Below are 83,393 nucleotides of genomic sequence, written 5' to 3'. Positions count from 1 at the left end.
GGGGGATACCGCCAGCGCCAACAGTTAGTTGAACCGAAGTGATACCGGATAAATCCAGTAATGACTTGGCGATACCACCGCCACCACCTCCACCACCGCCAGCCGCACGACCACCCGCACCACCGCCACCTACGATCTCCACATAGCATTTTCTTCCGTTCTGCAACTCAGCAGGGACTGCCCAGTTGGTTACTCCCGGCGCAGAAAAAACAATCATGTTTTTATAGCCAAAAGCCGAATCCCCTAAACCAACCTTTTTTATAACTCCTGATAACCAGGCGACATTTCGCCGTTTCTCCTGTTTTCATAACAGGAGAAATACCCATGATTTACGGCTATGCCCGCGTATCAACAAACCACCAGGACACCGAACTTCAGCGCTCCGCTCTTGAGTCAGCGGGATGTGATCACATTTACGAGGAGCATGCCAGCGGGCGAAAATCGAACCGCCCGGTACTGAAGCGGCTGATCGCCACTATGCAGGCTGGTGATGAACTGGTGGTCTGGAAGCTGGACAGGATCGGTCGCAACGTGCTGCATGCGTTGTTAATGTTCCAGCAGCTACAGGAAAAGGGTATCAACTTCCGCAGTATTACAGATGGTGTGGACCTTAAAACGGCCAGCGGTCGCTATAATTTCCGCAATATCCTGTCAGCGGCGCAATATGAGTCTGATCTGAACAGCGAGCGTACGCTGGCGGGGTTAGCCGTTGCACGGGCAAAAGGACGGATAGGGGGACGTCGGCCTAAGTTCACGGCAGAACAATGGGAGAAGATGAGGAAAATGATTATGGCAGGCGAGACACGGCAAAGCGTATCGAAAGGGTACGGAGTGGGGATTTCAACGCTGTATAAAAAATTCCCTGCTAATCATTAATGATTACCGCCTCCCGTCGTATGCAAGAACGAGCGGCGGCTGGCTGGCGATCGTTCGATAGTGCGAGTATTGAATGGTTGCCAGCCGGCGCAGAGTCTACATGACGATTAACGAACAAACCAGTCGTCAGCGCTTTCCCATGTCTCCTGGAGTATTTCCTCAATCGCTTCTTTGTCCTCAGAGGTCCCATTACGGACAGATAGCCTATCCATCCCCGCTATGCGAACCATAGCTTCAATATCAGGGTATTTGCGTTGCAATCGTTTGTTCAGCTCAATCGCCAGCGCCGATACCGCACCAGTAGGTAATTTCTTCGTTTTGTCGATAGTTACTTCAACGTAGAGCATTATGCACCTCACATAATGAAATGGTGTTCTGTGTCTGCATCGGTATGTGATTCGATGCTATCAATGCGTTTTTGTAGCTCCTGAACCAGTAATTTCGCCATACTGAGGCGGATCATCACGTCCTGGTCGGGATAACTCTGAGCATTTTTGAGGCCGATTGATGCGAGAGTGTCGATGAAGGATGATCTTAAAATAATCAGATTCCCCATAGGGCTATGATCCATCTGAAATGATGTTAGTTCGCGCATGCCGGAAAATTCATCTTTGGAAGACATTGCTGCCACCTTTGACTAGATAATGTGTGATTATTATTTAACTGGTTATTTATACAGTGTCAAGTTGCGGGAACTCACAATGCGGTTCTGCTATGCTCAGGCAGCAGCAAAATGTACAATCATCGGCATGAATTTTTCTTTGTACATGTAGTTGTACATAATGGAATAAAAGAACATGACAATGACCCTCTACCTCGCAGAGGTAGCTAAGAGAAGAACCTTCGCAATTATTTCCCACCCGGATGCCGGTAAAACGACCATCACCGAAAAAGTATTACTGTTCGGACAGGCCATTCAGACAGCGGGTACGGTCAAAGGCCGCGGCTCCAGCCAGCATGCGAAGTCTGACTGGATGGAAATGGAAAAACAGCGTGGTATTTCTATCACCACGTCTGTAATGCAGTTTCCGTATCATGACTGCCTGGTTAACCTGCTCGATACCCCGGGGCACGAAGACTTCTCGGAAGATACCTATCGTACACTGACGGCGGTGGACTGCTGTCTGATGGTCATTGATGCGGCGAAAGGTGTTGAAGACCGGACCCGTAAGCTGATGGAAGTTACCCGTCTGCGCGATACGCCTATCCTGACCTTCATGAACAAACTTGACCGTGATATCCGCGATCCCATGGAACTGCTGGATGAAGTGGAAAACGAGCTGAAAATTGGCTGCGCGCCGATCACCTGGCCGATAGGCTGCGGCAAGCTGTTTAAAGGCGTTTATCATCTCTACAAAGATGAAACCTACCTGTACCAGACCGGTAAAGGCCATACCATTCAGGAAGTGCGCATCGTCAAAGGGCTGAACAACCCGGAGCTTGACAAGGCCGTCGGCGAGGATCTGGCGCAACAGCTGCGTGATGAGCTGGAGCTGGTACAGGGCGCGTCTAACGAATTCGACAAAGCGCTGTTCCTCGCCGGGGAAATCACGCCGGTCTTCTTTGGGACCGCGCTGGGTAACTTCGGCGTTGACCATATGCTTGATGGTCTGGTGGAGTGGGCGCCTGCGCCGATGCCGCGTAAAACCGACACCCGTGAAGTGGAAGCCAAAGAAGAGAAATTCACCGGCTTCGTCTTTAAAATTCAGGCCAACATGGACCCGAAACACCGTGACCGCGTGGCGTTTATGCGCGTGGTGTCCGGGAAATATGAAAAGGGCATGAAGCTGCGTCAGGTGCGTACGGGCAAAGATGTGGTGATTTCCGATGCGCTGACCTTTATGGCGGGCGACCGTTCCCACGTTGAAGAAGCGTATCCGGGCGACATCATTGGTCTGCACAACCACGGCACTATCCAGATTGGTGATACCTTCACCCAGGGTGAAACGATGAAGTTCACCGGTATCCCGAACTTCGCGCCGGAACTGTTCCGCCGTATTCGTCTGAAGGATCCGTTAAAGCAGAAACAGCTACTGAAAGGGTTAGTGCAGCTTTCTGAAGAGGGCGCGGTGCAGGTGTTCCGCCCGATTTCCAACAACGATCTAATCGTTGGCGCGGTCGGTGTGCTGCAGTTTGACGTAGTGGTTGCGCGTCTGAAGAGCGAGTACAACGTTGAGGCGATTTACGAATCTGTTAACGTGGCTACTGCGCGCTGGGTGGAATCCACGGACGTGAAGAAATTCGAAGAGTTCAAGCGCAAGAATGAAGTTCAGCTTGCGCTCGACGGCGGCGACAACCTGACTTACATCGCCCCGACGATGGTCAACCTGAACCTCACGCAGGAGCGCTATCCTGACGTGCAGTTCCGTAAAACGCGCGAACACTAATCCTTCCCGCCAGGCACGGCCTCCGCCGTGCCTGTTTATTTCCAGTTTTATTAGCCTCTTGCGGATTGTTCTTAAATCCCGTCGCATTACGCAATTGTGATCTATATTTAACATTGTGATGACAAATTCACTGGTTTAATCACCTGGCTAAATCATATTTAGTAGCTTGTTAAACCATAGGATTTTCTCATCGCAACATTAACAGCTGACCAGAGGCGCATTTTGCGGCTTAGCAACAGCCTGGCTGATTGCAAGAAACCACAGGACAGGAGCGATCATAATGATAAAACTGAAAAATTCGAAAACTCTGCTGGCAGTGATGCTGGGTACTGCCGTGATGAGCGGTTCCGCGCTGGCTGAATCAACCTCCAGCAAAGCAGAATCCGCTGCTGACAACGCAGGGCAAAAAATCGACAGTTCGATGAATAAGGTCGGAAATTTCATGGATGACAGCGCAATCACGGCGAAGGTGAAGGCCGCGTTGGTCGATCATGAATCGATTAAGAGTACCGATATCTCCGTTAAGACTGAGAAAAGCGTCGTCACGCTGAGCGGGTTCGTCGAGAGCCAGTCTCAGGCCGAACAGGCGGTAAGCGTCGCCAAAGGTGTTGAAGGCGTGGCTTCCGTCAGCGACAAACTGCACGTCCGCGACAGCAAATCACAATCGGTGAAAGGCTATGCGGGTGATGCGGCGACCACCAGTGAAATCAAGGCCAAACTGCTGGCTGATGATATCGTTCCGTCGCGCAAAGTGAAAGTTGAAACCACTGATGGCGTGGTGCAGCTGTCCGGGACCGTAGAGTCCCAGGCGCAAAGTGAACGTGCGGAAAGCATCGCCAAAGCGATCGATGGCGTGAAGAGCGTCAAGAACGATCTCAAAGTGCAGTAATTAGTTCTCAGAATATGCGCCCCGGACAAGTGTGTGGGGCGCATGTACCACAAGAAAGCGATCTACTGTGAGTCGCCTGAGCACTCATAGCCACGTATGACACTTACTATGGTAAAGGAGAATCGTATGTTTCGTTGGGGCATTATCTTCCTGGTTATCGCGTTAATTGCCGCCGCGCTGGGCTTTGGTGGCCTGGCCGGTACAGCGGCAGGTGCGGCGAAAATTGTCTTTATCGTCGGTATCATTCTGTTCCTGGTGAGCCTGTTTATGGGACGCCGGCGTCCATAGCACACGTTAATCTGTTGTAACAAAAGCCAGTCCTTGTGACTGGCTTTACTGGTTTAAGGCGAGAATAAACTGCGTTATGGTGAAGGAATAACAACACAAAACAGGAAGGCAGAGGTGGGGCAGCGAATTCCCGTAACGCTTGGCACGATCGCGCCATTAACCGTGAAGTCATTTCAGCCGGGGCCGCTGGCGCTGGTGTGTGAAGGCGGCGGTCAACGCGGTATATTTACGGCCGGGGTGCTGGATGAGTTTATGCGCGCGCAGTTTAATCCCTTTAACCTCTACATTGGCACCTCCGCCGGAGCGCAAAACCTTTCTGCCTATTTATGTAACCAGCCGGGGTACGCCCGCAAAGTTATTACCCGCTATACCACCTCCCGTGAATTCTTTAACCCGATGCGTTTCGTGCGCGGGGGCAATCTTATTGATCTCGACTGGCTAGTGGCTGAGACTGCCAGCAAAATGCCGTTGGCGATGGACTACGCCGCCGGGCAGTTCGAACTCGGCAAAGTGTTTTATATGTGCGCCTGTCGGGGTGATGATTACACGGCCAGTTATTTTTCCCCGACCAGTAAAACCTGGCTGGATCTGATCCGCGCCTCAAGCGCGATCCCCGGCTTTTACCGCAACGGCGTACTGCTGGATGGCGTCAATTATCTGGATGGCGGTATCAGCGACGCTGTCCCGGTGCAGGAAGCCGCGCGGCGTGGCGCGAAAACTATCGTTGTGATCCGCACCGTACCGTCGCAAATGTATTACACGCCGCAGTGGTTCAAGCGTATGGAGCGCTGGCTGGGCGACAGCAGCCTGCAACCGCTGGTGAATCTGGTGCAGCAGCATGAAACCTCCTATCTTGCTATGCAGAAATTTATAGAGAAGCCGCCGGGCAAACTGCGTATTTTCGAAATTTATCCGCCGAAACCGCTGAACAGTATGGCGCTGGGAAGCCGCCTTCCGGCGCTGCGCATGGACTACAAAACGGGCCGGTTATGCGGGCGCTATTTCCTGGCGACGGTAGGTAAACTGCTGGCAGAGCAGCCACCGCTGCGCCGTCACAAATCGCGCATTGTTGTCCCTGCACCGGTGGCGAATGAAGCGCTGACCGTTCCGCCGTTGCTGGATATTCCGCAGGCCAACGATGCGAACTTTGATAATGAGGATCTGGCGTGACTTACCGCTTTATCGACACCCACTGTCATTTCGATTTTCCGCCATTTACCGGTGACGAAGCGCGTAGTCTGCGGCGTGCTGCGGAATCGGGTGTCGGCAAAATCATCGTACCGGCAACGGAATCGTCCCGCTTTGCCGGGGTGCTGCGGCTGGCGGAACAGCACGAGCCGGTATACGCCGCGCTGGGGTTGCATCCGATTGTCATTGAACAGCACACGGACGCTTGCCTGGCGTCGCTGGAATCGCTGCTGGCTTCCCGGCCTGAAAAGCTGGTCGCCGTCGGTGAAATTGGTCTTGATCTTTACCGCGAGGATCCGCAATTTGCTAAACAGCAGACGCTGCTGGATGAACAGCTGAAACTGGCGAAGCGCTTTGATTTGCCGGTCATTCTTCACTCGCGCCGTACGCACGATAAGCTGGCGCTGCATCTTAAGCGCCACAATTTGCCGCGAACCGGCGTGGTGCATGGGTTTTCCGGGAGCCTGCAACAGGCGGAGCGGTTTATCGATCTCGGCTATAAAATTGGCGTAGGCGGCACGATTACTTACCCGCGGGCCAGTAAAACGCGGAATGTGATCGCCCGGCTGCCACTCAGCGCACTGCTGCTGGAAACCGATGCCCCCGACATGCCGCTGAATGGCTTTCAGGGGACGCCGAACCGCCCTGAACAGGCGGCCCGCGTATTTACCACCCTGTGCGAATTGCGCCCCGAACCGCCGCAAATCATTGCTAATACATTGATTAGTAACACGGAAGCGTTATTCGCTGGACTATGAGCGCTTTGTTAAGGTGATGTAGATCTCATTCTCAAGTATTGATCGCATATTGTTGCGTCAATTATGTGAGATAAGACAAGCAGGATTGTAACGGATCGTTATAATCGGCGGGTTCGCTGATAACACAATCCAATCTACAGGGACTCTGTATGCAAATCCTCATGGGACTCGTTGGCATGGTGGCGCTGCTTGCTATCGCTGTGCTCCTCTCCAGTAACCGAAAAGCCATTAATCTGCGTACCGTGCTGGGCGCATGGTTAATTCAGGTTGGCATCGGTGCGTTGATCCTTTATGTACCTGCCGGACGTCGTGTGCTGCTGGCCATGTCTGAAGGCGTGGCGAATGTCATCGCATACGGCAATGAAGGGATCAGCTTCCTGTTTGGCGGTCTGGTTTCTGACAAAATGTTCGAACTCTTTGGCGGCGGCGGTTTCATCTTTGCCTTGCGCGTGCTGCCGGTCATTGTGTTCTTTTCGTCACTTATCGCTGTGCTGTACTACCTCGGCATTATGCAACTGGTGATCCGCATCCTCGGCGGAGCATTGCGTGCGGTACTGAAAACATCGCGTACCGAATCGCTTTCCGCAACCGCAAATATCTTTGTCGGGCAGACAGAAGCGCCGCTGGTGGTACGTCCGTATATCGCGACCATGACCCGTTCTGAGTTGTTTGCGGTCATGTGTGGCGGGCTGGCGTCCGTCGCGGGCTCGGTGCTTGCTGGTTATGCGCAGATGGGTGTACCGCTGGAGTATCTGATTGCCGCGTCGTTTATGGCGGCGCCGGGTGGTCTGTTGTTTGCCAAAATTATGTTGCCGGAAACTGAAACCCCGAACGATGCGCCAGACCTCGACACGCAGGGCAACGATAGTGATCGTCCTTCTAACGTGCTGGATGCTGCCGCATCCGGGGCGGCGTCAGGTATGCAACTGGCGCTGAACGTGGGTGCTATGCTGCTGGCGTTTGTTGCGCTGATTGCCCTGCTGAACGGGATCCTCTCCGGCATTGGCGGCTGGTTTGACTATCCGCAACTCTCCATGCAACTGCTGCTTGGCTGGGTGTTTGCGCCGATTGCCTGGCTCATTGGCGTACCGTGGCATGAAGCCACTGTTGCCGGGTCATTCATCGGTCAGAAGCTGATCATCAACGAATTTGTGGCTTACATGAACTTTGGTGAATACCTGAAAGAGGATGCTGCCGTCGCGGCGGCGGGTCTGCAGGTGATTTCCGCTCACACTAAAGCCATCATCTCTTTTGCGCTGTGTGGTTTTGCTAACCTGTCGTCTATCGCCATTCTGATTGGCGGCCTGGGCAGCATGGCGCCAAACCGTCGCCATGATATTGCCCAACTGGGGCTGAAAGCCGTGGCGGCGGGAACGCTCTCCAACCTGATGAGCGCCACTATCGCCGGGGTGTTTCTCGCACTATAAGTACAGCGCCGGGTGGATAAGCCGCGTTATCCCCCTGGCCTGCAGCGCGTCGGCCAGCGTCTGAATGTCGTCTGGCCGGGCGCTACGCCAGTTTTTCGCCTCGCCAGATAACCCATGTGCATGAAACGCATTAAGGCGCACGGGCACGTCGCCCAGCGTAGCAATAAACGCGCTCAGCGGTTCAATCGCTGCCAGATAATCATTGTATTCCGGGATCACCAGCAGGCGCAGTTCGCTCAGCCGCTGATGCTGTGCGAGCCAGCGGATACTGGCTTTGATTCGCGCATTGTCACGCCCCGTTAGCCAGCGGTGGCGATCATCATTCCAGGCCTTAAGATCCACCATCACGCCATCGCATACCGGGTACAGTTTCTCCCACCCGGCAATGCTCAGCTCGCCGTTACTGTCGATAAGACAGGTCAGGTGGCTCAGGGCAGGTGTCTGCTTCACGCGCCGGAACAGGGCTTCCACAAACGGGAGTTGAGTGGTCGCCTCGCCGCCGCTGACGGTGATCCCCTCAATAAACGGTTCAGCGGCAACGATGTGGTTAATGATGGTCGTCATATCCAGGGTTTGCGCCATCGGCGTGCTTTGCTGTGGGCAACATTGCAGGCAGGTGTCGCACAGCTGACAACGTGATTCCTGCCAGATCACATGGCCCGCATGAAGGGTGAGCGCCTCGTGCGGGCAGTTCGCCACGCATTCTCCGCAGTCGTCGCAGCGGCCAATGGTCCACGGATTATGGCAGTTCCGGCAGCGCAAATTACAGCCCTGCAGGAACAACGCCAGGCGGCTCCCCGGTCCGTCAACGCAGGAAAAGGGGATGATGTTACTGACTAAAGCGCATCTGCTGCTCATGACTGATCACTCGCGGTTGACGTTCCAGGATCCGCGTATTGCGCGCCGCTTCTTCGCCAAGCCAGGTGGTATTGCTGCGGGAGCCTTCAGCGCGGTATTTCTCAAGGTCGGACAAACGCACCATATAGCCAGTGACGCGTACAAGATCATTACCGCTGACGTTCGCCGTAAACTCACGCATTCCGCATTTGAACGCCCCGAGACACAGTTGCACCACCGCCTGCGGATTGCGTTTGACGGTTTCGTCCAGTGTCAGGATGTCGCTGATCCCGGCCGGATACCAGGCGTGATGCGGCGCAACGGTGCGCAGGTGCGTTACCGGATCCGGCTCGTCGCCATAAGGCAGGCGAGCGCCGGGCGTGGTGCCGGTGTCAGAGCTGATGCCGGACTGCGCGTGCAGCAGGGCGCGTTGCCGCCAGCCATATTTAACCGGCGTATTTTCCACGAATGCCGCCAGTTGCTCACTGATGCGATAACCCAACGCGTTGGCGGTCTCGTCTTTACCGTAGCGTCCGGCAAGTCCCTCTTTTTCGCACAACACGTTGACCGCTTCTGCCAGCGAATAGATGCCAAACATTGGCACAAAACGACCCGGATCAATCAGCCCTTCGTGGACGAGGAAGCTATGCTCAAAGAAATGCGATTGCTGATAAAGGAATTCACAACGGGCATCGATCACCGCAATTTGCTGCTGGCAATACCAGGGTAAAACCCGGGTGAAGAAATCGTCGATGCTGTTGCTACGCAGAGCGACCTGCTGCAGGTTCAGGCGCACCAGCGTGCTGCCACCGCCCGCCAGCGGCAACGAGTTGTAACAGCTGACCACGCCATACTGGCCTTTTGTGAAAATTTTATCATTTTGTGGGCCGTTGGAAATATGCGGTTTACTGCACTCGCAGATATTTTTCGCCACCTGTAACAGCAGATCATCCGGCGTGACTTGTGGATCATAGATAAAGGTCAGATTCGGCGCGGTCTGCTTCAGTTCTGCGTCGGCGCGCAGAATGGCACGCGTCACCGGCGTGTCGGCAGGGCCGATGTTGACGTGTGTGAAGGCATCCGGCAGGGTTCTGTCGAGGTAGCGCCAGAAACGTTTTATTCGAATATCGATCGCGTCTTGTGTTAGAATTCTAACATATGGTTGCAGCAACGTATCAAGGTGACCGAGATAGACCGGCAATGCGGTAACGGAAGGAACGTGGTGATAGAGGATGGTCAGGAGTGACAGCGCGTCATCAAGATCTTTCGCGCCTTCCAGTTCCAGCCATTCTGAACCGTTTGCCAGAAAGCGTTCGTAATCAGGCAAAACATAGCGCGGTTTAAACGGCGCGTGGCCTTCGAACATATCGCAGATCACCCCGTCATCCAGTGCCGCGCGGGCCTTTGCCGGAAGGGTCGGGTAGGGCAGCGCGTTTTCCGCCTCCAGCGCTAAAAAATGGCGTTTTTGTTCGGGGGATAAACGTAAGCTGGTCACAATCTGCTGGCAACGTTGCTCAAAAGAGTCAGACATAGCGATTCCTCAGGCGCATGGGCGATGAGGGGCATTGTAGGTAAAAGGCCTGGCGGGACTTTTGATCCAGTTCCGCCCAAAGGGCAATAAATAGTGATCTGCATCGCATTATGAAAATGCAATGATGAATGTAAGTTTCACTAACTGTGATGAAGATCGATGTGTAATCGCGAGTCAGTGTTAGAATTATCACAGACCCGCATGGTGAAAATTGAAATCCGGAGATAAACATGACCGACTTAACGGCAAGCAGCCTGCGCGCGTTGAAACTGATGGACCTGACCACCCTGAATGAAGACGACACCGATGCGAAAGTGATCGCCCTGTGTCATCAGGCGAAAACGCCGGTGGGCAACACTGCGGCTGTCTGCATCTACCCGCGTTTTATTCCTGTTGCGCGTAAAACCTTAAACGCGCAGGGCACGCCGGATGTGCGTATCGCGACCGTCACTAACTTCCCGCACGGCAACGACGACATTGACATTGCACTGGCGGAGACCCGCGCAGCCATCGCTTACGGCGCTGATGAAGTGGATGTAGTTTTCCCGTATCGCGCGCTGATCGCAGGCAACGAACAGGTCGGTTTTGATCTGGTGAAAGCCTGTAAAGACGCCTGTGCGGCGGCAAACGTACTGCTGAAAGTGATCATCGAAACCGGCGAGCTGAAAGAAGAAGCGTTGATCCGCAAAGCGTCTGAAATTGCGATCAAAGCCGGGGCTGATTTTATCAAAACCTCTACCGGTAAAGTGCCGGTGAACGCCACCCCGGAAAGCGCGCGCATCATGATGGAAGTCATCCGCGATATGGGTGTACAGAAAACCGTAGGTTTTAAACCGGCGGGCGGCGTACGTACTGCGGAAGACGCACAGAAATTCCTGGCGATTGCCGACGAACTGTTCGGTGCCGACTGGGCGGATTCCCGCCACTACCGCTTTGGTGCGTCCAGCTTGCTGGCAAGCCTGCTGAAAGCGCTCGGTCATGGTGACGGCAAAAGCGCAAGCGCTTATTAAGCCTTAATGGCCGGGTGGCACATTGCTTACCCGGCCTGGAATAGCCTTCTACTCTTTTCCCCTGGGGGTTACCTTGTTTCTCGCACAAGAAATAATTCGTAAAAAGCGTGATGGTCACGCACTCAGCGATGAAGAAATTCGCTTTTTCATCAACGGCATTCGCGATAACACTATTTCTGAAGGGCAGATTGCCGCGCTGGCCATGACCATCTTTTTCCACGATATGACCATGCCGGAACGTGTCTCGTTGACCATGGCGATGCGGGATTCAGGAACCGTTCTGGACTGGAAGAGCCTGAACCTGAATGGTCCGATTGTGGATAAACACTCCACCGGCGGTGTGGGTGATGTCACTTCGCTGATGCTCGGCCCGATGGTTGCGGCCTGTGGCGGTTACGTCCCGATGATTTCCGGGCGTGGCCTGGGGCATACGGGCGGTACGCTCGATAAACTGGAAGCGATTCCGGGGTTTGACATCTTCCCGGACGACAACCGTTTCCGTGAGATCATTAAAGACGTTGGCGTGGCGATTATCGGCCAGACCAGTTCCCTCGCGCCAGCAGACAAACGTTTTTACGCCACCCGCGACATTACCGCGACGGTGGATTCCATTCCGTTGATCACCGGGTCGATCCTCGCCAAAAAACTGGCGGAAGGGCTGGATGCGCTGGTGATGGACGTGAAAGTCGGTAGCGGCGCGTTTATGCCTACCTATGAACTTTCAGAAGCGCTCGCTGAAGCGATTGTTGGCGTCGCCAACGGCGCGGGCGTGCGCACCACAGCGCTGCTGACTGACATGAACCAGGTGCTGGCTTCCAGCGCCGGTAACGCTGTCGAAGTGCGTGAAGCGGTGCAATTCCTGACGGGTGAATACCGTAACCCGCGTCTGTTCGACGTCACTATGGCGCTGTGTGTCGAGATGCTGATCTCCGGCAAGCTGGCGAAAGATGACGCTGACGCGCGCGCCAAACTGCAGGCGGTGCTCGACAACGGTAAAGCGGCAGAAACTTTTGGCCGTATGGTGGCGGCGCAGAAGGGCCCGACCGATTTCGTGGAAAATTATGGTAGCTACCTGCCGACGGCAACGCTGAGCAAAGCAGTCTACGCTGATACTGAAGGGTTTGTTAGCCAGATGGATACCCGCGCGCTGGGGATGGCTGTGGTGTCGATGGGCGGTGGCCGTCGTCAGGCGTCTGACACCATTGACTACAGTGTCGGCTTTACGGACATGGTGCGTCTGGGTGACCGTATTGACGGACAGCGTCCGCTGGCGGTGATCCACGCGACAGACGAAACCCGCTGGCAGGACGCGGCGAAAGCCGTCAAAGCGGCCATTAGCGTCGGTGAAACAGCACCAAAAGAGACACCAACAGTCTATCGCCGCATTACCGAATAACGATATACTGATCTGATCGCTTTTTTGCAGCGCATAGAGTACGGAGAAAGATTGATGAAACGTGCATTTATTATGGTGCTGGACTCCTTCGGCATCGGTGCTACGGAAGATGCCGACCGCTTTGGCGACGTGGGTTCAGACACCCTCGGCCATATCGCGCAAGCCTGCGCCAAAGGGGAGGCTGACAACGGTCGTAAAGGCCCACTGAATCTGCCTAACCTGACCCGTCTGGGTCTTGCGAAAGCCCATGAAGGCTCAACCGGGAGAATTGCTGCGGGCCTGGATGGTAATGCGGACGTCATTGGCGCATACGCCTGGGCGCACGAGCTCTCTTCCGGGAAAGATACCCCGTCAGGCCACTGGGAAATCGCCGGTGTACCGGTCCTGTTTGATTGGGGATATTTCTCCGATCAGGAAAACAGCTTCCCGCAGGAATTGCTGGATAAGCTCGTGAAACGCGCGAATCTGCCGGGTTACCTCGGCAACTGCCACTCTTCCGGGACGGTGATCCTCGACCAGCTCGGCGAAGAGCACATGAAAACCGGAAAACCGATTTTCTATACCTCCGCAGACTCGGTTTTCCAGATTGCCTGCCACGAAGAGACCTTTGGCCTCGACAGACTGTATGAATTGTGCGAAATCGCCCGCGAAGAGCTGACTGAAGGCGGCTACAACATTGGCCGGGTGATCGCACGTCCGTTTATCGGCGACAAACCGGGCAATTTCCAGCGTACCGGCAACCGCCACGATCTGGCAGTAGAACCGCCCGCGCCGACCGTGTTGCAGAAACTGGTCGATGAGAAAGACGGCCAGGTGGTTTCGGTGGGGAAAATCGCCGACATCTACGCCAACTGCGGCATCACCAAAAAAGTAAAAGCCACCGGACTGGACGCGTTGTTTGACGCCACGATCAAAGAGATGAAAGAGGCGGGTGACAAGACCATTGTCTTCACCAACTTCGTGGATTTCGACTCTTCCTGGGGCCACCGTCGCGACGTCGCAGGCTATGCGGCCGGGCTGGAACTGTTTGACCGCCGTCTGCCGGAGCTGATGGAGCTTGTCGGTGAAGATGACATTCTGATCCTGACGGCTGACCACGGCTGCGATCCGACCTGGAAAGGTACCGATCACACTCGTGAGCACATTCCGGTGCTGGTTTACGGACCAAAAGTGAAAGCGGGCTCCCTGGGGCACCGCGAAACATTTGCCGATATCGGTCAGACGCTGGCAACGTATTTTGGCACTTCGCCGATGGAATATGGCAAAGCCTTGTTTTAATGATTTTTGGGCGGGTTTCCCGCCCTTAGCAACGGGATTAATAAAAGGAACTCTCAATGGCTACCCCTCACATTAATGCAGAAATGGGTGATTTCGCAGACGTCGTGCTGATGCCAGGCGATCCGCTGCGTGCGAAGCATATTGCCGAAACTTTCCTCGAAAACTTCCGCGAAGTGAACAATGTTCGCGGCATGCTGGGCTACACCGGCACGTACAAAGGTCGCAAAATCTCTGTAATGGGCCACGGTATGGGTATTCCGTCATGCTCCATCTACACCAAAGAGCTGATCACCGATTTCGGCGTGAAGAAAATCATTCGCGTGGGTTCCTGCGGCGCGGTACGTCCGGACGTGAAACTGCGTGACGTGGTTATCGGCATGGGTGCCTGCACCGACTCCAAAGTGAACCGCCTGCGTTTCAAAGATCATGACTTTGCCGCTATCGCGGACTTTGGCATGGTGCGTAACGCGGTAGATGCAGCGAAAGCGCTGGGCGTTGATGCTCGCGTCGGCAACATCTTCTCTGCTGACCTGTTCTATACGCCGGATCCGTCCATGTTCGACGTCATGGAAAAATACGGCATTCTGGGTGTGGAAATGGAAGCGGCGGGTATTTACGGCGTTGCGGCGGAGTTCGGTGCGAAAGCGCTGACCATCTGCACCGTGTCCGACCATATCCGTACTCATGAACAGACCACGGCGGCAGAGCGTCAGACCACGTTCAACGACATGATTAAAATCGCGCTGGAATCCGTTCTGCTGGGCGATAAAGAGTAATTTCCGTGTGAGTGCCGGGTGGCGGCTTCGCCTTACCCGGCCTACAGATCAGCGCTGTTTACCGCACCGCCCTGCCAATCCACGCCGACAACTCCCGCAACTCTTTTTCCTGCTCCGGAAAATCGCCTGACAGCGCATCGCACTCCTGCTGCAGCATATCCGCCCGGTAAAGACAGCCCTGCAACCGTGCCGCCAGCGCTTCTAACGGTGCCGGGTTAAGGCTATCGGTAAACACCTGCGTGCGGGTGATATGGCCTTTTTCGACATCAAAATGCAGCTCGACGCCACCCCAGCTAAAACGTTCATCAAGCAAATGTGAGAACGCGGGCGCCTGGCCGAAATTCCACTCCCAACTGCTCTGGCGGGCAAAGGTTTCAGCGAAATTAGGCAGATCCGGGGTCTTGTCCGGGGAGATGATTTCCGCGTCCACGCGCTCACCGTAGTGGGCGAAAAAGGCCTCGGTCACTGCCTGGCAAATCTGCTCGTGGGTGATCCCCGGTAGCAGATCGATAAGATTCGCCACTCGACCGCGCACAGAGGTTATCCCTTTCGCCTGCAGTTTTTTCTTGTCAGGATTCAGATAGTTGGCAAGACGGCTAAGGTCGGCATTCAGCAACAGCGTGCCGTGGTGGAAGCCACGGTCTTTGGTTTCACGGTAAGCGGAGCCGGAGACTTTGCGATCGCCGTCCGGTGTTTTGACCACCAGATCGTTACGCCCGGAGGCTTCCGCTGTCACACCGAGCGCGTTAAGCGCCTCCAGCACGATAGCGGTGGAAATGGTTTTATCATATTCCGGTTTGCCCGCCATGAAGGTAAAGCAGGTATTCCCGAGATCATGGAAGACCGCGCCGCCGCCGCTGCTACGACGCGCCAGGCGCACGTCATCTTCTTCCATACGCCGCGTGTTGCACTCTTTCCACGGATTTTGCGCACGACCAATCACCACGGTATCGGCGTTGCGCCACAGGAACAGCACGCGCTGGGTGGCGGGCATCTGGCGGAAAATACACTCTTCCACCGCGAGGTTAAACCAGGGATCGTAAGAGTCTGAAATAAGCAGACGGAGCGTCGACATGGCAGATTTCCTTTCTGAAACGAGCCCTGATTCTATCATCCTTCTTTCTTCTCGCTCTCATCCTCTTCCGGCACCGACTTATTCGCGGTGAGCAGGAAAGGGGACTGTTGCCAGCGGGTGCGTTTGCCGCGTAGCAGGGTACGCGCCAGCACCACGCCAATCGCCAGCGACAACAGCAACATCAGACGCAGAATATTGGTGGTGTTATCCACCTGGCGGGCTTCCGTCGGCAGCGTGTGGGTATCCAGCGTCAGGCGCAGATAGCCGAGCGGGCCGTTTTTACCCTGTACCGGCTCGACAATTTGTTGGTTAAAATAGCCCCCCGCTTTTTTACCGTCCAGCGCCAGCCGGTCGCGCACGTTGACGCCTTCCCCGGCGCGGGCAACGAGATCGCCCTGTCCGTCATAGACACCGGCATCAAGAATGCGGCTTTCTGTGGTCAACTGCGTCAGTAAATGGGTGATCTGTTTTTCATCGGGATTATCCGTACGCATCAGCGGTGCCAGATTTTGCGTCACCTGACGCGCGAGCGTCCGCGCCAGCTCTTCCAGCTGCGGATTGCGCTGGCGCTGGTGGTTCTGACTGAACCAGGAGGCCCCCTGCATCAGGGCAACCAGCAGGGCGAGACATATCAGAACGATCACGGCGCGATGCAGCCGGAATTTCAGTTTTGCGCGAACCATATTCCACCTTTGAAAATTTGCAGCTTAATGTTGCCAGAAGCGCTAGTTACAAGGTAGCCTCATGCGTTATTTTCCTTACCTGTTTGTTGATGCGTGGAGCTGTAATGCCGAACAGTCTGACCTGGTGCGATCTCTCTGAAGACGTCTCTCTGTGGCCCGGATTGCCGCTTTCGTTAAGCGGCGATGAAGTCATGCCGCTTGATTATCATGCTGGCCGTAGCGGCTGGCTGTTGTATGGCCGCGGCCTGAATAAAGAACGTCTGACGACCTATCAGCGCAAGCTGGGGGCAGCGATGGTTATCGTCTCCGCCTGGTGCGTGGAAGATTATCAGGTTATTCGTCTGGCCGGTTCGCTGACGCCGCGTGCCACGCGTCTGGCGCATGATGCCGGGCTGGACGTCGCACCGCTGGGTAAAATTCCGCACCTTAAAAGTCCGGGGCTGCTGGTAATGGACATGGATTCGACGGCCATTCAGATCGAATGCATCGACGAAATCGCCAAACTGGCCGGTACGGGCGACATGGTCGCGGAAGTGACTGAGCGCGCCATGCGTGGCGAGCTGGATTTTACCGCCAGCCTGCGTAACCGTGTGGCAACGCTGAAAGGCGCCGACGCTGCTATTCTGCGCCAGGTTCGTGACGATTTGCCGTTGATGCCGGGGCTGACGCAACTGGTGTTTAAGTTGCATGCACTGGGCTGGCATGTGGCAATCGCCTCCGGCGGTTTCACCTTTTTCGCGGAATATCTACGCGATAAACTGCATCTCAGCAGCGTGGTCGCTAACGAACTGGAAATTATAGACGGTAAGCTCACCGGCCACGTGATTGGTGATATCGTTGATGCGAAATATAAAGCCAATACCCTGAAGCGTCTGGCGGCAAAATTTGAAATTCCGGAAGGGCAAACGGTCGCTGTGGGCGATGGCGCCAACGATCTGCCGATGATCAAAGCCGCCGGTCTTGGTATCGCTTATCACGCCAAACCAAAAGTCAATGAACAGACGGAAGTGTCTATCCGTCACGCTGACCTGATGGGGATCTTCTGCATTCTCTCAGGCAGCCTGAAGCATAAGTAAGAGGTCTCTGTGGCGAAAGCACCGAAACGCGCATTTGTCTGTAACGAGTGTGGTGCGGATTATCCGCGCTGGCAGGGGCAGTGTAGCGCCTGCCATGCCTGGAACACGATCACCGAAGTGCGTATTGCCGCTTCGCCCACGGTGGCGCGCAATGAGCGTCTGAGCGGCTATGCGGGCAGCGCTGGCCCGTCGAAAGTGCAGAAACTGTCAGATATCAGTCTTGAAGCGCTGCCGCGTTTCTCCACCGGATTTAAAGAGTTTGACCGCGTGCTTGGCGGCGGCGTCGTGCCGGGCAGTGCGATCCTGATTGGCGGTAACCCCGGCGCGGGGAAATCCACGCTGTTGCTGCAGACGCTGTGTCGTCTCGCGGAGCAGATGAAAACCCTGTATGTCACCGGCGAAGAGTCGCTGCAACAGGTGGCGATGCGCGCGCATCGTCTCGGTCTGCCAACGACCAACCTGAATATGCTGTCCGAAACCAGCATTGAACAAATCTGTTTGATTGCTGATGAAGAACAGCCACGCCTGATGGTCATCGACTCGATCCAGGTCATGCACATGGCCGATATCCAGTCATCACCTGGCAGCGTGGCGCAGGTACGTGAAACCGCGGCTTATCTGACGCGATTTGCCAAAACGCGCGGCGTGGCGATCGTGATGGTCGGGCATGTGACGAAAGACGGTTCGCTGGCCGGGCCGAAAGTGCTTGAGCACTGCATCGACTGCTCTGTATTGCTCGATGGCGACGCCGATTCCCGCTTCCGTACGCTGCGCAGCCATAAAAACCGCTTCGGTGCGGTGAACGAGCTGGGTGTCTTCGCCATGACCGAGCAAGGGTTGCGGGAAGTCAGTAACCCGTCGGCGATTTTCTTAAGCCGGGGCGATGAGATTACCTCCGGCAGTTCGGTGATGGTGGTATGGGAAGGAACGCGACCGCTGCTGGTTGAAATCCAGGCGCTGGTGGATCATTCCATGATGGCCAATCCGCGCCGCGTAGCAGTGGGGCTGGAACAGAACCGACTGGCAATTCTGCTGGCGGTGCTGCACCGGCATGGCGGCCTGCAAATGGCTGATCAGGACGTCTTCGTCAACGTGGTTGGTGGCGTGAAGGTCACCGAAACCAGCGCCGACCTGGCATTATTGCTGGCAATGGTTTCCAGCCTGCGTGACAGACCGCTGCCGCAGGATTTAGTCGTTTTTGGCGAGGTCGGCCTGGCGGGCGAAATTCGTCCGGTGCCGAGTGGCCAGGAGCGTATTTCCGAAGCGGCAAAACACGGTTTCCGACGGGCGATCGTACCTGCAGCCAACGTGCCGAAAAAAGTCCCGGAAGGGATGCAAGTCTTTGGTGTGAAAAAACTCTCTGATGCGTTAAGTGTCTTTGACGACTTATAATACAAAGCATAACTTCAATTCAGAGGGGCATTCATGTCGTCATTTGACTATCTGAAAACCGCCATCCGTCAGAAAGGCTGCACCCTGCAGCAGGTGGCGGATGCCAGCGGCATGACCAAAGGCTATTTAAGCCAGCTGCTGAATGCCAAAATCAAAAGCCCCAGCGCGCAAAAGCTGGAAGCGCTGCACCGTTTCCTGGAGCTTGAGTTTCCACGTCGTGAGAAAAACATCGGCGTGGTGTTTGGTAAGTTTTACCCGCTGCATACTGGTCATATCTACCTGATCCAGCGCGCCTGTAGTCAGGTCGATGAGTTGCACATCATCATGGGTTATGACGACACGCGTGATCGCGAGCTGTTCGAGGACAGCGCGATGTCGCAGCAGCCGACGGTGCCGGACCGCCTGCGCTGGCTCCTGCAAACCTTTAAGTATCAAAAGAACATCCGTATTCATGCCTTCAATGAAGAAGGGATGGAGCCTTATCCGCATGGGTGGGATGTCTGGAGTCGGGGCATTCACGCTTTCATGGAAGAGAAAGGGATTACGCCGAACTGGATCTACACTTCCGAAGAGTCTGACGCGCCGCAGTACCTGAAGCATCTTGGCGTGGAGACCGTACTTATTGATCCGAAGCGCACGTTTATGAACATCAGTGGCGCGCAGATCCGTGAGAACCCGTTCCGCTACTGGGAATACATCCCGACGGAAGTGAAACCGTTCTTCGTGCGCACGGTAGCGGTACTGGGGGGCGAATCGAGTGGTAAATCGACGCTGGTGAACAAACTTGCCAATATTTTCAATACCACCAGCGCCTGGGAATACGGTCGCGACTATGTCTTTTCACACCTCGGTGGCGATGAGATGGCGTTGCAGTATTCTGATTACGACAAGATTGCACTCGGACACGCGCAATACATTGATTTCGCCGTTAAATATGCGAATAAAGTCGCGTTTGTCGATACCGATTTTGTCACCACGCAGGCGTTCTGTAAAAAATACGAAGGGCGCGAACACCCCTTTGTGCAGGCGTTGATTGATGAATACCGTTTCCACCTGGTGATCCTGTTGGAAAACAACACGCCATGGATAGCGGACGGCCTGCGCAGTCTTGGTAGCTCGGTTGATCGCAAAGAGTTTCAGACGCTACTGGTAGAGATGCTCAGGGCCAACAACATTGAGTTTGTGCATGTGAAAGAGCCGGATTACGACGGACGATTCCTGCGCTGCGTGGAGCTGGTGAAAGAGATGATGGGCGAGCAGAGCTGAGACAGAAATGCCGGATAAGCGTAGCGCCATCCGGCATTTCGCGTTAATTACTTCGCAATACGTTTGTATTTGATACGCTTCGGCTCCAGCGCATCGGCGCCGAGGGTGCGTTTCTTGTACTCTTCGTATTCGGTAAAGTTACCTTCAAAGAATTCGACCTTACCCTCGTCCTGGTAATCCAGAATGTGGGTCGCGATACGGTCGAGGAACCAACGGTCGTGCGAAATCACCATCGCGCAGCCCGGGAACTCCAGCAGGGCGTTTTCCAGCGCGCGCAGGGTTTCGATATCCAGGTCGTTGGTCGGTTCATCGAGCAGCAGTACGTTACCGCCCACCTGCAGCAGTTTTGCCAGGTGCAGACGACCACGTTCACCACCGGACAGCTCGCCCACGCGTTTGCCCTGGTCTGTGCCTTTGAAGTTAAAGCGACCGACGTACGCGCGGCTCGGCATTTCAGTGTTGCCGATCTTCATGATGTCCAGACCGCCGGAGACCTCTTCCCACACGGTTTTGCTGTTATCCATGCTGTCACGGAACTGATCAACCGAGGCCAGCTTCACGGTTTCGCCGAGGGCAATGGTACCGCTATCCGGCTGTTCCTGACCTGACATCATGCGGAACAGGGTCGATTTACCCGCACCGTTTGGACCGATGATGCCGACAATCGCGCCCTTCGGTACCGAGAAGCTCAGATCGTCAATCAGTACGCGATCGCCGTAAGATTTACGCAGATGGCTGACTTCAACGACTTTATCGCCCAGACGGGTTCCCGGTGGAATAAACAGTTCGTTGGTTTCGTTGCGTTTCTGGTATTCGGTGTTGTTGAGTTCTTCAAAGCGAGCCAGACGCGCCTTGCCTTTCGACTGACGGCCTTTCGCACCCTGACGTACCCATTCCAGCTCTTTCTCAATGGATTTACGGCGAGCGGCTTCCGCAGACGCTTCCTGCGCCAGACGCTGGTCTTTCTGCTCCAGCCAGGACGAGTAGTTGCCTTCCCACGGAATGCCTTCGCCACGGTCGAGTTCGAGGATCCAACCGGCAACGTTATCCAGGAAGTAACGGTCGTGGGTGATCGCCACCACGGTGCCTTCGAAATCGTGCAGGAAGCGTTCCAGCCAGGCCACGGACTCGGCGTCCAGGTGGTTGGTCGGTTCGTCGAGCAGCAGCATGTCTGGTTTTTCCAGCAGCAGACGGCACAGTGCCACACGGCGGCGCTCACCCCCGGACAGGTTAGCGATTTTCGCATCCCACTCCGGCAGACGCAGCGCATCGGCAGCGCGCTCCAGTTGCACATTCAGATTATGGCCGTCATGCGCCTGGATAATTTCTTCGAACTTGCCTTGTTGTGCGGCGAGCTTATCGAAATCGGCGTCGGGTTCAGCGTATTTCGCATACACCTCGTCCAGCCCTTTCAGGGCATTCACCACTTCGGAAACCGCTTCTTCAACGGATTCACGCACGGTATGCTCGGGGTTCAGCTGAGGCTCCTGCGGCAGGTAGCCGATTTTAATGCCGGGCTGCGGACGAGCTTCGCCTTCGATATCGGTATCGATGCCCGCCATGATGCGCAGCAGGGTAGACTTACCGGCGCCGTTCAGGCCAAGGACACCGATTTTTGCGCCAGGGAAGAAGCTCAGCGAGATATTTTTCAAAATATGACGTTTCGGCGGAACCACTTTGCCGACACGATGCATGGTATAAACGAATTGAGCCACGTTGGACTTCGCCTCTTTTATTTTGATCGGAAGTTTTCAAAGGCGAAGTGTAGCCTTTTTCGTTGGCTAAGCCCAGCAAGGTAAAAAAGTGTCCGGAACATGGCGGATTCGGTAATGTCTTATTAGCATAAAAGAAGCCCTGAGCGGCACGATGCTGCATTTTTATATTGAGGAAGAGCTTGTGGAAAAAGCGAAAACCCTGGCCTGCCGTTTACTGGTTGCCAGCGTCTGCCTGCTGACAGTAGACAGCCTGGCGCATGCCGATTCACTGGATGAACAGCGTGGCCGCTATCTCCAGGTCAAACAGGCATGGGATAACCGGCAAATGGATGTGGTCGCCCAATTGATGCCCACGCTGAAAGACTATCCGCTGTATCCCTATCTCGAATACCGTCAGCTCACGGATGATCTGATGAATGAACCCGCGATTACCGTGACCAATTTTGTGCGTGCCAACCCGACGTTACCCCCGGCGCGTACGTTGCAAAACCGCTTTGTGAACGAACTCGCCCGCCGGGAAGACTGGCGTGGACTGCTGGCTTTCAGCCCGGAAAAACCGGGAACCACGGAAGCGCAATGTAATTACTACTATGCCAAATACAGTACCGGGCAGACGCAAGAGGCCTGGGACGGAGCGAAAGATCTATGGCTGACCGGCAAGAGCCAGCCGAACGCCTGTGACAAGCTGTTCAGCGCCTGGCGCGCGTCAGGAACCCAGGATCCACTCGCGTATCTGGAGCGTATTCGCCTGGCGATGAAAGCGGGCAACACCGGGCTGGTGAAAGCGCTGGCGGCGCAGATGCCGGGTGACTATCTCACGATCGCGGCGGCGGTGACTGATCTGGCGAACAATCCACAGAACGTACTGACTTTCGCCCGCACGACCGGTGCAACGGATTTCACCCGCCAGATGGCGGCAGTCGCCTTTGCCAGCGTCGCGCGGCAGGATGCGGAAAACGCGCGCCTGATGATCCCGTCACTGGTGCAAGCGCAACAGCTCAATGAAGAGCAGACGCAGGAACTGCGCGACATTGTGGCGTGGCGTCTGATGGGCAATGATGTCACCAGTGAGCAGGCGCGCTGGCGTGATGACGCCATCATGCGTACGCAGTCCACATCGCTGCTGGAGCGCCGCGTGCGCATGGCGATCGGCACGGGTGATCGCCGTGGTCTCAACACCTGGCTGTCACGGCTGCCGATGGACGCGAAAGAAAAAGACGAATGGCGCTACTGGCAGGCGGATCTGCTAATGGAGCGCGGACGCGACGCGGAAGCCAAAGAGATTTTGCGCTCGCTCATGCAGCAGCGCGGTTTCTACCCGATGGTCGCCGCACAGCGCCTCGGTGAAGATTATCCGCTTCGCGTGGAAAAGGCGGAGGGCACCATCGCGCCGTTGCTGGTCAACGGCCAGGAAATGGCGCGCGTGCGTGAACTGATGTACTGGGGGCTGGATAATACTGCCCGCAGCGAATGGGCTAACCTGGTCAGTAGCAGGACCAGGAACGAGCAGGCGCAACTGGCACGTTATGCCTTCGACCGGGACTGGTGGGATCTCAGCGTTCAGGCGACCATCGCCGGTAAGCTGTGGGATAACCTGCAGGAGCGCTTCCCGCTGGCATACAGAGACTTGTATGTTCGCTACACCAGCGATAAGGACATTTCGCAAAGCTACGCGATGGCCATTTCGCGTCAGGAGAGCGCCTGGAACCCGAAAGTGCGCTCGCCGGTCGGCGCGACGGGCCTGATGCAACTGATGCCTGCGACAGCAACCCATACGGTGAAAATGTTCAACATCCCTGGCTACAGCAGCCAGAGCCAGTTGCTTGATCCGGAAACTAACATCAAAATCGGTACCAGCTATCTGCAATATGTCTATCAACAGTTTGGGAATAATCGCATCTATGCGTCTGCGGCCTATAACGCAGGTCCTGGTCGCGTGCGGACGTGGCGCAGCAACAGCGCCGGGCGCCTTGATGCAGTGGCCTTTGTCGAGAGTATTCCGTTCTCGGAAACCCGCAGCTACGTCAAGAATGTGCTGGCTTATGACGCCTATTATCGCTATTTCATGGGTGACAAACCGGTGATTTTGAGTGATTCAGAATGGCGCCAGCGTTACTGATTCGAAGGGAGTATGTTATGCTTTGTACTCGTTGAAGAGTACAAATAGTGGGCAGCACTCTCGCTGCCCACCCTGACATGGTGGCCTGACATGAATCAGCAATCCCCTTATTCAGCGGCGGTGACCGAACAGCGTAATCAGGAATGGCTTCGTTTTGTGGAACTGCTGCGCCAGGCGTACAGCGCCGATCTGCACCTTCCGTTGCTCAGTCTGATGATGACGCCTGATGAACGCGAAGCGCTGGGCACCCGCGTGCGCATCATTGAGGAACTGTTGCGCGGCGAAATGAGCCAGCGCGAGCTGAAAAGCGAACTTGGCGCGGGTATTGCCACCATCACCCGCGGGTCGAACAGCCTGAAATCCGCACCTGCCGAGCTGCGCCAGTGGCTCGAGCAGACACTGCCGCACACTCAACGATAAACAGCGTTGTGGAACGGGCTGAGCGCCAGGACGACGGCCTGATGGTAAACGCTGCTGCGGGTCAGGGCGCCAGCGGTAAACACGCCAATGGCGCCTTCTTTGCGGCCTATTTCATCAATGCCGGTGTAGTGTGACATCACCGGCCCCAGCGCTTCACCGGCGAGCACTTTCTCCAGAATGACCTTTGGCAGCGGAAGCGTGGCGGAACGCGCTTCGCCGCGCTGCTCGTGGTTTTCAATGACCACCCAGCTGAAGGTGCTGCCTTCGTCAATTCCGGCTTCGATAGCCACCCAGAAGTCAGCTTCCGGGCGCGCAAGTCGGGCGTTGTCGACACGATTGCGTGCGCCAGCGCGCGTTTCATCACTTCCAAGCGGTTGTTCCGGTACGCCACTCTCGACGGAGATAGCTTCAATATGGCAGGATCCTTCGCCGAAAATCTCGGAAAAAGCGGCAAGAATCGCCTGAATTTTGGCAGGATTGGTGGTTGCTGAGACAACATGGTGCATAATCAGGATATCATTACAAAGAAATTGTCATCGCAGTATAACGGATAAAAAGCATGTTACAGGTATACCTTGTTCGCCACGGTGAAACGCAGTGGAACGCCGAGCGACGCATTCAGGGCCAGTCCGACAGTCCGCTGACCGAGAAAGGTGAGCAACAGGCCTGGCAGGTGGGTGAACGCGCCAGAACATTAGGCATCACTCATATCATCTCCAGCGATTTAGGGCGTACGCGCCGCACGGCTGAGATCATTGCCGAAGCCTGCGGATGTGATGTTACGCTCGACGCTCGCCTGCGTGAGCTGGATATGGGTGTGCTGGAAAAGCGCAGAATTGAATCGCTGACCGAAGAGGAAGAGGGCTGGCGCCGTCAGTTGGTCAACGGGACGCCAGATGGCCGCATTCCAGATGGTGAATCCATGCAGGAGCTCGGCGACCGCATGCAGGCGGCGCTGCTTTCCTGCCTTGAACTACCGGAAGGGAGCCGTCCGTTGCTGGTCAGTCACGGTATGGCGCTGGGCTGCCTGGTCAGTACCATCCTCGGGCTTCCGGCTTATGCCGAGCGGCGCTTGCGTTTACGTAACTGTTCGATTTCCCGCGTGGATTATCAGCAGAGCCCGTGGCTGGCGTCAGGGTGGGTGGTTGAGACCGCAGGGGATGTCTCGCATCTCGACGCCCCTGCGTTAGATGAGCTGCAGCGTTAAAGCCGATTAACGACGTACAGGGATCAGGTACTCGCAGCGCAGGTGAATCGGCGCTTCCTGTCCCTTTGCGTCGCCTTCAGGATAGAAACGTTCGATATCCAGACCCCGGCGACGCGTCAGGTTAAGCATCGGCATACAACTGCCATAGACCGTCAGGATAAACTCCTGCAGCCCGGTTCCCAGTCCTTCGTAGGTGAACATCACGTATTCACCGCCTTCCAGCACGACAGGATGCGTATTCTGTACGTAGCCGTTTGCCATCTCCGGCGTCAGCGCAGTGGTGTAGAATACCTCCTGCTCGTCGTCTTTTTCCTGACTTGGACGCGGTTCATGCAGACCGTATAACATGGGCGGAACAGACGGCGTATTGCTAAGGAATTCACGCCAGAACTGGATGCGCATCTGGTGGCGGAAGTCAGAGATCTCCTCCAGTTTGCAGGTATAGCTCTGGGTGATACCGACGAGATGAGTTTCCGGCAGCGTCAAAAATTCATATTTTGGCATCGCGAATTCGCCAAGCCGCAGCGGAGGGCGGATCCCGAACGCGCTCCAGTCCGGCGAGCGGCGGTACAATGCCGGCGTCAGGTTGAACTGCTTTTTAAAGGCGCGGGTAAAAGTTTGTTGTGAATCAAAACGATACTGTAAGGCGATGTCGAGGATTGGACGCGCTGTCAGGCGCAGGGCAACGGCAGATTTGGACAGGCGACGCGCACGGATATAGGCGCCAATGGCATGGCCGGTTACGTCCTTGAACATCCGCTGCAAATGCCACTTGGAATATCCCGCCTTGGCTGACACATTATCCAGTGACAAAGGCTGATCCAGGTGGCCCTCCAGCCAGGAAAGGAGATCGCGAATAATTCCTGCCTGATCCATATAAATTCCTCGTCCTTAATCGCAGATACCTGATAATAAGGTAGCGGATAATAGCATTGTTTGAAGTTTTAGCATTCAGTGTTTTTTTTGTTCTTAAGTGCGATTCTGAACATAATTCAGGCATAATTATCCTAACACTGTGATCTCTATATATTTTCTGCTGAAATGTTGAATAGTTGCGCAACTGAATTTTTAAAAATGGTAACAATATGAAATATAAGAGTTTGATCGTAGCAATAGTTCTTTGCGTTATGGGCCAGACCGCGCAGGCAGAACAGATCGGTTCCGTCGACACCGTCTTCAAGATGTTCGGCCCTGACCACAAAATTATTGTTGAAGCCTTTGACGACCCGGATGTTAAAAACGTCACCTGCTACCTGAGCCGCGCCAAAACCGGTGGCATCAAAGGGGGGTTAGGACTGGCGGAAGATACTTCCGATGCAGCCATTTCCTGCCAGCAGGTGGGGCCTATTGAAGTCAGCGAAAAGATTAAAAATGGCAAAGCGCAGGGGGATGTTGTTTTCCAGAAACGAACCTCCTTGGTGTTTAAAAAGCTGCAGGTAGTGCGTTTCTTTGATGCCAAACGTAACGCGTTGGTCTACCTGACTTACTCCGACAGGGTCGTCGATGGTTCACCAAAAAATGCCCTCAGCGCCGTGCCGATTATGCCGTGGTCCAGATAACGGGATAGTGTATGGAACAACCTTTGATCTGGCTGGTTGAGGATGAAATTGGCATCGCCGATACGCTGATTTATATGCTCCAGCAGGAAGGTTTTCGAGTAAAGGCGTTCGAGCGTGGTTTACCCGTACTGGATGCGGCACGGCAGGCGTTGCCGGCGCTGGCTATCCTTGATGTGGGCCTGCCGGATATCAGCGGGTTTGAACTGTGTCGGCAACTGCTGGCGCAGGCGCCTGGCCTGCCGGTGCTGTTTCTGACCGCACGCAGTGACGAGGTCGACAAGCTGCTGGGGCTGGAAATCGGTGCTGACGACTATGTCGCTAAGCCTTTCTCGCCGCGCGAAGTGTGCGCCAGAGTACGCACGATCCTGCGCCGTCTGCAAAAGTTCGCCGCACCGCCGCCGGTGGTGTATATCGGGCAGTTTGAACTGAATGAGGCGGCAGCGTATGTCGGTTGGTGTGGTCAGCCGCTACAACTGACGCGCTACGAATTTCTGCTGCTGAAAACACTGTTGCAGTCTCCCGGACGTGTATTCTCCCGCCAGCAATTGATGGACAGAGTCTGGGGCGACGATCAGGAGAGTTTTGATCGCACGGTCGATACCCACATCAAGACATTGCGCGCCAAGCTTCGGGCGATCAATCCTGATCTGTCGCCAATCAGCACTCATCGTGGTCTCGGCTATAGTCTGGGGATGCACTGATGCGGATCGGCATGCGGCTGTTGCTCGGTTATTTCCTGATTGTGGCGATTGCCGCCTGGTTTGTGTTGTTCATCTTCGTTGAGGAGATCAAACCGGGTGTGCGGCGGGCCACGGAAGGAACGCTCATCGACACCGCCACGCTTCTGGCCGCGCTGGCGCGGGAAGATCTGCAATCCGGCGATCCGGAGCATGGCAGGCTGGCGCAGGCGTTCAACGAGTTACAGAACCGTCCGTTCCGCGCGAATATTGGCGGCATCAATAAAGTTCGCAACGAGTATCATGTCTACATGACTGATGAAAACGGTATCGTGGTGTTTGATTCCGCAGGCAAGGCCATCGGAAAGGATTATTCCCGCTGGAACGACGTCTGGCTGACACTGCGGGGCAAATATGGTGCCCGCAGTACCGCACGTGATCCCAGTGATCCCGACAGTTCGGTGATGTATGTTGCGGCGCCGGTACTGGAAAATCGCCGTATCATTGGCGTGATTTCGGTGGGTAAACCGAACAGCGCAATGGCGCCGGTGATCAAGCGCAGCGAGCGCCGTATGCTGTGGGCAGGCGGCGCGTTGTTGGGTATCGCGCTGCTGGTCGGCGCTGGCATGGTGTGGTGGATTAACCGTTCGATCAGCAAACTCTCGCGCTATGCCGATTCGGTCACGCAGAATAACGCGCTGCCATTACCCGACGTCGGTAGCAGCGAGCTGCGCAAGCTGGCGCAGGCGCTGGAGAGCATGCGCTTGCGTCTGGAAGGAAAGAATTACATCGAACAGTATGTCTACGCGCTGACCCATGAACTGAAAAGCCCGCTGGCGGCTATTCGCGGTGCGGCGGAGATCCTCAAAGAACTGCCGCCACCAGAGGTTGTCACCCGGTTTAGCGAAAACATTCTGGTGCAGAATGCGCGTATGCAGTCGCTGGTGGAGAAACTGCTGGCTCAGGCGCGGCTGGAAAATCGTGCTGACATCGCGCAACTTACCGTCAACATTGAACCGCTGTTTGCTCGCCTTGCCCGGTCACGCAGCGTGGCGCTGGAAGCGAAGGGGATAACGTTCCAGTGCGATATCTCCGCAAGCGAAGTGACCGCTGATGAAGACCTGCTGGAGCAGGCGCTGGGGAATTTGCTGGATAACGCCATCGATTTCACTCCACAGGGAGGAACGATCACGCTGCGGGCTGAGACGCAGGGCGATGAGGCCTGGCTCAGTATTACCGACACCGGCAGCGGGATCCCGGATTATGCCCTTGAGCGCATTTTTGAACGCTTCTATTCGTTGCCGCGTGAAAATGGCCAGAAGAGCAGCGGGCTTGGGCTGGCGTTTGTTCAGGAAGTGGCGCGTCTGCATCAGGGCGACATCCGGTTAACTAACCAGCCTGAAGGCGGCGTCAGGGCGACATTGCGACTTCACCGTCCCTTCACATAACTTCAAATTCTCCCCACATAGCCCCGATATCCTGCCAGCATCAAAAAAAGGAGAAGGCTATGTTTAAATCCCCCCTGTTTTTCAAAATTGCCACTCTGATAGGGTGTGTTGGTCTGTTACTGGTGCCATTGATGATGGTCAGTGATCTGGTGGCGGAGCGTGCCAGCTATCGTTCCATGGTGGAAGACAGTTTGCGTCAAAGCACCAGTGGACCACAAAAGTTGATTGGCCCGATGATTGCCGTTCCGGTGAGCGAAATTTACACCACCGTTGAGGATGATAAAAATGTGCTGCGTAAGCGTACGTATTTCCGCTACTGGTTGCCGGAAACCCTGACCGTTGAGGGGCAACAAAACGTCGAATCACGGGAGATCGGCATCTATGAAGGGCAGATCTGGCATACCGCGTTGACAGTAAAGGCGCAGTTTGACCGCAGCAAACTGGATGCGCTGACGAAACCGGAAGAGAACGTGACGCTGGGTGAGCCGTTTCTGGTGATGTCGGTAGGCGATTCCCGCGGGATTGGCGTGGTTGAAGCGCCAGAGCTGAACGGAATACCCGTCACCGTTGAACCGGGCAGCGGAATACACAGTAATTTACCGGGGCTACATATTCCGCTTTCCACCGCGCAGACTGGTGCCAAAACCCTGTCGCTGTCGATGACGTTAAATCTGAACGGGACGGGGAGCTTTTCTGTCGTCCCGGTCGGGCGCAACAGCGAGCTGGCGCTCACCAGCAACTGGCCGCATCCGGGCTTCCTCGGCGATTTCCTGCCTGTTCAGCGTGAGATCACTGACAGAGGGTTCAACGCCCGCTGGCAGAGCAGCTGGTTTGCAACGGACCTGGGGAGTCAGTTTACGCGCGGTTACGGTGTCGACTGGGATGAGCTGCCTGCATTCAAAGTCTCGGTAGCCACTCCGGCGGATCAATATCAGTTGGCGGACAGGGCGATAAAATACGCAATTTTGTTGATTGCGCTGACATTTATGGCGTTCTTCGTCTTCGAAACCCTGACGGCGCTGCGTCTGCATCCGATGCAATATCTGCTGGTGGGGTTGTCGCTGGTGATGTTCTATCTCGTGCTATTGGCGCTGTCAGAACATTTTGGTTTTACCCGTGCGTGGATTGCCGCCAGCCTGACCGGGGCATTCATCAATGGTATTTATCTGCAGGCAGTGCTGAAAGGATGGCGTAACAGCCTGCTGTTCACTCTGGCGCTGCTGGCACTGGATGGTGTGATGTGGGTGCTGCTGCGCTCTGAGGACAGCGCGCTCTTGTTGGGGACTGGCGTTCTGCTGGCGGCGCTGAGTGCGGTGATGTTCCTGACGCGTCATTTCGACTGGTATTCGCTGTCGAAGCCTAAAGCGAAACCTGTCATCCCTGAAAGTGATGAGCTAAGAGTATGGAAATAAAAAAGGCGCCGTCAGGCGCCTTTCTTCTTTACTGGCAGGATTATTCCTGTAAGTCACCGCAGAAACGATAACCTTCGCCGTGAATGGTGGCGATAATTTCCGGGGTGTCCGGCGTAGATTCGAAATGTTTACGAATACGGCGGATAGTGACATCAACGGTACGGTCATGCGGCTTCAGCTCACGGCCGGTCATTTTCTTCAGCAATTCAGCACGTGACTGAATCTTGCCCGGGTTTTCACAGAAGTGCAGCATCGCGCGGAATTCGCTACGCGGCAGTTTGTACTGATCGCCGTTAGGGCTGATCAGCGAACGGCTGTTGATATCCAGCTCCCAGCCATTGAACTTATAGCTTTCAACACTGCGGCGCTCTTCACTCACAGTACCAAGGTTCATGGTACGGGAAAGCAGGTTACGGGCACGGATAGTCAGTTCGCGCGGGTTAAATGGCTTAGTGATGTAATCATCGGCGCCAATTTCAAGGCCGAGGATTTTATCGACTTCGTTGTCACGACCGGTAAGGAACATCAGCGCGACATTTGCCTGCTCGCGCAGTTCACGCGCCAGCAGAAGGCCATTTTTCCCTGGGAGATTGATATCCATGATCACCAGGTTGACGTCATTTTCAGATAGGATCTGATGCATTTCCGCGCCATCGGTCGCTTCGAAAACATCGTAGCCTTCTGCTTCGAAAATACTTTTTAACGTGTTGCGTGTTACCAACTCGTCTTCAACGATAAGAATGTGCGGGGTCTGCATGTTTGCTACCTAAATTGCCAACTAAATCGAAACAGGAAGTACCAAAGTCCCTGACCTGCCTGGTACATGTCGCAAATTAACATGAACGGCGTAACATGACTAAAGTACGTAATTGCGTTCTTGATGCACTTTCCATCAACGTCAACAACATCATTAGCTTGGTCGTGGGTAGTTTCCCTCTGGACCCGACAGTGTCAAAAACGGTTGTCATCCTAACCATTTTAACAGCAACATAACAGGCTAAGAGACACAGGACACCCAATAAAACTACGCTTCGTTGACATATATCAAGTTCAATTGTAGCACGTTAACACTCTAGTGAAATCCCTGCAGCAAAATGCTATCGGTTATCACAATTTTTCAACATTTTAATTAGTTGCACTGGCTAACTAATTAAGCGGACAACAGCAATCCATCGCGTTCGGACTTTCTGACAATGTCATTAGTAAACATAGGGATATAATGCTTCTGTTAACATTATATCCCGGATCATTATGAGATAATAGTTTAGCGTTTTTTATATGTTAAGAAACGCTATTTCAGTGATTTTTGTTGCAATTTTGTAAATTCGCGCTGCGCAATATGTTGAGCTGCATCACATTTTTTGCGCGGGGTAAAAAACGCAGAGAACGGAAAAATGCATTTATCCATCGTGCTGGTGGCTCCAGCAAGAGCAGAAAATATTGGCGCGGCCGCAAGGGCAATGAAAACCATGGGCTTCCATGATCTCCGCATCGTTGACAGTCAGGCGCATCTCGAACCCGCTGCACAGTGGGTCGCGCACGGTTCTGGTGATATCCTTGAAAATATAACCACTTATGCCACGCTTGCCGACGCGCTGCAGGGCGTCGATTTCACCATTGCCACAACAGCGCGCAGCCGGGCGCGTTTTCACTACTATGCGTCGCCGCAAGAGCTTGTCCCGCTTTTGCAGGAAAAATCACAGTGGATGCGCCATGCTGCGCTGGTATTCGGGCGCGAAGATTCCGGTCTGACCAATGACGAACTGGCGCTTGCCGATGTGCTCACCGGCGTGCCAATGGCGGCCGATTACCCGTCGTTAAATTTAGGGCAGGCGGTGATGGTGTATTGCTATCAGCTCTCTGTATTGACGCATCATTCATCAGCGCTAGTAACGTCTGGCGATGTAAATCAGCTCAAGGCATTACGGTCGCGTTGCATGGCATTGTTCGATCGTCTTGGCGTGGCGGACGACATCAAAATGACCGACTGGTTACAACAGCGTCTGGGGTTGCTGGAACAACGCGACACCGCCATGTTGCACCGTTTGCTCCATGATATTGAAAAAAAACTCACAGAGTAAAATGTTGCGGCACAGTATAAAACTGGTGGTATGGCCTGTTTGCAAGTCATAGTTTCGGGCAATGCGGTTAAATATCAGGTGAGGGTCAGCGGAAACTGAAGTGATTACGGAACGTGACAAATCTAAAAATTCATTGACTTGAGCAGGCAGATACTTTAACCAATATAGGTACTGCACAGACAGATAACGATACAGAGCACACAACAACATGATTCGCATCAGCACGATGACCACCATTATCACCACCACCATTACCACAGGTAACGGTGCGGGCTGACGCGTACAGGAAATAAAGAAAAAAGCCCGCACCTGAACAGTGCGGGCTTTTTTTTCGACCAAAGATCAAGGGGTATGACCATGCGAGTGTTGAAGTTCGGCGGTACATCAGTGGCGAATGCGGAGCGTTTCCTGCGGGTTGCCGATATTCTTGAGAGCAACGCCAGGCAGGGGCAGGTAGCGACCGTGCTCTCTGCCCCGGCCAAAATCACCAACCACCTGGTGGCAATGATTGAAAAAACCATTGGCGGCCAGGATGCTCTTACGAACATCAGCGACGCCGAACGCATTTTTGCCGAACTTCTTCAGGGTCTTGCCGATGCCCAGCCAGGCTTCCCGCTGGCGCAACTGAAACTCTTTGTCGAACAAGAATTCGCACAGATTAAACACGTTTTGCATGGTATCAGTCTGCTCGGGCAGTGCCCGGACAGCGTGAATGCGGCGATCATTTGCCGTGGCGAAAAACTCTCTATCGCCATCATGGCGGGGCTGCTGGAAGCGCGCGGTCATAATGTGACGGTGATTGATCCGGTGGAAAAACTGCTGGCGGTCGGGCATTACCTTGAATCGACCGTCGATATTGCGGAATCCACGCGCCGTATCGCCGCAAGCCAGATCCCCGCTGACCATATGGTGTTGATGGCGGGCTTCACGGCAGGTAATGAGAAGGGCGAACTGGTGGTGCTGGGGCGTAACGGTTCAGACTACTCTGCGGCAGTGCTGGCGGCTTGTCTGCGCGCCGACTGTTGTGAAATCTGGACCGACGTCGATGGCGTTTATACCTGTGACCCACGCCAGGTGCCGGATGCGCGCCTGCTGAAATCGATGTCTTACCAGGAAGCGATGGAGCTTTCCTATTTTGGCGCCAAGGTGCTGCATCCTCGCACCATCGCGCCTATCGCCCAGTTTCAGATTCCTTGCCTGATTAAAAATACCGGTAATCCTCAGGCGCCAGGAACGCTTATTGGCGCCAGCCGTGACGAAGACGGTCTTCCGGTGAAGGGGATTTCAAACCTCAATAACATGGCGATGTTCAACGTCTCTGGGCCAGGCATGAAGGGCATGGTCGGGATGGCGGCGCGTGTGTTTGCCACCATGTCGCGCGCGCGGATCTCTGTTGTGCTGATCACGCAGTCTTCCTCAGAATACAGCATCAGCTTTTGCGTTCCACAGGCTGATTGTGCCCGCGCGAAAAAGGCGATGGAAGATGAGTTCTACCTTGAGCTGAAAGAGGGCGTGCTGGAACCGCTGTCGATCATGGAACGTCTGGCGATCATCTCCGTGGTAGGGGACGGTATGCGTACCCTGCGTGGGATTTCTGCCAAATTCTTCGCCGCACTGGCCCGTGCCAATATCAATATCGTTGCGATTGCCCAGGGCTCATCGGAGCGTTCCATCTCCGTGGTGGTCAACAACGACGATGCCACAACGGGCGTTCGTGTGACTCATCAGATGCTATTCAATACCGATCAGGTGATTGAAGTGTTTGTGATTGGTGTTGGCGGTGTGGGCGGCGCGTTGCTGGAGCAGCTTAAACGTCAGCAAAGCTGGCTGAAGAGTAAGCATATCGATCTGCGCGTCTGCGGTGTGGCGAATTCAAAAGCGCTGCTGACCAGCGTGCATGGGCTGAATCTGGAAAACTGGAAGGGAGCGCTGGCGGAGGCGAAAGAACCGTTTAACCTCGGGCGACTGATTCGGCTGGTGAAAGAGTACCATCTGCTAAACCCGGTGATCGTTGACTGTACCTCCAGCCAGGCGGTCGCGGATCAATACGCGGATTTCCTGCGGGAAGGTTTCCACGTGGTGACGCCGAACAAGAAGGCCAACACCTCGTCGATGAATTATTATCATGAATTGCGCCAGGCGGCGGCAGGTTCGCGGCGTAAATTCCTTTACGACACCAACGTCGGCGCCGGGTTGCCGGTCATTGAAAACCTGCAAAACCTGTTGAATGCAGGTGATGAACTGCAGCGTTTCTCCGGCATTCTTTCAGGGTCGCTGTCGTTTATTTTTGGCAAGCTGGATGAGGGCATGAGCCTCTCCGCCGCTACAACACTGGCCCGTGAAATGGGATATACCGAGCCGGATCCGCGTGACGATCTTTCCGGCATGGATGTGGCGCGTAAGTTGCTGATCCTTGCCCGTGAAACCGGGCGCCAGCTTGAGCTCAGTGATATCGTGGTAGAGCCGGTCTTACCGGAAGGTTTTGACGTGGCTGGCGATGTCGACAGTTTTATGTCGCGTCTGCCGTCGCTGGATGCCGCCTTTGCGGCGCGGATTGCAAAAGCGCGTGATGCAGGAAAGGTCCTGCGTTATGTTGGCAACATTGAAGAAGATGGCGTCTGCCGGGTGAAAATCGCTGAAGTCGACGGCAATGATCCGCTGTATAAAGTCAAAAACGGCGAGAACGCTCTGGCCTTCTACAGCCACTATTATCAGCCGCTACCGCTGATCCTGCGCGGTTATGGCGCGGGCAACGATGTGACAGCGGCCGGTGTGTTTGCCGATCTGCTGCGCACCTTATCATGGAAGTTAGGAGTCTAAGATGGTGAAAGTCTATGCCCCGGCCTCCAGCGCTAATATGAGCGTGGGGTTTGATGTCCTCGGCGCGGCGGTGACGCCGGTCGATGGTACGCTGCTGGGCGATAATGTTTCCGTCGAAGCCGCAGACCATTTCAGTTTGATCAATGCGGGTCACTTTGCCAGCAAGTTGCCGAACAATCCGCAGGAAAACATTGTCTGGCAGTGCTGGGAGCGCTTCTGTCAGGAGATTGGCAAAACAGTGCCCGTGACCATGACGCTGGAAAAAAATATGCCGATCGGTTCTGGTCTTGGCTCCAGCGCCTGTTCGGTCGTCGCAGCACTGGTGGCGATGAACGAATATTGCGGTAAGCCGCTGAATGAACATCGCATGCTGGCGCTGATGGGGGAGCTTGAAGGACGCATCTCCGGCAGCATTCATTACGATAATGTTGCGCCATGCTATCTGGGCGGTATGCAGTTGATCCTTGAAGAGGGCGGCATTATCAGCCAGCAGGTGCCAGGCTTTGATGAGTGGTTGTGGGTGCTGGCCTATCCCGGTATTAAAGTGTCGACCGCTGAAGCGCGGGCCATTTTACCGGCACAGTATCGCCGCCAGGATTGTATCGCCCACGGGCGCCATCTGGCGGGCTTTATTCATGCCTGCTACTCACGTCAGCCGCGACTGGCGGCGGCGTTGATGAAGGATGTGATTGCCGAACCGTACCGCACCAAACTGTTGCCGGGCTTTGATGCAGCGCGACAGGGGGTCGCGGAAATTGGCGCGCTGGCCTGCGGCATTTCCGGTTCCGGACCGACGCTGTTTGCGCTCTGTGATAAACCGGAGACCGCGCAGCGGGTGGCTGACTGGCTCAGCAAACACTATCTGCAAAATCAGGAAGGCTTTGTTCATATTTGTCGGCTGGATACAGCAGGCGCACGCGTGGTGGAAAACTAATGAAACTCTACAACTTAAAAGATCATAACGAGCAGGTCAGTTTCGCACAGGCCGTGACGCAAGGGCTGGGCAGAAATCAGGGGTTGTTCTTTCCTCACGACCTGCCGGAATTCAGCCTGACGGAAATCGATGAGATGCTGAAGCAGAATTTCATCACCCGCAGCGCCAAAATTCTTGCCGCGTTTATCGGTGATGAAATTCCGCAGGAGCTGCTGGAAGAGCGCGTACGCACCGCGTTTGCGTTCCCGGCGCCGGTGAAAAAAGTGCAGGAGGACGTCGGTTGCCTTGAGCTGTTCCATGGCCCGACACTGGCGTTTAAAGACTTCGGCGGGCGCTTTATGGCACAGATGCTGGGTCACATAAGCGGCGATAAACCAGTCACCATTCTGACAGCGACCTCTGGCGATACGGGCGCCGCGGTCGCCCACGCCTTTTATGGCATGAAAAATGTGCGCGTGGTAATCCTCTACCCGCGCGGCAAAATCAGTCCGTTGCAGGAAAAACTGTTCTGCACGCTGGGTGGCAACATTGAAACGGTCGCCATCGATGGTGATTTCGATGCCTGCCAGGCGCTGGTGAAACAGGCATTTGATGATGACGAGCTGAAAAAAGCGCTGGGGTTGAACTCAGCAAACTCGATCAACATAAGCCGTCTGCTGGCGCAGATTTGTTACTACTTCGAAGCGGTGGCGCAGTTGCCGCAGGAAGCACGCAATCAGCTGGTGATCTCCGTGCCGAGCGGTAACTTTGGCGATCTGACTGCCGGACTGCTGGCGAAAGCGCTTGGGCTGCCGGTGAAGCGTTTTATCGCTGCGACTAACGTCAACGACACCGTACCACGCTATCTGAAAGAGGGTGAGTGGAAACCCAATGCGACGCAGGCCACGCTATCCAACGCAATGGACGTCAGCCAGCCGAATAACTGGCCGCGGGTAGAAGAGTTGTTCCGCCGTAAAATCTGGCGCCTGAAAGAGCTGGGTTACGCCACGGTGGACGATGAAACCACCAAAGCGACGATGCGTGAACTAAAGGCGCTGGGCTACGTGTCAGAACCGCATGCGGCGGTGGCCTGGCGCGCACTGCGTGATCAGCTAAACCCCGGCGAGTACGGGTTGTTCCTGGGCACGGCGCATCCGGCAAAATTCAAAGAGAGCGTTGAAGCGATTCTTGGTGAGCCGTTGCCGCTGCCGAAAGAACTGGCCGAGCGTGCGGATTTGCCATTGCTGTCGCATAACCTGCCTGCCGATTTCGCGGCGCTGCGTCAGTTGCTGATGAGCAAAGCGTAATCACTGTCCCCGGCAGTCAGCTCGCTGCCGGGGCATTTCTTACTGCTGTTCGTGGCGTTTGAACACCAGTTCGCCGTTTGCGGACCCGTCCCCGTCAAAGAAATATCCTTCACTGTTAAACCCGGTTAACTGCTCTGGCTTCGTCAGACGGTTTTCGATGATGTAACGGCTCATCAGGCCACGCGCTTTCTTGGCGTAGAAGCTGATTACTTTGAATTTACCGTTCTTCTCATCAAGGAAAACGGGCTTGATGATGTCACCCTTCAGCAGTTTCGGCTTCACGGATTTAAAATACTCATCAGAGGCGAGGTTAATGACGATGTCGTCGCCTTGCGCTTTCAGCGCCTCGTTGAGTTTGCTGGTGATGGTATCGCCCCAGAACTGATAGAGATCTTTCCCCTTCGCATTTTCCAGGCGAATACCCATTTCCAGACGGTAGGGCTGCATTAGATCCAGTGGGCGCAGCACGCCGTACAGGCCGGAAAGCATCCGTAAATGCTGCTGGGCGAAATCAAAATCTGCATCGCTGAATTCATCTGCCTGCAGGCCGGTATACACATCGCCTTTAAATGCGAGAATCGCCTGGCGGGCGTTCTGCAGCGTAAAATCCGGGTGCCAGTCATGGAAACGGGTGGCGTTGAGATCGGCGAGCTTGTCGCTGATGCCCATCAGCTTCGCAATCTGCGGCGCAGAAAGCTTCCGCGCTTCACGGATCAACTGCTGAGCGTGATCCAGCAATTCTGGCTGGGTATAGCGATCGGTCGCCAGCGGGCTTTGGTAATCCAGCGTTTTAGCGGGAGAAATAAGAATCAGCATATCCAGTCCTTGCAGGCATTTTTCTGAGACTTTAACAAAAAACGCCTGCGAAGGGATCAATGACAGCTATTGGTGTGGCGTATCGTCCCAACTTTCTGGCGCCAGTTGTTGTTTGATATCGGGGTAGCGCGCGGGATCGAACACCGGCCGGACGCCCAGTTTACGCTGGCGCAGATAGTCGCTGGCGATGATCCTCACCACCGGCGACAGCAGCAGGATTGCCGTCAGGTTGGTGATCGCCATCAGTGCCATAATCACGTCAGCGAGTTGCCAGACAACTGGCAAGCTGAGCAGCGTCCCGGCCATCACCATCAGCAGCGTGACTGCCCGCAACAGCCAGATATTTCGCGGCGTGTGCAGTTGCAAAAAGAAGAGATTATTTTCGGCATACAGATAGTTAGCAACGATGGACGTGAAGGCGAACAGCAGTACCACGCAGGCGACAAAGCTGGCGCCCCCGCTACCGATCAAATCTTCCATGGCGTGCTGCACGAGGGTGATCCCGGCAATACCGTTCAGTGAGGTTTCATGGCCTGCCAGCAGAACGACCATCGCGCTCGCCGTGCAAATCACCATGGTATCGACGAAGACGCCAATCATTTGCACGATCCCTTGTGCCGCAGGATGGGGCGGGAAAGAGGCTGCGGCAGCCGCCGCATTCGGGGTAGAACCCAACCCGGCTTCGTTAGAGAACATGCCACGCTGGATCCCGCTGGTCAGCGCCTGGCTGAGGGTATAACCGACTGCGCCCGCCGCCGCCTCCTGCCAGCCAAAAGCACTGCGAATAATGCGCACCAGGATGACAGGCAGTTGCTCGACATACCAGAGGCTTATCAGCACGCTGGCAATCACCCAGATCAGCGCCATAAACGGCACCACCCATTGCAGCAGTCGCGCGACGCCACGCAGACCACGCATGATACACAGCAACGTTAATGCGACCAGTCCGAGGCCTGTAATAAAGGCCGGAAGATGAAACGCATAACTCAGTGCCAGCGCGACCGAATTGGCCTGCACAGTATTGAAAATCAGCCCATAGGCCAGCAGCAGAAACAGGGAGAAGAGAACACCCATCCAGCGCATACCGAGACCGCGCGCCATATACCACGCAGGCCCGCCACGGAATTGCCCCTGGCTATCGCGCTCTTTGTAGAGTTGCGCCAGTGAACACTCCGCAAAGCTGGTGGCCATCCCGATAATGGCAGATACCCACATCCAGAAGACCGCGCCGGGCCCGCCGGCGGTGATGGCGAGCGCAACACCCGCCAGGTTTCCGCTGCCCACGCGCGCGGCCAGGCTGGTACAGAGGGCCTGAAACGAGGTCAGACCACCCTCCTGTGAGCTGAAACTGCCTTTCAGACTTTTCCCGAATTGTCGGACATAGCGGAACTGAATATAGCCAGTCCGCCATGTGAACCACATGCCCGCGCCGAGCAACAGGTAAATCATTACCGAGCCCCAGAGCATGTCGTTGATAAAAGAAAGAAAATCAGGCATTAGACGTCCTCTTGTACATGCCGACTTACCAATGTAAGCGCTACTATTTTTGGGATAATCCTTTATCTCTCATAAGATTAATTGTCCTAGTTTATCATACTCTGCTGTCTTTCACGGTCCAGGTTGCGCTGACCCCACGTCGTGTTATCATCAAGAAAGACCGATTACATCCCCCTAACACGCTGTTTAAAGAGATACACAATATGACGGATAAATTGACCTCCCTGCGTCAGTACACCACCGTAGTTGCTGACACCGGAGATATTGCCGCAATGAAGCTTTACCAGCCTCAGGATGCGACAACCAACCCTTCTCTGATCCTGAATGCGGCGCAGATCCCGGAATACCGTAAGCTTATCGACGACGCCGTTAACTGGGCGAAAAGCCAGAGCAGCGACCGCGCTCAGCAGGTCGTAGATGCCACCGACAAACTGGCAGTGAATATTGGTCTGGAAATCCTTAAGCTGATCCCGGGCCGTATTTCCACCGAAGTTGACGCGCGTCTCTCTTACGACACTGACGCCTCTATCGCCAAAGCGAAGCGTTTGATCAAACTGTACAACGACGCGGGTATCGGCAACGATCGCATTCTGATCAAGCTGGCCTCCACCTGGCAGGGCATTCGCGCTGCTGAGCAACTGGAAAAAGAAGGCATCAACTGTAACCTGACGCTGCTGTTCTCCTTCGCGCAGGCTCGTGCTTGTGCGGAAGCGGGCGTTTTCCTGATCTCTCCTTTCGTTGGCCGTATCCTTGACTGGTATAAAGCTAACACTGACAAGAAAGAGTACGCCCCGGCAGAAGATCCGGGTGTCGTTTCCGTGACGGAAATCTATGAGTACTACAAACAGCACGGTTATGAAACCGTGGTGATGGGTGCAAGCTTCCGTAACGTTGGCGAAATCCTCGAACTGGCAGGCTGCGATCGCCTGACTATCGCTCCGGCGCTGCTGAAAGAGCTGGCGGAAAGCGAAGGCGCGGTTGAGCCGAAACTGACCTTTAAAGGGGAAGTGAAAGCGCGTCCGGCACGCATCACGGAATCTGAATTCCTGTGGCAGCACAACCAGGACCCAATGGCGGTCGACAAACTGGCGGATGGCATCCGTAAGTTTGCCGTTGACCAGGGTAAACTGGAAAAAATGATCGGCGATCTGCTGTAATCATTCCTGGCGTGGCCGGTTCCCGGTCACGCTACCTCTTCGCAAATCTGTCTGTCTCCCTCCTCAGCGTGTATCATTCCGCATAACGGCTTTATTGTTAACGGAACGAATATGAATACCTTACGCATTGGCTTAGTTTCCATCTCTGACCGCGCCTCCAGCGGCGTATACCAGGACAAAGGCATTCCGGCACTCGAAACGTGGCTGGAAAGCGCACTGACGACGCCGTTTGAGGTGCAAACGCGGCTTATTCCGGATGAGCAGGCCATCATTGAGCAGACACTGTGCGAGCTGGTGGATGAAATGAGCTGCCATCTGGTGCTCACCACTGGCGGTACCGGTCCGGCACGTCGCGATGTGACACCTGATGCGACGCTGGCGGTCGCTGATCGGGAAATGCCGGGTTTCGGCGAGCAGATGCGCCAGATCAGCCTGCATTTTGTGCCGACAGCGATCCTTTCCCGTCAGGTCGGGGTGATTCGCAAGCAGGCGCTGATCCTCAATCTTCCCGGACAACCGAAGTCGATACAGGAGACGCTCGAAGGGGTGAAAGCGGCAGACGGCAAGGTGCTGGTGGCGGGCATTTTTGCCAGCGTCCCGTATTGCATCCAACTGCTGGACGGGCCTTACGTAGAGACCGACCCGCAGGTAGTAGCAGCTTTTCGCCCGAAAAGTGCGCGTCGCGAAACAATCTCCTGAATACTGATTGTTTGTGACATAACCTGTGAATGTCATAGCGCATTAACAGCGTTACGGTATATTAACATTTTCTTTACACCACCGATAACTCTGGCTGAACAAATGGTCCGCTATGACACTGCATACACGTCCTCTGAATCGACAGGATTATAAAACCCTGACGCTGGCCGCGCTCGGCGGCGCGCTTGAGTTTTATGACTTCATCATTTTCGTCTTCTTCGCTGCGGTTCTCGGCGAACTATTCTTCCCGGCAGATATTCCGGAGTGGCTGCGTCAGGTGCAAACCTTCGGTATTTTTGCCGCCGGTTATCTGGCTCGTCCGCTGGGGGGCATCATCATGGCGCATTTCGGCGACCTTGTCGGGCGCAAGAAGATGTTCACGCTCAGTATTCTGTTGATGGCGATCCCGACGCTGGCGATTGGCCTGCTGCCAACCTATGCCACGGCAGGGCTTGTCGCACCGTTATTATTGCTGCTGATGCGTATTCTGCAGGGGGCGGCCATTGGCGGCGAAGTCCCTGGCGCATGGGTGTTTGTGGCTGAGCATGTGCCGACACGTCGTATCGGTATTGCCTGCGGCACGCTGACCGCCGGGTTGACTGTGGGGATCCTGCTTGGTTCGGTAGTGGCGACGCTGATTAATACCTCGATGACCCAGCAGTCTATTCACGACGGTGGCTGGCGTATTCCTTTCCTGCTTGGCGGCGCGTTTGGTCTGGTGGCGATGTATCTGCGTCGGTGGTTGCAGGAAACTCCCATTTTTATCGAGCTACAGGAACGTAAAGCGCTGGCGGAAGAGATGCCAGCGAAAACGGTAGTGACGAAACACCGACAGGCGGTGGTGATCTCCATGCTGCTCACCTGGCTGCTGTCCGCCGGTATTGTGGTGGTGATTTTAATGTCGCCGGTCTGGCTGCAAAAACAGTACGGTTTTGCCCCGGCATTAACACTGCAGGCCAATAGTGTCGCTACTATTATGCTTTGTTTCGGTTGTCTGATAGCGGGCCTTGCGGCGGATCGCTTTGGCTCGGCGCTAACACTCATTATTGGCTCATTGTTCCTGGCTGGCGCGAGCTGGGCGTTTTATCACGGCGTCGGTACACATCCTGAACTACTGAAGCCGCTGTATGGTCTGGTGGGGTTGTGCGTTGGCGTGGTGGGATCGGTGCCGTATGTGATGGTGCGGTCGTTCCCGGCGGAAGTCCGTTTCACTGGCATCTCGTTTTCCTACAATGTGTCGTATGCGATTTTTGGCGGTCTGACGCCGATTGCAGTCACCATGTTGATGGTAGTATCGCCGCTGGCGCCTGCCTGGTATGTGCTGGCGTTGTCGCTTATGGGGTTGGGGATTGGATTCTGGCTGCGACGGGATAACTACCTTCTGCGTGGCCCGGCAAGCGAGGCACCGCCGGGCACAAACAGCTAATTAGTGTTTCTCACCAATCGGCAGTACGGTACGACCGTACTGCGCATTCAGCACTTCACCCATCGCCAGATAAATCGCGCTCGCTCCACAGACGATACCCACCCAACCGGCAACGTGAACAATGCTCTCGTTATCCGCCAGATGACCTGCCGCCAGCAACGCAAACAGCACCGTCAGGCTCAGGAAAACGAACTGCAACATGCGCGCGCCGGTCAGTGTTCCAAAGAACATGAACAGTGTGAATACGCCCCACAGCCCCAGGTAAACACCGAGGAAATGTGAGTTTGCCGCATCGGTCAGCCCCATTTTTGGCATCAGCAGGATAGCGACCAGCGTCAGCCAGAACGAACCGTACGAGGTGAACGCCGTTAAGCCAAAGGTATTGCCTTTTTTATACTCCAGCAGCCCCGCGAAGATTTGCGCGATTCCGCCGTAAAAAATGCCCATTGCCAGGATAATGCCATCAAGCGGGAAAAGCCCGATGTTATGTAGGTTAAGCAGAACCGTGGTCATGCCGAAACCCATCAAACCCAGCGGAGCCGGATTAGCCAACGTTGTGTTGCCCATAATTCCTCAAAAATCATCATAAAATGGTGAAATATCGATACCCCCGCACTACTCCTGGATTGCGGGGCGCGGCATCATAATCAGGCCCACAAAGCGTGTCCATGATCTCAGCGTGGGTAATTTAAAATATTTTTGCCTGACCCCTTGATGCCCGGCGATGCGACCCCATCTAGTAGTCAACCGCAGTGGTGAACCTGAAAAAAAACGATTCAGGGAGCTTGAAACCGCACGTTTCGCCCTTATTACAGGTTCACAACCACATGTTGACGAATTTTTAGTGGAGACGTTTAGATGGGTAAAATTATTGGTATCGACCTGGGTACAACCAACTCTTGTGTAGCGATTATGGACGGCACGACAGCACGTGTGCTTGAGAACGCCGAAGGCGATCGCACCACGCCTTCTATCATTGCTTATACCAACGATGGTGAAACTCTGGTTGGTCAGCCGGCTAAACGTCAGGCAGTGACGAACCCGCAAAATACGCTGTTCGCGATCAAACGCCTGATTGGCCGTCGCTTCCAGGACGAAGAAGTTCAGCGTGACGTTTCTATCATGCCGTACAAAATCATCGGCGCTGACAACGGCGACGCATGGCTTGATGTGAAAGGTCAGAAAATGGCACCGCCGCAGATCTCTGCTGAAGTGCTGAAAAAAATGAAGAAAACGGCGGAAGATTACTTGGGTGAACCGGTAACTGAAGCGGTTATCACCGTACCGGCCTACTTTAACGATGCTCAGCGTCAGGCAACCAAAGATGCTGGCCGTATCGCAGGTCTGGAAGTCAAACGTATCATCAACGAACCGACCGCCGCTGCACTGGCCTACGGTCTGGATAAAGAAGTTGGCAACCGCACTATCGCGGTTTACGACCTCGGTGGTGGTACCTTCGATATCTCTATTATCGAAATCGACGAAGTTGATGGCGAAAAAACCTTCGAAGTTCTGGCAACCAATGGTGATACCCACCTGGGTGGTGAAGACTTCGATACCCGTCTGATCAACTATCTGGTCGACGAATTCAAGAAAGATCAGGGCATTGACCTGCGTAATGATCCGCTGGCGATGCAGCGTCTGAAAGAAGCAGCAGAGAAAGCGAAAATCGAGCTCTCTTCCGCTCAACAGACCGACGTTAACCTGCCGTACATCACTGCAGATGCGACAGGTCCGAAACACATGAACATCAAAGTGACTCGCGCGAAACTGGAAAGCCTGGTAGAAGACCTGGTTAACCGTTCCATCGAGCCGCTGAAAGTGGCGCTGCAGGATGCTGGCCTGTCAGTTTCTGACGTACAGGACGTGATCCTTGTCGGTGGTCAGACGCGTATGCCGATGGTCCAGAAGAAAGTCGCTGAGTTCTTCGGTAAAGAGCCGCGTAAAGACGTTAACCCGGACGAAGCCGTCGCTATCGGCGCTGCGGTTCAGGGTGGCGTACTGACCGGTGATGTGAAAGACGTACTGCTGTTGGACGTTACCCCGCTGTCGCTGGGTATCGAAACCATGGGCGGTGTGATGACCTCGCTCATCAACAAAAACACCACCATCCCGACCAAGCACAGCCAGGTGTTCTCTACTGCGGAAGACAACCAGTCTGCGGTAACCATCCATGTGCTGCAGGGTGAGCGTAAACGCGCTAGCGATAACAAGTCTCTGGGTCAGTTCAACCTGGATGGCATTAACCCGGCACCGCGCGGCATGCCGCAGATCGAAGTGACTTTCGACATCGATGCTGATGGTATTCTGCACGTTTCCGCGAAGGACAAAAACAGCGGTAAAGAGCAGAAGATCACGATTAAAGCCTCTTCTGGTCTGAACGAAGAAGAAATCGAAAAAATGGTTCGCGAAGCGGAAGCTAACGCTGAATCTGACCGTAAATTCGAAGAGCTGGTTCAGACCCGTAACCAGGGTGACCATCTGCTGCACAGCACCCGTAAGCAGGTTGAAGAAGCGGGTGACAAACTGCCGGCAGACGATAAAACAGCGATCGAGTCTGCACTGACCGCGCTGGAAACGGCACTGAAAGGCGAAGATAAAGCAGATATCGAAGCGAAAATGCAGGCACTGGCGCAGGCTTCCCAGAAACTGCTGGAAATTGCTCAACAGCAACACGCGCAGCAGCAGGCGGGCGGCGCTGAAGCTTCTGAGAACAATGCGAAAGACGACGATGTTGTCGACGCAGAGTTCGAAGAAGTGAAAGACAAAAAATAATCGCCCTTTGAACGGGTAAAGACTGGCACGGGCGAAGAGGTTTCCTCTCCGCCCGTGCTCGCATGTTAAGGGCAATGAAAAGAGATGGCTAAAAGAGACTACTACGAGGTTTTAGGCGTTTCCAAAACCGCGGAAGAGCGTGAAATCAAAAAGGCGTACAAGCGCCTTGCCATGAAATTTCACCCGGACCGTAATCAGGGTGATAAAGACGCTGAAACCAAATTTAAAGAGATCAAGGAAGCTTACGAGATCCTGACCGACGACCAGAAACGTGCCGCGTACGATCAGTACGGTCATGCTGCGTTTGAGCAGGGCGGTATGGGCGGTGGCGGATTCGGCGGCGGCTTCGGCGGTGGTGCTGATTTCAGTGACATCTTCGGCGATGTATTCGGCGATATTTTTGGCGGTGGTCGTGGCCGTCAGCGCGCGGCGCGCGGCGCGGATTTGCGCTACAACATGGAACTGACGCTGGAAGAAGCGGTACGTGGCGTCACTAAAGAGATCCGTATCCCGACGCTGGAAGAGTGTGACGTCTGCCATGGCAACGGCGCGAAACCCGGCACCCAGCCACAGACTTGTCCGACCTGCCATGGTTCCGGCCAGGTACAAATGCGCCAGGGCTTTTTTGCGGTACAGCAGACCTGTCCGCACTGTCAGGGGCGCGGTACGCTAATTAAAGAACCGTGCAGCAAGTGCCACGGACATGGCCGCGTTGAGAAATCCAAAACGCTGTCGGTGAAAATCCCTGCAGGCGTGGATACTGGCGATCGTATCCGCCTGGCAGGTGAAGGCGAAGCGGGTGAACATGGCGCGCCAGCAGGCGATCTGTATGTTCAGGTCCAGGTAAAACAGCACCCGATCTTCGAGCGTGAAGGCAACAATCTGTACTGCGAAGTGCCGATTAACTTTGCGATGGCCGCACTTGGCGGTGAAATCGAAGTGCCGACGCTGGATGGTCGTGTGAAGCTGAAAGTGCCGCATGAAACGCAAACGGGCAAACTGTTCCGCATGCGCGGTAAAGGGGTGAAATCTGTTCGTGGCGGTGCGCAGGGTGATCTGCTGTGTCGTGTCGTGGTGGAAACCCCGGTCGGCCTGAATGAAAAGCAAAAACAACTGCTGAAAGATCTGCAGGAAAGCTTTGGCGGCCCGACGGGTGAGAAAAACAGTCCGCGCTCCAAAAGCTTCTTCGATGGCGTAAAAAAATTCTTCGATGATTTGACACGCTAAGCACAACGCTAACTGAATAAAACCCGAAAGGCACCAACCTTTCGGGTTTTTTATTCATTAACTTGTTGAGATTGCCTGAAATAAGCCCATCGTCGCCAGCAAGGAAAGCAGGCAAAGTAATGTCGAAATCAGTATCGTCTCTGGTTTTATTTTCTTTTCTTTGAGCAGACATTGCGGTGCTGTCACCGTCGCGACGCTGGTCTCCCGGTTTACCCGGATACCCATGCGCGGCACCGTAATAATAAAATCATTGATACCTACATCACGAAGGTCTTTACGCAACAGATAGAGCAACTGGGTCAGATTGGCATCGGTAATAAACTGACCGCGAGTTCCCCATAGTTCAGTGGTGATGGTTCCTTTATCAATCACTTTTTCGGCGCGTTTTTCAATCAAGAAGCTCAGGCAGCGTGCACGCATTGGCGTCATTTTTATCTTTTTGGCATTTTCCTGATTTTCAATTTCCAAACTTTCTTCGCTAAAAATACAATTTTCGTTGAGTATATAGCGGCTCATAACAATACCTTAATCAATAAGTGATGTGATAAATAATGACACAGTCAATGATTTATTCTGACTATTTCATGAGTAACATTGTCTTTTTTTGGAATAATGGAATATATAATATATGAAAATTAATTTATCTTATTGATATTTATGTTTTTTATGGCGTGTTTTTATTGGGTTTAGAATACTTTATATCTTATTGCCACTACCATTTAGGGGTATCACATCGAATGATATAAATTGATTTCATCAGCGGGTCAGCCTGTGTTTTATTGTTATTACTCTTGATTACCCTGTTTTCTGAAATCGTGGGAGTGTATGTCCACAGCACATCGCTGTTCACATTCGACGAAAATTCACGAGGTAATTAAAATGGCAAAATTAATTAAGGGCGATAGCCTGACTGAAAAAAGTAATACTGTAGATGGCTTTAAACCCGCTACTGAAACTGAAAAATACAGCTATACTTCCGCTCGCGTTGCGACGCCTGTGTATAACCGCTACAAGAAAGCTAATAAGCCGAAAGTATTCGGTTACTATACCGACTGGTCTCAGTATGACGGTCGTCTTCAGGGCCAGGATACGCCGGAAAGCCGTGGTCGCGGTTATGATCTGGCGAATGTCGCACCTACTGCTTACGATAAAATCATTTTTGGGTTCCTGGGCATCGTTGGCGATCAGGGCGAAAAACAGTCCACTATTAATAATGCCGCTTCTCTGACAGGTAAGGTCACGAACGAGCCGACTTTCCTCGACCCGTGGGGTGATTTCCAGTCCTATGTTAACTGCAACCTGGAAACCAGCGGCTGGGATGTCGATCCGAAAACGGTTACCGAATCTACCACTCATGGTCTGCTGGGCGGTCTGCGTGATCTCAAAGCGAAGGCCAAAGCGATGGGGCACGAACTGGCGCTCTCTATGAGTATCGGTGGCTGGACCATGAGTAACGGTTTCCACGAAATGGCGAAAACTGACGCTTCCCGTAAAGTGTTTGCTGCGGGCGTTGTCAAACTGTTCAAGCAGTTCCCGATGTTCAGCGAAGTGGATATCGACTGGGAATATCCGAATAACGCCGGTAACGGTAACCCGCACGGTCCGGAAGATGGCGCGAACTATGCACTGCTTATCAAAGAGCTGAAAACACAGCTTGATGCAGCAGGCCGTAGCGATGTGAAAGTGTCTATCGCCAGCTCCGCCGTGGTTGATGTTCTGGGCTATTCCAACGTGAAAGCGTTGCTGGATGCCGGTCTGTATGGCATCAACGTCATGACCTATGACTTCTTCGGTACGCCGTGGGCGGCAGAACTGACTCACCACACCAACCTGACGCCGCTGCGCGAAGGCAGCTGGAGTGTTGAAGCAGTGGTTGATTACCTGATCGCCGAAGGTTTCCCGTCAGACCGTATCAACATCGGTTATGCCGGTTATACCCGTAACGCCCGCAATGCAGAAATTGAATCCTTCTCCCCGCTGAAAGGAACTTACAACCCGGGTCAGGGCACTACGACAGGTACTTTCGAATCCGGCTGCACCGAATGGTATGACACCATCTATAACTACCTGGATTTGGAAAACCAGAAAGGCCGCAACGGTTTCAACGTTTATACCGATGAAGTCGCAAATGCTGACTTTCTGTTCAACCCGAACAGTGGCGTCTTTATGTCTCTCGATACTCCACGTTCAGTGAAACTGAAAGGTGAATATGCGGCTCGCCATAATCTGGGGGGACTGTTTACCTGGACTATCGACCAGGACAACGGTGTACTGCTGAATGCCGCACGTGAAGGTCTGGGTTATGAAATGGAAAATGAAGTCGTGGATATGGCGCCGTTCTACTTCAAAGGCATTAATGCTACGGGAGAAGAGGACGCTTCTACTGACGAACCCGTTGTACCGGATGAGGATCCGATTGATGTTGAGCCGGTAGATGACGAACCTGTAGATGTTGAACCGGAAGAAGACGATACCCCGGTATCTGGTGGCGGGACCTGGGATGCCGGGACCATCTACTACGGTTTTGACGCTGGCAGAGAAGGAGAAATCGTGACTTACAACGGTCACTCTTACCAGGCTCAATGGTGGTCTCAGGGTATGCAACCTGACCTGAATTGCGGTGAAGGTCAACCGTGGAAGGATTTGGGTGCTATTTAATCCATCTGAATGCTTTCTCAACTCAACCTCTGGCAATGATTTGCCAGAGGTTTTTTCGTTTTTTACGAATTATAAACCAGAAATAAGTTGCTTTTTTCGAGTTAAATGGCCCGCTATTATTCCCATTACTCTGTTTTATCGAAGTGAATCGGGATTTGAAATGAAATATCTACACCGTTTTTTTAGCAATGATGCGTCCGGTGGCATCGTGCTCATTATTGCTGCCGCGCTCGCGATGTTGCTGGCAAATACCGGCGCGACCAGCGACATTTATCACTCGTTTCTGGAAACCCCCGTGCAATTGCGGGTAGGCGCGCTGGAAATCAATAAAAACATGCTGTTGTGGATTAACGACGCCCTGATGGCGGTGTTTTTCCTGCTGATTGGTCTTGAGGTTAAGCGTGAACTGTTACAGGGATCGCTTGCCAGCCGCCGTCAGGCGGTGTTTCCGGTGATTGCCGCGCTGGGTGGCATGCTGATGCCTGCGCTGGTCTATCTGGCGTTTAACGCGCAGGATCCGGTGGCTCGCGAAGGCTGGGCGATCCCGGCCGCGACTGATATTGCGTTTGCGCTGGGCGTGCTGGCGTTACTCGGCAGTCGGGTTCCGTCAGCGCTGAAAATCTTCCTGATGGCGCTGGCGATTATCGACGATCTCGGCGCGATTGTGATTATCGCCCTGTTTTATACCAATGATTTGTCGCTGTTATCGCTGGGTGTTGCCGCGGCGGCTATTGTGGTGCTGGTGGCGCTGAACCTGAGCGGCGTGCGTCGGACGGGTATTTATATTCTGGTGGGCGCGATTCTCTGGACGGCGGTGCTGAAATCCGGCGTTCACGCGACGCTCGCCGGGGTGATTGTCGGTTTCCTGATCCCTTTACAGGAAAAAGCAGGCAAATCACCGGCAAAACAACTTGAGCATGTTCTGCATCCGTGGGTCGCGTTTTTGATTCTTCCGCTGTTTGCTTTTGCCAATGCAGGGGTTTCCCTCGACGGCGTCACTCCCGAGGGGCTGACGTCGCTGTTGCCTTTAGGCATTATTGCCGGTCTGTTTATTGGGAAACCGCTGGGCATTGGTTTATTCTGCTGGCTGGCGCTGAAGCTGAAATGGGCGAACTTACCGGAAGGTACCACCTGCAGGCAGATCCTGGCGGTGGGCGTGCTGTGCGGAATCGGCTTCACAATGTCGATTTTCATCGCCAGCCTGGCGTTTGGCAGTGTGGATCCGGCACTGATTAACTTGGCGAAACTGGGTATTTTGATTGGCTCCATCGCCTCGGCCCTTGTCGGTTATTGTCTGCTACGCTTCCAGATGCGCGGCGACGCCAGCACCGTCTGAATAAAAAAACTGCGGGACTCTTTTTACGACATTTATCAGGGAGCGAAAGCATGTCTCATATCAATTACAACCATCTTTACTATTTCTGGCATGTCTACAAAGAAGGATCTGTCGTAGGCGCGGCAGAAGTCCTTTACCTGACGCCGCAAACCATCACCGGGCAGATCAAAGCCCTTGAAGAGCGCCTCCAGGGGCGGCTGTTCAAACGCAAGGGCAGGGGGCTTGAGCCGAGCGAACTGGGAGAGTTGGTGTTTCGTTATGCCGACAAGATGTTCACGCTGAGCCAGGAGATGCTGGATATCGTTAACTATCGCAAAGAGGCAAATTTGCTGTTTGATGTCGGCGTCGCAGACGCGCTGTCGAAACGGCTGGTCAGCGGTATCCTGGAAGCCGCCGTGGTGGAAGATGAACAAATTCATCTGCGCTGTTTTGAATCCACACACGAATTACTGCTTGAGCAGCTCAGCCAGCACAAGCTGGACATGATTATCTCCGATTGCCCTGTCGATTCCACGCAACAGGAAGGTCTGTTTTCGGTCAAAATTGGTGAGTGCAGCGTCAGTTTCTGGAGTATGAGCCCGCCACCAGAAAATCCATTTCCGGCGTGCCTTGAAGAGCGACGTCTGCTGATCCCGGGGCGCCGTTCCATGCTGGGTCGCAAGCTACTGAACTGGATCAACTCCCAGGGGTTAAAAGTGGAGATCCTCGGCGAGTTTGACGATGCCGCGCTAATGAAAGCCTTTGGCGCTGCGCGCAATGCCATTTTTGTCGCGCCAACGCTGTATGCCAGAGATCTTTATGCCGATGAAAACATTGTCGAGGTGGGGCGTCTGGACAGTGTAATGGAGGAGTATCACGCCATTTTTGCTGAGCGGATGATCCAGCACCCGGCGGTGCAGCGCATCTGCCATCGTGACTACAAATCCCTGTTTACGCTGCCGAAACGCTAAATGACAGGCATAAAAAAACCCGCGCTAAGCGGGCTTTTTTACAAAGCGGATAACAAGCGGGCGATTAAGCCAGTTTGTTGATCTGAGCAACCAGGTTCGCCTTATGACGAGCCGCTTTGTTTTTGTGGATCAGACCTTTTGCAGCCTGACGGTCCACGATTGGTTGCATTTCGTTAAATGCTTTCTGTGCAGCAGCTTTGTCGCCAGCTTCGATAGCTGCGTATACTTTCTTGATGAAAGTACGCATCATAGAGCGACGGCTAGCGTTGTGCTTGCGAGCCTTTTCAGACTGAACGGCGCGCTTCTTAGCTGATTTGATATTAGCCAAGGTCCAACTCCCAAATATGATCTATATGGACAATTCAAAGGCCGAGGAATATGCCCTTTTAGCCTTCTTTTGTCAATGGATTTGTGCAAATAAGCGCCGTTGATGTGACGACACTTGATTACGTAGTGATGGCGCAGGATTCTAACAGCTTGCGCCTGACGAATACAGCTTTTCTGGCACAAAAATCGCAGCATAACGGCAGTTTTTCTCGCCATTACCGTCAAGGTTGATGAAATCCTTATCTCTTTCTGTTGCGGAGTGTAATCGCGGGTTAACCTTGACTGCTGTACAAGGTATACTCGAACGATTTTCACTGTTTTGAGCCAGACATGAAGCTGATACGCGGCATACATAATTTGAGTCAGGCCCCACATGGGTGTGTGCTGACCATTGGTAATTTTGACGGCGTGCATCGCGGGCATCAGGCGTTGCTGCAACGTTTACGCGAAGAAGGCCGCGAGCGTGGCGTGCCGGTGGTGGTCATGATTTTTGAACCGCAGCCACTTGAGCTTTTTTCGGCTGAAAAAGCCCCCGCGCGTCTGACGCGCCTGCGTGAAAAACTACGTTATCTGGCCGAAAGCGGCGTTGACTATGTCTTGTGCGTCCGTTTCGACCGTCGCTTTGCCGCCCTGACAGCACAAACGTTTATCAGCGATCTGCTGGTAAAACGTCTTGGTGTACAGTATCTCGCTGTCGGCGATGATTTCCGCTTTGGCGCAGGTCGCCAGGGGGATTTCTTATTACTTCAAAAGGCGGGCGCAGAGTTTGGTTTCAGCGTCACCAGTACGCAAACCTTCTGTGAAGCGGGTGTGCGTATCAGCAGCACCGCGGTGCGTCAGGCGCTGGCAGAAGATGATTTGCAGCAGGCGGAAAAACTGCTGGGCCACCCTTTTATTATTTCTGGCCGCGTGGTGCATGGTGATGAGCTTGGGCGCACCATCGGTTTCCCGACGGCGAATTTACCGCTGCGCCGTCAGGTCTCCCCAGTAAAAGGGGTGTATGCGGTGCAAGTCGCAGGTTTAGGCAACACGCTCTTGCCCGGCGTCGCTAACATTGGCACCCGGCCCACGGTGTCTGGTGTACGCCAACAACTGGAAGTCCATCTGTTAGATGTTGCAATGGACCTCTACGGTCGCCATATAGATGTCATACTGCGTAAAAAAATACGCAACGAGCAGCGATTCGCATCGCTGGATGAACTAAAAGCGCAGATTGCGCGTGATGAATTAACCGCCCGTGATTTTTTTGGGCTATCCAACCCGGCGTAATGCCTGAACGAGTTTTAAATACGGAACCGAGAATCTGATGAGTGACTATAAATCGACCCTGAATTTGCCGGAAACAGGGTTCCCGATGCGCGGCGATCTTGCTAAGCGCGAACCGGGAATGCTGGCGCGTTGGACCGATGATGACCTGTACGGCATCATCCGTGCGGCGAAAAAAGGCAAAAAAACCTTCATTCTGCATGATGGCCCTCCTTATGCGAATGGCAGCATTCATATTGGTCACTCAGTCAACAAGATTCTGAAAGACATTATCGTGAAGTCCAAAGGACTCGCGGGATATGACTCGCCTTACGTTCCCGGCTGGGACTGCCACGGCCTGCCTATTGAACTGAAAGTAGAGCAGGAATTCGGTAAGCCTGGCGAGAAGTTCACCGCAGCCGAGTTCCGCGCCAAATGCCGTGAATACGCAGCAGGCCAGGTCGACGGTCAGCGTAAAGACTTTATCCGTCTTGGCGTACTGGGCGACTGGTCACATCCGTATCTGACGATGAACTTCAAAACTGAAGCCAACATCATCCGTGCGCTGGGCAAAATCATCGGCAACGGCCACCTGCTGAAAGGGGCGAAGCCGGTACACTGGTGCGTGGACTGCCGTTCTGCGCTGGCGGAAGCGGAAGTCGAATACTACGACAAAACGTCTCCGTCTATCGACGTGGCGTTCGAAGCGGTCGATCAGGACGCCATCAAGGGCAAATTCGGTCTGCCAGGCGTCAGCGGTCCGATCTCCCTCGTGATCTGGACCACCACACCATGGACGTTACCGGCAAACCGTGCGATCTCCCTGTCAGCTGAGTTTGACTATGCGCTGGTGCAGATTGAAGGCCAGGCGCTGATCGTGGCGAAAGATCTGGTGGAGAGCGTATTAAAACGCGCGAATATCACCGATTACACCGTGGTTGGTACCGTCAAAGGCGATGCGCTGGAACTGATGCGTTTTAAGCATCCGTTCCTCGATTTCGACGTACCGGCGATCCTCGGTGATCACGTAACGCTGGAAGCGGGTACCGGTGCAGTACATACCGCTGGTGGTCACGGCCCGGACGACTACAGCATCAGCCTGAAATACGGTCTGGAAATCGCGAACCCGGTCGGCCCGGACGGCTCCTTCCTGCCAGGCACTTACCCGGCGCTGGACGGCATTAACGTCTTCAAAGCGAACGACATCATCGTCGATATTCTGCGTAACAGCGGCGCGCTGCTGCACGTAGAAAAACTCCAGCACAGCTACCCGTGCTGCTGGCGTCATAAGACGCCGATCATCTTTCGCGCCACACCGCAGTGGTTCGTGAGTATGGATCAAAAAGGTCTGCGCGCGCAGTCACTGGCGGAAATCAAAGGCGTGCAGTGGATCCCGGACTGGGGCCAGGCGCGTATCGAATCGATGGTTGCCAACCGTCCTGACTGGTGTATCTCCCGTCAACGTACCTGGGGCGTGCCGATGTCGCTGTTCGTGCATAAAGAAACGCAGGAACTGCACCCGCGCACTCTGGAGTTGATGGAAGCCGTGGCGCAACGTGTCGAAGTTGACGGCATTCAGGCGTGGTGGGATCTCGACCCGCGCGACATCATGGGTGATGACGCCGACATTTACGAAAAAGTGCCGGATACGCTCGATGTGTGGTTCGATTCTGGATCCACCCACGCGTCGGTCGTGGATGTGCGCCCGGAATTTGCCGGTCATGCCGCTGATATGTACCTGGAAGGCTCTGACCAGCATCGCGGCTGGTTCATGTCCTCGCTAATGATCTCCACAGCGATGAAAGGCAAAGCGCCGTATCGTCAGGTACTGACTCACGGCTTCACCGTCGATGGTCAGGGGCGCAAAATGTCCAAATCCATCGGCAATACCGTGAGCCCGCAGGATGTAATGAACAAACTGGGCGCGGATATTCTGCGTCTGTGGGTGGCATCGACAGACTACACCGGCGAAATGGCGGTCTCTGATGAAATCCTCAAGCGTGCCGCCGACAGCTATCGTCGTATCCGTAACACCGCACGCTTCCTGCTGGCGAATCTGAACGGATTTGACCCGGTCAAAGACATGGTGAAACCGGAAGAGATGGTGGTGCTGGATCGCTGGGCGGTGGGTTGCGCGAAAGCGGCGCAGGAAGACATCGTGAAAGCGTACGAGTCTTACGATTTCCACGAAGTGGTGCAGCGCCTGATGCGCTTCTGTTCTATCGAAATGGGCTCGTTCTATCTCGACATCATCAAAGACAGACAGTACACGGCCAAAGCCGACAGCGTTGCCCGTCGCAGCTGCCAGACCGCACTGTTCCACATTGCGGAAGCGCTGGTGCGCTGGATGGCGCCGATCATGTCCTTTACTGCTGATGAAATCTGGGGTTACCTGCCAGGTTCCCGTGAGAAGTATGTGTTCACCGGCGAATGGTACGACGGTCTGTTTGGTCTGGCGGCAACAGAGCCAATGAACGATGCTTTCTGGGATGACCTGCTGAAAGTCCGTGGCGAAGTGAACAAGGTGATCGAACAGGCGCGCGCTGACAAGAAAGTGGGCGGTTCTCTGGAAGCAGCGGTGACGCTGTTTGCTGAACCGGAACTCTCTGCGAAGCTCACCGCGCTGGGCGATGAATTGCGATTTGTCCTGTTGACCTCCGGCGCGAAAGTTGCGGATTATGCCGGGGCAACGGCAGACGCTCAGCAGAGCGAACTGCTGAAAGGGCTGAAAATTGCCCTGAGCAAAGCCGAAGGTGACAAATGCCCGCGCTGCTGGCATTACACCACAGATGTCGGTCAGGTGGCGGAACACGCAGACCTCTGCGGACGCTGTGTCAGCAACGTCGCCGGTGACGGTGAAAAACGTAAGTTTGCCTGATGAGTAACTCTGTCTGTTCTACCGGACTGCGCTGGCTGTGGGTGGTCGTCGCGGTGCTGATTATCGATTTAGGCAGCAAGTACCTGATCCTCCAGAATTTTGCGCTGGGGGATACGGTATCGCTGTTTCCATCGTTGAATCTGCACTATGCGCGTAACTATGGTGCAGCGTTCAGCTTCCTCGCCGACAGCGGCGGCTGGCAGCGTTGGTTCTTTGCTGGTATCGCTATCGGCATCTGCGTGGTGTTGACGGTACTGATGTACCGAGCAAAAGCGACGCAGAAGCTGAATAACATCGCTTACGCGTTAATCATTGGCGGGGCTCTGGGCAACCTGTTTGACCGCCTGTGGCACGGCTTTGTCGTCGACATGATCGATTTCTACGTCGGCGACTGGCACTTCGCGACCTTTAACCTCGCCGATACCGCGATTTGCATCGGCGCGGCATTGATTGTGCTGGAAGGCTTTTTGCCGAACGCTGCCGCGAAGAAACAAGCGTAATCATTCATGCCCGGTAAGCATTGCGCCACCGGGCAAAACCATAGGCAAATTTGAATGTCTAAATCCGTACAGAGCAATAGCGCCGTGCTGGTGCATTTCACGCTGAAACTCGACGACGGTTCTACGGCCGAGTCGACCCGCAGCAATGGCAAACCGGCGTTGTTTCGTCTGGGCGACGCGTCGCTGTCGGAAGGGCTGGAGCAGCACCTGCTGGGGCTGAAAGAGGGGGAGAAAAAATCCTTCTCGCTGGAGCCGGATGCCGCTTTTGGCGTTTCCAGCCCGGACCTTATCCAGTACTTTTCCCGTCGCGAATTTATGGATGCTGGCGAGCCGGAAATCGGCGCGATTATGCTCTTTACCGCAATGGATGGCAGCGAAATGCCTGGTGTGATCCGCGAGATTAACGGTGATTCCATTACGGTGGATTTCAACCATCCGCTGGCAGACCAGACCGTCCATTTTGATGTCGAAGTGCTGGAAATTGATCCGGCGCTGGAGGTTTAAATGCAGATTCTGTTGGCCAACCCGCGCGGTTTTTGCGCTGGTGTAGACCGCGCTATCAGCATTGTGGAAAACGCGCTGGCGATTTACGGCGCGCCGATTTACGTCCGTCACGAAGTGGTGCATAACCGCTACGTGGTCGATAGCCTGCGCGAACGCGGGGCGATTTTTATCGAGCAAATCAGCGAAGTGCCGGACGGCGCGATCCTGATTTTCTCAGCACACGGCGTCTCGCAGGCGGTACGCAACGAAGCGAAAAGCCGTGATCTGACGGTGTTCGACGCCACCTGCCCGCTGGTGACCAAAGTCCATATGGAAGTTGCCCGCGCCAGCCGTCGTGGTGAAGAGTCGATCCTCATCGGCCACGCCGGGCACCCGGAAGTGGAAGGGACGATGGGCCAGTACAGCAACCCGGAAGGGGGCATGTATCTGGTGGAATCCCCGGACGATGTCTGGAAGCTGGACGTCAAAAACGAATCCAAGCTGTCGTTTATGACCCAGACCACGCTTTCGGTTGACGACACTTCTGATGTGATCGACGCGCTGCGTCAGCGTTTCCCGAAAATCGTCGGCCCGCGCAAAGACGATATCTGCTATGCCACGACCAACCGCCAGGAAGCGGTGCGTGCACTGGCGGAACAGGCTGATGTCGTGCTGGTGGTCGGCTCGAAAAACTCCTCTAACTCCAACCGTCTCGCCGAACTGGCGCAGCGGATGGGTAAAACCGCCTTCCTTATCGATGACGCCACCGACATTCAGGAAAACTGGGTGAAAGGCGCAGATTGTGTTGGTGTCACAGCGGGCGCCTCAGCCCCGGATATCCTGGTGCAGAATGTGATTGCACGTTTGCAGGAGCTCGGCGGTGGTGAGGCGGTTCCTCTGGAAGGCCGCGAAGAAAATATCGTCTTCGAAGTGCCGAAAGAGTTGCGGATGGATGTCCGCGAAATCCAGTAATTCTCCCTCCCTGAAGACAACAACAGTCACCCGGTGGTGACTGTTGTGACAAAGCGTCGATTTGATCACAAGGTTAATCGATTAATCTGCTATGCTTAAAAGGTTGTTCTCCTCGGGCCGGAGAAAAACATGAAACCTGTTCTGTCTCAGCCGCCGCATGTCGACTGGCTGACGGGGGCGTTTTCGCGCACCCCGCTACTACGCAAAACTACCCGCCTCGCCGATCTCCCTGGCGTCTTCGCTGATCATTCTGGCTGGCAGCAGGCCGACCCTCAACAGATTGTTTATGACGTTGAAATGCTGGATACCCTGTCCGGTTCGGGAGAACTGTTTACGGGCGTGACCCACCTTTACCCCGGAAAAGTCGGTAACGAATATTTTATGACCCGCGGCCATTTTCACGCCCTGCGTGAACAGGGGGAGGTCTATTTTGGCCTGCGCGGTACTGGGTTACTGCTGCTGCAGGATGAACAAGGAGAGATGCACCTCGAACCGGTTGTTGCCGGCTCGGTACACATCATTCCGGGTTATACCGCACATCGCCTGATCAATACCGGTACGGAGATCCTCTCGGCGCTGGCGGTCTGGTCGTCCACCGCCGGGCACGATTATGCCGCGCTGGCGGGCGGATTTGCCTGGCGGGTAGTGGAAGAAAATCGGCAGGTGCAGGTCAGGGAGGTGCAAAATGGCTGAATACGGTCTGGACATGACCATTCACCATCAGCCGATGGGCTTCAGTTATGGCGACGATGTTACCGGCCCGATGCCGGAGATCCGCTCTCTTGATCAGATCCGTCCGTCGCTGCGCGATCCGCAGTGCGACGGGCCGCAGGAGGTGTATGCCATTGCGATGGATGTGGCGCGCATCCAGGATCGTGAAGAACTGCAAAAACGGATGTTGCTGTTTGGCGTGGTGACTTACGCTGCCGGGCAACTAGGTGAAGAGCCAATTCGCAGCCAGGGGCACGTGCATCGCATCAGCCAGCATAGCGGCTGGTCGCCACCGGAGTTGTATGAGATCTGGCAGGGAAAAGCGATTATCTACATGCAGGAATATGTTGAGGATGATCCGGGACGCTGTTTTGCGGTGATCGCCGGGCCGGGAGATAAAGTGCTGGTGCCGCCGGGCTGGGGTCATGCCACCATTTCTGCGAGCCCGGATGAGCCGCTGACGTTCGGCGCCTGGTGCGATCGGGAATATGGCTTTGAGTATGACGCGGTGCGCGCGCATAAAGGGCTGGCGTGGTATCCACTGGTACAGGAATCGCAAATCGTCTGGCTGCATAATCCGCATTATGTGCCAGGCCGGTTACAGGTGATTGCTCCCCGGCAGTATGACGAATTTGGCATTACGTCGGCGCCGATTTACCAGCAATTCATCGACGATCCCGCTCGTTTCCAGTTCATTTCGCGGCCTGATAAAATCGCCGCGCTGTGGCAAAACTTCCATCCCTGACAGACCGGGGCGTACGCCCCGGTTTTACTGTGGTTACCCGGCAAACAATCCACTGGCGACGCCAATCGCCGCCAGTACCAGTAGCAGAAGCATCGCTTTCACCGGTGACACGCCACGTTTCGCCATCAGATACCAGGTCCCCAGCACCACCACCAGCGGCAGCAGTTGCGGGAAGATACCGTCGAGCATCTGCTGAACGTGAATATTGACGCCGTCTTTAGTGATGAATTCCAGCCCGGTACCAAGCTTCACGTAGCTCGCCGCCACGCCGCCCATCACGAAGACCCCGAGCAACGACAGCGCTTCACGCAGGCGGGCGGATTTGCTGCTCACCAGAATTTCCACCGAGCCGGAGCCCATCTGGTAGCCTTTTAAAAACAGATACCAGGAGCCGGGAACGATGATCGCCAGCCAGGCGACGATATAAAACAGCGGGCCTAAAACGCTACCGCCAGCCGCCAGCGCCATCCCGATACTGAGCAGGATAGGGATCAACATGCCAGGGATCATCGAGTCGCCGATCCCGGCGAGTGGCCCCATCAGGCCGACTTTCAGGGTGTTAATTGTATCGCCGTCGACAGGTTCGCCATTGGCCTTTTTCTCTTCCAGCCCCAGCGCCATCCCGTTCACAATGGCGCCGATTTGCGGCTCGGTGTTGTAGAATGACGCGTGGCGGCGCAGCATTTCGGTACGCCGGGCGGCATCCGGGTAGAGTTTGCGGGCGACAGGCAACATGCTCAGGCAGAAGCCGAACGATTCCAGACGCTCAAAACTCATAGAAGACAGGTTGTGCATCATCCACGCGCGCCAGCAGCGGCGCAGATCTTTACGGGTTAGTTTACGCTCTTCCATCAGAATTCATCCTCATCATCAGACGCCGGGGCCGTAGGCGCAGTCTGAGGCGCTTCCGGTTTATAGTTGTAATGAATCAGCGCCAGCAGCGCACCGACAATCACCAGCGCGACCATGTTCAGCTTCAGGAAAACGATGCACACGAAGCCCACGAGAAAGTAGATCAACATGGTGTAGTTTTTAATGATCTGCTTGAGCAGAATCGCGATACCCACTGCCGGCAAAATGCCGCCCAGCACGTTCATAATGGAGAGAACCACTTTCGGCAGACTGTCCATAAATTCACTGATGTATTGCGCGCCGAAGTACACGGCGATAAACGTCGGCACGAAACGCAACAGGAAGTTAGTGACCTGCGGCCAGATGGCGCTGTTGAGGTAAATACCGCGTTCGTCGCCGCGCTCCAGCGCGGTATCGGCACGGTGGTTCCAGAAAGAGTTCAGTACCATCATGGCGTTGAACAGAATGGTTCCTGCGATACCGATGGTGGCGGCCAGCGCTACCGCCACTTCTGGCCCTTTGCCGGAAAGAATACCCAGCGCAATGGCCGGAAAGGCCACAAAGTTCAGATCGGCTGGCATCGAGCCGCCGGGGGTTACCATGGCGATATACACCGCCTGTACCGCCACGCCAATTATGATCCCGGTTTTGATATCGCCGAGGATCAGTCCCACCAGCATGCCGGAAACCAGTGGACGGGTGATGAGGTACCAGCCGCCCGTCAGACCAAACAACCAGGGACTACTGAGCGCGCCCAGATAGCAGAGCACGCCAATTAATGCCGCTTCGATAAACATCGTCTGCTCCTTATTTCATTTTTTGTCGGGCGTCCAGCCAGCTGTAATGACTGGCATCCGGTACCAGACGGAATTCAATATGATGGCCATGCGCGCTTAACCAGTCGAAAGCGGCGATTTCTCCGGCATTGACTGACTGGTTGGGCCCTATGGTGACCGTGTCAGCGCGGGCGCTCATCGGGCCAACGTTGATTTTGCCGTTGCTGTTTTTGAGACTGATGCCTGCCTGTTCTATCTTTTGCAGCGTGACCGGTGACTTGCCAATGACGAAATAGCGCTTGTCGCTGGCAATCACCTTCGGGAGTTTCTCAATCGCGGTGGCGGTATCAAACAGCCACACTTTGGTATCAGACACCGCCCCTTTCATCACCGAAGAGAGCAGAGGGTCGGCCGCGACGGCATCATCTATCGCCACGATGCCATCGCAGGGCAGCTCTTTGGCCCAGCGTGTGACGAGCTGCCCATGAATGACGCGGTCGTCAATACGTACAAATGAAATGCTCATAATGGGCTCCTTAAAAATCGTCAGACTGGGCGCTGGCATTAATTTCGGCCACCACCAGCGTCGGTTGTGTCAGGGCGAGCAATTGCGCCGCTGCCGCGTTAACGTCCTGAAAATCGAGTATCTCGTCAGTCAGCAGTAGCATCGGAAGATTCACGCCGCCAATGACACTTACCGGCGGCGAAACCTCCGAGGAGAATGCATATTGGCAGGCGACGTTCCACGGCGTTCCGCTTTGCATATCGCACAGCACCAGCACCCCGTCGGCGCCCTGGCTGGCGTTTTTCAGCACACGGGCGAAATCCTGTTTAAAAGCTTCAATACCCGCTTCGCCCGTCAGCGTCACGGTAAAAACATGTTGCAGCGTGCCGTACACCATTTCTGCGCTCTCCCGCATCGCCGTTGCCAGTGGGCCGTGAGAGGCCACCATCACATGAATCATCGTTATCCCCTTACCCAGGCTTTTACCGTCGCCAGTTGCTGACCGACCCCTTTGCCCCACGGCGTGATGCGATACTCGCCCACGCTCGCCGGAATGATGAATGTCTCGGCATAGTGCACCACAAACGGCTCGAAGGCGTCGTTCGGGCTTTCAACCCGCGCTTCAGCGCCCTCCACCAGGTTGAGAACGTTTACGCCCCCGTCAGTGTGGTGAGTAACCGGGCCGGTAAACCAGTGACGGCGCGTTTCGATAAACTCGCGTTCGTGCAAACCGGTTCGTTCTTCACGCCAGCCGTCACCTTCTGCCAGCACATCAATGCGATTCACCAGATGCTCATGCACCCATTCGGTATCACGCTGCCAGTCGATGACCTGCTCTCCATGGTCGAGATGCACCGGACGCGGCAACCCGTCGAGGCCGAGGCGTCCCCAGTCCCAGAGCTTGAAAGTGAAAATGTATGGCGTGGCGCTGATTTCCAGCACCATCGTCCCTGCGCCGGAGCAGTGAACGGTACCTGCCGGGATCAGAAAGTGATCGTGTTTACGGGCCGGTATCTGATTGACGAAGCTGGCATCGTCAAAGGCTTTCTCGCCCCGCGCTGCCTGACGCAGATCATTAAACATCGCCTGTGGTTCAGTGCCACTGCGTACCCCGAGATAGACCACCGCGCCGGGTTCCGAGTCAAGAATGTAATAACTCTCGTCCTGGGTATAGTGCATCCCAAACTGCTGCTGGATGTATTCCGTCAGCGGGTGTACCTGAAAACTCAGATTTTGCCCGCCGATGGTGTCGAGGAAATCAAAGCGAATCGGAAATTCCGCGCCGAAGCGGGCGTGGACTTTTTCGCCCAGTAGCGCGCGGGGGTGCAGCAGCACCAAATCCAGAGAGGGGATCTCGATCCGCACGTCGCCAAACCGCATCAACAGGCTGTTTTCCTCGGGCACGCAGTCAAAACACCATGCGTAGTTGGGTTTCATGGGATCGAGATCGAATTGTTGTTTCATCCACTGACCGCCCCAGACGCCGGGGTCGAAGAACGGGACGACGCGGAACGGACGACGGGTGAGCAGTTCCAGACCGGCGCGCAACGCCTCGCCGCTGACCATTGCTGGTGCATTCGCCACGGTGGTGTCCAGCAGATAATCAGCGCGCTTAAGCAATGGCGTTTTATGGCGATCAAACACCCGCCATTCGATGAAAAAGGCGCGCTTGTAGCGGCGCAGGATATCTTCGTTGTAGTTTCCCGCGCCCCAGTTGCCGAGTTCGCCGCTGCGCATCCGCATCTGAATCTCCCAGCGTGGCAAATCGGCATACACCAGCACGTCGCCGGGGTGCACCAGGGTAGCGCCCGGCCCACAGACAATCACCAGCGCTTCCGGGGCGGTTTCCACCTGCTTTTGCAGGTCAGCGAGAGCTGTTGGCTCAAAAAACTCAGGCAACTGGTGGCAGGAGAGCACGCCGAAAACGCGATCGTCGGTCAGGTTGCGGGCCAGCAGGGCATGTAACGCCTGCTCGTCGCGGCGCGCGGTCTCTGCGTTGATCCAGCGGGCGGTAGTGAATTCAGCCTGCAATGCCTGCTCCAGCTCGCCGAGTCGGACGCCGGGATAGCAGTCGATCACCAGTACGGTTTTTGTTTTCTCCGCCATTCGGGGGCGAAGTTCCGCGATAATCGCGTCCCAGCCGCGACAGGCATGTTGATCGTAGCCCGGCACGGTCACTTCAGGATATTTATCGTAAGTCGTCTTTTTCATTAGCGGACTCCCTCTGCGTTAAATTAAGATTAATCGATTAACCTCAATGTGGAAGAGTGGTTAACGCGATTAACCTGTCAAAATCCGCAGGAAAAGGCTTTCGGAAACAGAGACTGTGAAGTGCTTCACAAGGAAAAATGCAATTTACAGGTTATTCGATTAATCTGGAGGGAACGAAGGAGGATGTTATGACCACAGTGACGCTGGCGCAGGTCGCCGGGATAGCGGGAGTCTCAACCGCCACGGTTTCAATGGTACTGCGTAACCGCGGCCGTATCTCGCAGGCCACCCGGGAGCGGGTACTGAAGGCGCTGGACGAGTCCGGCTACGTCTACAACCAGACCGCCGCTAACTTACGCAATCGCAGCAGCAACCAGGTCGGTCTGCTGCTGCACGACATCACTAACCCTTTCTATGGCGAGATGACGGCAGGGTTAAGCCATGAAATGGAGCGTCATGAGATGCTGCTGTTCCTGGCGAACAGCGAAGAATCAGAAGAGCGGCAACAGAAGTTTGTAGATTCATTGATGCGTAATAACGCCTGTGGCATGGTGCTGTGTGCCGCCCGGGAAACCCCGCAGGCCTTTTTCGACGGGCTAAAGCGACGCAATATTCCGGCCATTATGGTCGTGCGTCCGTTAAACGATCCTGATTTTGACTTTGTTGGTACCGATAACTTTCTCGGTACCCAGATGGCGACGGCGCATTTGCTCCGGCTGGGACACCAGCATATTGCGTTCATTGGCGGTAGCCTAAGTTCCGGCACGCGTTCGCAGCGTATTGGCGGTTACACCAGTAAGTTGCTGGAAAACGGCATTTCGCCCAATCCGGACTGGATAGTCACTTCCCAGGCCAGCCAGAGCGACGGCGCGCGGGTGGCGGAAATGCTCTTCAGCCAGTTCCCGCAAATCACCGCTGCCGTCTGTTATCAGGACATTGTCGCGCTGGGTGTCATGCAGGCGCTGCGTAAAATGGGGCGGGAAGTGGGACGCGATTTTGCGCTGGTAGGCTTTGACGACATCACCGAAGCCGCGCTGGTGCAACCGGCGCTGACCACTGTCTCGGTGGCGGCAAAAGAGATTGGCCGTAAGGCGGGAGAGCTGCTTTTCAGTCGGATTCAGGGCAATGACGAGCCACCGAAACGCATTATCCTGCCACCGGCACTGGTGATCAGGGAATCCTGTGGTTTTCGCCGAGGGTGATGTTTTTTACTGATATCTCCCGCCACATAACGTTAAATTCTAATTACTGGCGTTTTCAGATAGCGGCCCCGGCAGAGGCTGGTTACTCTGAAAAACGGTTTACCTGAAATCAACACAAGAGAATAGATATGCATGATGCACAAATCCGCGTCGCCATTGCGGGCGCGGGCGGACGTATGGGGCGTCAGTTAATTCAGGCGGCGGCACAACTGGACGGCGTTCAACTGGGGGCAGCGCTGGAGCGCGAAGGTTCTTCCCTGCTGGGAAGCGATGCGGGCGAGCTGGCGGGCACCGGCAAAACCGGCGTTATCGTGCAAAGCAGTCTCGAGGCGGTAAAAGATGATTTTGATATTTTTATCGATTTCACCCGTCCGGAAGGCACGCTGGTGCATCTGGCGTTCTGCCGTGAAAATGGCAAAGGAATGGTCATCGGCACCACCGGCTTTGATAACGCTGGAAAACAGGCCATTCAGGATGCGGCGCGGGATATCGCCATCGTCTTTGCCGCTAATTTCAGCGTCGGCGTCAACGTGATGCTCAAGCTGCTGGAAAAGGCCGCGAAGGTGATGGGCGATTACACCGATATTGAAATCATCGAAGCACACCACCGTCATAAGGTGGATGCGCCGTCAGGCACTGCGCTGGCGATGGGCGAAGCCATCGCTCACTCGCTGGATAAAGATCTGAAAGATTGCGCCGTATACAGCCGGGAAGGGCATACCGGCGAGCGCGTCCCTGGCACCATTGGTTTTGCCACTGTCCGCGCGGGCGATATTGTCGGGGAACATACCGCGATGTTTGCCGATATCGGCGAACGTATTGAGATCACCCATAAGGCATCCAGCCGCATGACTTTTGCGAATGGCGCGGTTCGTTCGGCATTATGGTTGAAAGGTAAGAAAAATGGCCTTTATGATATGCGTGACGTACTGGATTTGAATAATCTATAAGGTTTTGCACCGTTCGTGATGTGGTATTAGCAGTCATAAGCTGTTGATTGCGTAGGGCAATAGTTTTATTGCCCTTTTATTTTTCCCTGTTCTGCTTCTATTTTTTCATTAACTGCTTATTACTATGTGTTTTCTTTCTTATTTGTGTTGATAATTTGTAAATTTTGACCGGATGGTCCACTTTTTTATGGTCTGCAGGTATGGATGACATTCTTTTAGCCGCGCAAGCGTTTTCTGCACAGACTTTGATGATCATTTTGCCTGTTAAAACCACATAACTTATCCAGTGGCGCAAAATAACAATCAAAATTGGTGTTTTGAGTTGACTTTTACCCCTCATATCTCCAGAATGCCGCCGTTTGCCAGAAATTCGCGGGCAGCAGATTTGCATTGATTCATACTATGGTTGTGAATTAATATGCAGATAAAGTGAGTGAATATTCTTTGGAGGGTGTTTTGATAAAGTCAGCGCTTTTGGTTCTGGAAGACGGAACCCAGTTTCACGGTCGGGCCATAGGGGCAACGGGCACGGCGGTTGGGGAAGTCGTTTTCAATACTTCAATGACCGGTTATCAAGAAATCCTCACTGATCCTTCCTACTCCCGCCAAATCGTCACTCTTACTTATCCTCATATCGGCAATGTCGGCACCAACGCCGCTGATGAAGAATCCTCTCAGGTACATGCACAAGGTCTGGTCATTCGTGATCTGCCGCTGATTGCCAGCAACTTCCGCAATACCGAAGACCTCTCGTCTTATCTGAAACGTCACAACATTGTGGCGATTGCCGATATCGATACCCGTAAGCTGACGCGTTTGCTGCGCGAGAAGGGCGCCCAGAACGGCTGCATCATCGCTGGTGATAACCCTGACGCCACGCTGGCGCTGGAAAAAGCGAAAGCGTTTCCGGGCCTGAACGGCATGGACCTGGCGAAAGAAGTGACCACTGCTGAAAACTATAGCTGGACGCAAGGCAGCTGGACGCTTGCCGGCGACCTGCCGGAAGCGAAGAAAGAAGACGAGCTGCCATTCCACGTCGTGGCCTATGACTTTGGTGCCAAGCGCAACATTCTGCGCATGCTGGTGGACAGAGGCTGCCGCCTGACAGTGGTTCCGGCCCAGACCCCGGCGGACGAAGTTCTGAAGATGAACCCGGACGGCATTTTCCTCTCCAACGGTCCTGGCGACCCGGCACCGTGCGATTACGCTATCGCCGCGATTAAACAGTTCCTCGACACCGATATTCCGGTCTTTGGTATCTGCCTCGGCCATCAGTTGCTGGCGCTGGCGAGCGGTGCGAAAACCGTCAAAATGAAGTTTGGCCACCACGGCGGCAACCACCCGGTGAAAGATATCGACAACAACACGGTCATGATCACCGCGCAGAACCACGGTTTTGCGGTGGATGAAGCGTCGATGCCCGCCAGCCTTCGCGTCACCCACAAATCGCTGTTTGACGGTACCCTGCAGGGGATCCATCGCACCGACAAACCGGCGTTCAGCTTCCAGGGACACCCTGAAGCCAGCCCGGGCCCGCACGACGCGGCGCCGCTGTTCGATCACTTTATCGAACTTATCGAGACCTACCGTAAGACCGCTAAATAATCAGGAGCTGAGAGAACCATGCCAAAACGTACAGATATTAAAAGCATCCTGATCCTTGGCGCTGGCCCGATTGTCATCGGCCAGGCCTGCGAATTTGACTATTCTGGTGCCCAGGCGTGTAAAGCGCTGCGCGAAGAGGGTTATCGCGTCATTCTGGTGAATTCCAACCCGGCGACCATCATGACCGACCCGGAAATGGCCGATGCCACTTACATCGAGCCGATTCACTGGGAAGTGGTGCGCAAAATCATCGAAAAAGAGCGCCCGGATGCGGTGCTGCCGACCATGGGCGGTCAGACGGCGCTGAACTGTGCGCTGGAGCTTGAGCGTCAGGGCGTGCTGGCCGAGTTTGGCGTCACTATGATCGGTGCCACTGCTGACGCCATCGATAAAGCTGAAGACCGTCGCCGTTTCGACGTTGCGATGAAGAAAATCGGCCTCGACACCGCGCGCTCCGGCATCGCGCATACGATGGAAGAAGCGCTGGCAGTAGCGGCTGACGTCGGTTATCCGTGCATCATTCGCCCGTCCTTCACCATGGGCGGTACTGGCGGTGGCATTGCTTACAACCGTGAAGAGTTTGAAGAGATTTGCGAACGCGGTCTCGACCTTTCCCCGACCAGCGAACTGCTGATTGATGAGTCGCTGATTGGCTGGAAAGAGTATGAAATGGAAGTGGTGCGCGATAAGAACGACAACTGCATCATCGTCTGTTCCATCGAAAACTTCGATGCCATGGGCATTCACACCGGTGACTCCATCACCGTCGCTCCGGCGCAAACGTTGACCGACAAAGAATACCAAATCATGCGTAATGCCTCGATGGCGGTACTGCGTGAAATCGGCGTCGAAACCGGCGGTTCAAACGTACAGTTCGCAGTGAACCCGAAAAACGGTCGCCTGATTGTGATCGAAATGAACCCGCGCGTTTCCCGCTCTTCGGCGCTGGCCTCTAAAGCGACTGGCTTCCCGATTGCCAAAGTGGCAGCGAAACTGGCCGTGGGCTACACCCTCGACGAACTGATGAACGACATCACCGGTGGTCGCACTCCGGCCTCGTTCGAGCCGTCCATCGACTACGTTGTCACCAAAATTCCGCGCTTCAACTTTGAAAAATTCGCGGGTGCCAATGACCGTCTGACCACCCAGATGAAATCGGTCGGCGAAGTGATGGCGATTGGCCGCACGCAGCAGGAGTCGATGCAGAAAGCGCTGCGTGGTCTGGAAGTGGGGGCGACCGGTTTCGACCCGAAAGTGAGCCTTGATGACCCGGAAGCGCTGACCAAAATCCGCCGCGAGCTGAAAGACGCGGGCGCTGAGCGTATCTGGTACATCGCTGACGCGTTCCGCGCGGGGTTGTCTGTCGACGGTGTATTCAACCTGACCAACATTGACCGCTGGTTCCTGGTGCAGATTGAAGAGCTGGTGCGTCTGGAAGAGAAAGTGGCGGATGTCGGTATTAACGGCCTCGATGCTGACTTCCTGCGCGTGCTCAAACGCAAAGGCTTTGCTGACGCGCGTCTGGCAAAACTGGCAGGTGTACGCGAAGCGGAAATCCGCAAGCTGCGTGACCAGTACGATCTCCACCCGGTCTACAAGCGTGTTGACACCTGTGCGGCGGAATTCGCCACCGACACCGCGTACATGTACTCAACCTATGAAGACGAATGCGAAGCAAATCCGTCTGTCGACCGCGAAAAAATCATGGTCCTCGGCGGTGGTCCAAACCGTATCGGCCAGGGCATTGAGTTCGACTACTGCTGTGTACACGCCTCGCTGGCGCTACGTGAAGACGGTTATGAGACCATCATGGTCAACTGTAACCCGGAAACCGTCTCTACGGATTACGACACTTCCGATCGTCTGTACTTTGAGCCAGTAACACTGGAAGACGTGCTGGAAATCGTCCGCATCGAGAAGCCGAAAGGCGTCATCGTGCAGTATGGCGGTCAGACGCCACTGAAACTGGCGCGTGCGCTTGAAGCCGCAGGTGTTCCGGTGATCGGCACCAGCCCGGATGCCATCGACCGCGCCGAAGACCGTGAACGCTTTCAGCATGCGGTTGAGCGTCTGAAACTGAAACAGCCTGCGAACGCCACCGTGACGGCCATTGAACAAGCTGTTGAACGAGCGAAAGAGATTGGCTACCCGCTGGTGGTGCGCCCGTCTTACGTGCTGGGCGGCCGTGCGATGGAAATCGTCTACGACGAAGCGGATCTGCGTCGTTACTTCCTGACGGCAGTCAGTGTCTCCAACGACGCGCCGGTGCTGCTGGATCACTTCCTCGACGACGCGGTAGAAGTGGATGTTGACGCCATCTGCGACGGCGAAACAGTGCTGATTGGCGGCATTATGGAGCACATCGAGCAGGCGGGTGTTCACTCCGGCGACTCCGCCTGTTCGCTGCCGGCGTACACCCTGAGTCAGGAAATTCAGAATGTGATGCGCCAGCAGGTACAGAAGCTGGCCTTTGAGTTGCAGGTGCGCGGTCTGATGAACGTGCAGTTTGCGGTGAAAGACAACGAAGTGTATCTGATTGAAGTTAACCCACGTGCAGCACGTACCGTGCCGTTTGTTTCCAAAGCCACCGGTGTTCAACTGGCGAAAGTGGCGGCGCGCGTGATGGCCGGCAAAACGCTGGCACAGCAGGGTGTGACGAAAGAGGTTATCCCGCCGTACTACTCCGTGAAAGAAGTGGTCTTGCCGTTCAATAAATTCCCGGGCGTTGACCCGCTGTTAGGGCCGGAAATGCGCTCTACCGGGGAAGTCATGGGCGTTGGTCGTACCTTCGCCGAAGCGTTTGCTAAAGCACAACTCGGCAGCAACTCGACGATGAAGAAAAATGGCCGCGCGCTGCTCTCGGTTCGCGAAGGCGATAAAGAGCGCGTGGTGGATCTGGCGGCCAAGCTGCTGAAACAGGGCTTTGAGCTGGATGCGACCCACGGCACTGCGATTGTCCTTGGCGAAGCTGGCATTAACCCGCGTCTGGTGAACAAGGTGCATGAAGGGCGTCCGCACATTCAGGATCGTATCAAGAATGGCGAATACACCTACATCATCAACACCACTGCAGGGCGTCAGGCGATTGAAGACTCCAAGCTGATTCGCCGCAGCGCGCTGCAGTACAAAGTGCATTACGACACCACGCTGAACGGCGGTTTCGCCACCGCCATGGCGCTGAACTCGGATGCCACAGAGAAGGTGATTTCCGTTCAGGAAATGCACGCGCAAATTAACAAGTAAGTGATACCCCCGGCGGGCATGTGTTCGCCGGGGTTTCAATGACTGCCCCTCTTCAGAGTGTTCTGGTTTTCCCGTTTAACCCCGTCAGTTAGCCTAAAATGGTTAGACAGATCATTATTCTTAACGGAAAAGCAGGGGGAAACACCATGCGTAATACACTTTTGATCAGTTCGGTTCTGGCGGCTGCAGCGCTGTTTACGGTAGCGGGCTGTTCGTCAAACCAGGCAATGAAAACCACTGATGGCCGTACGATCGTGACCGACGGTAAACCGCAGGTGGATGATGATACCGGTCTGGTATCATACAAAAATGCAGAAACCGGCCAAACCGAACAAATTAACCGCGATCAGGTTAAAACAATGGGTGAACTGGATAATTAACCCTGTGCAGTGGCGTTTGCCACTGCATTCTGTCGTTTGACGACACTAATCACTTTGTGGCTTCTTTATTATCTTTCCAATAACCTTGCCGGTCGCGGCTGCCAGGGCCAGCGTCTGGTCAAAGTGAAGAAAATCTGCTCCGCACTCTATTCCCGCCTGAGACCTCTCATCTGACAAAAGAGGTGGTCTGTAACAACGCGACGCGCTTTCATGTCGTTTTCAGCGGCAATCGCTTATGATTAACATCACGCGTTAATGCCAGCTGGGAAAGTCATGATTTTAATTATTTATGCCCATCCTTATCCGCATCATTCGCATGCGAACAAACGGATGATTGAGCAGGTCAGGGAGCTCGACGACGTCGAAATCCGTTCGCTTTATCATCTTTATCCTGATTTTAATATCGATGTTGCCGCCGAGCAGGACGCGCTTTCTCGCGCTGACCTGATCGTCTGGCAACATCCGATGCAATGGTACAGCATCCCGCCGCTTCTCAAATTGTGGATCGACAAAGTGCTTTCTCACGGCTGGGCCTACGGTCACGGCGGCAAGGCGTTGCACGGTAAAAGCCTGATGTGGGCAGTCACTACCGGTGGCGGTGAAAGCCATTTTGATATCGGTTCCCATCCAGGATTTGACGTGCTGGCGCAACCGCTACAGGCAACGGCCCTTTATTGCGGCCTGAAATGGCTGCCGCCGTTTGCTATGCACTGCACCTTTGTTTGTGACGACGAAACGCTGCAGGCACAGGCGCGACACTTCAGACAGCGACTCATCGACTGGCAGGAGGCGAACCATGGATAGCCATACGCTGATACAGGCGCTGATTTATCTCGGCTCGGCGGCGCTGATCGTGCCGATTGCCGTCCGGCTGGGGCTGGGATCGGTGCTCGGGTATCTGATCGCCGGTTGTATTATCGGGCCGTGGGGGTTGCGTCTGGTGACCGACGCAGAGTCGATTCTCCACTTCGCGGAAATTGGCGTGGTACTGATGTTGTTCGTTATCGGCCTTGAGCTTGATCCGCAGCGGTTGTGGAAGCTACGCGCTTCGGTATTTGGCGGCGGCGCATTGCAGATGGTTGCCTGTGGCGTGTTGCTCGGCGGTTTCTGTATGCTGCTGGGTCTCGACTGGAAAGTGGCGGAACTGATCGGTATGACGCTGGCGCTCTCCTCCACGGCTATCGCTATGCAGGCAATGAACGAACGTAACCTGACCCTGACGCCTATGGGGCGTGGTGCTTTTGCGGTTCTGCTGTTCCAGGATATCGCCGCCATTCCGCTGGTGGCAATGATCCCGCTACTGGCCGCCAGTGGCGCATCAACGACCCTTGGCGCTTTCGCGCTGTCGGCGCTGAAAGTGGCGGCGGCGCTGGTGCTGGTGGTTCTGTTGGGCCGCTATGTGACCCGCCCGGTATTGCGCTTTGTCGCCCGCTCCGGGTTGCGGGAAGTGTTCAGCGCCGTGGCGCTGTTTCTGGTGTTTGGTTTCGGGCTGTTGCTGGAAGAGGTCGGACTGTCGATGGCGATGGGGGCGTTTCTCGCCGGTGTGCTGTTAGCCAGTTCGGAATATCGTCATGCGCTGGAAAGCGATATCGAACCGTTTAAAGGGCTGCTGCTGGGGTTGTTCTTCATTGGCGTCGGCATGTCTGTTGATTTCGGTACGCTGGTGACGCATCCGCTGCGGATCCTCATTTTGCTCGCCGGATTCCTGCTGATTAAGCTGCTGATGCTGTGGCTGGTGGCGCGTCCGCTGGGCGTACCGAAGGCGCAGCGCCGCTGGTTTGCCGTGCTGTTAGGGCAGGGTAGTGAGTTCGCCTTTGTGGTTTTTGGCGCGGCGCAAATGGCGAACGTGCTGGATCCTGAGTGGGCGAAAGCGCTGACGCTGGCGGTGGCGCTGTCGATGGCGGCAACGCCGATTCTGCTGGTGCTGCTGACCCGTCTGGAGAAATCCGGCGGCGGCGAAGAGCGCGAGGCTGACGAGATAGACGAAGAGCAGCCGCGCGTGATCATCGCCGGGTTCGGCCGTTACGGCCAGATCGCCGGTCGTTTGCTGCTCTCCAGCGGCGTGAAAATGGTGATTCTCGATCACGATCCCGACCATGTGGATACCCTGCGTAAATTCGATATGAAAGTTTTCTATGGCGATGCGACACGGGTCGATCTACTCGAGTCTGCCGGTGCGGCAAAAGCCGAAGTACTCATCAATGCCATTGATGATCCACAGGCGAGTCTGCAACTAACGGCCCTGGTGAAGGAACACTTCCCGACGCTGAAAATCATCTCCCGCGCCCGCGATGTGGATCATTACATTCAGCTGCGCCAGGCAGGCGTTGAAGCGCCAGAGCGTGAAACCTTCGAAGGGGCGCTGAAATCCGGACGCATGACGCTGGAAGCGCTGGGGCTAGGCGCGTACGAGGCGCGCGAGCGTGCTGACCTGTTCCGCCGCTTTAACGAACGGATGGTGGAAGAGATGGTGGATATGGCGGAAGAGGATGATGCCTCCTTTGCCGCGGTGTATAAGCGCACCAGCGCGATGCTGACCGACATCATCAATGAAGATCGCAATCATCTGTCGATTATTCAGCGTCATGGCTGGCAGGGAACGGAAGAGGGGAAGCACACCGGTAAGGCAGAGGATGAACCGGAAAGTCGACCAACCATGTAACGTAAAGTGTGATGTTACGCACACTTTACGGCTAACGTTTTGTTTCTTAAACACTGTAATGCTGGCGGTCCATTTCCGGGACGTGGACTCGCCAGCAAATTGAGAATTTTTCGCTTTCTTTACTCTGACGCCAGTCGACGAAAGATTTGGCTTTCCGTATAGTGGCGGCAATTTTTTGCATCCGGGAAACTTTCAATGATCAGTCTGATTGCGGCGTTAGCGGTAGATCGCGTGATTGGCATGGAAAACGCCATGCCGTGGAATTTGCCAGCCGATCTCGCCTGGTTCAAACGCAATACTTTAAACAAACCGGTAGTGATGGGACGCCTGACGTGGGAATCCATTGGTCGCCCACTGCCAGGCCGGAAGAACATTGTCATCAGCAGCCAGTCTGGCACTGACGATCGTGTGCAGTGGGTAAAATCGGTGGATGAAGCCATTGCCGCCTGTGGCGACGTTGAGGAGATCATGGTGATTGGTGGCGGGCGTATCTATACGCAGTTCCTGCCGAAAGCCCAGCGGCTTTATCTGACGCATATTGATGCTGAAGTGGAAGGCGATACCCATTTCCCGGATTATGATCCAGATGAGTGGGAATCGGTGTTCAGTGAATTCCATGACGCCGATAGTCAGAACTCGCACAGCTACTGTTTTGAGATCCTCGAACGCCGTTGATGAAACATCCTCTCCCGGCAGGGAGAGGGACACTTACGAGGCGACGGCCTCGTCATCTTCACCCAGATCCATCTGACGATTCGACGGTTGGATAAAGTACGCTTTGTCTTCCCAGCGCAGGCAGGTCAGCACGCCACCCCAGCAGCAACCGGTATCCAGACCATAGATGCCTTCCGGCGTCCCCTGGCCCTCCAGCGACGCCCAGTGACCAAATACCACACTGTATTCGTCCGTCACCGGCCCTTTCAGGGCAAACCACGGTTTCAGCGGTGCCGGGACATTTTCCGGTGATTCTTTGCTGTACATGTCTAACTGCCCGTTAGGGAAGCAGTAGCGCATGCGGGTCAGGGCATTGGTGATGAAACGCAGTCGCGCGAGACCACTCAGCTCTGGCGACCAGTGGTTAGGCAGGTCGCCATACATCGCGTCCAGGAAGAAGGGATAGGAGTCGCTACGCAGCACCGATTCTACATCGCGCGCGCATTGCTTCATCGTTTCGATGTCCCACTGCGGCGTTACCCCCGCATGGACCATCAGCAGTTTCTTCTCTTCATCAATTTGCAGCAATGGCTGACGGCGCAGCCAGTTGATAAGCTCATCGGCGTCCGGCGCTTCGAGCAATGGCGTCAGGCGGTCTTTCGGCTTATTACGGCTGACCCCGGCGAAAATAGCCAGCAGGTGCAGATCGTGGTTGCCGAGCACTATACGTACGCTATCGCCAAGCGATTTAACAAAACGCAGAACTTCTAACGAACCAGGGCCACGAGCAACAAGGTCGCCAGTCAGCCAAAGGGTGTCACGTTCAGGTGAGAAGTCTACCTGTTTCAACAATGAAATCAGTTCATCGTAGCAACCATGAACGTCACCGATTAAGTATGTCGACATTGTATTAGTGAATTTGAGTTGGTACAGCCAGACGGAATACAGGAATGTCTATCTGGAAAGCATTCCCGTGTAAATCGACCATCTCGTAATGGCCTTGCATGGTGCCCAGCGGCGTCTCAATAACGGCTCCGCTGGTGTACTGAAATTCTTCGCCAGGGGCGATGTGCGGCTGCTCGCCAACAACGCCTTCACCCTGAACTTCAGTTTCTCGACCATGGCCGTTGGTGATTAACCAATAACGGCCCTGAAGCTGGACGGGCGTTCGCCCCAGATTGCGGATGGTGACGGTATAAGCGAAAACGTAACGTTCTTCGTCCGGCGAGGACTGGGATTCGATGTAAACGCTTTGCACCTGCACACAAACAAGGGGCTTATCGTTCATACTCTAGCTCTCTTTCGTGGGGGCATTGTCGGTCAGCCAGTTCGCCAGCAGGCAGTACTGCGCAACGGAAATGTTCTCGGCGCGCATGGTCGGATCGATTCCCAGCTCAGTCAGAACCTCAACGCTGAAGACATTCCCCAGACTATTGCGGATCGTTTTACGACGCTGGTTAAACGCTTCGGTGGTAATGCGGCTCAGGGCACGCACTTCTTTCACCGGATGCGGCATCACCGCATGAGGAACCAGACGTACCACGGCGGAATCCACCTTCGGTGGCGGCGTAAACGCGCCAGGCGGCACTTCCAGCACCGGGATAACCTGACAGTAGTACTGCGCCATGACGCTTAATCGACCATACGCCTTACTGTTTGGTCCTGCAACCAGACGATTAACCACTTCTTTTTGCAACATGAAATGCATGTCGGCAATCGCATCAGTATAGCTAAACAGGTGGAACATCAGCGGCGTTGAGATGTTATAGGGCAGGTTGCCAAAGACACGCAGCGGCTGACCCATCTCCTGCGACAGTTTGCCGAAGTCCATGGTCATGGCGTCCTGCTGGTAAATCGTCAGTTTCGGCCCGAGGAACGGATGCGTTTTCAGGCGCGCCGCGAGGTCGCGGTCAAGCTCGATAACAGTGAGTTGATCCAGCCGTTCGCCAACAGGTTCCGTCAGCGCCGCAAGACCAGGGCCGATTTCGACCATCGCCTGGCCTTTCTGTGGATTGATAGCCGAGACGATACTTTCGATCACAAACTGATCGTTGAGGAAGTTTTGCCCGAAACGTTTACGGGCTAAGTGGCCCTGATGGACTCGATTATTCATTGAGAGTTAACAATCATTTTGATGGCGAGATTAAGCGCCGTAATAAAACTGCCGACTTCCGCTTCGCCTTTGCCTGCCAAATCAAGGGCAGTGCCGTGGTCAACGGAAGTTCGAATAAAAGGCAGACCCAGCGTAATGTTTACGCCACGGCCAAAGCCCTGGTATTTTAGCACGGGCAGGCCCTGATCGTGGTACATTGCGAGCACGGCATCGGCATGGTCGAGATACTTTGGCTGAAAGAGCGTATCGGCAGGCAGCGGACCACTCAGGTGCATCCCCTTCGCGCGCATTTCTTCCAGTACCGGAATGATGGTATCTATCTCTTCCGTTCCCATGTGACCACCTTCACCGGCGTGCGGATTCAGACCGCACACCAGCACATGCGGCTGTGCAATACCAAACTTGTTCTGTAGATCATCGTGCAGGATGGTGATCACTTCCCGCAGCAGATCCGGGGTAATGGCGTCGCTGATGGCTTTCAGCGGCAAATGCGTGGTTGCCAGCGCCACGCGTAGTTCTTCGGTCGCCAGCATCATGACCACTTTGCTGGCCTGCGAACGTTCCTCAAAGAACTCAGTGTGGCCGGTAAAGGCGATTCCCGCATCGTTGATAATGCCCTTATGCACCGGGCCGGTGATCAACGCGGCAAACTCGCCGCTCACAGCGCCGTCACAGGCGCGTGCCAGCGTTTCGACCACATAGGAGCCGTTAAGCACGTTGAGCACGCCTGGCTCTGCGGGAGCATGCAGGGCGACAGGCAGCAGGGTTAGTGTGCCCGCGCGTTGCGGGTGGGCGGGTTGCCCGGGGTGATATGGCAGGAGTGTCAACGGCAAACCGAGCGTCGCCGCCCGGTTTATCAGTAAATCGCCATCTGCGCAAACGACCAGCTCGACCGGCCAGTCGCGCTGCGCGAGCTGGGCCACGAGATCCGGGCCAATCCCGGCAGGTTCGCCGGGAGTGATTACGACACGATACGTCATTAGTTGCTCAGAATTTTCACATACGCGCTGGCGCGTTGTTCCTGCATCCATGTGGCGGCTTCTTCCGCAAACTTACGGTTCATCAGCATGCGGTAAGCACGGTCTTTCTGCGCCGCGTCGGTTTTATCAACGTTGCGGGTATCCAGCAGTTCGATCAGATGCCAGCCGAAGGAGGAGTGAACCGGGCCGCTCATCTGGCCTTTGTTCAGTCTGGTCAGCGCATCACGGAATGCCGGGTCGTACATATCCGGCGTGCCCCAGCCTAAATCACCGCCCTGGTTAGCCGAACCGGGATCCTGGGAGAACTCTTTTGCCGCGTCAGCAAAACTGGTTTTGCCGCTCTTGATATCCGCCGCGATTTGCTCAAGCTTCGCGCGTGCCTGATCGTCAGTCATGATTGGCGACGGTTTCAGCAGGATATGACGGGCATGGACTTCGGTAACCGAAATGCTCTGCGACTGACCGCGCAGGTCATTCACTTTCAGCACGTGGAAACCGACGCCGGAACGAATAGGACCGACCACATCACCTTTCTTCGCGGTGCTCAGCGCCTGAGCGAAAATAGACGGCAGTTCCTGAATACGACCCCAGCCCATCTGTCCGCCTTTCAGCGCCTGCTGGTCGGCAGAGTAGGTGATCGCCAGTTTGCCGAAATCCGCCCCGTTACGCGCCTGATCGACGATAGAACGCGCCTGAGTTTCAGCCTCGTTGACCTGATCGGAGGTCGGGTTTTCCGGCAGCGCGATCAGGATATGGCTCAGATTCAACTCTGTGCTGGCGTCGTTCTGGTTACCCACCTGCTTCGCCAGCGACTCCACTTCCTGCGGCAGCACGGTAATGCGGCGACGCACTTCGTTGTTACGCACTTCTGAGATGATCATCTCTTTGCGGATCTGGTTGCGGTAGGTGTTGTAGTTGATCCCGTCGTAGGCCAGACGGCTGCGCATCTGATCCATCGACATGTTGTTCTGTTTGGCAATGTTGGCGATCGCCTGATCGAGCTGTTCGTCAGTGACCTTGACGCCCATTTTCTGGCCCATCTGCAACACAATCTGGTCCATGATCAGACGCTCAAGGATCTGATGGCGTAAGGTGGCGTCATCCGGCAGTTGCTGCCCGGCCTGACCAGCGTTAAGTTTCACCGATTGCATCAAACCATCAACGTCGCTTTCCAGTACGACGCCGTTATTGACGACGGCAGCTACTTTATCGACAACCTGCGGGGCCGCGAAGCTGGTATTCGCTATCATAGCGAGACCGAGAAGCAGCGTTTTCCAGTTCTTCATACTTTTTCCATTTTTACCCGCCGCAATGGCGGTTTTCGTTGCAAATTAATGTCATTACAAGGAACTACGGTACGGCAGAATATTCGAGCGCAGCATCTGCTGTGTGCCGAGGCCGTAGTTGGAGCTGAGGCCACGGAGCTCGATGTTGAAGCCAATAACGTTGTCGTATTTGCTCTGGTTGTTTTGCGTATCCCAGCCGTTAAGTTTGCGCTCGTAACCGACGCGGATCGCGTAACAGCAGGAGTTGTACTGCACGCCCAGCATCTGGTCGGCAGGTTTGTTCGCGTTGGTGTCGAAGTAGTAAGCTCCGACGATTGACCAGCGGTCAACCAACGGCCAGCTTGCCACCGCGCCCACCTGAGAAATCCCGTCTTTGGTCTGCTCCTGCGTGGAGTAGTTTTTCGGCAGTGTCGCCTGGATATATTCCGGGCTGGCATAGCGATAGTTAAACTGAATCAGACGGTCTTCATCACGACGATATTCAATGGTTGCAGTGCTGTTAGCGATATTGTCCAGACGGGTATCGTACTGAACACCACCACGCAGACCCCAGCGATCAGAGATGCGCCAGTAAGTATCGCCAGCCCACACCAGCGAGCCGGTTTTATTGTCTTTTTCCCAGTTGATATTGTCATCACCGGTACGAGACTCGGTGAAATAGTAGATTTGACCTACTGAAACGTTAAATTGTTCAACGGCGGCAGCATCATATACGCGAGTTGTGACGCCGGTCGTGACCTGGTTGGCTGACGCGATGCGGTCGAGACCGCCGTAGGTGCGGTCGCGGAACAGGCCGCTGTAGTCAGACTGCAATAGCGAGGAGTCGTAGTTATTGATATTGCTCTGGTCTTTATACGGTACGTACAGGTACTGCATGCGCGGCTCCAGCGTCTGGGAATAACCCTCCTGCCAGTTCATATCACGCTCAAAGACCATTTTGCCATCAACTTTAAACTGAGGCAGTACGCGGCTGACTGACTCGTCAAGCTGGTTGTTGCTGCTGTTTCCGTTCCACGTTTCGAGATTGGTTTGCTGATAGTGCGTCGCCATCAGCTTGGCCTCGGTGTTGAGGCTGGCCCACTCGTTCGACAACGGCAGATTAATGACCGGCTCGAGGTGAACTCGGGTCGCTTCCGGCATGTTCGATTGGGTGTTCACAAAATGAACCGCCTGGCCGTAAATGCGTGTATCGAACGGCCCGACATCGTTCTGGTACCAGTTGACGTCCAGTTGCGGTTCCGCAGAGTAGCTGCTGCGGGACTGGTTGCTGAACACCTGGAACTGCTTGGTCGACACTGTGGCGTTGAAATTCTGCAATGCATAGCCGACGCTGAATTTTTGCGTCGCGTAGCCATCGGTACTGGAACCGTATTTTGAGTCGAAATCGTTAAAGTAGGTGGAGTCGCTGACTTTGGTGTAGTCGACGTTGAAGCGCCATACCTGATCCATAACTCCGGAATGGTTCCAGTAGAACAACCAGCGGTGGTTGCTGTTTTCGCCCTGATGCTGACCAGCGTTGTATTCGTCCTGATACACGCTGTCCGATGGCAGATAGTCAAATTCTACCAAACCTCTTCCGGCTTGCGTCAGGTAGCGGAACTCATTTTGCCACTGGATATTGCTACGTTTATGGATATAGTGCGGCGTAATGGTGGCATCGAAGTTCGGCGCGATGTTCCAGTAATACGGAAGATAAAACTCGAAATAGTTGGTGGTGCTGTATTTCGCGTTGGGGATCAGGAAACCTGAACGACGCTTATCACCCACCGGCAACTGCAGATAAGGGCTGTAAAAGACCGGAACCGGACCGAGTTTAAAACGGGCGTTCCAGATTTCCGCGACCTGCTCTTCGCGGTCATGAATTACTTCGCTACCCACCACGCTCCAGGTATTTGACCCCGGCAGACAGGAGGTGAACGTGCCGTTATCCAGAATGGTATAGCGGTTTTCGCCGCGCTGTTTCATGACGTCAGCGGTACCACGACCCTGACGCCCCACCATCTGGTAATCGCCTTCCCAGACGTTGGTGTCTTTGGTGTTCAGATTCGACCAGGCTTTCGGACCTTTCAGGATTACCTGATTGTCGTCGTAGTGTACATTGCCCAGAGCATCGACCGTGCGCACGGGATCCGCCTGGCCTTCCGCCTGTTTCTGATGAAGCTGGACCTCATCCGCCTGCAGGCGACTGTTCCCCTGATTCACATCGACATTGCCGGTAAACACTGCGTTATCGGGGTAATCCCCCTTGGCATGATCGGCATTAATAGTGACCGGCAGATTGTTGGTATCGCCTTGCACCAGAGGACGGTTATAACTTGGTACGCCCAGCATACATTGTGATGCGAGATCGGCAGCCAGACTCTGCTGACTGTATAAAGCGCTGGCAATCATGGTCGCCAGGAGGGTGGGAATACGTTTTTTCATACGTTGTATTTGTTGTTCCGTCATCTGTGGCATTGCTGGCAAACGGTCAGAGACTAACGTACTCATCATCATGACGCTAGTCTTTATACTCGCCATCGGCTTCCAAATGATGCTGTATATATGTCCGTTTCACGCCGGAGGTGTTAGGCACCGTGTCGAATGACGAGTATGATAATGCAAATTTTAGCCGCTGGCATGACGAATTGGACGATTTGGGGAGTATATGCAGTATTGGGGAAAAGTGATTGGTGTTGCTATCGCCTTAATGATGGGCGGCGGCTTCTGGGGTGTCGTACTCGGTTTTCTTGTCGGACATATGTTCGATCAGGCTCGCGCTCGTAGATTACACGGTTTTGCTAATCAGCAGGCGCGCCAGTCCTTATTCTTTGCGACGACCTTCGAAGTCATGGGGCACCTGACCAAATCGAAAGGTCGCGTCACCGAAGCGGATATCCATATCGCCACGCAGTTAATGGATCGCATGAACCTTCATGGTGAATCCCGCGAGGCGGCACAACAGGCGTTTCGCGTCGGTAAAGCAGATAACTACCCGCTGCGGGAAAAGATGCGCCAGCTTCGCAGCGTCTGTTTTGGACGCTTTGATCTGATTAGGATGTTTCTGGAAATTCAGATCCAGGCCGCTTTCGCGGACGGTAATTTGCATCCGAACGAGCGCGAGGTGTTGTATGTCATCGCCGACGAGCTCGGAATCTCCCGCCAGCAGTTTGACATGTTCCTGCGCATGATGCAGGGCGGCGCCCAGTTTGGCGGCGGCTATCAGCAGCAGTCGCAGGGCGGCGGCTGGCAACAGGCTCAGCGCGGACCGACGCTGGAAGATGCCTGCAACGTCTTAGGCGTGAAATCAACGGATGATAACGCCACGATCAAACGCGCTTACCGTAAGCTGATGGCGGAGCATCACCCTGATAAGCTGGTGGCGAAAGGTTTACCGCCGGAGATGATGGAAATGGCGAAGCAAAAAGCGCAGGAAATTCAGAAAGCGTACGAGCTTATCAAAGAGCAAAAAGGGATTAAATAATCTTCACGCCCCTGCAGGGGCGTGATTTCAGAAATCGACCGGCGCTTTAAACGTCATGCTGTTGCCGTAGGTCGGATGGGTGATCGTCAATGTTTCCGCATGCAGCAGCAGGCGCGGCGCCATGGCCAGCGCTTGCGGAGACGCGTAAAAGCGATCGCCAAGAATAGGATGACCCAGCGCCAGCATATGCACGCGCAGCTGATGGGAACGTCCGGTGATCGGTTTTAACACCACCCGCGCGGTGTTATCGCTCGCATACTCCACCACCTCATACCCCGTTTGCGCCGCTTTCCCCGTT

79 protein-coding genes, 1 pseudogene and 1 other annotated feature (1 of these 81 cut by a window edge) are annotated in these 83,393 nt (G+C 54.8%); of the genes and pseudogenes, 52 read left to right on the top strand and 28 right to left on the bottom strand.

The annotated features are described in order from the left end of the window. Nucleotides 1–217, bottom strand: a 217-nt coding sequence (locus GTGU_RS27160; RefSeq protein ID WP_483855308.1) for a glycine-rich domain-containing protein, incomplete at its 3' end; no start/stop codon positions are given. Between the two features lie 107 nt (nt 218–324). On the opposite strand from GTGU_RS27160, the gene GTGU_RS08635 reads away from it, so the two are divergent. After that, a complete protein-coding gene (locus tag GTGU_RS08635) occupies nt 325–876 on the top strand; it encodes a recombinase family protein (RefSeq protein WP_038155793.1) in 552 nt (183 codons plus the stop codon). Nucleotides 877–983: 107 nt separating this feature from the next. Here GTGU_RS08635 and GTGU_RS08630 read toward each other — a convergent pair whose 3' ends face one another. Then, entirely contained in the window at nt 984–1,223 is a 240-nt protein-coding gene (locus tag GTGU_RS08630) for a DinI-like family protein (RefSeq protein WP_038155792.1), read from the bottom strand. Between the two features lie 8 nt (nt 1,224–1,231). Beyond that, nucleotides 1,232–1,498 carry a hypothetical protein gene (locus GTGU_RS08625; RefSeq protein ID WP_038155791.1) on the bottom strand — a complete coding sequence of 89 codons (267 nt, stop codon included), beginning with the start codon at nt 1,496–1,498 and terminating at the stop codon, nt 1,232–1,234. Between the two features lie 175 nt (nt 1,499–1,673). Between GTGU_RS08625 and prfC the strand changes: the two genes are divergently transcribed. The 6 genes from prfC to GTGU_RS08600 all read left to right on the top strand — a co-directional run bounded on the left by prfC (nt 1,674) and on the right by GTGU_RS08600 (nt 7,813). After that, nucleotides 1,674–3,263, top strand: a complete 1,590-nt coding sequence (prfC, locus tag GTGU_RS08620; protein ID WP_038155790.1) for a peptide chain release factor 3 — start codon at nt 1,674–1,676, stop codon at nt 3,261–3,263. Nucleotides 3,264–3,537: 274 nt separating this feature from the next. Continuing rightward, nucleotides 3,538–4,152, top strand: a complete 615-nt coding sequence (osmY, locus tag GTGU_RS08615; RefSeq protein WP_038155789.1) for a molecular chaperone OsmY — start codon at nt 3,538–3,540, stop codon at nt 4,150–4,152. A 126-nt stretch (nt 4,153–4,278) separates the two neighbouring features. Continuing rightward, nucleotides 4,279–4,440 carry a DUF1328 domain-containing protein gene (locus GTGU_RS24475; protein WP_007373037.1) on the top strand — a complete coding sequence of 54 codons (162 nt, stop codon included), beginning with the start codon at nt 4,279–4,281 and terminating at the stop codon, nt 4,438–4,440. A 114-nt stretch (nt 4,441–4,554) separates the two neighbouring features. Continuing rightward, the gene (locus GTGU_RS08610) at nt 4,555–5,610 is read left to right on the top strand and encodes a patatin-like phospholipase family protein (protein ID WP_038155788.1); all 1,056 of its coding nucleotides are present in this window, start codon (nt 4,555–4,557) and stop codon (nt 5,608–5,610) included. Beyond that, complete coding sequence (locus GTGU_RS08605; RefSeq protein WP_038155787.1) at nt 5,607–6,386, top strand: TatD family hydrolase; 780 nt, start codon at nt 5,607–5,609, stop codon at nt 6,384–6,386. The genes GTGU_RS08610 and GTGU_RS08605 overlap by 4 nt, the downstream gene beginning before the upstream one ends. 149 nt (nt 6,387–6,535) lie before the next feature. Continuing rightward, on the top strand, nt 6,536–7,813 hold the full coding sequence (locus GTGU_RS08600) for a NupC/NupG family nucleoside CNT transporter (RefSeq protein WP_038155786.1): 1,278 nt from the start codon (nt 6,536–6,538) through the stop codon (nt 7,811–7,813). Here the strand turns inward: GTGU_RS08600 and GTGU_RS08595 are convergent. Together GTGU_RS08595 and GTGU_RS08590 are read right to left on the bottom strand one after the other, a co-directional pair. Next, entirely contained in the window at nt 7,808–8,671 is an 864-nt protein-coding gene (locus GTGU_RS08595; protein WP_038155785.1) for a YjjW family glycine radical enzyme activase, read from the bottom strand. The two genes, GTGU_RS08600 and GTGU_RS08595, sit on opposite strands and share 6 nt — an antisense overlap. Then, nucleotides 8,643–10,181, bottom strand: a complete 1,539-nt coding sequence (locus GTGU_RS08590; protein WP_038155784.1) for a YjjI family glycine radical enzyme — start codon at nt 10,179–10,181, stop codon at nt 8,643–8,645. Before GTGU_RS08590 ends, GTGU_RS08595 begins: the two co-directional genes overlap by 29 nt. A gap of 230 nt (nt 10,182–10,411) precedes the next feature. Between GTGU_RS08590 and deoC the strand changes: the two genes are divergently transcribed. The 4 genes from deoC (at nt 10,412) to deoD (ending at nt 14,641) form a co-directional block, all read left to right on the top strand. Next, nucleotides 10,412–11,191 carry a deoxyribose-phosphate aldolase gene (gene deoC, locus GTGU_RS08585; protein WP_038155783.1) on the top strand — a complete coding sequence of 260 codons (780 nt, stop codon included), beginning with the start codon at nt 10,412–10,414 and terminating at the stop codon, nt 11,189–11,191. Between the two features lie 73 nt (nt 11,192–11,264). Continuing rightward, nucleotides 11,265–12,587 (top strand): thymidine phosphorylase, encoded by a 1,323-nt coding sequence (deoA, locus tag GTGU_RS08580; protein WP_038155782.1) that lies wholly within the window; start codon nt 11,265–11,267, stop codon nt 12,585–12,587. Nucleotides 12,588–12,641: 54 nt separating this feature from the next. Next, entirely contained in the window at nt 12,642–13,865 is a 1,224-nt protein-coding gene (gene deoB, locus GTGU_RS08575) for a phosphopentomutase (protein ID WP_038155781.1), read from the top strand. 56 nt (nt 13,866–13,921) lie between these two features. Continuing rightward, entirely contained in the window at nt 13,922–14,641 is a 720-nt protein-coding gene (deoD, locus tag GTGU_RS08570; RefSeq protein WP_038155780.1) for a purine-nucleoside phosphorylase, read from the top strand. 58 nt (nt 14,642–14,699) lie between these two features. On the opposite strand, the gene lplA is transcribed toward deoD, so the two are convergent. Further along, the gene (gene lplA / locus GTGU_RS08565) at nt 14,700–15,716 is read right to left on the bottom strand and encodes a lipoate--protein ligase (protein ID WP_038155779.1); all 1,017 of its coding nucleotides are present in this window, start codon (nt 15,714–15,716) and stop codon (nt 14,700–14,702) included. Between the two features lie 35 nt (nt 15,717–15,751). Continuing rightward, complete coding sequence (locus GTGU_RS08560) at nt 15,752–16,399, bottom strand: YtjB family periplasmic protein (protein WP_038155778.1); 648 nt, start codon at nt 16,397–16,399, stop codon at nt 15,752–15,754. A 104-nt stretch (nt 16,400–16,503) separates the two neighbouring features. On the opposite strand from GTGU_RS08560, the gene serB reads away from it, so the two are divergent. Genes serB through nadR form a run of 3 tightly spaced genes read left to right on the top strand, consistent with a single transcriptional unit; the run spans nt 16,504 to nt 20,133 of the window. Then, nucleotides 16,504–17,475 carry a phosphoserine phosphatase gene (serB, locus tag GTGU_RS08555; RefSeq protein WP_038155777.1) on the top strand — a complete coding sequence of 324 codons (972 nt, stop codon included), beginning with the start codon at nt 16,504–16,506 and terminating at the stop codon, nt 17,473–17,475. Between the two features lie 9 nt (nt 17,476–17,484). Continuing rightward, the gene (radA, locus tag GTGU_RS08550) at nt 17,485–18,867 is read left to right on the top strand and encodes a DNA repair protein RadA (protein ID WP_038155776.1); all 1,383 of its coding nucleotides are present in this window, start codon (nt 17,485–17,487) and stop codon (nt 18,865–18,867) included. Between the two features lie 33 nt (nt 18,868–18,900). Next, nucleotides 18,901–20,133 carry a multifunctional transcriptional regulator/nicotinamide-nucleotide adenylyltransferase/ribosylnicotinamide kinase NadR gene (gene nadR, locus GTGU_RS08545; protein WP_038155775.1) on the top strand — a complete coding sequence of 411 codons (1,233 nt, stop codon included), beginning with the start codon at nt 18,901–18,903 and terminating at the stop codon, nt 20,131–20,133. Nucleotides 20,134–20,180: 47 nt separating this feature from the next. Here the strand turns inward: nadR and ettA are convergent, their stop codons facing one another. Next, nucleotides 20,181–21,848, bottom strand: coding sequence for an energy-dependent translational throttle protein EttA (ettA, locus tag GTGU_RS08540; RefSeq protein ID WP_038155774.1), 1,668 nt, complete (start codon nt 21,846–21,848; stop codon nt 20,181–20,183). A 181-nt stretch (nt 21,849–22,029) separates the two neighbouring features. Between ettA and sltY the strand changes: the two genes are divergently transcribed. Together sltY and trpR are read left to right on the top strand one after the other, a co-directional pair. Next, entirely contained in the window at nt 22,030–23,967 is a 1,938-nt protein-coding gene (gene sltY / locus GTGU_RS08535) for a murein transglycosylase (RefSeq protein WP_038155797.1), read from the top strand. A 90-nt stretch (nt 23,968–24,057) separates the two neighbouring features. Next, nucleotides 24,058–24,387, top strand: a complete 330-nt coding sequence (gene trpR / locus GTGU_RS08530) for a trp operon repressor (protein ID WP_038155773.1) — start codon at nt 24,058–24,060, stop codon at nt 24,385–24,387. On the opposite strand, the gene yjjX is transcribed toward trpR, so the two are convergent. Continuing rightward, nucleotides 24,378–24,893 (bottom strand): inosine/xanthosine triphosphatase, encoded by a 516-nt coding sequence (gene yjjX, locus GTGU_RS08525; protein ID WP_038155772.1) that lies wholly within the window; start codon nt 24,891–24,893, stop codon nt 24,378–24,380. The two genes, trpR and yjjX, sit on opposite strands and share 10 nt — an antisense overlap. A gap of 53 nt (nt 24,894–24,946) precedes the next feature. On the opposite strand from yjjX, the gene gpmB reads away from it, so the two are divergent. Further along, nucleotides 24,947–25,594, top strand: coding sequence for a 2,3-diphosphoglycerate-dependent phosphoglycerate mutase GpmB (gene gpmB, locus GTGU_RS08520; protein ID WP_038155771.1), 648 nt, complete (start codon nt 24,947–24,949; stop codon nt 25,592–25,594). A 6-nt stretch (nt 25,595–25,600) separates the two neighbouring features. Here the strand turns inward: gpmB and robA are convergent, their stop codons facing one another. Continuing rightward, nucleotides 25,601–26,470, bottom strand: coding sequence for an MDR efflux pump AcrAB transcriptional activator RobA (robA, locus tag GTGU_RS08515; RefSeq protein ID WP_038155770.1), 870 nt, complete (start codon nt 26,468–26,470; stop codon nt 25,601–25,603). Nucleotides 26,471–26,679: 209 nt separating this feature from the next. On the opposite strand from robA, the gene creA reads away from it, so the two are divergent. Genes creA through creD form a run of 4 tightly spaced genes read left to right on the top strand, consistent with a single transcriptional unit; the run spans nt 26,680 to nt 30,690 of the window. Next, nucleotides 26,680–27,153 (top strand): protein CreA, encoded by a 474-nt coding sequence (gene creA / locus GTGU_RS08510; RefSeq protein WP_038155769.1) that lies wholly within the window; start codon nt 26,680–26,682, stop codon nt 27,151–27,153. Between the two features lie 11 nt (nt 27,154–27,164). Then, nucleotides 27,165–27,854, top strand: a complete 690-nt coding sequence (gene creB, locus GTGU_RS08505) for a two-component system response regulator CreB (RefSeq protein ID WP_038155768.1) — start codon at nt 27,165–27,167, stop codon at nt 27,852–27,854. Then, complete coding sequence (gene creC, locus GTGU_RS08500) at nt 27,854–29,278, top strand: two-component system sensor histidine kinase CreC (protein WP_038155767.1); 1,425 nt, start codon at nt 27,854–27,856, stop codon at nt 29,276–29,278. Before creB ends, creC begins: the two co-directional genes overlap by 1 nt. Nucleotides 29,279–29,337: 59 nt before the next feature. Then, nucleotides 29,338–30,690 (top strand): cell envelope integrity protein CreD, encoded by a 1,353-nt coding sequence (gene creD / locus GTGU_RS08495; RefSeq protein WP_038155766.1) that lies wholly within the window; start codon nt 29,338–29,340, stop codon nt 30,688–30,690. Between the two features lie 40 nt (nt 30,691–30,730). On the opposite strand, the gene arcA is transcribed toward creD, so the two are convergent. Then, nucleotides 30,731–31,447 (bottom strand): two-component system response regulator ArcA, encoded by a 717-nt coding sequence (arcA, locus tag GTGU_RS08490; RefSeq protein ID WP_038155765.1) that lies wholly within the window; start codon nt 31,445–31,447, stop codon nt 30,731–30,733. Nucleotides 31,448–31,542: 95 nt separating this feature from the next. Between arcA and yjjY the strand changes: the two genes are divergently transcribed. From yjjY to thrC, 6 genes are all read left to right on the top strand, one after another. Further along, complete coding sequence (gene yjjY, locus GTGU_RS25695; protein ID WP_152958365.1) at nt 31,543–31,683, top strand: YjjY family protein; 141 nt, start codon at nt 31,543–31,545, stop codon at nt 31,681–31,683. 401 nt (nt 31,684–32,084) lie between these two features. Further along, the gene (locus tag GTGU_RS08485; RefSeq protein WP_038155764.1) at nt 32,085–32,771 is read left to right on the top strand and encodes a tRNA/rRNA methyltransferase; all 687 of its coding nucleotides are present in this window, start codon (nt 32,085–32,087) and stop codon (nt 32,769–32,771) included. A 208-nt stretch (nt 32,772–32,979) separates the two neighbouring features. After that, the gene (thrL, locus tag GTGU_RS24465) at nt 32,980–33,048 is read left to right on the top strand and encodes a thr operon leader peptide (RefSeq protein ID WP_072011935.1); all 69 of its coding nucleotides are present in this window, start codon (nt 32,980–32,982) and stop codon (nt 33,046–33,048) included. Beyond that, nucleotides 32,987–33,104, top strand: a sequence feature (Thr leader region). Its footprint overlaps the gene before it by 62 nt. 24 nt (nt 33,105–33,128) lie before the next feature. After that, nucleotides 33,129–35,591, top strand: a complete 2,463-nt coding sequence (gene thrA, locus GTGU_RS08480; protein ID WP_038155763.1) for a bifunctional aspartate kinase/homoserine dehydrogenase I — start codon at nt 33,129–33,131, stop codon at nt 35,589–35,591. Between the two features lies 1 nt (nt 35,592). Then, the gene (gene thrB, locus GTGU_RS08475) at nt 35,593–36,525 is read left to right on the top strand and encodes a homoserine kinase (RefSeq protein ID WP_038155762.1); all 933 of its coding nucleotides are present in this window, start codon (nt 35,593–35,595) and stop codon (nt 36,523–36,525) included. Continuing rightward, entirely contained in the window at nt 36,525–37,811 is a 1,287-nt protein-coding gene (gene thrC / locus GTGU_RS08470; RefSeq protein WP_038155761.1) for a threonine synthase, read from the top strand. The genes thrB and thrC overlap by 1 nt, the downstream gene beginning before the upstream one ends. 39 nt (nt 37,812–37,850) lie before the next feature. Here the strand turns inward: thrC and yaaA are convergent, their stop codons facing one another. Beyond that, nucleotides 37,851–38,627, bottom strand: coding sequence for a peroxide stress protein YaaA (gene yaaA, locus GTGU_RS08465; protein WP_038155760.1), 777 nt, complete (start codon nt 38,625–38,627; stop codon nt 37,851–37,853). Between the two features lie 66 nt (nt 38,628–38,693). Continuing rightward, nucleotides 38,694–40,124: an alanine/glycine:cation symporter family protein gene (locus GTGU_RS08460; protein ID WP_038155759.1), complete on the bottom strand. Its 1,431-nt coding sequence runs from the start codon at nt 40,122–40,124 to the stop codon at nt 38,694–38,696. Nucleotides 40,125–40,327: 203 nt separating this feature from the next. Here GTGU_RS08460 and tal point away from each other — a divergent pair, with 203 nt between their 5' ends. The 3 genes from tal (at nt 40,328) to GTGU_RS08445 (ending at nt 43,406) form a co-directional block, all read left to right on the top strand. Beyond that, a complete protein-coding gene (tal, locus tag GTGU_RS08455) occupies nt 40,328–41,281 on the top strand; it encodes a transaldolase (protein ID WP_038155758.1) in 954 nt (317 codons plus the stop codon). Between the two features lie 111 nt (nt 41,282–41,392). Next, a complete protein-coding gene (mog, locus tag GTGU_RS08450; RefSeq protein ID WP_038155757.1) occupies nt 41,393–41,980 on the top strand; it encodes a molybdopterin adenylyltransferase in 588 nt (195 codons plus the stop codon). A 112-nt stretch (nt 41,981–42,092) separates the two neighbouring features. After that, entirely contained in the window at nt 42,093–43,406 is a 1,314-nt protein-coding gene (locus tag GTGU_RS08445; protein ID WP_038155756.1) for an MFS transporter, read from the top strand. On the opposite strand, the gene satP is transcribed toward GTGU_RS08445, so the two are convergent. Beyond that, complete coding sequence (gene satP, locus GTGU_RS08440; RefSeq protein ID WP_038155755.1) at nt 43,407–43,973, bottom strand: acetate uptake transporter; 567 nt, start codon at nt 43,971–43,973, stop codon at nt 43,407–43,409. A gap of 291 nt (nt 43,974–44,264) precedes the next feature. Between satP and dnaK the strand changes: the two genes are divergently transcribed. Together dnaK and dnaJ are read left to right on the top strand one after the other, a co-directional pair. After that, on the top strand, nt 44,265–46,181 hold the full coding sequence (gene dnaK / locus GTGU_RS08435) for a molecular chaperone DnaK (protein WP_038155754.1): 1,917 nt from the start codon (nt 44,265–44,267) through the stop codon (nt 46,179–46,181). Between the two features lie 84 nt (nt 46,182–46,265). Continuing rightward, a complete protein-coding gene (gene dnaJ, locus GTGU_RS08430; protein ID WP_038155753.1) occupies nt 46,266–47,408 on the top strand; it encodes a molecular chaperone DnaJ in 1,143 nt (380 codons plus the stop codon). A gap of 57 nt (nt 47,409–47,465) precedes the next feature. Here dnaJ and GTGU_RS08425 read toward each other — a convergent pair whose 3' ends face one another. Then, the gene (locus tag GTGU_RS08425; RefSeq protein ID WP_038155752.1) at nt 47,466–47,924 is read right to left on the bottom strand and encodes a winged helix-turn-helix domain-containing protein; all 459 of its coding nucleotides are present in this window, start codon (nt 47,922–47,924) and stop codon (nt 47,466–47,468) included. A 357-nt stretch (nt 47,925–48,281) separates the two neighbouring features. Here GTGU_RS08425 and GTGU_RS08420 point away from each other — a divergent pair, with 357 nt between their 5' ends. The 3 genes from GTGU_RS08420 (at nt 48,282) to nhaR (ending at nt 52,352) form a co-directional block, all read left to right on the top strand. Next, nucleotides 48,282–50,066 carry a glycoside hydrolase family 18 protein gene (locus GTGU_RS08420; RefSeq protein WP_156964100.1) on the top strand — a complete coding sequence of 595 codons (1,785 nt, stop codon included), beginning with the start codon at nt 48,282–48,284 and terminating at the stop codon, nt 50,064–50,066. 160 nt (nt 50,067–50,226) lie between these two features. Then, entirely contained in the window at nt 50,227–51,402 is a 1,176-nt protein-coding gene (gene nhaA / locus GTGU_RS08415) for a Na+/H+ antiporter NhaA (RefSeq protein ID WP_038155750.1), read from the top strand. 50 nt (nt 51,403–51,452) lie between these two features. Then, the gene (gene nhaR, locus GTGU_RS08410; RefSeq protein WP_038155749.1) at nt 51,453–52,352 is read left to right on the top strand and encodes a transcriptional activator NhaR; all 900 of its coding nucleotides are present in this window, start codon (nt 51,453–51,455) and stop codon (nt 52,350–52,352) included. A gap of 64 nt (nt 52,353–52,416) precedes the next feature. Here nhaR and rpsT read toward each other — a convergent pair whose 3' ends face one another. Continuing rightward, entirely contained in the window at nt 52,417–52,680 is a 264-nt protein-coding gene (gene rpsT, locus GTGU_RS08405; protein WP_038155748.1) for a 30S ribosomal protein S20, read from the bottom strand. 118 nt (nt 52,681–52,798) lie between these two features. On the opposite strand from rpsT, the pseudogene GTGU_RS26560 reads away from it, so the two are divergent. The 8 genes and pseudogenes from GTGU_RS26560 to GTGU_RS08370 form a co-directional block, all read left to right on the top strand. After that, nucleotides 52,799–53,002: pseudogene (locus GTGU_RS26560) on the top strand (DUF2575 domain-containing protein); the annotation flags it as partial. A gap of 7 nt (nt 53,003–53,009) precedes the next feature. Then, nucleotides 53,010–53,948 carry a bifunctional riboflavin kinase/FAD synthetase gene (gene ribF, locus GTGU_RS08400; RefSeq protein WP_038155747.1) on the top strand — a complete coding sequence of 313 codons (939 nt, stop codon included), beginning with the start codon at nt 53,010–53,012 and terminating at the stop codon, nt 53,946–53,948. 37 nt (nt 53,949–53,985) lie between these two features. Further along, the gene (gene ileS, locus GTGU_RS08395) at nt 53,986–56,802 is read left to right on the top strand and encodes an isoleucine--tRNA ligase (RefSeq protein ID WP_038155746.1); all 2,817 of its coding nucleotides are present in this window, start codon (nt 53,986–53,988) and stop codon (nt 56,800–56,802) included. Next, nucleotides 56,802–57,302 carry a signal peptidase II gene (gene lspA, locus GTGU_RS08390; RefSeq protein WP_038155744.1) on the top strand — a complete coding sequence of 167 codons (501 nt, stop codon included), beginning with the start codon at nt 56,802–56,804 and terminating at the stop codon, nt 57,300–57,302. Before ileS ends, lspA begins: the two co-directional genes overlap by 1 nt. 54 nt (nt 57,303–57,356) lie before the next feature. Next, a complete protein-coding gene (gene fkpB, locus GTGU_RS08385; protein WP_038155742.1) occupies nt 57,357–57,806 on the top strand; it encodes an FKBP-type peptidyl-prolyl cis-trans isomerase in 450 nt (149 codons plus the stop codon). Then, on the top strand, nt 57,807–58,757 hold the full coding sequence (gene ispH / locus GTGU_RS08380; protein WP_038155741.1) for a 4-hydroxy-3-methylbut-2-enyl diphosphate reductase: 951 nt from the start codon (nt 57,807–57,809) through the stop codon (nt 58,755–58,757). 129 nt (nt 58,758–58,886) lie between these two features. Next, complete coding sequence (locus GTGU_RS08375) at nt 58,887–59,450, top strand: glucose-6-phosphate isomerase family protein (RefSeq protein ID WP_038155739.1); 564 nt, start codon at nt 58,887–58,889, stop codon at nt 59,448–59,450. After that, nucleotides 59,443–60,213 (top strand): glucose-6-phosphate isomerase family protein, encoded by a 771-nt coding sequence (locus tag GTGU_RS08370; protein ID WP_038155737.1) that lies wholly within the window; start codon nt 59,443–59,445, stop codon nt 60,211–60,213. Before GTGU_RS08375 ends, GTGU_RS08370 begins: the two co-directional genes overlap by 8 nt. A 33-nt stretch (nt 60,214–60,246) precedes the next feature. On the opposite strand, the gene GTGU_RS08365 is transcribed toward GTGU_RS08370, so the two are convergent. The 5 genes from GTGU_RS08365 to GTGU_RS08345 are packed head-to-tail and all read right to left on the bottom strand — an operon-like array spanning nt 60,247 to nt 64,557. Further along, nucleotides 60,247–61,065 (bottom strand): PTS system mannose/fructose/sorbose family transporter subunit IID, encoded by an 819-nt coding sequence (locus GTGU_RS08365; protein WP_038155736.1) that lies wholly within the window; start codon nt 61,063–61,065, stop codon nt 60,247–60,249. Then, nucleotides 61,065–61,862, bottom strand: a complete 798-nt coding sequence (locus tag GTGU_RS08360) for a PTS mannose/fructose/sorbose/N-acetylgalactosamine transporter subunit IIC (protein WP_038155734.1) — start codon at nt 61,860–61,862, stop codon at nt 61,065–61,067. The genes GTGU_RS08365 and GTGU_RS08360 overlap by 1 nt, the downstream gene beginning before the upstream one ends. A gap of 10 nt (nt 61,863–61,872) precedes the next feature. Further along, nucleotides 61,873–62,367, bottom strand: coding sequence for a PTS sugar transporter subunit IIB (locus GTGU_RS08355; RefSeq protein WP_038155719.1), 495 nt, complete (start codon nt 62,365–62,367; stop codon nt 61,873–61,875). A gap of 10 nt (nt 62,368–62,377) precedes the next feature. After that, nucleotides 62,378–62,806: a PTS sugar transporter subunit IIA gene (locus tag GTGU_RS08350; protein WP_038155718.1), complete on the bottom strand. Its 429-nt coding sequence runs from the start codon at nt 62,804–62,806 to the stop codon at nt 62,378–62,380. 2 nt (nt 62,807–62,808) lie between these two features. Further along, a complete protein-coding gene (locus tag GTGU_RS08345) occupies nt 62,809–64,557 on the bottom strand; it encodes a class I mannose-6-phosphate isomerase (protein ID WP_038155717.1) in 1,749 nt (582 codons plus the stop codon). A 188-nt stretch (nt 64,558–64,745) separates the two neighbouring features. On the opposite strand from GTGU_RS08345, the gene GTGU_RS08340 reads away from it, so the two are divergent. The 8 genes from GTGU_RS08340 (at nt 64,746) to folA (ending at nt 75,274) form a co-directional block, all read left to right on the top strand. After that, on the top strand, nt 64,746–65,759 hold the full coding sequence (locus GTGU_RS08340) for a LacI family DNA-binding transcriptional regulator (protein WP_038155716.1): 1,014 nt from the start codon (nt 64,746–64,748) through the stop codon (nt 65,757–65,759). A gap of 128 nt (nt 65,760–65,887) precedes the next feature. Continuing rightward, nucleotides 65,888–66,709, top strand: a complete 822-nt coding sequence (dapB, locus tag GTGU_RS08335; protein WP_038155715.1) for a 4-hydroxy-tetrahydrodipicolinate reductase — start codon at nt 65,888–65,890, stop codon at nt 66,707–66,709. 456 nt (nt 66,710–67,165) lie between these two features. Continuing rightward, nucleotides 67,166–68,314 (top strand): glutamine-hydrolyzing carbamoyl-phosphate synthase small subunit, encoded by a 1,149-nt coding sequence (gene carA, locus GTGU_RS08330; protein WP_038155714.1) that lies wholly within the window; start codon nt 67,166–67,168, stop codon nt 68,312–68,314. Between the two features lie 18 nt (nt 68,315–68,332). Then, a complete protein-coding gene (gene carB, locus GTGU_RS08325; RefSeq protein ID WP_038155713.1) occupies nt 68,333–71,557 on the top strand; it encodes a carbamoyl-phosphate synthase large subunit in 3,225 nt (1,074 codons plus the stop codon). Between the two features lie 146 nt (nt 71,558–71,703). After that, nucleotides 71,704–71,937, top strand: coding sequence for a YgdI/YgdR family lipoprotein (locus GTGU_RS08320; RefSeq protein ID WP_038155712.1), 234 nt, complete (start codon nt 71,704–71,706; stop codon nt 71,935–71,937). A 273-nt stretch (nt 71,938–72,210) separates the two neighbouring features. After that, a complete protein-coding gene (gene kefF / locus GTGU_RS08315; RefSeq protein ID WP_038155711.1) occupies nt 72,211–72,741 on the top strand; it encodes a glutathione-regulated potassium-efflux system oxidoreductase KefF in 531 nt (176 codons plus the stop codon). Continuing rightward, nucleotides 72,734–74,599 carry a glutathione-regulated potassium-efflux system protein KefC gene (gene kefC, locus GTGU_RS08310; RefSeq protein WP_038155710.1) on the top strand — a complete coding sequence of 622 codons (1,866 nt, stop codon included), beginning with the start codon at nt 72,734–72,736 and terminating at the stop codon, nt 74,597–74,599. The genes kefF and kefC overlap by 8 nt, the downstream gene beginning before the upstream one ends. A gap of 195 nt (nt 74,600–74,794) precedes the next feature. Next, the gene (folA, locus tag GTGU_RS08305) at nt 74,795–75,274 is read left to right on the top strand and encodes a type 3 dihydrofolate reductase (RefSeq protein WP_038155709.1); all 480 of its coding nucleotides are present in this window, start codon (nt 74,795–74,797) and stop codon (nt 75,272–75,274) included. A gap of 33 nt (nt 75,275–75,307) precedes the next feature. Here folA and apaH read toward each other — a convergent pair whose 3' ends face one another. From apaH to lptD, 6 genes are read right to left on the bottom strand one after another with little or no spacing between them, the layout of a single operon-like run. Then, a complete protein-coding gene (gene apaH / locus GTGU_RS08300; RefSeq protein ID WP_038155707.1) occupies nt 75,308–76,159 on the bottom strand; it encodes a bis(5'-nucleosyl)-tetraphosphatase (symmetrical) ApaH in 852 nt (283 codons plus the stop codon). Between the two features lie 4 nt (nt 76,160–76,163). Further along, on the bottom strand, nt 76,164–76,541 hold the full coding sequence (apaG, locus tag GTGU_RS08295; protein ID WP_038155706.1) for a Co2+/Mg2+ efflux protein ApaG: 378 nt from the start codon (nt 76,539–76,541) through the stop codon (nt 76,164–76,166). Nucleotides 76,542–76,544: 3 nt separating this feature from the next. Next, a complete protein-coding gene (rsmA, locus tag GTGU_RS08290; RefSeq protein WP_038155705.1) occupies nt 76,545–77,366 on the bottom strand; it encodes a 16S rRNA (adenine(1518)-N(6)/adenine(1519)-N(6))-dimethyltransferase RsmA in 822 nt (273 codons plus the stop codon). After that, entirely contained in the window at nt 77,363–78,346 is a 984-nt protein-coding gene (gene pdxA, locus GTGU_RS08285; RefSeq protein ID WP_038155703.1) for a 4-hydroxythreonine-4-phosphate dehydrogenase PdxA, read from the bottom strand. Before pdxA ends, rsmA begins: the two co-directional genes overlap by 4 nt. Then, nucleotides 78,346–79,632 carry a peptidylprolyl isomerase SurA gene (surA, locus tag GTGU_RS08280; RefSeq protein WP_038155701.1) on the bottom strand — a complete coding sequence of 429 codons (1,287 nt, stop codon included), beginning with the start codon at nt 79,630–79,632 and terminating at the stop codon, nt 78,346–78,348. Before surA ends, pdxA begins: the two co-directional genes overlap by 1 nt. A gap of 54 nt (nt 79,633–79,686) precedes the next feature. Next, nucleotides 79,687–82,056: an LPS assembly protein LptD gene (gene lptD, locus GTGU_RS08275; protein WP_038155700.1), complete on the bottom strand. Its 2,370-nt coding sequence runs from the start codon at nt 82,054–82,056 to the stop codon at nt 79,687–79,689. Nucleotides 82,057–82,279: 223 nt separating this feature from the next. On the opposite strand from lptD, the gene djlA reads away from it, so the two are divergent. Then, the gene (gene djlA, locus GTGU_RS08270) at nt 82,280–83,095 is read left to right on the top strand and encodes a co-chaperone DjlA (RefSeq protein ID WP_038155696.1); all 816 of its coding nucleotides are present in this window, start codon (nt 82,280–82,282) and stop codon (nt 83,093–83,095) included. Nucleotides 83,096–83,122: 27 nt separating this feature from the next. On the opposite strand, the gene rluA is transcribed toward djlA, so the two are convergent. Then, nucleotides 83,123–83,393 carry the 3' portion of a bifunctional tRNA pseudouridine(32) synthase/23S rRNA pseudouridine(746) synthase RluA gene (gene rluA / locus GTGU_RS08265; RefSeq protein WP_038155695.1) on the bottom strand. Its footprint extends 389 nt past the window's final position, so the window shows 271 of its 660 coding nt (coding positions 390–660); its start codon lies off the right edge, out of view; it ends in the stop codon at nt 83,123–83,125.

It is taken from the genome of Trabulsiella guamensis ATCC 49490 (assembly GCF_000734965.1).
Classification (GTDB): Bacteria; Pseudomonadota; Gammaproteobacteria; order Enterobacterales; family Enterobacteriaceae; genus Trabulsiella; species Trabulsiella guamensis.
This window is presented reverse-complemented; position numbering and strand designations above follow the sequence as displayed.

Coding starts and splice junctions, on each gene's coding strand:
- tal (WP_038155758.1), top strand. CDS start 40,328: ATGACGGATAAATTGACCTCCCTGCGTCAGTACACCACCGTAGTTGCT.
- lplA (WP_038155779.1), bottom strand. CDS start 15,716: ATGTCGACGCTCCGTCTGCTTATTTCAGACTCTTACGATCCCTGGTTT.
- thrB (WP_038155762.1), top strand. CDS start 35,593: ATGGTGAAAGTCTATGCCCCGGCCTCCAGCGCTAATATGAGCGTGGGG.
- GTGU_RS08355 (WP_038155719.1), bottom strand. CDS start 62,367: ATGAGCATTTCATTTGTACGTATTGACGACCGCGTCATTCATGGGCAG.
- satP (WP_038155755.1), bottom strand. CDS start 43,973: ATGGGCAACACAACGTTGGCTAATCCGGCTCCGCTGGGTTTGATGGGT.
- GTGU_RS08635 (WP_038155793.1), top strand. CDS start 325: ATGATTTACGGCTATGCCCGCGTATCAACAAACCACCAGGACACCGAA.
- GTGU_RS08360 (WP_038155734.1), bottom strand. CDS start 61,862: ATGTTTATCGAAGCGGCATTAATTGGCGTGCTCTGCTATCTGGGCGCG.
- serB (WP_038155777.1), top strand. CDS start 16,504: ATGCCGAACAGTCTGACCTGGTGCGATCTCTCTGAAGACGTCTCTCTG.
- apaH (WP_038155707.1), bottom strand. CDS start 76,159: ATGTCGACATACTTAATCGGTGACGTTCATGGTTGCTACGATGAACTG.
- lptD (WP_038155700.1), bottom strand. CDS start 82,056: ATGAAAAAACGTATTCCCACCCTCCTGGCGACCATGATTGCCAGCGCT.
- yjjX (WP_038155772.1), bottom strand. CDS start 24,893: ATGCACCATGTTGTCTCAGCAACCACCAATCCTGCCAAAATTCAGGCG.
- GTGU_RS08590 (WP_038155784.1), bottom strand. CDS start 10,181: ATGTCTGACTCTTTTGAGCAACGTTGCCAGCAGATTGTGACCAGCTTA.
- GTGU_RS08425 (WP_038155752.1), bottom strand. CDS start 47,924: ATGAGCCGCTATATACTCAACGAAAATTGTATTTTTAGCGAAGAAAGT.
- GTGU_RS08460 (WP_038155759.1), bottom strand. CDS start 40,124: ATGCCTGATTTTCTTTCTTTTATCAACGACATGCTCTGGGGCTCGGTA.
- ileS (WP_038155746.1), top strand. CDS start 53,986: ATGAGTGACTATAAATCGACCCTGAATTTGCCGGAAACAGGGTTCCCG.
- GTGU_RS08560 (WP_038155778.1), bottom strand. CDS start 16,399: ATGGTTCGCGCAAAACTGAAATTCCGGCTGCATCGCGCCGTGATCGTT.
- thrA (WP_038155763.1), top strand. CDS start 33,129: ATGCGAGTGTTGAAGTTCGGCGGTACATCAGTGGCGAATGCGGAGCGT.
- thrC (WP_038155761.1), top strand. CDS start 36,525: ATGAAACTCTACAACTTAAAAGATCATAACGAGCAGGTCAGTTTCGCA.
- nadR (WP_038155775.1), top strand. CDS start 18,901: ATGTCGTCATTTGACTATCTGAAAACCGCCATCCGTCAGAAAGGCTGC.
- creA (WP_038155769.1), top strand. CDS start 26,680: ATGAAATATAAGAGTTTGATCGTAGCAATAGTTCTTTGCGTTATGGGC.
- apaG (WP_038155706.1), bottom strand. CDS start 76,541: ATGAACGATAAGCCCCTTGTTTGTGTGCAGGTGCAAAGCGTTTACATC.
- lspA (WP_038155744.1), top strand. CDS start 56,802: ATGAGTAACTCTGTCTGTTCTACCGGACTGCGCTGGCTGTGGGTGGTC.
- ispH (WP_038155741.1), top strand. CDS start 57,807: ATGCAGATTCTGTTGGCCAACCCGCGCGGTTTTTGCGCTGGTGTAGAC.
- GTGU_RS08365 (WP_038155736.1), bottom strand. CDS start 61,065: ATGGAAGAGCGTAAACTAACCCGTAAAGATCTGCGCCGCTGCTGGCGC.
- trpR (WP_038155773.1), top strand. CDS start 24,058: ATGAATCAGCAATCCCCTTATTCAGCGGCGGTGACCGAACAGCGTAAT.
- GTGU_RS08340 (WP_038155716.1), top strand. CDS start 64,746: ATGACCACAGTGACGCTGGCGCAGGTCGCCGGGATAGCGGGAGTCTCA.
- GTGU_RS08375 (WP_038155739.1), top strand. CDS start 58,887: ATGAAACCTGTTCTGTCTCAGCCGCCGCATGTCGACTGGCTGACGGGG.
- deoB (WP_038155781.1), top strand. CDS start 12,642: ATGAAACGTGCATTTATTATGGTGCTGGACTCCTTCGGCATCGGTGCT.
- GTGU_RS08445 (WP_038155756.1), top strand. CDS start 42,093: ATGACACTGCATACACGTCCTCTGAATCGACAGGATTATAAAACCCTG.
- carB (WP_038155713.1), top strand. CDS start 68,333: ATGCCAAAACGTACAGATATTAAAAGCATCCTGATCCTTGGCGCTGGC.
- kefC (WP_038155710.1), top strand. CDS start 72,734: ATGGATAGCCATACGCTGATACAGGCGCTGATTTATCTCGGCTCGGCG.
- GTGU_RS08595 (WP_038155785.1), bottom strand. CDS start 8,671: ATGAGCAGCAGATGCGCTTTAGTCAGTAACATCATCCCCTTTTCCTGC.
- mog (WP_038155757.1), top strand. CDS start 41,393: ATGAATACCTTACGCATTGGCTTAGTTTCCATCTCTGACCGCGCCTCC.
- yjjY (WP_152958365.1), top strand. CDS start 31,543: ATGACTAAAGTACGTAATTGCGTTCTTGATGCACTTTCCATCAACGTC.
- GTGU_RS08370 (WP_038155737.1), top strand. CDS start 59,443: ATGGCTGAATACGGTCTGGACATGACCATTCACCATCAGCCGATGGGC.
- GTGU_RS08345 (WP_038155717.1), bottom strand. CDS start 64,557: ATGAAAAAGACGACTTACGATAAATATCCTGAAGTGACCGTGCCGGGC.
- GTGU_RS08630 (WP_038155792.1), bottom strand. CDS start 1,223: ATGCTCTACGTTGAAGTAACTATCGACAAAACGAAGAAATTACCTACT.
- nhaR (WP_038155749.1), top strand. CDS start 51,453: ATGTCTCATATCAATTACAACCATCTTTACTATTTCTGGCATGTCTAC.
- gpmB (WP_038155771.1), top strand. CDS start 24,947: ATGTTACAGGTATACCTTGTTCGCCACGGTGAAACGCAGTGGAACGCC.
- arcA (WP_038155765.1), bottom strand. CDS start 31,447: ATGCAGACCCCGCACATTCTTATCGTTGAAGACGAGTTGGTAACACGC.
- GTGU_RS08320 (WP_038155712.1), top strand. CDS start 71,704: ATGCGTAATACACTTTTGATCAGTTCGGTTCTGGCGGCTGCAGCGCTG.
- prfC (WP_038155790.1), top strand. CDS start 1,674: ATGACAATGACCCTCTACCTCGCAGAGGTAGCTAAGAGAAGAACCTTC.
- robA (WP_038155770.1), bottom strand. CDS start 26,470: ATGGATCAGGCAGGAATTATTCGCGATCTCCTTTCCTGGCTGGAGGGC.
- GTGU_RS08485 (WP_038155764.1), top strand. CDS start 32,085: ATGCATTTATCCATCGTGCTGGTGGCTCCAGCAAGAGCAGAAAATATT.
- creC (WP_038155767.1), top strand. CDS start 27,854: ATGCGGATCGGCATGCGGCTGTTGCTCGGTTATTTCCTGATTGTGGCG.
- GTGU_RS08600 (WP_038155786.1), top strand. CDS start 6,536: ATGCAAATCCTCATGGGACTCGTTGGCATGGTGGCGCTGCTTGCTATC.
- GTGU_RS08625 (WP_038155791.1), bottom strand. CDS start 1,498: ATGTCTTCCAAAGATGAATTTTCCGGCATGCGCGAACTAACATCATTT.
- creD (WP_038155766.1), top strand. CDS start 29,338: ATGTTTAAATCCCCCCTGTTTTTCAAAATTGCCACTCTGATAGGGTGT.
- pdxA (WP_038155703.1), bottom strand. CDS start 78,346: ATGACGTATCGTGTCGTAATCACTCCCGGCGAACCTGCCGGGATTGGC.
- deoC (WP_038155783.1), top strand. CDS start 10,412: ATGACCGACTTAACGGCAAGCAGCCTGCGCGCGTTGAAACTGATGGAC.
- dnaK (WP_038155754.1), top strand. CDS start 44,265: ATGGGTAAAATTATTGGTATCGACCTGGGTACAACCAACTCTTGTGTA.
- GTGU_RS08350 (WP_038155718.1), bottom strand. CDS start 62,806: ATGATTCATGTGATGGTGGCCTCTCACGGCCCACTGGCAACGGCGATG.
- djlA (WP_038155696.1), top strand. CDS start 82,280: ATGCAGTATTGGGGAAAAGTGATTGGTGTTGCTATCGCCTTAATGATG.
- GTGU_RS24475 (WP_007373037.1), top strand. CDS start 4,279: ATGTTTCGTTGGGGCATTATCTTCCTGGTTATCGCGTTAATTGCCGCC.
- ribF (WP_038155747.1), top strand. CDS start 53,010: ATGAAGCTGATACGCGGCATACATAATTTGAGTCAGGCCCCACATGGG.
- creB (WP_038155768.1), top strand. CDS start 27,165: ATGGAACAACCTTTGATCTGGCTGGTTGAGGATGAAATTGGCATCGCC.
- nhaA (WP_038155750.1), top strand. CDS start 50,227: ATGAAATATCTACACCGTTTTTTTAGCAATGATGCGTCCGGTGGCATC.
- rsmA (WP_038155705.1), bottom strand. CDS start 77,366: ATGAATAATCGAGTCCATCAGGGCCACTTAGCCCGTAAACGTTTCGGG.
- surA (WP_038155701.1), bottom strand. CDS start 79,632: ATGAAGAACTGGAAAACGCTGCTTCTCGGTCTCGCTATGATAGCGAAT.
- fkpB (WP_038155742.1), top strand. CDS start 57,357: ATGTCTAAATCCGTACAGAGCAATAGCGCCGTGCTGGTGCATTTCACG.
- dapB (WP_038155715.1), top strand. CDS start 65,888: ATGCATGATGCACAAATCCGCGTCGCCATTGCGGGCGCGGGCGGACGT.
- yaaA (WP_038155760.1), bottom strand. CDS start 38,627: ATGCTGATTCTTATTTCTCCCGCTAAAACGCTGGATTACCAAAGCCCG.
- dnaJ (WP_038155753.1), top strand. CDS start 46,266: ATGGCTAAAAGAGACTACTACGAGGTTTTAGGCGTTTCCAAAACCGCG.
- kefF (WP_038155711.1), top strand. CDS start 72,211: ATGATTTTAATTATTTATGCCCATCCTTATCCGCATCATTCGCATGCG.
- folA (WP_038155709.1), top strand. CDS start 74,795: ATGATCAGTCTGATTGCGGCGTTAGCGGTAGATCGCGTGATTGGCATG.
- deoD (WP_038155780.1), top strand. CDS start 13,922: ATGGCTACCCCTCACATTAATGCAGAAATGGGTGATTTCGCAGACGTC.